Annotated in this window: 93 protein-coding genes and 5 pseudogenes; 49 read left to right on the top strand and 49 right to left on the bottom strand. The window is 60.5% G+C overall.

Going from position 1 to position 99936, the window contains the following annotated elements:
- Positions 1-306 precede the first annotated feature (306 nt).
- The 3 genes from AAE029_RS31940 (at position 307) to AAE029_RS31930 (ending at position 2970) form a co-directional block, all read left to right on the top strand.
- The gene (locus tag AAE029_RS31940; protein ID WP_371076947.1) at positions 307-825 is read left to right on the top strand and encodes a cupin domain-containing protein; all 519 of its coding nucleotides are present in this window, start codon (positions 307-309) and stop codon (positions 823-825) included.
- A 242-nt stretch (positions 826-1067) separates the two neighbouring features.
- Complete coding sequence (gene gltS / locus AAE029_RS31935; protein WP_371076946.1) at positions 1068-2273, top strand: sodium/glutamate symporter; 1206 nt, start codon at positions 1068-1070, stop codon at positions 2271-2273.
- 169 nt (positions 2274-2442) lie between these two features.
- Complete coding sequence (locus AAE029_RS31930; protein ID WP_371076945.1) at positions 2443-2970, top strand: DoxX family protein; 528 nt, start codon at positions 2443-2445, stop codon at positions 2968-2970.
- A gap of 130 nt (positions 2971-3100) precedes the next feature.
- Here AAE029_RS31930 and AAE029_RS31925 read toward each other — a convergent pair whose 3' ends face one another.
- A complete protein-coding gene (locus AAE029_RS31925; RefSeq protein ID WP_371076944.1) occupies positions 3101-3610 on the bottom strand; it encodes a MarR family winged helix-turn-helix transcriptional regulator in 510 nt (169 codons plus the stop codon).
- Positions 3611-3763: 153 nt separating this feature from the next.
- Between AAE029_RS31925 and AAE029_RS31920 the strand changes: the two genes are divergently transcribed.
- Together AAE029_RS31920 and AAE029_RS31915 are read left to right on the top strand one after the other, a co-directional pair.
- Positions 3764-4159, top strand: a complete 396-nt coding sequence (locus AAE029_RS31920; RefSeq protein ID WP_371076943.1) for an organic hydroperoxide resistance protein — start codon at positions 3764-3766, stop codon at positions 4157-4159.
- 93 nt (positions 4160-4252) lie between these two features.
- A complete protein-coding gene (locus tag AAE029_RS31915) occupies positions 4253-5290 on the top strand; it encodes a DUF3095 family protein (protein ID WP_371076942.1) in 1038 nt (345 codons plus the stop codon).
- Positions 5291-5440: 150 nt separating this feature from the next.
- Here AAE029_RS31915 and AAE029_RS31910 read toward each other — a convergent pair whose 3' ends face one another.
- Positions 5441-5764, bottom strand: a complete 324-nt coding sequence (locus AAE029_RS31910) for a hypothetical protein (RefSeq protein ID WP_371076941.1) — start codon at positions 5762-5764, stop codon at positions 5441-5443.
- A gap of 344 nt (positions 5765-6108) precedes the next feature.
- Positions 6109-6633: pseudogene (locus AAE029_RS31905) on the bottom strand (AAA family ATPase); the annotation flags it as partial.
- A 96-nt stretch (positions 6634-6729) separates the two neighbouring features.
- Here AAE029_RS31905 and AAE029_RS31900 point away from each other — a divergent pair.
- Positions 6730-7587, top strand: a complete 858-nt coding sequence (locus AAE029_RS31900; RefSeq protein ID WP_371076940.1) for an acyl-CoA thioester hydrolase/BAAT C-terminal domain-containing protein — start codon at positions 6730-6732, stop codon at positions 7585-7587.
- Between the two features lie 215 nt (positions 7588-7802).
- On the opposite strand, the gene AAE029_RS31895 is transcribed toward AAE029_RS31900, so the two are convergent.
- Positions 7803-9653: a DEAD/DEAH box helicase gene (locus AAE029_RS31895; protein ID WP_371076939.1), complete on the bottom strand. Its 1851-nt coding sequence runs from the start codon at positions 9651-9653 to the stop codon at positions 7803-7805.
- A 263-nt stretch (positions 9654-9916) separates the two neighbouring features.
- The gene (locus tag AAE029_RS31890; RefSeq protein ID WP_371076938.1) at positions 9917-10246 is read right to left on the bottom strand and encodes a hypothetical protein; all 330 of its coding nucleotides are present in this window, start codon (positions 10244-10246) and stop codon (positions 9917-9919) included.
- Between the two features lie 232 nt (positions 10247-10478).
- Between AAE029_RS31890 and hisC the strand changes: the two genes are divergently transcribed.
- The gene (gene hisC / locus AAE029_RS31885) at positions 10479-11540 is read left to right on the top strand and encodes a histidinol-phosphate transaminase (protein WP_371076937.1); all 1062 of its coding nucleotides are present in this window, start codon (positions 10479-10481) and stop codon (positions 11538-11540) included.
- A 61-nt stretch (positions 11541-11601) separates the two neighbouring features.
- Here the strand turns inward: hisC and AAE029_RS31880 are convergent, their stop codons facing one another.
- On the bottom strand, positions 11602-12363 hold the full coding sequence (locus AAE029_RS31880; protein WP_371076936.1) for a GntR family transcriptional regulator: 762 nt from the start codon (positions 12361-12363) through the stop codon (positions 11602-11604).
- A 218-nt stretch (positions 12364-12581) separates the two neighbouring features.
- Here AAE029_RS31880 and AAE029_RS31875 point away from each other — a divergent pair, with 218 nt between their 5' ends.
- The 8 genes from AAE029_RS31875 (at position 12582) to dhaL (ending at position 21845) form a co-directional block, all read left to right on the top strand.
- Positions 12582-13940 carry a sugar ABC transporter substrate-binding protein gene (locus AAE029_RS31875; protein WP_371076935.1) on the top strand — a complete coding sequence of 453 codons (1359 nt, stop codon included), beginning with the start codon at positions 12582-12584 and terminating at the stop codon, positions 13938-13940.
- Positions 13941-14013: 73 nt separating this feature from the next.
- Positions 14014-14946 (top strand): carbohydrate ABC transporter permease, encoded by a 933-nt coding sequence (locus AAE029_RS31870; RefSeq protein WP_371076934.1) that lies wholly within the window; start codon positions 14014-14016, stop codon positions 14944-14946.
- Positions 14943-15764: a carbohydrate ABC transporter permease gene (locus tag AAE029_RS31865; RefSeq protein ID WP_371076933.1), complete on the top strand. Its 822-nt coding sequence runs from the start codon at positions 14943-14945 to the stop codon at positions 15762-15764. Before AAE029_RS31870 ends, AAE029_RS31865 begins: the two co-directional genes overlap by 4 nt.
- Positions 15761-16789: an alcohol dehydrogenase catalytic domain-containing protein gene (locus AAE029_RS31860; protein ID WP_371076932.1), complete on the top strand. Its 1029-nt coding sequence runs from the start codon at positions 15761-15763 to the stop codon at positions 16787-16789. Before AAE029_RS31865 ends, AAE029_RS31860 begins: the two co-directional genes overlap by 4 nt.
- Positions 16790-16825: 36 nt before the next feature.
- Entirely contained in the window at positions 16826-17620 is a 795-nt protein-coding gene (locus AAE029_RS31855) for a class I fructose-bisphosphate aldolase (RefSeq protein ID WP_371076931.1), read from the top strand.
- A gap of 25 nt (positions 17621-17645) precedes the next feature.
- Positions 17646-19007, top strand: coding sequence for an L-fuculokinase (locus AAE029_RS31850; RefSeq protein WP_371076930.1), 1362 nt, complete (start codon positions 17646-17648; stop codon positions 19005-19007).
- 30 nt (positions 19008-19037) lie between these two features.
- On the top strand, positions 19038-20135 hold the full coding sequence (locus AAE029_RS31845) for an ABC transporter ATP-binding protein (RefSeq protein WP_371076929.1): 1098 nt from the start codon (positions 19038-19040) through the stop codon (positions 20133-20135).
- Between the two features lie 15 nt (positions 20136-20150).
- Positions 20151-21845 carry a dihydroxyacetone kinase subunit DhaL gene (gene dhaL, locus AAE029_RS31840; protein ID WP_371076928.1) on the top strand — a complete coding sequence of 565 codons (1695 nt, stop codon included), beginning with the start codon at positions 20151-20153 and terminating at the stop codon, positions 21843-21845.
- A gap of 121 nt (positions 21846-21966) precedes the next feature.
- Here dhaL and AAE029_RS31835 read toward each other — a convergent pair whose 3' ends face one another.
- Positions 21967-22500 (bottom strand): GNAT family N-acetyltransferase, encoded by a 534-nt coding sequence (locus AAE029_RS31835; protein WP_371076927.1) that lies wholly within the window; start codon positions 22498-22500, stop codon positions 21967-21969.
- 206 nt (positions 22501-22706) lie between these two features.
- Here AAE029_RS31835 and AAE029_RS31830 point away from each other — a divergent pair, with 206 nt between their 5' ends.
- Entirely contained in the window at positions 22707-23090 is a 384-nt protein-coding gene (locus AAE029_RS31830; protein WP_371076926.1) for a YciI family protein, read from the top strand.
- Between the two features lie 187 nt (positions 23091-23277).
- Here AAE029_RS31830 and AAE029_RS31825 read toward each other — a convergent pair whose 3' ends face one another.
- The 3 genes from AAE029_RS31825 to AAE029_RS31815 form a co-directional block, all read right to left on the bottom strand.
- Positions 23278-23811 (bottom strand): SRPBCC family protein, encoded by a 534-nt coding sequence (locus tag AAE029_RS31825; RefSeq protein ID WP_371076925.1) that lies wholly within the window; start codon positions 23809-23811, stop codon positions 23278-23280.
- The gene (locus tag AAE029_RS31820) at positions 23808-24176 is read right to left on the bottom strand and encodes an ArsR/SmtB family transcription factor (RefSeq protein ID WP_371076924.1); all 369 of its coding nucleotides are present in this window, start codon (positions 24174-24176) and stop codon (positions 23808-23810) included. The genes AAE029_RS31825 and AAE029_RS31820 overlap by 4 nt, the downstream gene beginning before the upstream one ends.
- Before the next feature lie 340 nt (positions 24177-24516).
- On the bottom strand, positions 24517-24801 hold the full coding sequence (locus AAE029_RS31815) for a hypothetical protein (protein WP_371076923.1): 285 nt from the start codon (positions 24799-24801) through the stop codon (positions 24517-24519).
- A gap of 270 nt (positions 24802-25071) precedes the next feature.
- Between AAE029_RS31815 and AAE029_RS31810 the strand changes: the two genes are divergently transcribed.
- Positions 25072-25287 (top strand): hypothetical protein, encoded by a 216-nt coding sequence (locus AAE029_RS31810; RefSeq protein ID WP_371076922.1) that lies wholly within the window; start codon positions 25072-25074, stop codon positions 25285-25287.
- An 11-nt stretch (positions 25288-25298) separates the two neighbouring features.
- On the opposite strand, the gene AAE029_RS31805 is transcribed toward AAE029_RS31810, so the two are convergent.
- On the bottom strand, positions 25299-26267 hold the full coding sequence (locus AAE029_RS31805) for a LysR family transcriptional regulator (RefSeq protein WP_371076921.1): 969 nt from the start codon (positions 26265-26267) through the stop codon (positions 25299-25301).
- 88 nt (positions 26268-26355) lie between these two features.
- Here AAE029_RS31805 and AAE029_RS31800 point away from each other — a divergent pair, with 88 nt between their 5' ends.
- Positions 26356-26781, top strand: coding sequence for a nuclear transport factor 2 family protein (locus AAE029_RS31800; RefSeq protein ID WP_371076920.1), 426 nt, complete (start codon positions 26356-26358; stop codon positions 26779-26781).
- A gap of 10 nt (positions 26782-26791) precedes the next feature.
- On the opposite strand, the gene AAE029_RS31795 is transcribed toward AAE029_RS31800, so the two are convergent.
- The gene (locus AAE029_RS31795; RefSeq protein ID WP_371076919.1) at positions 26792-27010 is read right to left on the bottom strand and encodes a hypothetical protein; all 219 of its coding nucleotides are present in this window, start codon (positions 27008-27010) and stop codon (positions 26792-26794) included.
- On the opposite strand from AAE029_RS31795, the gene AAE029_RS31790 reads away from it, so the two are divergent.
- The 5 genes from AAE029_RS31790 to AAE029_RS31770 all read left to right on the top strand — a co-directional run bounded on the left by AAE029_RS31790 (position 27009) and on the right by AAE029_RS31770 (position 31176).
- Entirely contained in the window at positions 27009-28067 is a 1059-nt protein-coding gene (locus AAE029_RS31790; protein WP_371076918.1) for a GH25 family lysozyme, read from the top strand. The two genes, AAE029_RS31795 and AAE029_RS31790, sit on opposite strands and share 2 nt — an antisense overlap.
- Before the next feature lie 324 nt (positions 28068-28391).
- The gene (locus AAE029_RS31785) at positions 28392-28925 is read left to right on the top strand and encodes a GNAT family N-acetyltransferase (protein WP_371076917.1); all 534 of its coding nucleotides are present in this window, start codon (positions 28392-28394) and stop codon (positions 28923-28925) included.
- A gap of 82 nt (positions 28926-29007) precedes the next feature.
- Entirely contained in the window at positions 29008-29466 is a 459-nt protein-coding gene (locus tag AAE029_RS31780; protein ID WP_371076916.1) for an N-acetyltransferase family protein, read from the top strand.
- 114 nt (positions 29467-29580) lie between these two features.
- Complete coding sequence (locus AAE029_RS31775; protein ID WP_371076915.1) at positions 29581-29922, top strand: YciI family protein; 342 nt, start codon at positions 29581-29583, stop codon at positions 29920-29922.
- 9 nt (positions 29923-29931) lie between these two features.
- Positions 29932-31176 carry an RNA polymerase sigma factor gene (locus tag AAE029_RS31770; RefSeq protein ID WP_371076914.1) on the top strand — a complete coding sequence of 415 codons (1245 nt, stop codon included), beginning with the start codon at positions 29932-29934 and terminating at the stop codon, positions 31174-31176.
- Between the two features lie 340 nt (positions 31177-31516).
- On the opposite strand, the gene AAE029_RS31765 is transcribed toward AAE029_RS31770, so the two are convergent.
- The 3 genes from AAE029_RS31765 to AAE029_RS31755 form a co-directional block, all read right to left on the bottom strand.
- Positions 31517-31939 (bottom strand): GFA family protein, encoded by a 423-nt coding sequence (locus AAE029_RS31765; protein ID WP_371076913.1) that lies wholly within the window; start codon positions 31937-31939, stop codon positions 31517-31519.
- A gap of 45 nt (positions 31940-31984) precedes the next feature.
- Entirely contained in the window at positions 31985-32461 is a 477-nt protein-coding gene (locus AAE029_RS31760) for a hypothetical protein (protein ID WP_371076912.1), read from the bottom strand.
- An 83-nt stretch (positions 32462-32544) separates the two neighbouring features.
- Positions 32545-33438, bottom strand: a complete 894-nt coding sequence (locus AAE029_RS31755; protein WP_371076950.1) for an NAD(P)/FAD-dependent oxidoreductase — start codon at positions 33436-33438, stop codon at positions 32545-32547.
- Between the two features lie 155 nt (positions 33439-33593).
- Between AAE029_RS31755 and AAE029_RS31750 the strand changes: the two genes are divergently transcribed.
- On the top strand, positions 33594-34052 hold the full coding sequence (locus AAE029_RS31750) for an Rrf2 family transcriptional regulator (protein WP_371076911.1): 459 nt from the start codon (positions 33594-33596) through the stop codon (positions 34050-34052).
- A 78-nt stretch (positions 34053-34130) separates the two neighbouring features.
- Here the strand turns inward: AAE029_RS31750 and AAE029_RS31745 are convergent, their stop codons facing one another.
- Positions 34131-35054 carry a LysR family transcriptional regulator gene (locus tag AAE029_RS31745; RefSeq protein WP_371076910.1) on the bottom strand — a complete coding sequence of 308 codons (924 nt, stop codon included), beginning with the start codon at positions 35052-35054 and terminating at the stop codon, positions 34131-34133.
- A 106-nt stretch (positions 35055-35160) separates the two neighbouring features.
- On the opposite strand from AAE029_RS31745, the gene AAE029_RS31740 reads away from it, so the two are divergent.
- Positions 35161-36003, top strand: a complete 843-nt coding sequence (locus tag AAE029_RS31740; RefSeq protein WP_371076909.1) for an NAD(P)H-dependent oxidoreductase — start codon at positions 35161-35163, stop codon at positions 36001-36003.
- A gap of 207 nt (positions 36004-36210) precedes the next feature.
- Here AAE029_RS31740 and AAE029_RS31735 read toward each other — a convergent pair.
- Positions 36211-37006, bottom strand: a pseudogene (locus AAE029_RS31735) (class I SAM-dependent methyltransferase).
- A gap of 154 nt (positions 37007-37160) precedes the next feature.
- Positions 37161-38024 (bottom strand): DMT family transporter, encoded by an 864-nt coding sequence (locus AAE029_RS31730; protein ID WP_371076908.1) that lies wholly within the window; start codon positions 38022-38024, stop codon positions 37161-37163.
- A gap of 86 nt (positions 38025-38110) precedes the next feature.
- Here AAE029_RS31730 and AAE029_RS31725 point away from each other — a divergent pair, with 86 nt between their 5' ends.
- Both AAE029_RS31725 and AAE029_RS31720 read left to right on the top strand, forming a co-directional pair.
- Positions 38111-39538 carry a PLP-dependent aminotransferase family protein gene (locus tag AAE029_RS31725; RefSeq protein WP_371076907.1) on the top strand — a complete coding sequence of 476 codons (1428 nt, stop codon included), beginning with the start codon at positions 38111-38113 and terminating at the stop codon, positions 39536-39538.
- A gap of 130 nt (positions 39539-39668) precedes the next feature.
- A complete protein-coding gene (locus AAE029_RS31720) occupies positions 39669-40586 on the top strand; it encodes an alpha/beta fold hydrolase (protein ID WP_371076906.1) in 918 nt (305 codons plus the stop codon).
- Here the strand turns inward: AAE029_RS31720 and AAE029_RS31715 are convergent.
- Complete coding sequence (locus AAE029_RS31715; protein WP_371076905.1) at positions 40573-40872, bottom strand: hypothetical protein; 300 nt, start codon at positions 40870-40872, stop codon at positions 40573-40575. The genes AAE029_RS31720 and AAE029_RS31715 overlap by 14 nt on opposite strands.
- Positions 40865-41395, bottom strand: a complete 531-nt coding sequence (locus tag AAE029_RS31710; protein ID WP_371076904.1) for a GFA family protein — start codon at positions 41393-41395, stop codon at positions 40865-40867. The genes AAE029_RS31715 and AAE029_RS31710 overlap by 8 nt, the downstream gene beginning before the upstream one ends.
- Positions 41396-41529: 134 nt before the next feature.
- Here AAE029_RS31710 and AAE029_RS31705 point away from each other — a divergent pair, with 134 nt between their 5' ends.
- Complete coding sequence (locus tag AAE029_RS31705) at positions 41530-42198, top strand: TetR/AcrR family transcriptional regulator (protein WP_371076903.1); 669 nt, start codon at positions 41530-41532, stop codon at positions 42196-42198.
- A gap of 90 nt (positions 42199-42288) precedes the next feature.
- Here the strand turns inward: AAE029_RS31705 and AAE029_RS31700 are convergent, their stop codons facing one another.
- On the bottom strand, positions 42289-43131 hold the full coding sequence (locus AAE029_RS31700; protein WP_371076902.1) for a DeoR/GlpR family DNA-binding transcription regulator: 843 nt from the start codon (positions 43129-43131) through the stop codon (positions 42289-42291).
- Here AAE029_RS31700 and AAE029_RS31695 point away from each other — a divergent pair.
- Positions 43111-43707 (top strand): NUDIX domain-containing protein, encoded by a 597-nt coding sequence (locus AAE029_RS31695; protein WP_371076901.1) that lies wholly within the window; start codon positions 43111-43113, stop codon positions 43705-43707. The two genes, AAE029_RS31700 and AAE029_RS31695, sit on opposite strands and share 21 nt — an antisense overlap.
- Positions 43708-43737: 30 nt before the next feature.
- Here AAE029_RS31695 and AAE029_RS31690 read toward each other — a convergent pair whose 3' ends face one another.
- Complete coding sequence (locus AAE029_RS31690) at positions 43738-45006, bottom strand: DUF882 domain-containing protein (protein ID WP_371076900.1); 1269 nt, start codon at positions 45004-45006, stop codon at positions 43738-43740.
- Positions 45007-45140: 134 nt separating this feature from the next.
- Between AAE029_RS31690 and AAE029_RS31685 the strand changes: the two genes are divergently transcribed.
- Complete coding sequence (locus tag AAE029_RS31685) at positions 45141-45527, top strand: ester cyclase (RefSeq protein ID WP_371076899.1); 387 nt, start codon at positions 45141-45143, stop codon at positions 45525-45527.
- A 121-nt stretch (positions 45528-45648) separates the two neighbouring features.
- On the opposite strand, the gene AAE029_RS31680 is transcribed toward AAE029_RS31685, so the two are convergent.
- Positions 45649-47139 (bottom strand): DUF1254 domain-containing protein, encoded by a 1491-nt coding sequence (locus AAE029_RS31680; RefSeq protein ID WP_371076898.1) that lies wholly within the window; start codon positions 47137-47139, stop codon positions 45649-45651.
- Between the two features lie 371 nt (positions 47140-47510).
- On the opposite strand from AAE029_RS31680, the gene AAE029_RS31675 reads away from it, so the two are divergent.
- The 3 genes from AAE029_RS31675 to AAE029_RS31665 all read left to right on the top strand — a co-directional run bounded on the left by AAE029_RS31675 (position 47511) and on the right by AAE029_RS31665 (position 49759).
- Entirely contained in the window at positions 47511-47954 is a 444-nt protein-coding gene (locus tag AAE029_RS31675) for a GNAT family N-acetyltransferase (protein ID WP_371076897.1), read from the top strand.
- Positions 47955-48056: 102 nt separating this feature from the next.
- A complete protein-coding gene (locus tag AAE029_RS31670; RefSeq protein WP_371076896.1) occupies positions 48057-49034 on the top strand; it encodes an acetylxylan esterase in 978 nt (325 codons plus the stop codon).
- Complete coding sequence (locus AAE029_RS31665; RefSeq protein ID WP_371076895.1) at positions 49031-49759, top strand: esterase family protein; 729 nt, start codon at positions 49031-49033, stop codon at positions 49757-49759. Before AAE029_RS31670 ends, AAE029_RS31665 begins: the two co-directional genes overlap by 4 nt.
- A gap of 81 nt (positions 49760-49840) precedes the next feature.
- Here AAE029_RS31665 and AAE029_RS31660 read toward each other — a convergent pair whose 3' ends face one another.
- Positions 49841-50299 (bottom strand): Lrp/AsnC family transcriptional regulator, encoded by a 459-nt coding sequence (locus AAE029_RS31660; protein ID WP_371076894.1) that lies wholly within the window; start codon positions 50297-50299, stop codon positions 49841-49843.
- A gap of 149 nt (positions 50300-50448) precedes the next feature.
- On the opposite strand from AAE029_RS31660, the gene AAE029_RS31655 reads away from it, so the two are divergent.
- Both AAE029_RS31655 and AAE029_RS31650 read left to right on the top strand, forming a co-directional pair.
- Positions 50449-51189, top strand: coding sequence for an AzlC family ABC transporter permease (locus AAE029_RS31655; protein ID WP_371076949.1), 741 nt, complete (start codon positions 50449-50451; stop codon positions 51187-51189).
- Positions 51186-51485 (top strand): AzlD family protein, encoded by a 300-nt coding sequence (locus AAE029_RS31650; protein ID WP_371076893.1) that lies wholly within the window; start codon positions 51186-51188, stop codon positions 51483-51485. Before AAE029_RS31655 ends, AAE029_RS31650 begins: the two co-directional genes overlap by 4 nt.
- Positions 51486-51819: 334 nt before the next feature.
- On the opposite strand, the gene AAE029_RS31645 is transcribed toward AAE029_RS31650, so the two are convergent.
- The 3 genes from AAE029_RS31645 to AAE029_RS31635 form a co-directional block, all read right to left on the bottom strand.
- Positions 51820-52641 (bottom strand): bifunctional allantoicase/(S)-ureidoglycine aminohydrolase, encoded by an 822-nt coding sequence (locus AAE029_RS31645; RefSeq protein WP_371076892.1) that lies wholly within the window; start codon positions 52639-52641, stop codon positions 51820-51822.
- A gap of 81 nt (positions 52642-52722) precedes the next feature.
- Positions 52723-53628 (bottom strand): S1C family serine protease, encoded by a 906-nt coding sequence (locus tag AAE029_RS31640; RefSeq protein WP_371076891.1) that lies wholly within the window; start codon positions 53626-53628, stop codon positions 52723-52725.
- A 775-nt stretch (positions 53629-54403) separates the two neighbouring features.
- Positions 54404-54709, bottom strand: a complete 306-nt coding sequence (locus AAE029_RS31635; RefSeq protein ID WP_371076890.1) for a hypothetical protein — start codon at positions 54707-54709, stop codon at positions 54404-54406.
- A 208-nt stretch (positions 54710-54917) separates the two neighbouring features.
- On the opposite strand from AAE029_RS31635, the gene AAE029_RS31630 reads away from it, so the two are divergent.
- Positions 54918-56444: a hypothetical protein gene (locus AAE029_RS31630; RefSeq protein WP_371076889.1), complete on the top strand. Its 1527-nt coding sequence runs from the start codon at positions 54918-54920 to the stop codon at positions 56442-56444.
- A gap of 201 nt (positions 56445-56645) precedes the next feature.
- On the opposite strand, the gene AAE029_RS31625 is transcribed toward AAE029_RS31630, so the two are convergent.
- Both AAE029_RS31625 and AAE029_RS31620 read right to left on the bottom strand, forming a co-directional pair.
- On the bottom strand, positions 56646-57476 hold the full coding sequence (locus AAE029_RS31625; protein WP_371076888.1) for a Hint domain-containing protein: 831 nt from the start codon (positions 57474-57476) through the stop codon (positions 56646-56648).
- Between the two features lie 326 nt (positions 57477-57802).
- Positions 57803-58252 (bottom strand): hypothetical protein, encoded by a 450-nt coding sequence (locus AAE029_RS31620; RefSeq protein ID WP_371076887.1) that lies wholly within the window; start codon positions 58250-58252, stop codon positions 57803-57805.
- Positions 58253-58494: 242 nt separating this feature from the next.
- Between AAE029_RS31620 and AAE029_RS31615 the strand changes: the two genes are divergently transcribed.
- Positions 58495-59004: a hypothetical protein gene (locus tag AAE029_RS31615; RefSeq protein WP_371076886.1), complete on the top strand. Its 510-nt coding sequence runs from the start codon at positions 58495-58497 to the stop codon at positions 59002-59004.
- Between the two features lie 14 nt (positions 59005-59018).
- Here AAE029_RS31615 and AAE029_RS31610 read toward each other — a convergent pair whose 3' ends face one another.
- Positions 59019-59672 carry a response regulator gene (locus tag AAE029_RS31610; protein WP_371076885.1) on the bottom strand — a complete coding sequence of 218 codons (654 nt, stop codon included), beginning with the start codon at positions 59670-59672 and terminating at the stop codon, positions 59019-59021.
- Positions 59669-61069 carry a sensor histidine kinase gene (locus tag AAE029_RS31605; RefSeq protein ID WP_371076884.1) on the bottom strand — a complete coding sequence of 467 codons (1401 nt, stop codon included), beginning with the start codon at positions 61067-61069 and terminating at the stop codon, positions 59669-59671. The genes AAE029_RS31610 and AAE029_RS31605 overlap by 4 nt, the downstream gene beginning before the upstream one ends.
- Before the next feature lie 449 nt (positions 61070-61518).
- Here AAE029_RS31605 and AAE029_RS31600 point away from each other — a divergent pair, with 449 nt between their 5' ends.
- The gene (locus tag AAE029_RS31600; RefSeq protein ID WP_371076883.1) at positions 61519-62325 is read left to right on the top strand and encodes a hypothetical protein; all 807 of its coding nucleotides are present in this window, start codon (positions 61519-61521) and stop codon (positions 62323-62325) included.
- A gap of 316 nt (positions 62326-62641) precedes the next feature.
- Here the strand turns inward: AAE029_RS31600 and AAE029_RS31595 are convergent, their stop codons facing one another.
- From AAE029_RS31595 to AAE029_RS31580, 4 genes are all read right to left on the bottom strand, one after another.
- On the bottom strand, positions 62642-63451 hold the full coding sequence (locus tag AAE029_RS31595) for a Ku protein (protein ID WP_371076882.1): 810 nt from the start codon (positions 63449-63451) through the stop codon (positions 62642-62644).
- A gap of 78 nt (positions 63452-63529) precedes the next feature.
- Positions 63530-64507: a LysR family transcriptional regulator gene (locus tag AAE029_RS31590; RefSeq protein WP_371076948.1), complete on the bottom strand. Its 978-nt coding sequence runs from the start codon at positions 64505-64507 to the stop codon at positions 63530-63532.
- Positions 64508-64656: 149 nt separating this feature from the next.
- A complete protein-coding gene (locus AAE029_RS31585; protein ID WP_371076881.1) occupies positions 64657-64890 on the bottom strand; it encodes a hypothetical protein in 234 nt (77 codons plus the stop codon).
- 713 nt (positions 64891-65603) lie between these two features.
- Complete coding sequence (locus tag AAE029_RS31580; protein WP_371076880.1) at positions 65604-67097, bottom strand: DegQ family serine endoprotease; 1494 nt, start codon at positions 67095-67097, stop codon at positions 65604-65606.
- 300 nt (positions 67098-67397) lie between these two features.
- Here AAE029_RS31580 and AAE029_RS31575 point away from each other — a divergent pair.
- Positions 67398-67493 (top strand): annotated as a pseudogene (locus AAE029_RS31575) (LysR family transcriptional regulator); the annotation flags it as partial.
- Between the two features lie 71 nt (positions 67494-67564).
- Here the strand turns inward: AAE029_RS31575 and AAE029_RS31570 are convergent.
- From AAE029_RS31570 to dctA, 4 genes are all read right to left on the bottom strand, one after another.
- Positions 67565-67726: a hypothetical protein gene (locus AAE029_RS31570; protein WP_371076879.1), complete on the bottom strand. Its 162-nt coding sequence runs from the start codon at positions 67724-67726 to the stop codon at positions 67565-67567.
- Positions 67726-70119 (bottom strand): AMP-binding protein, encoded by a 2394-nt coding sequence (locus AAE029_RS31565; protein ID WP_371076878.1) that lies wholly within the window; start codon positions 70117-70119, stop codon positions 67726-67728. Before AAE029_RS31565 ends, AAE029_RS31570 begins: the two co-directional genes overlap by 1 nt.
- Positions 70120-70246: 127 nt before the next feature.
- Positions 70247-71410, bottom strand: coding sequence for a mandelate racemase/muconate lactonizing enzyme family protein (locus AAE029_RS31560; protein WP_371076877.1), 1164 nt, complete (start codon positions 71408-71410; stop codon positions 70247-70249).
- A gap of 39 nt (positions 71411-71449) precedes the next feature.
- A complete protein-coding gene (gene dctA / locus AAE029_RS31555; protein WP_371076876.1) occupies positions 71450-72757 on the bottom strand; it encodes a C4-dicarboxylate transporter DctA in 1308 nt (435 codons plus the stop codon).
- Positions 72758-72938: 181 nt separating this feature from the next.
- Between dctA and AAE029_RS31550 the strand changes: the two genes are divergently transcribed.
- Both AAE029_RS31550 and greA read left to right on the top strand, forming a co-directional pair.
- The gene (locus AAE029_RS31550) at positions 72939-73853 is read left to right on the top strand and encodes a LysR substrate-binding domain-containing protein (RefSeq protein WP_371076875.1); all 915 of its coding nucleotides are present in this window, start codon (positions 72939-72941) and stop codon (positions 73851-73853) included.
- A 164-nt stretch (positions 73854-74017) separates the two neighbouring features.
- Positions 74018-74500 (top strand): transcription elongation factor GreA, encoded by a 483-nt coding sequence (gene greA / locus AAE029_RS31545; protein ID WP_371076874.1) that lies wholly within the window; start codon positions 74018-74020, stop codon positions 74498-74500.
- Between the two features lie 13 nt (positions 74501-74513).
- Here greA and AAE029_RS31540 read toward each other — a convergent pair whose 3' ends face one another.
- From AAE029_RS31540 to AAE029_RS31530, 3 genes are all read right to left on the bottom strand, one after another.
- Positions 74514-76268, bottom strand: a complete 1755-nt coding sequence (locus tag AAE029_RS31540; RefSeq protein WP_371076873.1) for a cellulase family glycosylhydrolase — start codon at positions 76266-76268, stop codon at positions 74514-74516.
- A gap of 170 nt (positions 76269-76438) precedes the next feature.
- On the bottom strand, positions 76439-77737 hold the full coding sequence (locus tag AAE029_RS31535; protein WP_371076872.1) for an MFS transporter: 1299 nt from the start codon (positions 77735-77737) through the stop codon (positions 76439-76441).
- A 258-nt stretch (positions 77738-77995) separates the two neighbouring features.
- Positions 77996-78304, bottom strand: a complete 309-nt coding sequence (locus tag AAE029_RS31530; protein ID WP_371076871.1) for a hypothetical protein — start codon at positions 78302-78304, stop codon at positions 77996-77998.
- A gap of 160 nt (positions 78305-78464) precedes the next feature.
- Here AAE029_RS31530 and AAE029_RS31525 point away from each other — a divergent pair.
- A pseudogene (locus AAE029_RS31525) lies at positions 78465-78675 on the top strand (LysR family transcriptional regulator); the annotation flags it as partial.
- A 208-nt stretch (positions 78676-78883) separates the two neighbouring features.
- Here the strand turns inward: AAE029_RS31525 and AAE029_RS31520 are convergent.
- The 4 genes from AAE029_RS31520 to AAE029_RS31505 form a co-directional block, all read right to left on the bottom strand.
- Positions 78884-79090 carry a hypothetical protein gene (locus AAE029_RS31520; protein WP_371076870.1) on the bottom strand — a complete coding sequence of 69 codons (207 nt, stop codon included), beginning with the start codon at positions 79088-79090 and terminating at the stop codon, positions 78884-78886.
- 348 nt (positions 79091-79438) lie between these two features.
- Positions 79439-81694, bottom strand: coding sequence for a xanthine dehydrogenase family protein molybdopterin-binding subunit (locus AAE029_RS31515; RefSeq protein WP_371076869.1), 2256 nt, complete (start codon positions 81692-81694; stop codon positions 79439-79441).
- Positions 81684-82742, bottom strand: a complete 1059-nt coding sequence (locus AAE029_RS31510) for a xanthine dehydrogenase family protein subunit M (protein ID WP_371076868.1) — start codon at positions 82740-82742, stop codon at positions 81684-81686. Before AAE029_RS31510 ends, AAE029_RS31515 begins: the two co-directional genes overlap by 11 nt.
- On the bottom strand, positions 82739-83236 hold the full coding sequence (locus AAE029_RS31505) for a (2Fe-2S)-binding protein (RefSeq protein WP_371076867.1): 498 nt from the start codon (positions 83234-83236) through the stop codon (positions 82739-82741). The genes AAE029_RS31510 and AAE029_RS31505 overlap by 4 nt, the downstream gene beginning before the upstream one ends.
- A 196-nt stretch (positions 83237-83432) precedes the next feature.
- Here AAE029_RS31505 and AAE029_RS31500 point away from each other — a divergent pair, with 196 nt between their 5' ends.
- A complete protein-coding gene (locus tag AAE029_RS31500) occupies positions 83433-84011 on the top strand; it encodes a TetR/AcrR family transcriptional regulator (protein WP_371076866.1) in 579 nt (192 codons plus the stop codon).
- A 142-nt stretch (positions 84012-84153) separates the two neighbouring features.
- On the opposite strand, the gene AAE029_RS31495 is transcribed toward AAE029_RS31500, so the two are convergent.
- The gene (locus AAE029_RS31495; protein WP_371076865.1) at positions 84154-84966 is read right to left on the bottom strand and encodes an alpha/beta hydrolase; all 813 of its coding nucleotides are present in this window, start codon (positions 84964-84966) and stop codon (positions 84154-84156) included.
- A 235-nt stretch (positions 84967-85201) separates the two neighbouring features.
- Between AAE029_RS31495 and AAE029_RS31490 the strand changes: the two genes are divergently transcribed.
- Together AAE029_RS31490 and AAE029_RS31485 are read left to right on the top strand one after the other, a co-directional pair.
- Positions 85202-85414 carry a hypothetical protein gene (locus AAE029_RS31490; RefSeq protein WP_371076864.1) on the top strand — a complete coding sequence of 71 codons (213 nt, stop codon included), beginning with the start codon at positions 85202-85204 and terminating at the stop codon, positions 85412-85414.
- 419 nt (positions 85415-85833) lie between these two features.
- Entirely contained in the window at positions 85834-86268 is a 435-nt protein-coding gene (locus tag AAE029_RS31485) for an OsmC family protein (RefSeq protein ID WP_371076863.1), read from the top strand.
- A gap of 57 nt (positions 86269-86325) precedes the next feature.
- Here AAE029_RS31485 and AAE029_RS31480 read toward each other — a convergent pair whose 3' ends face one another.
- The gene (locus AAE029_RS31480; protein ID WP_371076862.1) at positions 86326-87240 is read right to left on the bottom strand and encodes a LysR family transcriptional regulator; all 915 of its coding nucleotides are present in this window, start codon (positions 87238-87240) and stop codon (positions 86326-86328) included.
- A gap of 151 nt (positions 87241-87391) precedes the next feature.
- Between AAE029_RS31480 and AAE029_RS31475 the strand changes: the two genes are divergently transcribed.
- The 4 genes from AAE029_RS31475 (at position 87392) to AAE029_RS31460 (ending at position 99656) form a co-directional block, all read left to right on the top strand.
- Positions 87392-88387 carry an aldo/keto reductase gene (locus AAE029_RS31475; RefSeq protein ID WP_371076861.1) on the top strand — a complete coding sequence of 332 codons (996 nt, stop codon included), beginning with the start codon at positions 87392-87394 and terminating at the stop codon, positions 88385-88387.
- A 112-nt stretch (positions 88388-88499) separates the two neighbouring features.
- Positions 88500-89414 (top strand): DMT family transporter, encoded by a 915-nt coding sequence (locus tag AAE029_RS31470; protein ID WP_371076860.1) that lies wholly within the window; start codon positions 88500-88502, stop codon positions 89412-89414.
- A gap of 258 nt (positions 89415-89672) precedes the next feature.
- Positions 89673-98234 (top strand): GH36-type glycosyl hydrolase domain-containing protein, encoded by an 8562-nt coding sequence (locus AAE029_RS31465; protein WP_371076859.1) that lies wholly within the window; start codon positions 89673-89675, stop codon positions 98232-98234.
- Between the two features lie 498 nt (positions 98235-98732).
- Positions 98733-99656 carry a DUF6328 family protein gene (locus AAE029_RS31460; RefSeq protein ID WP_371076858.1) on the top strand — a complete coding sequence of 308 codons (924 nt, stop codon included), beginning with the start codon at positions 98733-98735 and terminating at the stop codon, positions 99654-99656.
- Positions 99657-99731: 75 nt separating this feature from the next.
- On the opposite strand, the pseudogene AAE029_RS31455 reads toward AAE029_RS31460, so the two are convergent.
- Positions 99732-99890: pseudogene (locus AAE029_RS31455) on the bottom strand (helix-turn-helix domain-containing protein); the annotation flags it as partial.
- Positions 99891-99936: the final 46 nt, after the last annotated feature.

The following is a 99936-nucleotide window of genomic DNA, read 5'->3' as shown; positions in this document are numbered from 1 at the left end:
CTGCGGTTGCAATATGAAGTTAATGCAATTCCATGCGCAAACTGACTTGGTGAGGGACCTTGGCGGTTTTTGCGCCAGACAATTGCCTCTGAATGACCGGAGGCCCGGCAGAGCTATTTGACAAAGGTTCCAACAACGCCCCCTATTTCAGCTGTAACCCCTTCGGCCCATGCTGAAACACGTATCCAACGCATGGCCATGACGTTCCTTAGAGCCGCGGACGCGACCGAAAGGCGATACCTGCGATCGTCTTGTCGCGCATGCATCAGCCCGCCGGCAGCATAACGCATAAGGAGACGCCCCGACATGTCAGAACATCGCAGCCTTTCCAATTCCCACCAGCCGGATAACCAGGAAATCTTCTCGCCGCAGCAGGATCTGCGGCCGGCCAACCGGTATCTGACCGAACTAACCGACGGCGATGGCGACTATTGCCTTATCCTGTGCAGCCTGCCGCCCGGCGTGGTCGTGCCGCTCCACAGCCATGCGGACCGCGAGACCTTCTATGTGATGTCCGGAAACCCCGATGCCTTCGTCGGCGATCACTGGGAAAGGCTCGGTCCGGGAGATGTGTTCGATGCGCAGGACGGCGTCAGGCATGCCTGGAGGAATGCGTCCGGAACTACCGTCTCGATGCTCTGCGTGACGACGATGCGGATAGGCCGGTTTCTTCGTGACATCGCGATCCATGACGACTCGGCGGATCCGCTGGCGCATGCCCAACGCTTCCTGAAGCTCGTTCGGGAACACGGCTACTGGCTTGCAAACCCGGAAGAGAATACCGCCATCGGGCTGGAGGTAAATTGGGATGTGCCGCCACGTTGAGCGGGGAGGGCGCTGCCGGTGCCCGCAACGTAAGCCCTTTGGATGAGATAGGTGAAACTCTTTCCACTAGCCCCGCTGTATGACGCATGTCAGAGTGGCGCCCTGCAATCGCTGATGCGCGGCAACGACAAGGCATCCTTCTGCGTTCAGGTGATGAGCGCAGAAAGATGCCTTGAAACTAATGAGTTAGAGCGTCCCTTGTGCGTTCTGACGAACGCACGGCGCTCTAATGAGGGTGGCACATGTCGACAATCGAGGTCCCTGGGCTGCTGTCGTTCACCATAGCAATCCTCGTCTTCTTCGCCGGCTCGAACCTCAATCGTTACATACCCGTCCTCAGCCGCTGGAGCATACCCGAGGCGGTGACGGGTGGCATTCTCGCGGCGCTGGTGACGCTTGCCGCCTACGAATTCTTCGGCGCGGAGATCACTTTCGCGCTCGCTGCGCGCGACCTGCTGCTACTCTATTTTTTCACGGGCGTCGGCCTCAATGCCCGGTTTTCGGATCTGCTCGCCGGCGGCAAGCCGTTTCTCATCCTGTTGTCACTTACGCTCGTGTTTCTTGTCATCCAGAATCTCATTTCCTTCGGAATGGGCTTGATGCTCGGCCTTCCGCAGGGAGTGGGGATCCTGCTCGGTTCGATCTCGCTCATCGGGGGACACGGTACGGCGATTGCCTGGGCTCCGATCGTATCGAGCCGTTTCGGTCTGCCGAACGCGCTTGAAATCGGCATTGCCGGCGCAACGCTTGGTCTGGTGGTTGCCAGCCTCGTCGGCGGACCGATTGCACAATACCTGATCACCCGGAATGGCCTGAGCGGCCCCAAGGACGAGGAACTGACGATTGGGGTGCCGCAAAAGGCCGCGGTGACCCACGAAGACGATGTCAGCTACGTCAGCCTGTTGCGAACGCTGCTGGTGACGAACATCGCGATCATTATCGGCTATGGCCTGCATGAGGCTATCCTTGAAGCAGGCATCAACCTGCCGCTCTTCGTCGTCTGCCTGCTGGTCGCCATCGTGATGACGAACACCATTCCGATGCTTGCGCCCAGCTTGCCCTGGCCGACCCGCACACGCGCGCTCTCGCTGATATCCGATCTCTCGTTGAACGTATTCCTGGCGATGTCGCTGATGAGCATGCAGCTGTGGGGCTTGAGCGGGCTCGGCCTTTCGCTTGCCATCGTCCTGGCGATACAGACCCTTGCGGCCGTCCTCTACATTATCCTGGTCGTGTTCCCGGCCATGGGGCGCAACTACAATGCGGCGGTCATTTCCGCCGGCTTCTGCGGGATTTCGCTCGGAGCGACCCCGACGGCGATCGCCAACATGACGGCGGTCACCAAGATCCATGGCGCGGCCACCATCGCGTTCATCATCCTGCCACTCGTTTCCGCCTTCTTCATCGATCTCGCCAACGCGGCCGTGCTCGGGTTTCTTGTTCGGTAAGGGGGACGCCCGCGAGGTCGCCAATCACGCGGAAGTGACGTTTTTTCCTGTAACAAAAGCAGGCGCTGCTGCGAACTCGGAGAGGTACAGGCGCGGGCCTTCGCTGGCGCTGCTCAATCGCCTCCCGAAAGCGCCACCGTAACGGCAATTGTCCATGAAAGGAAAAGTCATGACCATCGTACGCGGCCGCTTCGTGGCAAGAACCGACGCAAGCTTCAGATCGATCATCGAGAGATGCATCCATGCCCCGATTCCAGTGCCGACAAGCTGGTATGCGATGCCGCTCCGGCTGATGATCGGCCTCGGCTTCTTTCAGCATGGCTATGCCAAACTTTCGCGCGGCGCCGACGACTTCATCGGGATCCTGCATGCAATGGGCATGCCCTTCGCGGAGCTTTTCGGCTGGGCAACGATCTTCGTCGAGCTCGTCGGCGGACTGCTGATCCTGGCTGGCGCCTTCGTTCCGCTCGCGTCCGTACCGATGATCGCCGTGTTGCTGGTTGCGGTCTTCACGGTCCATCTTCCGAACGGATTCAGCTCGATCAAACTCATGTCCTATGACGCTTCCGGCGCCCATTTCGGTCAGCCGGGCTATGAGACGGATCTGCTCTATGTGGCCGGCCTTGTCGCGCTCTGCTTCGGCGGAGCGGGGCCGCTCTCGCTCGATGCGTGGGTGAAGGCGAGGTGGGGTTTCTAGCCTTCGATCGGCAGCGGGGCCTTGTCCAACCAAAGATGGGTAACGATGTCCCCTCGCTCCGCGTGCAGGGAGAGGGCTTGGGTGAGGGGCAAAACTCTCGGCCAATCCGATAGTTGCGTACCAATCCGCTCTATTCACCAGCGTCAGCGGAGGTGGCGCGCAGGAGGTTGTCGCGCAGCCTTGCCACGGTCTTCTGCACCACGGGGAATTCCTCACCGAGCCCGGTAGCGTCGACACGCGAGGCGGCGGATTCATCCATTGCAACCAGCAGGCGACGGCCGGCGGGCGTCAGGCCCACGCGCACCTGCCGTTCGTCGGCCGGATCGCGCTGGCGGCGGACGTAGCCGTCCTGTTCGAGCTTCTTGAGGATGGGCGTCAGTGTGTTGGATTCCAGGAACAGCTTTTCGCCGAGCGCCTTGACTGTCTGGTCGTCCTCGTCGGAAAGCGCCACCATGGCGATATATTGGGTGTAGGTCAGGCCAAGCTCGTCAAGGACCGGCTTGTAGACGCGACCAAAGGCCAGATTGGCCGAATAGACCGCGAAGCACAGAAAACTCGAAAGCTTGCGGCCTTCGCTGCTCTTCTGCGCGCGGGCGGGCAGGGGCTTATCCAGGCTCTTTGCTGTTTTGGTCTTAGGCATGGGCGTTATCCTATTCAGGGGTCATTGCTGTTGGCCTTATATAAATCGTATCCGATTAAATCGGAAGTGCTTGACATGCCTTTCGAGGCGATTTATTTAACTCGCATCCGAGTAAATCGGATACGTGTTAAATCGAAAGGAAAGGATTTCGACATGACTGAGAAGCTTCTCTTCACCGGTAAGACCCACATCACCGGCGGCCGCGACGGCGCTGCGCGTAGCAGCGATGGCCAGTTGGATGTCAAGCTGCCGCAGCCGCATCCGGCTGCCGAGCAGCTCTTCGGCGCCGCCTGGTCGGCCTGCTACATCGGAGCGATCGGGCTTGCCGCCGCCCAGAGGAAGATCAAGCTTCCGGCCGAACCCGAAGTCGATGCAGAAATCGATCTCAACGTCGACGACGGCTCCTTCTTCCTGCGGGCGCGCCTTAACGTCCATGTGCCGGGCGTCGACCGCGAGGTCGCGCGCGAATTGATCGATGCAGCGCACGGCATCTGCCCCTATTCCAAGGCCGTCCACGGCAATATCGACGTGACCACCAACCTGCTCTGAGGGAAAAGCCGGGTCTGCCCGCCGACCGGGCAGACCCGCCCCGCCAAAACATGAAGCCAAACTTGCCGGTAAACGCGATCTGGAGAACACACGATGGCCAACACCCACGCGCACCCGCCCCAGGCGCATAGCGAATTTTCGCTCGTGCTCGACCCATCCGTTTATGAGCCGTTGCCCGACGATTGGATCATCGGGATAACTGATGTCGTCGACTCGACTTCAGCGATTAAGTCGGGGCGCTACAAGGACGTGAACTATACAGGTGTGTCCGTCATTGCCGCCCTCGGCAACGCCTGGGGTACGTTTGATTTCCCATTCGTGTTTCGTGGAGATGGCGCTGCCTTTGCCTTGCCGCCCCAAGGGATCATGACCGCGGCCTCTGTGCTGCGGCAAGTCGCGAATTTCGCGAAAACCAGCTTCGGCCTCGACCTTCGCATCGGCTTGCTGCCCGTGCGCGAAATCCGTGCCGGCGGGCATGACGTGAGAATTGCGCGCTACGCGGCCTCGCAAAGCGCGACCTATGCGATGTTTGCCGGGGGAGGGCTCACATGGGCGGAGCGGCAGATCAAGAACGGACTGTATCTGGTCAAGCCTGGCAAGCAGGTGTCGGAGCCGGACCTGACCGGGCTTACCTGCGAATGGACTCCCATCCCGAGCCAGCGTGGCGAGATCCTGTCGCTGCTGGTCGAGCCGCATGAGCATAAGAATGCCGAGGTCTTTGCCGCGCTCGCAAGGCGCGTGCTCGCCGTCTTCGATATGGGGCACCGACAGTCTCATCCCTTGCCGAGCGACATGGCCATTCCCGAAGACAAGCGGAAACGCACGGGTTCCAGAAGCTGGTCGGAGATCGCCTCGAACTCGGATTTCCGCAAATATGACGATGTCCTGCGCCTGACGCTGGACTGCACGCCGGAACAGATCGCTGCGGTCGAAGCCATCCTGGTCGAGGCAAGGGCTCGCGGCGAGATCAGCTACGGGCTGCACCGCCAATCCCACGCCCTCATGACGTGCCTCGTGCCCTCCGACAGACCGGATTCGCATCTGCATTTCCTGGATGGGATGGACGGTGGATATGCAAAGGCCGCCGAGATGATGGAGGCGCAGGAGGGTGCTGTGGCGGCGTCGCGCTAGGTTTCGGCAAGCCTTCGGTATTTCAGAGCCGGTTGTTTGGCACAGGATGCCTCCCGGAGATTGCGTCACCGGCGGGATTTGCCTCGTTTGCCACTGAAAATAGCACCTCGCGGCAACGCGGCCAACCTCCCGAAGACTCATAACTCGTCGTCATGGATCCGGGCTGCAGAAGGCGAAGCCGCCTCCGTGGACGAACAGGATGACGCTGGCGTCGCTTTGGTGCGGCACGAGAATGCGCAGGCGGGTACGCGCCGAACCAAGATCGGGGTCGGAAGCGATCCAGATTTCCTCGATCTGTCGCATATCAGGCATGGCGACGTTCCAGCGCGCATTGGTAAGGGCGGTCTGGTCGCGCCCTTCCTGCGGCGGCAGCGTCGTCGGATCCGGCAGTGCCCCGGTTTCGGCCGCGATCGTCTTCAGAAGCTCCTTCATTTCGGAGCTCAAGATCCCGCTGTCTTCGGCCGACTTATTCATTGGTGATCCCTCCAGACAGCACGTCCAATGGCTGTCGCTTAGCCTGGCCGTCAGTCCACATAGACCATCGTATAAACATAGGATTTTGAACCCTTGCGGCTGACCCAGTCACCCTCCGGTGGGTGATCTCCCTGCTCATGTGGCAGAAGAGTCCATGGGCGACCCAGGCACGCGTCATTTTCATCGTCCCAGATCACCCATCCCCATTTCTGCCGATAGGACACCCAGATGTCCTTATCCTGCCGCTGATACGCATCTCGCCCGCTGGCATCCTGCTTCCTCACAAACGTGTAGACCAGATCGTCGCTTTGCCTGCGCATCTCGAACGTCCGGCGACGGTCTGCGATGTCCATCGAAAGATCATTCGCAAAGCCCGTTGCGCCTTCACGACCGGAGATTCGCAACTTCGGACCGGGGAATGCGGCGAACAGGCGCGCGTGGGCTTCGAAGGAATTCCAGTTGTTTGTCCTGGTCCTGTATTCGGCCACCCACTTCACAAGGCCATCGAACTGCGTTCGAGTCCCGCCGCCTTGAATGCCTCGCGCCTCGATATTGGCGATGCAGGCTTCCTCCGGCAGATCGATCCAGATCAGCGCCGTCACGCGATTGAACACCATGTTCACCAGCTGCCCGTAGACACCTTCCATGATCCAGGCGTCACGTTCGGCCGCGGCCTGGACCATCTCGTCCCGGAGCGCCCTGTCGCGCGCGACGCCGTAACCACCCGGCTCCCAGTGCATGTCATCGAGGTGGATGATCGGATGGTGAAGGCGGTCGCCGAGCCTGCGGGCGAGCCATGTCCTGCCGGCCCCGCCGTTGCCCATGATGAGGATGCGGTCGAAGATGGCCGGTGCTCCGGGCAATTCCATTCACAGCTCCCAATGATTTGACAACCTTGCTATTCCCCGTGACTTTAGCGAGAGAATTTGTACGGTTTCAAATCAAAATTGAGCAAATTAGGCGCAATGCCGACGTATTCGCAAACCAATCTGACGGGAAAGGTGCAAGGAACGCTCCTGATCCCCAAGCAGTCGAGCGAATGGGGCGTCCTCGTTCTTGGCGGATCGAGTGGACATGTCGATGTGGAGCGGGCCGCCCTTTTTGCGGACCTCGGCGCCATATCGCTGGCGTTGCGATGGTTTGGCGGCGATGGCCAGGTTCCGGGCATCTGCGAGGTTCCGCTAGAAGTTTTCACCAATGCCATCGCCAGGCTGCAGGAAGCAGGCAGCAGGCGCATCGCGATCATCGGAACATCAAAAGGCGCTGAAGCCGCACTTCTTGTTGCAGCCCGCGACAAACGCGTGGAAGCTCTCTTTGCCATAAGTCCAACCTCTGTCGTCTGGGGCAATATCGGACCAGGCTGGGACGGCGTCACCTGGCCGGAACGCTCATCATGGACGTGGAAAAACGAGCCTCTCCCCTTCGTGCCGGCCGATCCTTCCTGGCGGAAGGAATACAAGGATGGGCTGATTTCCTATCGCGGACTGTTCGAGTACTGCCTTGAACATTTTGCCTCCCATGTGCCGGCCGCGACCATTCCCGTCGAACTCAGCGCCGCCAGGACAGTCGTCATAGCGGGCGGACGCGATGCACTTTGGCAATCGGATTTCTTTGCGCGATCAATAGCTCAACGTCGGCAGATGTTCGGCAAGGAGGTTGAGTTGGTCTACGACAGCGATGCAGGGCATCGGGTCCTGTTGCCGGGCGAAACGCGACCAAGATCATCGCTTCACGCGCACGGCGGTAGCGACGAAGCCGATGCGAGACTTGGCCGGGTAGCCTGGAAGGTCATTACACAGGTCCTGCTGCCAGAGAACCGATAAGAGACGGCACTGTCAGCGTCAGGGAAGCCCAAGGAGGACGGAGTGCGGGGAAGCCGTGCGCCAAATGAAGTTCCTGACGACATCCGACAGGAGTCTTTCGCCGCGCCGTGTCGACGGCGCGAATGACTCGCTTCTTCATAATCCCAGCAGATTGCTGCCGGTCCGGTGCATTTTCCGTTCTATTCATCCGCCCGGCCTGGCACGGGCGCCCCTACTTATTTCCGGCGGTCGAATTTCTTTCCATTCGCCGGTTTAGGCTTTCCCTTCTTCTTGAAAGGCTTTGCGTCGCGCGTTTCAGCCGTTTCGGCCGCCGCCTTTTTCGACCTGCCTTTCGGCCGGTCATCGCGGAAGGCATCTTTGGAACGATCCTCACGGAATTTCCTGGCGGCTGGCTTGACCTCCGGCCCGCGGCTAAGATCGGGTGCGCCGTTCAGCCGCGTCACGCGGATACCGCGCTCGAGCGTTTTGTTCGGACCGATCGTCTGCATGAAACCGTCCGCGTGATCGGCGGCGATCTCGAGGAAGGTTTCCTCGGTCTGCATCTTGATGGCGCCGATTTCGCGCTTGGTCAGATTGCCGTTGCGGCAGAGCATTGGGATAAGCCAGCGTGGTTCAGCTTTCTGCTTGCGGCCGACCGACAGGGAAAACCAGACGCTTGGGCCAAAAGCGTCGCGCGGGGGACGCGGTGTCCCCGGAAATTCCGCCTGATCACCACGCGTGTCGCGAGGCTTGCGAACGGCATTCGGCTGGATCGAAACCTCGGTCAGTTCCTCGGGCGCGGCGAGCTTGGCGCGATAGAGATTGACGAATGCGGCGGCGAGTTTTTCCGCCCCGTGGCTGGAAACCAGCCTGGCAATCAGCTCCTGCTCTTCCTCGCGCGGCTTCTCTTCGAAGATCGGATCCGCCAGAAGACGCTCGTGGTCGCGGCTTATCACCTCTTCGGCCGACGGCGGGCGCGCCCAGGTGGCAGCGATGCCGGCATCGCCAAGCAGGCGCTCAGCCTTGCGGCGGGCGTTGATTGGAATGATCAATGCGCTGATGCCCTTGCGCCCCGCCCGTCCGGTGCGGCCGCTGCGGTGGAGTAGCGTTTCCGGATTGGTAGGCAGGTCGGCATGAATGACGAGATCGAGACCGGGCAGGTCGATGCCGCGGGCAGCGACGTCGGTTGCGATGCAAACACGGGCGCGGCCGTCGCGCATCGCCTGCAGCGCATGGGTGCGCTCGTTCTGCGTCAGTTCGCCGGAAAGCGCGACCACGGAAAAATTGCGATTGTTGAAACGCGCCGTCAGATGATTGACGGCCGCACGGGTCGAGCAGAACACGATGGCATTGGTTGCTTCGTAATAGCGAAGAACGTTGATGATTGCATTCTCGCGATCAGCGGGCAGAACGGCCAATGCGCGGTATTCGATATCTACGTGCTGCTTTTCTTCAGCCGCCGTCGTAATGCGAACCGCATTCCGCTGATAGCGCTTCGCGAGCTTGGCGATCGCGGCGGGCACGGTTGCCGAGAACATCAGCGTCCGGCGGTCGTCCGGCGCGGATTCGAGGATGAATTCCAGGTCTTCACGGAAGCCGAGATCGAGCATCTCGTCGGCTTCGTCCAGTACGGCAACCTTCAGTTCGGAGATCTGGAGCGCGTTGCGGCGGATATGATCGCAGAGACGGCCGGGCGTGCCGACGACGATATGGGCGCCACGCTCGAGAGCCCGCCTTTCGCTTCGGATGTCCATGCCGCCGACGCAACTGGCGATGACAGCCCCCGTCATCTCATAGAGCCATTCCAACTCCCGCTTGACCTGCAGCGCGAGCTCGCGCGTGGGCGCAATGACGAGCGCCAGAGGGTCCCCCGCGGCGTCGAATTGCTCCCGTTCGCCCAGCAGTGTGGGCGCCATGGCGAGACCGAAGGCGACCGTCTTGCCCGAGCCGGTCTGCGCGGATACGAGCGCGTCGGATGCGGCAAGAGCCGGATCGAGCATCGCCTGCTGGACGGGGGTCAGCGTTGTGTAGCCGCGTTTCGCCAACGCCTTGGCGATCGCCGGAACGGCGCCGTTGTGATCGGTCATCTCTCGGTCTTTCGGAGTTGCGTGCGCATGCGCGCCGTGGCTGCAGGAGCGCAGCCTAACATTGCGCCGTTCCTACTCAGTCGGAGGACAAATGTCAAAGCGGATACAAGGTGCTAGTGCGATCTTCGTGCGCCTGAAAAGACGCACGTCGCCGCAGCCCTTGTTTTTTGGGCAATTCCGGACGGAAAACCGTTTCACACTTTTCGGGAATTACTCCCGGTCGGAGCGTGTGTCGCTCCGGCCGTTCTCGTGGTTCAGGCTGCTTATTGGCAGACGCGAACGCTTTCCTCGTGCCAACCGCCATCATAGGCGTTCGGGACGCGACGGTCTTCGAACCAGCAGCGCGGCGGGGGAGGCGGTGGCGGATCGATGTATCGCGGTCCGCTGTTGTTGACTATCGCTCCGGCGATCAGGCCGCCGATCACACCGGCTGCCAGGCCGCCGGCAATGGCGGCACCATTGTTGTTATGATGGTGGTGGCGATCGTCGTAATGCCGCCGGCGCCATTCCTGCGCGGAGGCAGTATCGGCCACAGCGAAAACGCTGCCAGCCGCCATGGCGGCGATGAGCATGGACAAGACTAGCTTTTTCATTCCATCTCCGTCGAGATTAGAGCCTAACCCCTGCGGGCCCTCAAATTGCACGTTCAAGCTTAACGGCTCATGAACGAATTCCTGATGTCCCGCGGCAGAGTCGCGTCAGATCTGCAAACAGCGGTGATTGCCACAATCGCAGAAGTCCCTATTCTGCAATGCCGCAAATGTCGGATGCAGAAACGTCACCCTGGATCGTGATATTTGCGACAGTGTAGATTTGGAAAGCAAAATGAGCCGTTTCTGGAGCCCGCTTGTTCATTCCCTGACCCCCTATGTCGCGGGGGAACAACCCGTAATCAGCGGGTTGGTGAAGTTGAACACCAATGAAAACCCCTATGGCCCGTCGCCGCGCGCCCTCACCGCGATCTCGGAAGCGGCAAATGATACGCTTCGGCTCTATCCGGAGCCGACAGCCTTGCGGCTACGCAAGGCGATTGCCGAAAGCCATGATCTCCATGCGGACGAGGTCTTTGTCGGGAACGGCTCGGACGAGGTACTGGCGCATACGTTCCAGGCTCTGCTCAACCACGAAAATCCGCTGCTCTTCCCCGACATAACCTACAGTTTCTACCCGACATACTGCCGCCTGTACGGAATCCAATATCGTGAGATCCCCCTGGACGGGAACATGCGAGTTCGAATTGAAGATTACCGGCAGCCTTGCGGGGCAATCATCCTGCCGAACCCCAATGCGCCCACGGGTATTGCGCAGCCGCTCGCCGAAATCGAAGCCCTGGTCCAGGAACATGCCGATCAGGTGATCGTTATCGACGAGGCCTATGTGGATTTCGGCGGTGAAAGCGCCATTCCGCTCGTCAGGAAATATCCGAACCTTCTCGTTATCCAGACTTTCTCAAAATCGCGGGGCCTCGCCGGGCTGCGCGTCGGCTTTGCCGTGGGACAACGGCCGCTGATCGAAGCGCTGGGAAGGGTCAAGGATAGTTTCAACTCCTATCCGCTGGACAGGCTCGCGCTCGCAGGCGCCGTTGCCTCCTGGGAAGACAAGGAGTGGTTTCAGCAACACTGCGATCTGATCATCGCCAGCCGCGAGCGTCTTGCAATGGCTCTCCAGGGGCTCGGTTTCAATGTTCTCAAATCATCCGCCAATTTTCTGTTTGCACGGCATTCCGAAAAAGCCGGCGCGGACCTCGCAAGGGACCTGCGGGAGAAGGCAATTCTGGTCCGGCATTTTCCCAAGGAACGTATTCGCGATTTCCTCCGCATAAGCATCGGGACGGATGCTGAATGCGATCGGCTCCTGGAAACTCTCAGACAGATACTCTCGCATTGAAGTCATGACCCCCTGAGGAGTTGCCGAGCTGCCATGACGAGAGCGTTCGGTGATCCAAGTCTCATTCGTTTTGAGATGGCGTCCGCGCTTCCGCATCCACCGAAATCGTCACCACGTCGCTTCGCACGAAAGACTGATAGAAATCGAAGGCGCGTCCGGTTTCCGTGCGCGAAATCGATTCGATCAACAGGATCGGCGCGTCCTTTCCGAGCTGCAGATGCTTGGCGACGGGGGCGGTTGCGGCTACCGCGGCGACCTCTCGACGGGCGGCGAAGACCGAGTAGCCCGCTTCGCGAAGCGTCTGGTTCAGCGAAGCCGTCCCCTGGAGGACCGGTTTGCCGACCAGCGCCGCGCCGATATCGGCAGGAAGGTAGTTCGTGGAATACATGGCGGGCTTGGCGTCCATGTAGCGGACGCGCTCGAGGACGAATCCCTCCTCGCGATCGGCAAGGCCCAATGCCTCGGTGGCTTGAGGCGGGAGAGGTTCGAACCCCGATCGGATCACCGTCGTCCTGATCGTCCGGTCCGGCGAATGGGCTTCCGGCTCCAGGAAGCCCTGGGTGACTTGGAGTTTCCAATGACTGTCGCTGATATCGGCCACGAACGCGCCGCGGCGCGGAACCATGCGGATAAGCCGGTTCTGTTCCAGGGTCCTGAGTGTTTCGCGCACCGTTGACCTTGCCAGATCATAGGAGCGGCAAAGCTCGGTTTCGCCGGGGAACCGTTCGCCGGGCTTGTATTCACCCGCCTTAATGCTGGTCTCGAGGATGCGCGCAAGCTGCTGGTAGTAAGGCTCTGCGGAGTTACGGTCGATCGCCTGCATGGTCTCGTCATTGGAAAATTGAATTGTACGAACAGACCGTACAATATTTTGCAAATGGGGTCCAGCAGCCGTTGACTCCCTGTTGTAAGTATTGTACGTACAAGACGCACAGTAGGTCTGTTACGGATAATATGTACGACACTTGCTATGCGCGGTGCGAGGAGTGCGCCGCGAGGGAGCCTCCGGCCGTAGCCGGAATTTTTGGGAGAGCTAGCTCAATGTCTATGACTATGCGGCGACCGGCCATTGCCGGCGCGTTGATAAGTACGTTCTCGCTTTCGTTCGGGATGCTCGGAACGCAGGCCGCCCATGCCGAAGACGTCAACCTGACGGTCGCCCTGGCAGCGAACCCCCAGATGGAGACTGCGGCCAAGCTGATTGACCACTTTTACGCCAAGTACCCCGGCATCAAGGTCAAGTTCCAGACGCTTCCGGAAAACCAGTTGCGGCCAACCGTCCTCAAGGACGTCGCCACCAAGTCTGGTCAGTTCGATATCGTCATGATCGGCGCCTACGAAGTTCCGCTCTGGGCCGAAAAAGGCTGGATCGTGAACCTCAGCCAGACTTATGTCGGCAATAGCCCGGATTGGAAGGTCGACGACCTGATTACGCCGATCAAGGACCTGGTGTCCTTCAAGGGCAACATGTACGCCACGCCGTTCTACGGCTCTTCGTCCTTCATGTTCTACCGCAAGGACCTGTTCGAGAGGGCCGGGTTGACCATGCCCGAGCAGCCGACGTGGGATCAGATCGCCGAATTCGCCGCCAAGCTCGACGACAAGTCCAAGAATCAAGCTGGTATCTGCCTTCGCGGCATTCCCGGCTGGGGCCAGAGCCTCGCGCCTCTCACGACGGTCATCAACACCTGGGGCGGTCGCTGGTTCGACGAGAAGTGGGCGCCGCAGCTGAGTTCGACGAAGACCAAGGAAGCCATCAACTTCTATGTGGACCTCCTGAAGACGCACGGCCAGCCGGACGCAGCGAAGGACGGCTGGCAGGAATGCCTGCAGCTCTTCACGCAGGGCAAGGCGGCGATGTGGTATGACGACACGGTCTTCTCCGGTCCCGTGCTCGACCAGGCAAACGATGTCGTGAAGGGCAACGTCGGATTCGCTCTTGCCCCGATCAAGGAAAAGCCGGGTTCCGGCTGGCTCTGGGCTTGGGGCCTTTCGATCCCCAACACGAGCAAGCATCCGGACGAAGCCTGGAAGCTGATCTCCTGGCTGACCAGCGAGGAGTACATCAAGCTTGCCGGCGAGGAGGCAGGCTGGGGCACCATCCCTCCGGGCTCGCGCAATTCGACCTACAAGATTCCGCAGTACCAGAAGGCGGCCGCCGACTACGCAGACCTGACGCTCAAGTCCATCAGCGCGGCCAATCCGCTGAAGCCGACGGTCGATCCGGTCCCCTACACTGGCGTCCAATACGTGACGATCCCGGAATTCGAGCAGATCGGTGATTTCACCTCCCAGCAGCTGGCAGGCGCGATCAGCGGCCAGATGAGCGCGGATGAGGCCATCGCCGCGAGCGAAGAGAAGATCAAGGAAATCATGACCGACGCGGGCTATATGCAGTAACCCGCACTTCCGGCGGGCTGCTACCTCCCGCTGTCCGCCGGCCCCCCTCACATTCGAACTTTGGATGACTCCGATGGCAACGACGTCGCTGCCGCAGGCTGTATCGCGTGCGGCTTTCACCCGGAAAAACTTCATGAAAGGTTGGTGGAACCGTCTGCCATTGGTTCCGGCTCTCGCGCTCGTCCTGTGCGTCACGCAACTGCCCTTCGTGATCACCCTTTACTACAGTCTTCAGCGCTGGAACCTCGTCTCGACGAACGCGCCCAGGTTTGTCTGGTTTCGCAACTACTCCAACGCTCTCCGCGACGACGTATTTCTGAAGGCCATGTTGAACACCGCGGTCATGACGGCAGCCGTCGTGGTGGCGTCGATCATCGTGGGCGGACTGCTCGCAGCTGGTCTGAACCGCGAGTTCCGCGGCCGCACGCTCGCCCGGACGCTTGCGATCACGCCATTCTTCGTGATGCCCGTCGCGGCCGCGTTGTTCTGGAAGACCGGTGTATTCGATCCCAGCTTCGGCATTCTCGGATGGATCACCGACGAGGTGGGCATCGGCCGCCTGAATTGGGCAAGCCAGTATCCGAAGCTGACCATCATCATCCTCACCACGTGGCAGTGGTCCGCTTTCGCGCTTCTTATCCTGCTCGCCGGAATGCAGTCGTTCCCGACCGAGGTGACCGAAGCCGCGGCCGTCGACGGCGCGGGACGCTTCTACGTCTTCCGACGTCTGATGCTCCCTCATCTGAGGCCGTTCATCGAACTGACCGCATTGCTGACGGCAATGTATGTCCTTGAGAACTTCGCAGCCATCGCGATACTGACCAACGGCGGTCCCGCCTATGCCACGACCAATCTGTCCTATTACGTCTATCTCGAGGCTTTCAGCGCGTTCGATCTCGGCAAGGCGTCCGCCTTCGGCATGATGGCGCTTCTGCTGGCCATTGTGCTCACCGTACCTATGCTCCGGATTGTCTCCGGCATCTTCAAGGAAGGTGGTCGGGCATGAGACGCGGAAAGACCACATACACCGACATCATCCTGACGAGTTTGACCTGGCTCGGCACCCTGGTCATGTTCGCCCCCATCGCTTGGATGGTCGTGACCAGCTTCAAGACGGAACAGGACGCGGTCAGCTATCCGCCGAAGATTTTCTTCACGCCGACGCTGGATCACTACCGCCGCATCTTCGAGAACGACTTCGCGTCCTTCGCGATCACCTCGGTGCTCGTGACGTTTGTTTCAACCGCGATCGTGATCATCCTTGCGGTCCCCGCCGCCTACGCGCTGGCGGTCCGGCCCGTACCAAAGTGGCGCGATGTCCTCTTCTTCTTCATCTCGACGAAGATGATGCCGATCGCCGCGGGCATCGTGCCGATCTACCTCGTCGCTCGCGCCTTCGACCTCCTGAACACTTCGACCGTGCTCATTATCGTCTATGTTTCGATGAACCTGCCGCTCGCCGTGTGGATGATCCGCTCGTTCATGGTCGAAATTCCCCGCGACGTGTTCGACGCGGTGGAAGTCGACGGGGCGGGTCGCTGGAGGGAAATGGCGCAGATCATCGTCCCGCTCATCAAGCCGGGTCTGGCATCGACGGCTTTGTTGTGCGGCATCTTCGCCTGGAACGAGTTCTTCCTCGCGGTGAATCTGACGACAACCGTCAGCACGCTTCCAGTGTTCCTGCAGAAATTCCTCAGCTTCGGACAGCTCTACACCGCGCAGGTGGCCGCCGTGGCGACCTTAATCAACGTCCCTGTGGTCGTTGCCGGATGGCTGGCGCAGAAGAGCCTGACCCGAGGACTAACATTTGGAGCAGTCAGATGAGTTTCGACAAACTATTCAGCGGCGCGTCCTCTGGAAAAATGAAGGCCATTCGTATCACGCAGGATCACCAGATCAGCGTTATCGAGACGACGGTCCCCAAGGTGAAGGCGAACGAAGTGCTCGTCAAACCAGTAAGCTGCGGGATTTGCGGTACGGACCTCCATATCCTCAAGCATGGTTTCGTCGGCACCAATTACCCGGTCACGCCCGGCCATGAGTTCTCCGGCAATATCGTCGCCGTCGGAGCCGGTGTCCGGAACGTGAAGGAAGGCGATTTTGTCGCGGTCGATCCCAACGTGGTCTGCGGAACCTGCCGCTGGTGCAGGGCTGGTCGCCCCAACCTCTGCGTCGACCTCACGCCGATCGGCGTCGGACGTCCAGGGGCGGCGGCGGAATATGTCGCTGTTCCTGCACGCAATGCTTTTCCTGTGAAGGAATCAATTGGCCACGGCGTGGCAGCCCTCATAGAGCCGCTCGCATGCGCGCTGCATGCCGTGGAGTCCTCCCAAGGCATCGAGAATCGGAATGTGCTCGTGCTCGGCGGCGGCACCATGGGACTGCTTATTGCGATCTCCGCAAAAATGTCAGGCGCGGCCCGTGTCACTCTGGCGGACCCGGCCTCCGGCAAACTGGAGATCGCGCGGCGTGCAGGAATCGACGAGACGGTGACTCTCGACACGTTGGGAGCCGAGCTCTTTGACGTCGTATTCGAGGCGGCTGGCGTTGCATCCGCTTTGAACCAGGCCCTGCAGCACATCGAGAAGACCGGAGCCCTCGTCCAGGTTGGCGTCCATGACGAGCACGCCGAAGCGACCTTCAATCCGTTCCGCCTGTACGAGCGTGAGTTGCGCTTCATCGGCTCGAATTCCTGCGCCGACAGGTTCCCCGCCGCCGTCGACCTGATGGCGGACATCCACGAAAAGGCGAGCCTCCTTCTTGGGGAGACCTTCCCCGTCTGGAATTTCGAAGAGGCCGTCCAAAGCATGCAGGCGGGCAAGTCCGTCAAAACCCAACTCTCGTTCTGATGACGAGCAGCACCATCCACTGAAAGGAGAATTAACGTGGCAAACCGCTATTCGACCAATTACCGCATGAACCGCGTGTTCCGCGAGGACCGCGCATCCCTCATCGTTCCGATCGATCACGGTCTGGTATGGGGACGCGTCAAGGCGCTCGAAGCTCCGGTTCAGGTGCTGCGTCGCTACATGGGCGAAGACATCACGGGCTTCATGGTCAGCACCGGCATCGTGAAGGCGACAGAGGTCGATATGGCGAAGGCCCCCGCGCTCGCCCGCGTTCTGGCCATCGACGCCTTCTGGCCGACCAGCGCTCCGGAAACGGGAACTGGTGCGATCGTCACCAGCGTCGAGGACGCCGTCCGCATGGGCGTGGACTGCGTCAAGCTCCTGCTGCCCTGGAACGTCAACGACGCCGAGAAAGTGCTTTATTGCGAGCGCATCGGCAAGGTCGTGTCGGAAGCCTCCAAGTGGCACATTCCGGTGATGGTCGAACCCGTTTTCCTCAACTCTCCGCGCACGCCGGAGATCATCGAGAAGGAACTCGAGGTGGCTCGCGTGGGCTACGATCTTGGCGCGGACATCATCAAGATCACGTTCCCGGGCCCGGACGCGACGGCGAAGCTTTGTGACGAACTCGATATCCCGGTGGTCGTCGCCGGCGGTCCGCTGAGCGGCGACGCGAGGTCCACCCTCAAGGATGTCGAGGACGCGATCTCCGCCGGCGCTCAAGGCGTTGTCGTCGGTCGCAAGGTCTGGCAGCGTCCCGAAGGCGAGGCGAAGGAAGTCATCCGCGAGATCGCACGCATCACCCGCGAAAAGTATATGCGCCGCTGGTGAAATCGAGAAAGAGGAGGGAGCGCGAATGCTTTTCTGTGGAGTCGATATCGGAACGACAAACCTCAAGGTCTGCGTTGTCGATCGTTTTGGTCGCTCCCAGTGGACGCGCTCCGTTCCGACGCCGCGTCGGGCCGCCGCCGAACGCCTGGCGGCCGACGGCCGGGCGATCATCACTTCTGTCGAAGACCTCGTAATCGAAGGTTGGCGCGCCATCGGCGGAGGCAAGCCTTTCGCCGCGATCTCCACGACCGGGGTCGGCGAGGATGGGCTTTACGTGGACGAGGCGTTGGAGCCGCTGTCGTGGGCGATACCCTGGTTCGACCGCAGCGCGGCAGCCGAGGCGGCCTTTATCCGCGAAAGCCCGGAGGCGACGACGAGGTCCGGCGTCGAGATGGACCATACCAGGACGGGAGCGAGGTGGCTCTGGTTTCGAAAGCATGAACCCGAGACCGTCGCGCGTGCGCGCTACTGGATCGCGCTAACGGATTATCCGGCAGTGGCCTGGTCGTCCTGCCCGTTCATCAGCGAAAGTCTGGCCGGACGCACGGGGTGCTACGACATAGAGCGGCGTGATTGGCTGGACGGTTTGCTCAAAGTGTGCGGCGCTGCCGCAATGCCGCCTGTACTGCGGGCGTCCGACGTGGTTGGTCCGGTGCGTGGCCGGCGCTTGCTCGAATCTGGTGCTGCCGGACCCGAGACGGTCGTGGTGGCGGGCGGTCATGACCATCCGGTCGCCGCGTCGTACATTCAGAGGTTCGACCCGACTGCCAGGGTGGACTCGATAGGCACGGCGAACGTCGTCTATGGCGAAACGCGCGACATGAAGCTCGATCATTTCGATCCCTTTCTCGCGTTCATGGTGCCGGTTAGAGCCGATGCGGGAACAGCGTGTCTGGGCGTCTTTGAATTCTCAGCGGCGGTCCAGTCGCTGATCGACCAGGGCGTCGACATCCGCTCATTTCTCGCGCTCTCGCGAATGCCAGGCGCGCCCAATGCGAGCGGAGAAGTGCGAACAGCCGCCATCGGGGCAGCCGCCCCGCGTGCAGTCTTCGAAACGGCCAGCCTCACCGCCCGCAGGATGATGGACCGTATGTCCGATGTTGGTGTCCCCAAGGGAGCGATCTTTGCGACCGGAGGATGGAGCCGTTCACGGAGTCTGCTTGAACTCAGGGCCAGCGTGTTCGGCCAGTCGATCAACATCCTGAGCGAACAGGAGCCGGGCGTGGTCGGCGCGGCCCTGCTCGCGGCCGAAGGAATCGGGGAAGTCGTCGACCTCTCCGGCACGATCTCGATCGAAACGATGGAGCCCGACGAGGACTGGGCTGTCATTTACGACGATCTGTTTCGACAGCAATTCAACTCAACCCCTGACCGCGCTGGCGCGTGACCTGGGGCATGTATCCCATGGGAGGAAGATGTGTCCGTAATTTCGATTGAGGACCTGAACAAGAGCTTCGGCGCGTTCCACGCCGTCCATAATCTCAACCTCGTCACCGAACACGGCGAGTTCGTGGTCCTTGTCGGGCCGTCGGGATGCGGAAAAACCACCACCATGCGCATGATCGCCGGATTGGAGACATCGAGTTCCGGCTCGATCAAGATAGACGGCGAGGACGTAACCGAACAGACCCCGTCCGAGCGCGATGTCGCGATGGTCTTTCAGAATTATGCCCTCTATCCGCATCTTACGGTCTACGAGAACATGGCCTTCTGCCTGAGGGTCCGGAAATGGTCCAAGGACAAGATCGACCAGCAGGTCCGCAGCACCGCCAAAGCCCTGAGCATCGAACCGCTGCTGGAACGCAAGCCGGCCGCACTGTCCGGAGGGCAACGGCAGCGCGTCGCCCTCGGCCGCGCAATCGTAAGACAGCCCCGCGTCTTCCTGATGGACGAGCCGCTTTCGAACTTAGACGCCAAACTGCGCATCGAAATGCGCGCGGAGATCGTCAAGCTCTGCAGGCGGCTCAAGATCACCACGTTCTACGTGACCCACGACCAGCTCGAGGCTTTGACGATGGGACACCGGATCGTGGTCATGCAGGGGGGCGTGGCGCAACAGATCGATACGCCACAAAACATCTACGACCGTCCCGTCAACCAGTTCGTCGCCGGGTTCATCGGCAGCCCGCCGATGAACTTCCTGGACGGAACGATCGAACCGACCGGAACGATCGCGGGCCAGGGCTTCTCGCTCCGGGCGGACGGGGAACTCATGCAGGCGCTGAGCCAGCGTCAGGGAAAAGTGGTGGCCGGAATCCGTCCCGAGCACCTTTCGCCGGTTTCGGACCGGGAGGCCGGAGGAGACGGCTGGGTACGCGGGCGCGTGGAATTGATCGAACCCCTCGGGTCGCAGGTCATGATTCAAGTCGCGGTGGCCGACAGGCTGGTTTCCGCACAGTTTGAACGCGGTCCCCGGATCGAAGTCGGACGGGACGTCACGCTGGTGCATCGTCCGGGCGCTGTCCATGCCTTCGATCCGACGACCGAACGATCGCTGCTCGCCCGGGCGAACTAAACGATAGGGGCCGATATGAAGAAGCTCATCAACGATCCTTCCCACGTTGTACGCGAGATGCTCGAGGGTGTCGTTCTCCTTAATCCGGGAGCGGCGATCCTTTCGAACGAGAACGTTGTCGTGCGGGCGGACCTGCCCGAACCCGGCGACCGAAAGGTTTCTGTGATTTCCGGTGGCGGAAGTGGACATGAACCTGCCCATGCGGGCTATGTAGGTCTCGGCATGCTGGCGGCAGCGGTCGCGGGTGATGTGTTCACCTCGCCGAGCACCGACGCCGTGCTTGCCGGGATCAGGGCTGTCAGCGGTCCCGCGGGAGCTCTGTTGATCGTCAAGAACTATACCGGCGATCGCCTCAACTTCGGTCTCGCTGCCGAGATGGCGCGCGCCGACGGCATCCCGGTCGAAATGGTCGTGGTGGCCGACGACGTGGCCCTCAGAGATACTGTAACGAAAGACCGGCGTCGGGGAATCGCTGGAACCGTGCTTGTTCACAAGGTGGCAGGAGCCGCCGCCGACAAGGGGTTGCCGCTCGAAGAGGTCGCGCGCATCGCGCGCGATGCCGCGGACAATGTCGCGTCCATGGGAATATCCCTAGGCCCATGCACGCTGCCTGCGGTCGGCAAACCCGGCTTCAAGCTCGGCGCGGATGAGATCGAAGTCGGACTTGGGATCCACGGGGAACAAGGCGTGCGGCGAATGACGATGGGATCGGCGGACGACTTGTGCCGGCTGATCCTCGACACGATGGCCGCCGATCGCGCGTTTTCGAACTCCGAAAGCGTCGCTCTTCTGGTGAACGGCTTGGGCACAACCCCTCCGATGGAACTTGCCATCATCGCGCAAGGCGCGCTGCGCCAGCTACAGGCGATGGACGTTTGCGTGAAACGCGCTTGGTGCGGCACCTTGCTTTCAGCGTTGGACATGCCCGGTTTCTCGCTCTCGGTTCTCCGTCTCGACGGGGATCTCATCGACCTCCTCGACGCGCCTACCAATGCGCCTTCATGGCCGGGTAGCGGACAGGTCAACACGGAGATCGTTGCTCACAACGCTGGCGATCGCGTCGAAAGGCTTGACGAACCCGGCGAGCAGTCGCTCGAGGGCAGGCTGCTGCACGAACTGGCCAAGCGCGCGGCGCGGGCCATGATTGTCGCCGAACCGAAACTCACCGAGCTCGACAGCATAACCGGCGACGGCGACCTCGGGACGAGCATGAAAAGGGGTGCGGAAGCAATCCTGTCGCTTTCCGCGTCCGAGTTCACGACCCCGGCGTCCGGACTGGCCTCGATCGGAAACACGCTGAGGCGGGTGATCGGCGGAAGCTCAGGCCCGTTCTATGCAACCGCACTGCTGCGTGCCTCGCGGTACCTCGCGGATATCCCGCAGCCATCCAGCCTGGATTGGGCGCGGGCGTTCGCCGCGGCCGTCCAGGCCGTGTCGGATCTCGGGGGAGCAAAGCCGGGCGACAGAACGATGGTAGACGCCCTGAAACCTGCCGCCGAGACGTTGAATGCGATCTCCGGCGAAGACCTTTCACCAGCTCAAAGGATCGAAGCGATGGCCGACGCCGCGCTGTCCGGCGCGGAGGCTACCCGGAACATGCGGCCCCGACTCGGACGTGCAAGCTATCTTGGAGACCGCGCCCTTGGCCATCCGGACGGTGGCGCTGTCGCAGTGGCTCTTTGGATGAAGGCCGTGGCGACGGAAGGGTGACACCCGCGAGCTGTGCGGCCGATCCGCGTCGTCCGCCCCGCCTGTCGCGCAGGCCGCCGGCACCGCCGTGGGAGGGGTCGAGCAGCAGGATTGTATCCTGCTCCGTTTGGGGCACGACCATTCAAGTCATCGGGCGTTTGATCTCGTAGAGCACGTGCTGGCTCAGCGGATGGTCCATTGGCAGATTGGGATGCCTGAATTCACCGACCTGTCGCATTCCGAGACGGCGCATGAGCCCCCAGGAATTGCGGTTGTCCGGAACGGTGAAACTGACGACGCGGTCGAGTCCGAGGTCGTCGAAAGCAAAGCTGAGGACCCGTTCCGCCGCTTCGCGGGCATAGCCCTTGCCCTGCCAAGGCGTGGAAAGCCTCCATCCGATTTCGACGGCCGGGGTAAATGGCAGTTTCCAATCGATCGTGCTCAATCCACAAAGGCCGATCAGCTTCGACTGCGCTTTGTCTTCGAGGGCCCAGAACCCCCATCCATGGTCTTCGAAATGCTGTTCGATCCTGAAGGTCATATCGTCGGATTGTTCGCGTGTCCTCGGCGTCAGGTAGCGGACGACCTCCGGCTCGCAATTGATGGTAAAAAACGGCTCCCGATCCTCGGGCCGCCAGCGGCGAAGAAGCAGCCGTTCGGTTTCAAGTTCGCACATGTCGATTCCTTGCTTGGGCGATTTCTCACATGAATTAGCGCTTCAAGCGTTTTTGGCTGTGCTGTTTGATTATCGCAAGTGACCGTTGCTCCTTGTGATGAAATTCCATTTGCTGGACACGGCCCCAATTTCAGTCGGATAGTCTGGACTCCGAGGAGTGTGTGTGATGAAGCTCGAACGGCGAAAATAGACGGAGGGGACAATCGATGTATTACGCCATCCTTGCCTATCACGAAGAGGGAGTGGTCGAATCCTGGACGAAGGAGGAGGATGCGGCCCTGATGACCGACCTGCTCAAGGTCAATGATCGCCTTGTCGAGGAGAAGCGTCTCGGCCCGGCGGCGCGGCTTGGTCCCACACAGCGGGCCGTGACGCTCAGGGGGAAGGGAGATGGCATCGTCATCGATGGCCCCTTCGCTGAAACCAAGGAGCAGTTGCTCGGCCTCTATGTCGTGGATTTTCCAACGCTTGAGGAAGCCGTCGCCGCAGCACGCGAGCTGCGGCGCACCAATCCGACGGCAGTCTATGAGATCAGGCCGATTTCGCTTTATCTGCCCGGCACGCCATTGGCATCGGGGGGTGGGGAATAGCCGGTCTTTCCTTAAATGGTCGGCATCTCCCCGTCACGGTCGTGCAAGTAGGCCCACCGCGGCCGCCACGTGAATGGCTCCGGGAGTAGCGAGAAGGCATGGCCTTGCGACCACGCCTCCAATAGTCCGGAGATGGCGACCTTTAGGCACCTTGTAAGACGCGCGGCGCTCACATCCTAGCGAACCGTCAGGCCGGCAGCCGACGGTCATAATCCTGCTTCAGGCGGGCCCAACCATCCCAGAACGGCTCCGGCTCCTTGCCTGATGCGCGGGCAACCAGAATGTCGAGGTGCATATGCCAGCCGGCTCCGACCTTCAGCATGGTTGCGCGGTCGGGCAGCCGGCGATGGATCAGTGTGAGCAGCACCTGATCGCCCTTCGGTTCCAGCTCGAAGAAGACGTCACCGCTCTCCGCAAAGGAGATCGCGAGCTTGCGAGGCGGATCGAGCTCGAGAATGCGGCTTTGCATACGGTGCTCCTCGGGAAAGCCGGAGGGCCGCTCGCCGGGCGGGTCGGTAAGCTCATCATTGCGCCACACGAGCTCAAAGGGCGCGCCGACCTTCATCTCCATCTCGCCTGCCGCCAGCCACTCGCGGCGCAGATCGCTTTCCGTGAGATAGGCCCAGATGCGCTCGATGGGGCCGGGGAGAATGCGCTGGAGCTTCAGCGTGGCGGGCTCGGTCAGCGTGCCATAGGCGTCGAGCTTTGCGATTTCGGTCATTGGTCTTCTCCTCTCTGCGGGTTTGGGGATTTGCGTGCGTCTTCCTCACGCAGCAGCCGTTCGAGCACATCCAGGCGACCGCTCCAGAAGCGTTCGTAGAAGCTCAGCCACTCATGGGCATTGGCGAGCGGGCCAGGGTCGAGCCGGCAGAAATGAGTTCGCCCGCGTACCTCGCGGCGGATCAACCCGGCGCTCTCCAGCACCTTGATATGCTTCGAGGCGGCTGCGAGCGAGATCGAAAAGGGTTCCGCTAGCTGGCTCACCGTACGCTCGCCTCCGGCGAGGTCGCGAAGCATGTGCCGGCGCGTGGCGTCGCCGAGGGCGTGAAAGACGGAATTCATCTGCAGTGCTTGTAATTCAACCATGTGGTTGAATATACGCGCAAGACATTAGATAGTCAACCGATTGGTTGAATGATCTGCCGATGGTCCGAATTCAGGCCGGCTTGCGGGCGCCGCCTTTTCGTGCACCTTCCCGGAAGCGGGGCGAAGGGGAGCGCATCCTTTGTTCGCTCCGCACTGATGCATTGACCCGTCGTCAGCGGGGGCTTGCGCGATCGTCCCCTCGCCCGCTTGTGGGGAGAGGGTTAGAATGATGAGCAAATCGGAAGACGAAAAGATGCCGGGTTCTGCAAAAACGCGGCATCTTTTATACTAAAGCGCGTCGGAGAGGCGTGCCGTGGCAATCATGCCGATTACAGACGCATCAGTGTGCGCGGCGATGCTGATGATTATACGGATAGGCCCTCATAGTCTTGCTATGCTCCTTTGCCGTAATGGAGCCGGTCCTGATGCTGTCCGTGCGGCTCATGCTGTTCGCGCGAGGCGCGCCCATGACGTGGCCTGCTGATGAGGACATAGTCGAGCCGCCGCCAGAGTATGGGGATGCGTCCATACCGTAGAAATCGGATGCCGAGGCCGAAACCGCGCCGCCGATGACTGTGGAAGCGAGGATGGCGGCTGCCATCGTGATGTTCGTGATCTTGCTCATATGTCTATTCCTCCTGAACCAACCGTGCGTTGCTTGGGGTCAACCGCACCAGCGAGTTCCTCACGATCAATCATTCATGCCCGGCCGCTCCTTGGGCGCTCCGGATATGATATGCGTTACGGCAAGCACCTTGCGATGCTTACAACTTCTGATGTGGGTGCGGGACCAAGGCGGAAAAAGACGCAGGATCCTGAAATCAGTGTCAAAAGGAAGTGAATAATCCTGCGCCGTTTCATCAGCACAACCGGGTCCAGCGGTCTTCGAGCCAGGATGCGCGGCAGCGAATGCGAGCATCATGCGGAATTTCAAAACTCGTTGTTGATCAATCCCTTGCGGGGAATTGGCGGAGGTCTCAGCGGCTACTCTTTAAGGTTGTATTTATTGCAAAATATGACAAAAACAAGGCATGGAAAGCGCGGGCTTTCTTTCAAGGCATTTCACAATACGGTGTCCGGCATCGGCGACTGCCCTGCAGCCTTGGCCTGAGGTTTACAGCTTCAATCGCGCGGCTCGTGTCCCTCGATCAGAGCTCGCCGTTTGACCAGATGCGACGCGAGAAAATCGAGGACGGTGCGGATCCGGGCGACGCGCCTGAGGTCGGGATGTGTCAGCAGCCAGAGGGACACTTCCATCTCCGGAAGCGGCGGGTGCAAGCGCCGAAGTGCGGGATCGGGGTCGGCGAGATAACAGGGGAGCGCCGCGACACCCATGCCGGCGCGCGCAGCGGCCCGTAGTGCCAGCAGAGAGTCGGCGCGGTAGACGATGTTTTCCACGTTCGCCTCCACCCAGCGTGCCGAGCGCAGGTGGCTGAGGCTCTCTTCGAAACCAAGCCATTCATGCGCTGCAAGCGGCGTCCGGCCCGGCTGCCGCGCCAGATAGGCCGGTGCGGCATAAGGCGCCGTCGCGAGTGCGGTGAGCCGCCGGCCCACCAAATTCTCGGGTGCTTCGGCGATCGGGCGGATCGCGATATCGGCGTCCCGTTTTGTCAGGGTAAAGAAGGCGTTGGCGACCACGAGCTCAATCGTGATCTCGGGGTGCTCGGCGCGCAAGGCGGCGAAGATCGGGCTCGTCAGGTCGAGGAGCGTGTCCGTCGTTGTCACGCGCACGATGCCGGAGGGCCGCATGTCTTCGCCGGCAAGCCGACGCTCGAGATTGCCGAGATCGTCCAGAATGCGTCGCGCCACCGCGAGCGTCGCTTCGCCGGCGGGCGTGGCCGTGTATCCGTCGCGGGCGCGCTCGAAAAGCTGCACTCCGAGGCGATTTTCGATGGCTCCCAGCCGCCGGAAGGCGGTGGAGTGATCGACCGCCAGGCGGCGGGCCGCGCCAGTGAGCGTGCCGGCCGCGCCGATTGCCTGTAGCAGCCGCAGATCGTCCAGTGCCAAAACGCCTTGCATATCCCGCAATCCGAGCTTTCGAAATCGGCACATCATGCCATGGTGCGCGCCCGCGGTCATCTTGCGCTTCATGAAAGCTCAGCTTTCCCGAATGCCGGGTGTTCTTGCAAGGCGCGAAGGCCCATATGCCGTGGGGAAAGGGAAACGAAAGGAGATCGACATGGGCGCTCCGTCACCCGAACTCTGCAACCTCTGGCTCGCGCGAGCCTTTAACGCGCAGGATACTGAAGCAGCGGCCGCCATGTATCATCCCGATGCCTCGATCGTTCAGGTCGACCAGGTCCATGGCGGCACGAAGACGGCCCGTGGTGCGGCCGGCATCCGCGAGACGATGGCGGCCTATATTGGCATGAAGCCGCATATGGACGTCGTCACCCATCACACGACCGTCGCCGGCGACTTCGCCATGACCCGCTCGCAATGGCTGATCAGGGGCACGGACAGGGACGGCAATCCGGTGGAGGTGCACCATCACGGCATGGAAGTGCACCGGAAGCTTCCGGACGGCACATGGGCCTTCTTCATCGACCACCCCTTCGGCGCCGATCCCGATTGGGCCGTCGAAGCGCCGCCCCGGACGGAATAGCGGCAGGCCTTCAGATCACCAGCCGGTCGTGACGACCGGCTGGTGCGGCCGCAATACCGCAGAATTGCCCGCATGCCTGACGGCGCAAAGGAGCCACACCCATCTCATTTCCGACGATAAAGATCGGATTCAGTCTTTTTTGGTAATTCCCTGTTAGCAATGACTTTTCATGGTTCGCGACGGCACGGATTTCCGCCGTCGGATCGTTGTCTTGCGTACGGGTGTCCATGCGTCTCTCGGCTGTGCCAGCAATCTTCCTCACCTGCCTGACCCTGTCGGGCTGCGCATCCAATTCCGGCCCGGAAAGCCTAGTGGCCGGGCTGCCGTCGCCGGAGACGACGAGTTCCGTCTCCCGGCCGGCCGCGCCCGTTCCATCCGGCAGTGTCGGCGAGGCGGCCGCACCGGCTGCCCCGGCCGTGCCGCAGGCGGCGCAGCAGGAGGTTCTGGCCTGGGCGGGGCAGGTTCCGCAGCCGAAGGCCTTCGTGAATGCGCCGGGGATGGCGGCCACGCCCGTCCCGGCGGAGCGGCCGGCGGAAGCACTCAATGCAGCAATGCCCGCGCCCGCAATCGACCCGAGCCCTCGGACGCGCTCGCGGATCTACAGCCATCGCTTCCGTGACGCAAAGCCGATCAATTTCGGCAGGTCCTCGCCGCGCAAGCTCGCCGTGCACGGCGTCGATGTCTCGCGCTGGCAGGGCGAGATCGACTGGGCGACGCTGCGCATGCAGGGGGCCAATTTCGCCTATATCAAGGCGACCGACGGCGGCGACCATCTCGACCCGATGTTCAGGAAGAACTGGCAGAGAGCCAAGGAGGCGGGACTGAAGCGCGGCGCCTATCACTTCTTCTACTGGTGCCGCACCGCCGGCGAACAGGCCGACTGGTTTATCCGCAACGTGCCGAAGGAAGCAGGCGCCCTGCCGCCCGTCGTCGATGTCGAATGGAACGGGGAATCGAGCTGCAAGAGGCGAATTTCCCGCGCGCGAGTTCTCGAAAAGATGCAGGTCTTCCTCGATAAGCTGGAGCGGCACTATGGGCAGCGCCCGATCATCTATACCGCGCCGGATTTCTACCGCGACAATCTGAGCGGCGAACTCCTCAACTATCCCTTCTGGCTGCGCTCCGTGGCCGCCCATCCCGCCCACGTCTATCCCGGCCGCAAATGGCTCTTCTGGCAATATTCCGGCTCCGGCCTCTCCGACGGCGTCGACGGCAAGATCGACCTCAATGTCTTCAACGGCGACGAGGGCGACTGGCACGATTGGGTGGAGGCGCGGGCTGGCTGAGGGGAAAACTCTGGGCGAATCTGATAGTTGCGGATGAAAGTTCGAGTGTCGCGACAGCCCCTCATCCGCCCTTCGGGCACCTTCTCCCCGCAGGCGGGGCGAAGGGGAGTCGCGCCCTCCGTCGTCCCTCACGGCAGTGACGGTTTGCAGCCCACCGCTTGCTCGGATCATCCCCTCGCCCCGCTTGCGGGGAGAGGGTTAGGGTGAGGGGCAATCGCGAGCGTCGGCGAGACGATCAGGTCAGTGTGGCATACGCCATCATGACAGCCTATCATTCAGTATTAGAAGGTGTGACGTCGTTTTCCGAAATAGGCTCTGTACTAAATGATCCCGACACTGACTGGCAAAAATGTGATCCTCCGTCCGCCGCGAGAGGGGGACGCGGAAGCGAGATTTAAACTCGGCAATGACGTCGAAATTTTCGAGATGTTCGGCGTCAGTGGCGCTGATGTCCCGCAAATCTCGCGGGATGCTGCGTCGAAGTGGGTGCAAGGGATCGCAGGGCAGCCTCACGCGTGGATCATCGAGGCGCATGGTGAGCTCATCGGTGTGATACGGCTGGACCGGGTGGACCTGCGCGATCGCCGCGCATCGATGGCGATCGGTATTTATGACAAGAACGCCCTCGGCAAAGGTCTGGGAAGCGAGGCCATCTCGATAGTGCTCGGCCATGCCTTCGATACGCTGCGGCTTCACCGTATCGGCATCCGCGTGCTGAGCTACAATCACCGGGCCATCAGAGCCTACCAGAAATGCGGGTTTGTTCTGGAAGGCAGGGAGCGGGAGGCCGCCTTCGTAAACGGATCCTGGCACGACGACGTCATGATGGGCCTGCTGGCCAGCGAGTTCGCCCGCTGACGCCATGGTGGGCATCGCAACAAGCCATTTCCTTCGCTATCAGGGAAGCAGCACTATCGATTAGCCACCGGAGACAGCCCTGATGTCAGACGTAAGCGTCCGCCGCGCACTCCTTGCCGATCTTCCCGCGATCATCGCCCTGCTCGCCGATGATATTCTGGGGCAGCAGAGGGAGGATGCCTGCTCTCCGCCGAACCCGAAATATGTCGAGGCATTTCGAGCCATCGATGCCGATCCCCACCAACTGCAGGCCGTCGCCACTTTGGGAAACGAGATAATCGGCACCCTCCAGCTTACCTTCATCCCGGGGCTGGCCCGCATGGGGGCGTGGAGGGGGCAGATCGAGGGTGTCCGGATTGCAAAGGGCCATCGAGGATCGGGACTAGGCCAGCACTTGTTCGAATGGGCAATCGATCAATGCAGGGCAAAGGGTTGCAACCTCGTGCAGCTGACGACCGACAAGGCGCGTCCCGATGCACACCGCTTCTATGAAAAGCTCGGGTTTGTCGGCAGTCATATCGGGTATAAGCTCACGCTTTGAATTGCGGCCGCGCCAATCTGATGGATTTCATCTCGCGGAATGTCGAAATGGGCCTGTCTCGCCCGACATTGGTTGGTCGGGGCCAAGCGCTCTGCGAAACAGATAGGAGACGAGATGAAGTATATGATGCTTATCCACCATGATGATGCTGCCCTCGCAAGCGCGGACCAGAAGGAGCTTTGGGCCGATTATGCGGCCTTCAATGAAGCGCTCGCCAAGGCCGGGGGCAGTTCCGGGGTGCGGCTTCAGCCTGCTTCGGCGGCAACGAGCGTTCGCGTACGCGACGGCAAGACCGACGTCATTGACGGCCCGTATGCCGACACCAAGGAAAAGTTTGCGGGCTATTTCATGATCGATGCTGCGACCCTTGAAGAAGCTGTCACCTGGGCTCAACGGTGCCCGAGCGCCCGCTACGGCACAGTCGAGGTCCGCCCGATCATGGACGTGGGACAATAGCGAGCCGCTATGAAGAGTGACGAGGCGCGCCGGGTTGTCGAGCGGATAGCACGCGAAAGCTACGGGCGCCTCGTTGCACTTCTCGTCGCAAGGACACGCGATGTTGCCGCCGCGGAAGACATGCTTGCGGAAGCTTTCGCTGCCGCGCTCGAGCGATGGCCGATCCAGGGCATACCCGTCAACCCCGATGGCTGGCTCCTAACCGTTGCGAAGCGACGTCATGTGGACCTTCTGCGCAGAGGACAGGTCCGAATGGAGGGTGAGCCTCATTTGCAGATGCTCGCTTGCGAGATCGAAGAGGCCGCGCGGATGTTAGAGGAATTGCCCGATCGGCGTCTCGCACTCATGTTCGCCTGCGCGCATCCCATGATCGAACGCGGGGCAAGGGCGCCCCTCATCCTGCAAACAGTTCTGGGCATTGCCGCAAAGACGATCGCATCGGCCTTTCTCGTTTCGGCAGGCAGCATGAACCAGCGTCTGGTAAGGGCCAAGGCTCATATAAAGGAAAGCTGCATTCCTTTCAGCGTGCCCGAGCGAAACGAAATGCCGGAGCGATTGCATGCGGTGCTCGAAGCGATATACGCGGCGTATTCCACCGGCTGGGACGCGGCCCAGGAAGGGGCATCGGATCTCGCCCCGGAGGCAATCTGGCTCGGCGGCCTGATTGCCGATCTGCTGCCCGAGGAACCGGAAGCCAAGGCGCTGCTGGCACTGATGTTATACGCCGAGGCTCGCCGCAACGCGCGTCGCGATCGAAAAGGATGTTATGTCCCGATTGGGGAGCAGGATATCGCCCTCTGGGACAGAGCGCAGATCGTCAATGCCGAAAACCTGCTGCACGCCTGCAATCGATCCGGACCGACTGGGCGCTACCAGCTGGAAGCAGCCATCCAGTCGGCTCATATCGCGCAGAGGCTCACCGGCGCGAATTGCTGGCCGGCGATCGTGTCGCTCTACGATCATCTGGTATCGTTGACGAACTCTCCGGTGGTGGTGCTCAACCGCGCTGCCGCGTTGGCCGAGCTCGCAGGCCCGGATGCGGCCTTGGCGGAACTGTCCGGCATTTCCACAGACAAGCGCATGCTCGACTATCAGCCCTACTGGGCGACACTGGGCCATCTGAACCTTCGTGCAGGCAATATCGACGCCGGTTGCGAGGCCTTGAAGATCGCCATCGGACTGTCGACCGACGATTCAGTGCGGCAGCACTTGCGGCTGCGCTTCAATGCTGCGAGTTGTGGCGCGGCGGATTGATACGAGCCGCCGGTCTTCCGGTCATGGTGAAGGACGCGGTCGACATCGTAAAAAGTGAGTCATTCGCGCCGTGGACACGGCGCGGCTGGATCCCTGTGACGAGCACAGGGAAGAGGGAGTTTGGGGGCCTTCCGCGCCAAACAACTGCCTTCGGAATACGGGCGGCTTGGCACCGGTTCGATTATTTCCAAGATCTCAGGCGGTGATCGGGACACCGGCGGTCCCTCACATTCCCTCTTCCCTGTGCTTGTCACAGGGATCCAGCCGCCGTGCGTCTGCACGGCGAAAAGACTCGATCGCATCGGCCAGTTGCAAAGAGCCATCGAGGATCAGGATTGCCCTAAAACCAGACATCCGCCACCCTGCGGCCATCGTCGGGCAGATCGTCGAAACTGTGGAGGCCGTCGAACCGCTGCAGGCGGATGTCGGCGACATCGTCCGGCTCGGCAAGACGAAGATTGACGGCTATTCTCGTTTTTCCGTTCTTACTGGGCTCCATGCCGCGCCAGCTGACGAGATTGCCGCAGCGCTTGCAGAAATTGAAGGAGATCTTCTGCGAGCCGCGGATATAGCAGCTGAGGGCACCGCTCTGGTCCTTCACCTCAATTCCATCACCGTCATAGGCATAGGCCCACAGCACGCCATAGCGGCGACAAACCGTACAATTGCAGATCGTGGCATCCGGAATGGAGCCGCGAAACTCCCAGTGAACAGCCCCGCAATGACAGGAGCCACGTGTAGTCTTGACAATATCTTGCGCCATCTGGTCGGTCCCGTCCCCAATTCTCCCTTAACGAATTGCTCTATTTTATCGCAGATTGCACAGACGCGATAATTGCGATTGCGCCCAGTTTCGCGCGAAGTCCTGCGTATCCTGCAAGCCCGATAAAAGGGTACCGATATCTCCACCGATTTCAATTCGACTGTCCGTTATCCGGCACGCCGCCACATCCAGGCTCACGGTGGCGACCACGTCACCCTCTAACGGGGGCGTCTGAAAGAGGGAGTCCGGGTCGGACTCGCAGGTCAGCAGGGCCGTCGCCTTGACGGTCGATATGCCGCCCCCATTGGAACAGACATCGGCGGATACGACCTTGAGGCTTCGTGTACGATTGGGGCCGACCGGGAGTTGTTCACACAATTGGGCTTCAGCAACCGAGCGGGCCACAAAGGGCCACTCGGGGCTGGATGTCGCCGACCTGCAATTTGCCCAGGCCGGGGCAAAGGATAGCGCGAACAGGCCGGAAATGCAGAGTGTCTTGTATGGCCATTTGCCAAGGATCATTTTGCCGCTCCCCCGAATCAGCCCCTGCGGAGAAGATCAGACGCGCGATTCCCGGGTTTTTGATGGCAACACGAGAGCCGCAATCAATCGGCTTCAAACATAAGAGAGCGGTGCGTGGCGGCACCGGCGAGGGCTCCGTCGCCAACGGAAAGAGCCACATTGCCCGCGGCTCTGGCAACATCGCCACAGGCAAACACGCCCTTCGCGGTCGTCTCCTTCAGCGCATCCGTCTTTAAGAACTGGCCAAGCGGGCCCTCTTCGAGTACGCAACCCAACTCTTCTGCCCATGGCGCCTGTACCAAGGTCCGGGTCAGTGCAAACAAGCCATCCATGACAACAACGCGGCCGTCCTGCAGCAGGACATCCGCGCGCTCGCCGGATATTTCGCGAATGGGCGTATCCTCGATCGCCGCCCCGCGCGCGAGCAATTGCGACAACTGCTCGGCATCGGGAGCAAATGCGCCGTTGGTGAAAAATGTCGTTGTGCCCCAGTCGGGAAGCATCAGCGCATGGTGCATGGAAAGCTCCGAAGATGCGATGACGCCGATGCGCCCCTGGTTCAGTTCATAGCCATGGCAATAGGGGCAATGGAACACCGATCTTCCCCAGCGCTCCTGCAAGCCGGGGATAGTCGGCAGCCGATCGACGACACCGGTCGCCAAGATCAGGCGCCGGCCTTTCTCCATATGCCCGCCGCCGGTGTAGACTGCGAAACCGCCGGCGATCCTCTTTGCAGATTCGACCGTGGCGTTCAGCCAATGAACGGTCGGGTAGCGCTCGAGCTGGGCGCGGGCCTCGGACACGATCTGGCCGGGTTCGCGGCCATCCTGTCCGAGAAAGCCGTGCGACGCCGCGGCAAAGCGGTTGCGGCGCTTTCCGGCGTCGATCACCAGAATATTCTGCCTCGCACGGGCGAGTTGGAGGCCGGCCGAGAGACCGGCATAGCTGCCGCCAACAATTATGACATCGAAGCGCATAGAGATTGTTCTGTTCATACGGATTTCCTCGTCAGGTTGGATTATGTCATGGCACTTATAAAGTTACGTGATATGGCGCGTCAATAGTCACGCAACTTCTCTTGTTACGTCACTGCTCGCTTGGTAGAGAATCGGAAACAGGATCGGAACCCGCCATGAGACACGACACCCGACTTTCCCGCTTGCTGCATATTCTGATCCATATGGAAAGGCACGAAGGGGCCGCCACTTCCGAGGCAATCGCAGCCATGCTGTCCACCAATGCCGTCGTCGTGCGTCGAACCATGGCGGGACTCAGGGAACAGGGCTATGTGCGATCCGAGAAAGGCCATGGCGGCGGCTGGGTCCTGGCCCGTCCCCTTCGGGACATCACGCTCCTCGATATCCATCGTGCGCTTGGCTCACCGGAGCTCTTTTCGATCGGCCTTGCGGGCGACAATCCGGACTGCGTCGTCGAACAGGCTGTCAATGCATCTCTCGCTGAGGCGATGAGGGACGCGGAAGCCATTCTGCTGGCGCGGTTTGGAACGATCACACTGGCGGAGCTTGCCGAGGACTCGCTGAAGCGCTGGGCGCAGGTGTCGAACCGTTCTTCGGCGATGGAGCATTTCTAGGAGCAGGATGCCTTAAAGTGCGCGGTTTTCGGGCGACATCCCGCGCTCCCACTTTTTAATTGAGAGCGGCGCGTTCGGTCATTCCATCCTCGCCGCCGCGTCATCGCTGCCTGCGACCGCCGCGACCCGTTCCCGCAGCCAGCGCTGAAGCGGGTGCGTCGTCGCCCTGTCGTGCCAGACCATGGCGATCTCGAAGCCCGGAACGGGGACCGGCGGTTCCAGGATCTGCAGCCGGTCGGCATGATCACGGGCAATGCGATAGGGAGCGATCGCGATCATGTCCGATCGGGCGATGAGCTCCGGAACGACGAGAAAGCCGGGAGCGGACAGGACGACACGGCGGCTGCGGGCGACGGCTTCCAGTGCGGCGTCGGTCGGCCCGCTGAAACCGCCGCCCGCAGGGGAGACGATCACATGATCAAGGCTGCAGAAGAGATCGAGGTCGATCTCTCCCTGCACGGCGGGATGACCCGCGCGCACGATCGCAACGTAGCGCTCATGAAACAGTTTTCTCATGCGCAAGAGCTCGGGCGCCGTCTCGGGCGTCATCAGCGCCAGGTCTACATCGCCTCGCTCCGTTTGGATCATCAAGGTCGACGCATCGAGGGTCCGCCAGGTGATCCTGATCCCCGGTGCCTCCCTTCGAAGCGCTGAGGCAAGAGGCATCAGGATCGAATACTGGCCGTAATCGCTTGCCGCGACCGCGATCGTGGCGACAGCGCTCGCCGGCGCGAATGGAGCGCCCTCGGCCACCACTCGGCGAACGCTTTCCAGAGCATCATGAAGCGGCGCCTGCAGCTCAAGGGCACGTTTGGTCGGCACCATGCCGCGTTGCGCCGGCAGCAGCAGCGGATCCCCGAGAATCTCCCTCAATCGCGTGAGCCGCGCGGAAAGCGCCGGCTGGCTCAGGTTCAGCCGCTTGGCTGCACGCGTGACATTTCGCTCGGCAAGCAGCGTGTCCAGCGTGACTAGCAGGTTCAGATCGAGCCTTTCGATATCCATAGGAATTATAGCAGCACATCAAAACTTCGATTTCAAGAATTGCAGCGAAAGTCCCATGTTCCGCGAACAGGCAGACACTATGGAAAATCATCGAGGATTATACTGAATGAGCAATATTCTGATCGTCCATGCGCATCCCGAACCGAAGTCGCTGACGAGCGCGCTCAAGGATCTGGCGGTCGAGACACTCACCGCACAGGGGCATAGCGTGCAGGTCTCCGATCTCTATGGGGCTGGCTGGAAGGCAGTCGCGGATCGTGGCGACTTCATCGGGCAAGCCCGGCCCGAGCGTTTGAGCTACGCAGCGGAGTCGCGTCATGCCTTCGCTTCGGGCACCCAGTCCCCCGAGATTGATGCCGAGCAGCAAAAGCTCCTATGGGCCGACGCCGTTCTCTTCAACTTTCCGATGTGGTGGTTCAGCATGCCGGCCATCCTGAAGGGCTGGGTCGACCGGGTCTTTGCCTACGGCTTCGCTTATGGGGTCGGCGCCCACGGCGGCGAGAGATGGGGCGACCGCTATGGCGAAGGCGTGCTCAGCGGGCGTCGCGCCATGCTCACCGTCACGATCGGCGGCCGCGAGCCGCACTATAGCCCGCGAGGCGTGAACGGCCGGCTAGACGATCTCCTGTGGCCTATCCAGCACGGCATTCTTTTTTACCCGGGTCTTGAGGTCCTGCCGCCTTTCGTCGTCTACCAGAGCGACAGGCTGACGGAGGATGGATGGCCTGCGGTCGCCGAGGCCTACAAAAGCCGCATCACCGGCCTCTTCACAGACAGGCCGATCGCCTACCGCACCCAGAACGGCGGCCATTATGACGGGCAGCAGGTGCTGAAAGCGGGACTGGGGGCAGGCGAGAGCGGCATGCGCATTCACCTCGTCCAGCCGGGCGACCCGGAAGAGGTTCTCGGCGACCCCGTGCCGGAGCGCATTGCCAGCGCGGGACGGTGAAACGCCGCTTGCCCGATCGTTCCCTCGCCCCACTTGCGGGGAGAGGGCCAGGGTGAGGGGCAGAACTCTCGGCGAATCCGATAGTTACGGATGAAAATTCGAGTGCCGCGACAGCCCCCACCTTCTTCCCGCAAGCGGGGCGAAGGGGGAGTCGCGCCCTCAATCGTCCCTCACGATGGCAACCGATTCACAGTTCGCTCGCCCCGATCAGGCCATTTTTCTGCTGAGAAACAGCCCGGTCTCCTTATCAGTCTCGAGCACTCCATTGCCGTGTTGGAATGCATCCGCAATGGCTTTGCGGAACGCGATGAGCTGAGCTTCGCTGGCATTGTCTCCCGGTGGATAGGATGTGAGCGCCAGGAAGACATCTTCCGGGACGGTGATGCGAAGGCGTGCCGGATATTGCGACATGGCGACGTTGCCGAAACGGGATCGCATCAGTCGGTCGGCAGCGTCATAGCCGAAGGCGGCTGCAGCCGGATCAACGGGGTCGCTGCCGAATACGGTCGCAAGCTCGTAGAGCTTGCGCATATTGCCGGCGCCATTGGTCGTAACCGCCAGGAAGCCTCCCGGCTTCAGCACGCGAAACATCTCAGCGATGGCGGCCGCAGGATCGGGCACATGATAGAGCATGTGCATCGCAATGACCGCGTCAAAGGAGCCATCCTCAAAGGGAAGGGCGGCGGCATCCGCCTGCTGGCTCCGAACCGATCCGAACGGCAAGACCCGGCAGCGTTCCAAAGCCTCCTGAACCATGCCGGGCGACGCATCGGCGAGGGTCAGATCAAGCTTTTCCGACAGAACGCCTACGGCTGCTTCCCAGAACCAGCCGGGACCACAGCCGATATCGAGGATGCGGCTTCCGGGTGAGAGGCAACTGCTTGGCAACCCATGGAAACCAGCCGATTTCGGCGATCGTGTATTCCCTGTTGAGGCGCGCCCGCGCAGCGAGCTTCCGACTGTCGCCATATTGCCTGGTGTCGGGCGAGGTTATGGACGACATGTTGCCTCAACGGTCATTTGTCCCTGACCGGCACCATGACAAAATCTGGCATTGGCGGCAATCGTATTTCGACCTGTTGAGGGTGAGGGGGTTTTTCGGCGAATTCGACAGCCGCGGATCGATTGCCCGCAGATTTCCCGTTACCCTTCGCAACCTATCTCGCGAACTTGCGCGCTCCGACGACGCATAGGATGACGGCGACGGTGACGGCGAGCATCGCCCAGGTTACGGATTCATGCAGCAGGGTCGCGGCCAGTGCCAGGCCGAAGAACGGCTGCAGGAGCTGCAACTGGCCAACCGCCGCGATCCCGCCCTGTGCAAGGCCGCGATACCAGAAAATGAAGCCGATCAGCATGCTGAAGAGCGAGACGTAAGCGAGGCCGACCAGGGCGGGGGGCTCGATGCCAGAGAAGGTCGGCGGTCTGTAGACGATTGCCGCGATGATCATGACCGGCAGGGACAGCACAAGGGCCCAGGAGATGACCTGCCAACCGCCGAGCGTGCGGGAGAGCCTGGCGCCTTCGGCATAGCCGAGACCGCAGGCGATGATTGCAGCCAGCATCAGGGCGTCGCCGGCGGGCGAAGCCGTCAGGCCCTGCGAGAGTGCAAAGCCCACCACCAGCGTGCTGCCGAGCAATGAGAACAGCCAGAAGGCCGGCTTTGGCCGTTCGCCCCCGCGAATGACGCCGAAGAGCGCCGTTGCCAGCGGAAGCAGGCCGACGAAGACGATCGAGTGGGCCGACGTCACGTGCTGGAGCGCGAGCGCGGTCAAGAGGGGGAAACCGACCACGACGCCGAGCGCGACGATCACCAGGGACAGGATGTCCTGGCGGGCAGGGCGCTTCTCCCGGAAGGCGAGCAGCAGGCAGAAGGCCAGGATACCGGCAATGGCCGCCCGGGCGACCGTTAAGAATACAGGATCGAGCTGCATCACGGCCACGCGTGTGGCAGGGAGCGATCCGCTGAAGATCACCACGCCAATGAAACCATTGATCCATCCGGTCGCCGTCCGGTCCATGTCGCACTCCTTCGCTTGTGCAGCCCTTATCCGTTACTGCCGCTGGCGCCACCAGTGACAATCCGGTACAGTTGCGTCAAACTGTTATGGTCGAAAGGGCACTACGGATGGACGAACAGGCGGTGGGGAGCACCCGCGTGGGGATGGTGATGGCGACGATCCGACAGCGCATTGCCGGGCGGAGCCTGACGCCTGGTGCGAAACTGCCATCGATCCGGGGACTGGCCGGGACATTGAAGGTGTCGACTTCGACGATTGTCGAAGCCTATGAGCGTCTGGTGGCCGAGGGCGCGATCCTCTCACGACCCGGTTCCGGCTTCTATGTCGCTAATCAGACGGCCCCATTGTCGCTCTCGGATATTGGCCCGAAGCTCGACCGCGCCATCGATCCCTTCTGGGTGTCGCGGCAGTCCTTGGAAGCGGGCGACGGCGATCTCAAGCCGGGTTGCGGGTGGCTCCCGCCCTCGTGGTTCCCTGAGGAGGGTATTCGGCGCGCACTCAGAACGCTTTCTCGTGCCGAGCGTCCCACCCTGGCCGACTACGGCTCGCCGCTTGGCCTGCCGCCGCTCCGCCAGCTCATTGCCCGGCGCATGGCCGAACGGGCCATCGAGGTCTCTCCCGATCAGATCATGCTGGCCGAATCCGGAACCCAGGCGATCGACCTGTTGTGCCGGTTCCTGATCGAACCCGGGGACACGGTGCTGGTGGACGATCCCTGCTACTTCAACTTCCATGCCCTGCTGCGGGCCCACCGCGCCAAGATCGTCGGCGTTCCTTACACGCCTTCCGGCCCCGACATCGAACTCTTCGCAAAGGCGCTCGCCGAGCATCGGCCGCGGCTCTACATTACGAACTCCGCAATCCATAACCCGACCGGCGCAACGCTATCGCCCGTCGCGGCGCACCGGGTGCTGAAGCTCGCCGATCAATTCGCGCTCACCATTATCGAGGACGACATATTCGCAGACTTCGAGCTCACGGCCGCACCGCGTCTTGCGGCATTCGATGGGCTGGACCGTGTCATCCACATCGGCAGTTTCTCCAAGACCCTGTCTGCTTCGGCGCGCTGCGGCTTTATCGCCGCGAAACCGGAATGGATCGAGGGGCTCACCGATCTCAAGATCGCGACGTCGTTCGGCGGCGGCCGCTTGACCGCGGAACTGGTGCTGAATGTCTTGAGCGACGGCAGTTACCGCAAACATGTGGAGAGCCTGCGCGGTCGCCTCTCCCGCGCCATGTTCGATGTTGCCGCCCGGCTGAAAATCATGGGAATTCGGCCCTGGCTCGAGCCGCAGGCCGGTATGTTCCTGTGGTGCCGCCTGCCTGACGGGCTGGACGCCGCCGAGGTCGCGCGCGCGGCACTCGCCAGGAAGGTCGTGTTGGCGCCGGGCAATGCATTCAGCCTGTCGCAGTCCGCCACGGGTTTCATGCGGTTCAATGTTTCGCAGACGCTCGACGAGCGTGTCTTCGATGTGCTGCGTGAGGCGCTCAGGGGAGCCGCCAGGTCTGTTTAGTGCCGAGATGCCTGCAATGGGCCGGTAGCGGCCGAAATCATTTCCGTTGGCGAGTTGCGCCATCCACTGGAACATTTGCCTCGGCGTTGACGTTGCGGGAAATCAGACGATTCAAGACAAGGGGTCTGCAATGCGCTCGGCGACCCGGCAACGAGTTCGCCTATCCGGCGGCACGGAGTTATCCTTTATCACGGCAGGTGAGGGGTCCAAACCCGTCGTGCTGCTCCTGCACGGGTTTCCGAGTTCCGCGCGAACGTTTCGGGAAGTTGTGCCCGAGCTGTCGCAGGCCGCTTATGTGATCGCGCCCGATCTGCCCGGCTTTGGAGAGTCCGATGTCCTGCCGACGGTCTCGTTTTTCGCCTTCGGTCAAGCAATCTCGGAACTGCTGGACCGGCTTGGAATCGGACCGCGCTATATCTACCTCCATGATTTCGGAGCTCCCGTGGGTTTCCACATCGCCATGCAGGCGCCGGAACAGGTTTTGGGCCTCATCATTCAGAACGCCAATGCTCATCGAACGGGGCTCGGCCCGCAATGGGCCGGGACGCGGGCCTATTGGTCACAGCCGAGCCCGGAAAACGAGGCGGTGGCGACCGCGCATCTGACATTTGAAGGCACGCGCGACCAGTACCTCGCGAACATTCCGCCGGCCGTGGCCGCGCGGATTCCAGCCGAAAGCTGGGAGGAGGACTGGCGGGTGATGTGCTTGCCGGGTCGGATGGACACACAACGAGCGCTCATCGCAGACTATGCGAACTACGTCGCCCGGTTTGACGCGATTGCCGACTATCTCGCGCGCTGGCAGCCGCCTTCGCTGATGCTCTGGGGAAGGCACGATGCATTCTTCGATCTCTCCGAGATCCTGTCATGGATGCGGGCTCTGTCTCGAATGGAAGCCCATGTTTTCGACGCCGGCCACCTGCTGCTCGAGACGCACGCAGCCCCGGCCGCATCACTCATGCTCGACTTCATCAGATGTGCCCAACAGGAAGAGCCGATCTCCACTGCATCGCCCAACAATATCCGCAAATCCGTCAGTTCCCCTTGAAGAGCCTGACCGGCTTTCCCGGACTGCGGCGGATGATGCCCTTTGCTTCCAAGTCAAGCTGGACGGCCTTCAACCACCATCCCGCTTTCGCGCCCCCCGGAAATTCGATTTGGGAAAGATGAGGAAGAATGGCAGCATTTGCTTCGGCCACCGTCAATCCGGGCGCCTGCTCGGGGAGAACGGCCAGGAGAGCATGGCGCATAGCCATGTACTTGGCCTTGTTTACCCTCTCGGTGTGATGCGGCGAGGTAATGCTTTCGATGACTATCTTTTCGTCGTCAGGCATCAATGACTCCCTTTACGAGAACTGTCGGCACCTTGAAGCGCATCGCAACCCAGGCCATGAATAGTCTGGTGTAAAAGCTGGTCGTAGCCAGCATTCCGGCAGGCACATCTTCTGGCACGAGATTATCGGCGTCCTCGGTCATCGTCCGAAGGTCAAGAGGCGGCAAATCATCCTGTTGCCAAAGGTTGCCATACAAGCTGAGCCAATGACCACCTTTAAATTCGAGGAAAATGGGCGTCTTACAGCAGGACGTCAGTACACGTCGCGTGGTTGCATGTGGGTGCAGACGAAATTCCTGCAGCATATCGGTTCCTGCCGGAAAGCCGATGCGGTCCTTGCGATAAAGAACGTAGCGCGTCCCGCCATGCGCCGTTCGGACGGTCTGTGCGGTAAGCGGTTCCAGCCTGCTGGCCGCCTGATTGCAACTATTGCAGTGGCATTCCGTGCTGATGATAGGTGAACCTCGGAATGCGAGGCGGAACGCTTTGCAGGTACAACTAAGGTGTGTCGTTTTGTCTGCCATCTGGTTGCTCACCGTAAACCTGCGAAATTTTGCGACAGGCGGCCCATCCTTAAACGAGACTGGACCGTTTGGTTCCCACATAGAACTAGACTGTCCAGTCTACTTGTGTCAAGAGTACTCGGCATGGAGTTGGAATGATGGGCATATCGAATACCGGGATTGAAACGGCTCGTTCCCTCGGCGCGCGGTCGGAACGCAAGCACACAGCGATCCTGCAAGCTGCGGCTGAAGTGTTTCTCGATACTGGCTACGCCGAGGCCAGCATGGATGAAATCGCCAGTCGTTCTGGGGTGTCCAAGCAGACGATCTATAAGCACTTCTCGAGCAAAGAGGCACTGTTCGTCGCTGTGATGAGCCAATTGATGGGCGAGGCGGATGTTGCGGTTCACACGGGCCTTCCCATTGTGGAGAACCGCGCCCAGCTCGAAACCTATTTGCTTGACTATGGTGTTCGGCTGTTGACGACAGTTCTCACGCCGGAGCTCATGCGGTTACGGCGGCTTGTGATTGCGGAGGCGCCGCGATTTCCCATGCTCGCCAAAGAGCTTTACGCGCGTGGTCCGGGCCGCGCGCTGGAGGTGACGGGCCAAGCGTTCGAACAATTGGCCCATAAGAAACTGCTCAGAATCTCTGATGCGGCGATTGCGGCATCACAATTGAACTGGCTGCTGATAGCGGACCCCGTGAACAGGGTCATGATGCTGGGAGAAGGCGCGATTCCAACGGCGCAGGAGCTTCGCCAACACGCCGAAGCTGCCATCGCTACCTTCCTTGCCGCGTTCCTGCACCCCGATCAGCGCTAAAGTCGGCGTCTCTTACACGGATCGAACTCTTCGCGAAGGCGCTCGCCGAGCATCGGCCGCGGCTCTACATTTTGCGGTGACCTTTCGATATCAGTCTGCTTGAAAGATATTGCACCCTTTGGATGCTATTTTTCTTGTCAGATCGATATCGGATTCTGCAGTGGTAATCACGCCGTCCACTTGCCTGAAATCTGCAATCTCAAACGAGGACACGGCGCCGATTTTCTCCGAGGATGCAAGTATATAGGATGCTCCCGAGATCGAGATGACTGCTCGCTTTACCTCGGCCTCTTCGCTGTCGCCGGTGGTGATCCCCTGTTCGGGATGCAGACCGGTCGCACCAATAAAACAGATATCCGGCCTATAGCGCCCCAACCATGCCACCGTTGCCGCGCCGACCGTGACGATGGAGTGCCGGAAAAGACGCCCGCCGACGATCTCCACGTTGAGGTGTTCGCAGTTCATCAGTTCCAAAGCGACATTTGGGCTGTGGGTTACTATGGTCGCATGAAGGTCTCGCGGTAGACTGCGCGCCACGTGCATGGCGGTTGTGCCACCGTCCAAAAATACCAATTGGCCTTTTGCAATCATATGCGCCGCATATTTCCCGATCCTGGCCTTTTCGGCATCCTCAATCTCCATTCGGGTCGAGAATGATGCCGTCGCCGGCGAGATCGGCACGGCTCCGCCGTGCACGCGTTTCAGCCGGCCCTCTCTGGCCAGCTCGCGCAAATCGCGGCGCAACGTGTCTTCCGAGACCCCCATGCTCAGGCTCGCGTCCGTTGCGATGATGCGGCCGGTTTGTGCCAGCAGACGCAGAAGCTGCGCTTTCCGTTCTTCCACAAGCATATTCTTAATCCTTGACTCTGCACGAAAATGCACGAGAATGCACGAAAATGAAAGAGGGGCGATATGACTGACGGCATTCTTCAACCGATTTCCGAACGCTTGTTGGCGGATGATTGGGGGCGGCTCACCAAGCACGAGTTTGAACTACGGCTTAGAACCGGAGGTTGGCAGAGGCAGGCCCGCGAGGTTTACGATCGAGGCAATGGCGCGACCTGCCTGTTGTATAATTCCGCGACCGGGAATGTCCTGCTGACAAGACAGTTTCGATTGCCGGTTTTCTTGAACGGCGGGCTGGCGTCGCTGATCGAAACCCCGGCAGGTTTGCTGGACGGGGCTGAACCAGCAAAGCGCATGCGCTCGGAACTGATTGAGGAGACCGGCTATGACGTTTCCGAACTCACACATCTTTTTGATGTCTATATGAGTCCGGGATCGGTCACCGAATATCTGGCGTTTTTCTACGGCGAATATACGGAAACGAACAGGATTGGCGACGGCGGCGGTTCTTCCGACGAGGGAGAAGACATAGACGTGCTGGAGATCGCCCTGGCCGATGCGCTTCTAATGATCGACCGCGGCGAGATACGCGATGCCAAGACAATCATCCTGCTCCAGAACCTCGCGATCCGTCTTTTCTCGGAAAGGAAAATGACGTTCTGATTGCTGATCGCGAAGCTAATAGAGCCGCGCTTAGAACCGAGCGGAGGAGAATGCGGGAGCCGTCATTCCGAGGGACTGCCCCGGAGAATGCAACGCCCAGGTCAATAGAGCCTTGCCGGAAATCTCCCTGACGCCGGCGGCGAGTTCCTGCGACATGGCCATTGGGAGCGCGGTCATCAACTCCGCCCGCTGCTGCCGGAGCAATGGTGCGGCCGCAATCGGATTGAGGCCGGCAGGCATCGGGAGCGACGCAGGCGCCTTGACCTCCGGAGTAGCGGTAACGGGTGCAATCGAAGCGGTCTGGATGGGGTCCGTCGACGCACTGTCGGATGCGCGTAGCGTTGGCACTGGAACCACGTATGCGGCAAGGTCGGGGAATGATTGGCCGCGGCTTGCGCCTGGCGTCGCCTGCGCATTGGCCTGGAGCGCCAGTGCGCCTTCGGCCCGGCTGCGCGGCACGGAATGAAGTGCCGTCGCCAGGCTCTTGCCTTCCGCGCTGGCGCCGGATGTCGACTCGGCATCCTCGTCATCTCCCGCGGTGGCGGCGATCTCGATCGAACGCGGACCGACGCGCTTCCTGTAGTCGGCGACCGCCTGGTTGTAGCCGGGCAGGGGCCTGCCGTCTGCGGGAAGGTGCATCGTACGCCCGTTCGGGAAGATGCGTGCGAGCTCCTGCCGCGACATGCGCGGCCAGGCGCGAACCCGACCGACGTCGAGGTGTACGAAGGGCGATCCCGATCTCGGATAGAAGCCGACGCCGCCGACCTGCATCTGCATGGCAAGCGCGCGCAACGTGGCGAGCTTCACGCCCGGAATATAGAAATCCATCGCCTTGCCGAGCATGTGCTGGCTGCTCTTGGCCACACCGGAGTTGCGCGAGCGGTTCCGCAGCATGTTGTTGGTAGCCGGAGAACGGTAGGCGGAGACGACATGAATGTAGTCGCTCGCTCCGCTGCGCCTATAGACCTCCCAAACCAGATCGAACAGGCGCGGATCCATCCGGGCGGGTTCGTTCCTGCGCCAGTCGCGCAGGAAACGGTTGATTTGGGCGAGGCCCTTCGGATCAAACCTGCCGTCGCGCTTGAAGGTGATTGTGGCGCGTTCTCCGGTATGCGTGAAGAAAAGCTTCAGCGCACGATCCTCCGCTTCGGCGGTAGCCGCGGAGCCGATCATGGCGGGGATTGCGAACAATGCCGCGATAGCTGCCTGTGCGGCGCGCCGCACCATATGGGACAGAAGCCTGGGCAAGCCGCCGCACGGCATCTTGTTTGACAGCACTTTCTCCGGATACTCAGACATAACCATCTCCGTCCGACGCGCGTGAAGCCGGCAGAGATCCGGGTTCATGACGCATCGGTAGATCCGATTATGGTCAATAAAGTCCTAATAAGCGGTTGACGGCTCTCATCGGGCCGGGACACGGGAGCAATGCGATGACGAAAGCCGTCCTCTCCGAAATCTATCGAGGCTACATTGCCTGTCTGAATAAACAGGACTGGCCGAATTTGGGGCAGTTCGTTCATGCAGACGTTCAGCGCAACGGCAAGCGGATCGGGCTGTCAGGCTACCGCGAGATGCTGGAGGAAGATTTTCGTGCAGTTCCAGATCTCTATTTCAACATCGACCTGCTGATTTGCGAGCCGCCTCGTGTCGCGAGCCGTCTGCGCTTCGACTGCACGCCGAAAGGCGACCTGTTCGGCCTGCCTGTAAACGGGAAGAGAGTCTCGTTCACCGAAAACGTGTTCTATGAGTTCAAGGATGAACGGATCGAGAAAGTATGGTCCGTCATAGACAAGGCCGCTGTCGAATCTCAGCTTTAGTCCGAAAGCTATTCTCCGGTCGGCTCAGCGCGAAGCTGTCGGCGCGACGAAAGCAACGAACTATGTTTCGCAAGGCAGAGTTCGATAAATACCGACCTCTGCCTGGTGGGCGCATCCAGCGTCATTGAGCAGTCAGCACGGATACCGCGCCGGCTTTCGCGACCGGTGGCGGATTCCACTTGCCGGTCAGGGCGTCCGCCTTCGGTGCATAGAGCCGCATGGTCAGGGTGTAAGGCCCGTCGGGCGCCGGCAGCCAGTTCCATTCCTTATCCTTGCCGGGGCTCTCGCGCTGGAAATAGAGATCGAGCGAACCGTCGCCGTTATACTGGAAGGGCATCCAGCTGCTGACGGCAAAGCGGTTGAGGGTATTGGCGACCTGGAAACCCTCGTCGTCATAGAGCGTGATCGACCAGAAAGCATCGACCGGCGGCAAGTTGTCCTTGTCGAAGTGGATGGTGTAGGCATTCCTGCCGTCCAGCGGCTGGCCGGTCTCATCGCCCAGGTTGAGCGGGTAAATGGCATCCTGCGGCAGGTTGGCGCCGAGCCCCTGCTGCGCGACGATGGCGCGCTTCAGGTAATAGTTGCCGTAGACCCCCATCGTGTCGGTGTTCATCGACCAGCCGTTCGCAACCCGGGCAAGGGTCTTGAGCTTCCAGCCCATGAGCGCCTGACCATCCCGCGGCACCGTCTCCAGGGCTTTCTGGATCATCGCATCCTGCTTCGACAGGTCGAAGTCCTTGCCCTGCTCGAAGCCGATCCGCTTCAGCCTCGCGAGTATCGGCTGGTCCGTGATGTGCGGTGGATGGAGTTTCAGCAACTCGCCGGCATAGGCCAGGTACTTATCCATCGGCATGGTGTCGACCTGGATCTTCGGAGGCGTCTTCATGTCTATCGAACTGTCGATCTTCACCTCGGCCGTTTTCGGCTCCCTGCCCCATTGCGACAGCGGGGTGACCTTGTAACCGTCCTGGACCTTGTGAACGGCAGCGTAGTCCGGCGGTCCGTCCGTTTTCGTGCGTCCGATGACCCAGACATAGGGGGTGGGCGCATCGATCCTCTGCGTGCCTTCCGGCAGCTTGAACTCATCGAATTTTTCCCGGAGATCGGGTCGCCAGCTGGGCGAGGCAATCAGAAAATGGCCCGCGGCCGTTCCCGTCGTCCGCCAGCCCGGCGAGGCAAACACGTTCGTCCACATGTCGAGCATGGGCAGCAGGTAGTATCGGTCCTGGGTGTCGGGCACTGAGACCACCACCGGCTCCTTCGTCAGGTCGAGCCAGGCACTGGAATAGAGGGTATCGAAGTTCGGGCGGACGACCACCTTCATGTCCGCCGTCGGAAACTCCGGGATGTTGTTGAACCGATTGGGCGGGCCGCCGATCGCGCCCTCCTTGGCTTCGGCATTGGTCAGCTGCTTCCGGGTGAGGTCCATCGACAGCAATGGGTAGAAATACACGTAAGCCTCCACGCCGATGGCGTGGGCTTCCTCCTCGGTGATCGGGCCCGCCGCATAGGCCGTGCCGATCGGAAGGGTCGCAAGGCCGACAGCAAGAAAAGCGGTCGAGCCCAGTCTGCAAAACAGGCTTCTGTCGTTATCCATCCCTCGTGTACGCATCGCATCCTCCTGTTGCGAGGTCGGGTGATCTTCCAACGGGACCTGCGGTCTCAGGAAAGCCCCGACCTATACCTCGATTACCTCGATGCACTTGCGGCGCCGTGCGTCTTGCAAGACGCACAAAGCTCAGTCTAACCCTTTGAATAGCTGCGTGGCGCCTACGCAACCGGGCCGATTGTAGATCAAAGGCGAAAGCTCTGATAGTTGTACGTATGCCGGAGGAGGGCTGCGCCAATGGAATTGCGAGGAACGAGTCTTTTTTGCTCCGTGGACACGGCCCGAGAGTGGGGTTAAGCCGCAAGCGATCATTGCACAACTTGCGATAGTCCGTAATTCTAAGGACCGTAACAAGCGTCGTCTGGAACTGCCTTATGGAAATTTCCAACCTTAAAGATTGTCCAGGTCATGCAGATATAGTTGCGGATCGCGGTTGGAATGCATGGTGGACTGAGAGCGGCGTTCCACAGGCGCAATACCGCGCCCACCTTACTCCTATGATCGAGGGCGAAGGCATTCCATTTGCTCTTGTTGCACATGACGAGGACACCTACCTCGGCTCTGTGTTGGTAATAGAATGCGACCTTGATGATCGCCCGCAATACACGCCGTGGATAGCAGCGCTTTGGGTTGAACCGAAAGCCAGGCGACAAGGCATTGCCGCGAACTTGATTGAGGCAGCCCGTGACGAGGCTGCAAGTCGAGGACACCTGTCTTGCTATCTTTGTGCAACCCCGGACAACTCACCGTATTATCTTGCGCGTGGTTTCAAACCGATCGAGAGCGACGTATCAGGGTTGAATGTTTTTGTGGTCTAGGGTTTTTCGCCTCTCGGTGCCGCATTCAGCGGCGACATAGTTTCCCCGCATTGTCTCCGTCCCTGTCTTGCCTTGCCCGATCTTTCGCGGAACAAGTGTCCCATGAGCATTCCGACAAGCCATCCCTTCGACTTTGATCCAACCTATGGCATGCGGCTCGAGGAGCTGCTGTCCATCGCGCCGCCCGAGGCCGTGCCGGGGTTCGACGAATTCTGGAGCGCGCGCTATCGCCGTGCGATGGCGGTCGATCCGCGGCCGGTGCTGCGCGAAAGCAAGGACAGTCATCCGGCCTGGCAGGTTCACGACATCACCTACCGGTCGACAGGTGCCTTCGAGATCGGCGGCTGGCTGCTTCTGCCGCGCGTCGGGACAGTGCGGCGCGGGCTTGTCGTCGGACACGGCTACGGCGGGCGGGACCAGCCGGATTTCGATCTGCCGGTGGAAGATACGGCGCTACTGTTTCCCTGTTTCCGCGGGCTGTCGCGCAGCGCGCGTCCGCCGGTTCCATCTGACGCGTCCGGGCACGTTCTCTACGATATCGACAGGCCGGAATCCTATATCATCGGCGGCTGCGTCGAGGATCTGTGGATTGCCGTTTCGACGCTCATTGCGCTTTTTCCGGGGCTATCCGGCCATATCGGCTATAGCGGCATCAGCTTTGGCGGCGGCATCGGGGCATTGGCGATCCCGTTCGACGAACGGATCGACCGGGGGCATCTCGTTGTGCCGACCTTCGGCGACCGGCCGCTTTGGCTCACGCTCCCAACCGTCGGCAGCGCGCAATCCGTCCAGGCCTATGCGAAGACGCATCCGGACGTGCTCGAAACCCTGCGCCTGTTCGATGCGGCGGTCGCTGCCGAAAGGATCCGGGTGCCGATGCTCGTTGCTCCCGCTCTCTTCGATCCGGCAGTGGCGCCGCCCTGTCAGTTTGCGGTCGCGAATGCTCTATCGAAGGCGGGTCCGCAATCAAAATTTAACGAAATCTTCATCCTGGACGCCGGCCATTTCGACTACCCTGAGAGTGCAGTGCAGCAGAGAGCGCTGCGCGACAGGGTCGGACGATTTTTCAAGGCGCCATGAATCGTGAATATTTGTGCTGGTACAGTCATCGGCTTCATCGGAACATGGAGCTATTGGTCTTCGGTCACGCCGGCGCAAAGGTGCTGATGTTTCCGACGCGAGACGGGCGCTTCTTTGAATATGAGCAACTCGGCATCGTCGCCAGCCTCGCCGACAAGGTGGCGGCCGGTCACCTTCAGCTCTACTGCATCGAGGGTCTGGCAAGCGAAAGCTTCTATGCATCCTGGCAGCATCCGGCCGAGCGCATCCGCCGCCACGCGGCCTTCGAGGACTATATCCTGAACGAGGTCCTGCCGTTGATGGCTCAAAGAAATCCGCATGATTGCACCATCGTGCACGGCTGCAGCCTCGGCGCCTTCCAGGCCGCGAGCCTTGTCTTTCGTCACCCGCACCTGTTTCGCAAGCTCGTCGCCTTTTCAGGCCGCTACGACCTGACGATGAAGGTCGAGTCCTTTGCCGATCTCTTCGACGGCTATTATGACGACACGGTCTATTACCACACGCCGACGCATTTCCTGCCGGGACTTTCCTGCGAATCGCGGCTCGATCATCTGCGCCGGATGGACATTGTTCTGACCATTGGCAACGACGATCCCTTTCTCGACAACAACCGCTATCTGAGCCGCGTACTTGCCGACAAGCAGGTTGGCCATCAGCTGCATTTCTGGGACGGCCGCGCCCACCGGGCCGGCGCCTGGCGCAAGATGGCGGCGCTTTATATATAATCGGCCGCCGGAAAGGCCCTAAAGCAACTCCAGGAAAAGTGTGAAGCGGTTTTCCGTCAGGAATTGCGTAAAAACAAAGAGTTACAATGGCAACTCCGACGTTTGCTTGATGATCTGGCTCGGGACATCGGTTTTTACATTCTGCACGCCCTTGATGCGGCTGAGATGTTCGGACTGGAAGCGCCGGTAATCATCGATATCATCAGCCACAATGCGCACCAGCGCGTCGCAGTCACCCAGCATCAGGTAGCATTCCAGCACCTGCGGAAACTGCCGGACCCTTTCGACGAAATATTCGATCGTGTCCTCGTCCTGCGCCTTGAGCCATATCCGGGCGAAGAGGGTGAGCCGCTTGCCGAGCCTGGCGGGATTGAGCACCGCCACGTAGCGATCGATGATGCCTGCCTCCTCCAGGAGCTTGACGCGGCGAAGGCACGGTGAGGGCGACAGGCCCACTTCCTTTGCCAGTTCGATGTTCTGCATCCTGCCGTCGCGCTGCAGCGCCCGCAGGATCTTACGGTCGATGTCGTCAAGCTGCATTTGGCATCCAAATTCAAGATGGGGTTACTTTATAATACCTGATGCCAAAGAATTTGGGAATGACATCATCTTCGCAACCCGATTGCGCGGGTTCAGGAATATAAGGTGCCTCAGCAAAGAAGGCCGCTAATCGGCGGCGGGAGGGCATGATGAGCGCGATCGACACGGATGGATCAGGCGAGGGCGAGAGCCGCGTCGTTTCGGAGACAAGACGTGGAATCCTCGACTGCGTTCCTATCCTGCTGGGCATGATTCCCTACGCCCTGGTGCTCGGTGCGCAGGCCACGCAGAAAGGGCTGAGCGTGGCCGAGGTGCCGCTGATGACGGGTCTGAACTTCGCCGGCGGATCGGAGTTTGCCGCAATAGGGCTCTGGACGTCGCCGCCGCACATTGCCCTGATCGTTGCGATCACCTTCCTGGTCAACAGCCGGCATCTGCTGATGGGCGCCGCACTCGCGCCGTTCCTGCGGCATCTGCCGAAGCGAAAGGCGCTGCCGGCACTCTTCGCCATGACCGATGAAAGCTGGGCGCTCGGGCTGGCGGACGCCACGGAACGGGCAAGACGCGGATTGTCGCCTGCGTTCAGCATGCCTTACTATCTCGGCACCGCGCTAGTCGTCTACGTGGCCTGGGTCGGCTTCACGGCGCTCGGCGCTGCCCTCGGCCCGATCCTCGGCGACGTGGAGGCCTATGGCTTCGACATGGCGTTCCCGGCGGTCTTCCTCGTCCTGCTGCGCGGCATGTGGAAAGGCTTCGCCGCCGCCCGGCCTTGGCTCGTCAGCCTGATGGTCGCGGCCGTCACCTACCTGTTCGTCCCGGGGGCATGGTATGTCGCCGCCGGCGCGCTCTCCGGACTCGTCGCGGCCTATGTTCTTTCAGGTGAATCATGATCGACCCGTGGACCCTGCTCACCATTGTGCTGATGGCGACCGTCACCTACCTGACGCGCATCGGCGGCTATCTCGTGCTTCGCAACCGCACCCTCAGCCCCCGTGCGACCGCCGTCATGGAAGCTTCGCCCGGCTGCGTGCTGATCTCGGTCATCGCCCCCGACTTCGTCTCGAACAGTCCTGCCGACCTGATTGCGCTCGCCATCACGCTCGGCGCCGCCACGCGCCTTTCGATGCTGCCCACGGTTACGATCGGCGTCGTGGCCGCCGGTTTGCTGCGGTATTGGGTGGGGTGAGTTTCAGGATGAGAGGGGTGCGGTATTTTTGCCCGCAACTATCGGAGTCGCTGAGAGCTTCGCCCCCCACCCCAGCCCTCTCCCCGCCAGCGGGGCGAGGGGACAGATCGAGCAAGGCGCGACGACGAACCAACTGTCGCCCCGTGAGGGACGACGGAGGGTGCGGTTCCCCCTTCGCCCCGCCTGCGGGGAGAAGGTCCCCGGAGGGGGGATGAGGGGCCTTCACTGCACTCGAATTTTGATCCGCAACTATCGGATTCGCCAAGAGTTTTGCCCCTCACCCTAGCCCTCTCCCCGCAAGCGGGGCGAGGGGGCAGATCGAGCAAGCGGCGCCTTACCACAACTCCGCATGGCGATTGACATCCTTGTAGAGCAGGTAGCGGAAACGACCAGGGCCGCCCGCGTAGCAGGCTTGCGGGCAGAAGGCGCGGAGCCACATGAAATCGCCCCCTTCGACTTCGACCCAGTCCTGGTTCAGTCGGTAGACTGCCTTGCCTTCCAGGACGTAGAGACCATGCTCCATCACATGGGTTTCCATGAATGGGATGGTGGCTCCAGGCTCGAAGGAGACGATATTGAGGTGCATGTCGTAGCGGACGTCGGCGGGATCGATGAAGCGTGTCGTTCCCCAGCGTCCGTCCGTATCCGGCATCGGAGAGATCGCGTGCTCGTCCTCATGCGTGAAAATCGCCGGCGGCGATTCCAGTCCTTCGACCTGCTGGAAGCGCTTTCGAACCCAATGAAACCTGACGGCAGCGGCCCCCGGATTTTTCATCTTCCAGGCCGCACCCGACGGGATGAATGCGAATGATCCCGGCCGCAGCGGGTGCTCCGCGCCATCGAGCTCTATGATCATCTCGCCTTCAACAACGAAGATTGCCGCTTCCGCACGCGCATCGGGTTCCGGACGGTCGCTGCCGCCGCCTGGGGCGACCTCCATGATGTACTGCGAGAAGGTCTCGGAAAAACCGGTGAGCGGCCGCGACAGGATCCAAGCGCGCGTGCCGGACCAATGCGGCAGGACGCTTGTGACGATATCCGTCATGACGCTGCGCGGGATTATCGCATAGGCGGTGGTGAAGACGGCCTTACTCGAAAGAAGTTCCGTCTGTCCCGGCAAACCGCCAGTCGGTGCGTAATATCGTCCCGTCTCCATCGTCCTCTCCAAGGCGCAGTTCATGCCTCTGCTTTAGAGGTGGCACGGGGTTTAGGCAAGCACCGGGAGAGGGCCGCCGCCTCACTGCAATTGCGGCTTCCTAAGAAAGCTGTTGCGATCGGCCGACTTGACGCGCAGCCATGTTTCGCGACCGTCGCGCAGCACGCGCATCGGGATCTCGGCACCCGCCGGACCGCTCTTCCAGAGCTTGCGATAGAAATCGGCAAGGCCATCGACCTCTCCGTCGCGGATTTCCGAGATGATGTCGCCCTGGCGCAGGCCGGCCTTGGCCGCCGGCCCGCCTTCGGCGACACTCATGACCACGACGTCGCCGTTGTTTTCGGCGGAGAAAGCCCCGAGCCAGGGCCGCGGCGGCTTGTTGACACGGCCTCGGTTCAAGAGATCGTCGAGGATCGGCGGCAGCAGGTCGATCGGCACGGCCATGTTGATGTCCGCGACCTTTCCGCCCTGGCTCATCTGAAGGCGGAGCGAGCCGACGCCGAGAAGCCTGCCGTCAGCGCCGATCAAGGCGGCACCGCCCCATGAGGGATGGGCGGGCGCGATGAAGATTGCCTCCTCCAGCAGGTATTCCCAATAGCCGGCGAATTCCTGCTTGGCCACGATGTTGGCCTGGACGAACTGACCGAGCCCATCGGCAAGCACCACCGGATCGCCGAGATTGGCGCGCGCCGCATTGCCGAAAGCAAGCGCCGGCAGGCCAAGGGGCGCAAGCGCCTGCACCAGGCCAAACCCGGTCTCCTGATCATAGGCGAGCGCATGCGCCGGAACCACATGGCCGTCATGACGCGTCAGCCAGACCTCCTCGGCCTCGGTGATCAGATAACCGATCGTCAGCACCAGACCGTTTTCCCTGATGACCACGCCACTGCCTTCCCTGAGGATACCCAATGTCGTCGCCGTAAAGGCATCTTCCGGGATTGAGGAGCGCACGGCCACGATTGACCGCAAAATGGTATCGATGTTCATTGCATTCGTCCTGATGAGGCGGGGCATTTTAAGCCAAGAAGGCTGCGACGGCCAGCAGGAGCCGGGCGCATGTCATTTTCCAATAGGTATGAAGGCGGATCGCCGTGGGCAAGGGTTCGGCGGCGAAATTTGGTGGTGGTTGATTCCTCCTTTCGTTTGTTCCGCTTACGGAGGGCGAAGGGCGGATGAGGGGCTTTTCGCGGGACTCCAGTTTCGTTCCGCAACTATCGGATTCGCTGAAAGTTTTGCCCCTCACCCTAGCCCTCTCCCCGCAGGCGGGGCGAGGGGACCCACGGGATTGCACAGGATCGGCGTTGTTCACCATGTTCGCGTCGAACACTTGCATGCGATTGCAAGCCTCTTATTGTTGCGGCATGGAAGAGACCCCTTGCGTCCTTTACCTTTTTCGCAGCGCCGGCTTCGCGCCGTCCGGCGACACCGTCGTAGCGGTGGCGCCGCATGATCGCGTTATCTCGGTCTACGGCGATGGAGGCATTGCGGGCGAGGGTGGATTGTCGGCGGCATTCGGAGGGGCGGCGGTCTTTAGGAACGAACAGTCCGGCCAATGTTTTCTCGGCGTGTGGGGAGCGCGCAACGCTTCGCGCTTTCGAACCCGGCTCCGAACCCGGATGCAAGTCAGCGTCATCAAGGAATCGCCGCCCGCGCGCCTTGTCTTCCGAGGCGCCGACGGGGTGCGGCCCAGGCGGCCGGGAACTGTTTCGGCCGGCTGACGCCCGTTCGACGCGCTTGCGATCCGCAGAAATGGACCTAACCCTTACCCGGCTTCGACGTCCGAGTCTAAGGTGGCGTCGGGCGCCGTTCCTTTCCCGCTTTCCACGCGGGCTGCAAAACGTGCCTGCCTTTCGGCCTCCCTTTCATGAAGAAGCTGCAGGTAGCGCTCGCGCACATCCTTTAGCTCGATCTCGCCGGCAATCCACTGGCCGATCCATTCAATGAACACCGGGTCGGATTCAACCGGCAGGCCATTGCTGCGGATCAGCGTGAGCGCTTTCTCGGCGGCGATGCGGCGGCTCTCGATGATGACTGTCTTCTTCTTTTTTTCCCGCTGCGCCTTTTTCATCGAACGATCTGTTTCCACAAGGGTTTAGGCATAGCAGACATAAATAAATTAGAAATGTCTAATTCTTTTTTCGTTTTATCCCAGTCGTTCCGATCCGTCTTCTGGATGCGTCACCCTGTTGCAACGCACAGCCTTTAGGTTGTCGGCCGGCTTCCTCATTGCGGGAGGCTGCCCTATAAGAGGCGGGCAACGGGGAGAATATTCGATCATGCGGATCAATTTCGTGACGGCAACCAGCCTGTTCGCGCTCGGGTTTTTCACGACGGCCGGGGCCGTCGAGATCAACGAGGACGGCGCGGCGGCCATTCAGGAGAATCTTTCGAGTCTGCTGCCGAAGGAGGGCCGGCAGGCCGGCGTCGTTTCGGTCAAGCCGGCGGGGACGCGATACGAGATCGTCTATGATCTCGCCAAGCTAATAAAGCAGAACGCCACCGAATTCGCCATCAACGGGCTCAAGCCCTTCTCGATGTTCGTGACACCTCAAGAGAGCGGCCTTTGGAACATCGAAGGCAATAACAGCTTCGACGTCTCCGGCTTTTTCACCGGGGCGGATCAGAAGCGAACCGATTTTACCTATTCCATCGGCTCCTACATCTATAACGCCGTCTTCGATCCGGCGATCAGCTATGTCCGCTCCGGCGACTTTACCGCCAAGGACATCCGCATGACTTCGAAGGCCGAGGATGCCGAGATCAATGCCGGCTTCGGCGCCATGATCTACAAGCTGTCGTCGGCCGATAGCGCCGGGCTTGCCGGACGCACCGATTTTGCCTCTACCGGCACCTTTTCCGCCTTCTCGGAAAAGATCATCGGCCCGCAGATGCCGCCTCTCGACCTCAAGGCCGATTCCCTCGATATCGACGCCAATGTGAAGGGGGTTCCGGGCAAGCAGATCCGCGACCTCGTCATCTTCTTCCTGGATCACGCCCAGGCGCCGCAGCTCAGCAAGGAAGATGAAGCGCAGTTGAAGTCGATGCTGCGCACTGCCTTTCCGTTGATGACCAGTGCGGATGAAACGCTCAAGCTCAACAATCTCACCTATACCAGTTCGCTCGGCAGCGGCGGCGCCAAGACCTTCAGCTACCGCCTGACGTTCGACGGGCCGGCGACGGCAACGCGCATCGGCACTGCCATGGCGGCCCGCGACATCACTATGAACAGCGCCGTGTTGCCGCCCGTCTATTCGACCTTCCTGCCGCAGGCGCTCGATATGGAGTTCTCGGTTCCGGATCTCGATTTCGCCGCCTTCGGCGATGAATTCCTCAAGATCGATTTCGCGCAGACTGCCAATTCGGAGGAGAGCGGCAAACAGGCCGCGCAAGCCCTGTTCAGAGACGGCAACGTCGTTATCGAGTTCCCGAAGATCAGTGCGAAATCCGCCGTCTACGATCTGGAGGTTTCCGGCAAGGCGCAGGGCCGTTACGACAACGACAAGGAATTTGCGATGGACGCGACCGTCGTCGCACGGGACTTCGACAACACGATCGCCGCGGTCCAGCAGCTTGCCAAGACCGTACCCGACGCGAACCAGGTCTCGCTCGGCATGATGATGGCCAAGGGCTTCGCCAAGAGCCAGCCTGACGGCAGCCAGCGCTGGGACATCAGCATTGCCAGCGACGGTTCGATTACCATCAACGGTCAGGTGGTCAAGGCTGCCGACGAAGCGGTACCCGGCGAGGACGAGCCGGAAGACACAGCGCCGGACGATACGGCTCCGGACGGGCAACCGCTCTGAGCGCGGGACGGCTCTTGGCTCTCCTTCTACCCGTGACGGGCACGGGAACGGTCTCTCTGCGATTGGCCGCGTTCACCTCCCCGCGCTCCGTCACCCTCGCCTTGAGGCGAGGACCCATTCCACGGCTTGCCTTCGCGTGGATCCTCGGAGCCAAGGCCCGAGGATGGCGGAGTTTGGGTAACAGTGACACCGAGCAATGTCTCAGCCGGCCATCGCCTCGGCGCGGGCGGCAATCCTTTCATAGGCGTCGCAGATCGGATCACGCATCCGCATGAAGCGCGGTGTTGCGAGGCGTATCAGCGCCGTCAGGTGCTCGCGGCCGCCTTCATAGCCTACGATCGGGGCGTAGGGCGCCATGACAGGCAGGCCTTCGGCCGGGCGAAGGCGCTCGAATTCGGCGAAGTTGTTGAAGCTCTCGTGGTTGCTGGCTCTCAGAAGGAAGGTCTCGGCGGGAGCGCCCTCGGCCAGGATCACCTCATGGGTATCGAGCACGATCGCGAAATATTCGATTATCTCCCGGGCTGTCGGCAGCGCCGGTGCGATCGTGATCCCGTTGACAAGCTCCTTTACCCGAATGAGGACGCCATCGATGAATAACGCATGGTTGGGCGAAAGGTAGAGATCCCGGTGCGGTGTGCGCGCGTCGATCGCTCCGCGGGCAATGCGGATGGGTTTCACGCTCTCCTGCCAGGACAGGCCACTCCTCCTGTAGGTTTGGCGACCGATCCACTTCACCGGCACGGCTTGCCCGCGCACGGTCTCGACGAGATCGCCGATGCGAAGGTTCTCGACACAGACCTCACCCGCTGGCGTCATAATGGCGGTGCCGCGCAGAAAACACCTGGGGTCGCCATTGTCGTTGTCGCGATCTTTCTTCCTCTTCCACCTTCTTCCCAGGGCATGGGCCGGCGAGTAAGGAAGCGTTGTCATCGCAGCCACCGTTGCCGCAACTTTGACGCCCGTGGCGCCGGCCACACCGAGAAAGTGACGTCGCGCCCGGTCGCGCGGCGGTTGTTCCATATCCGATGACATGTTTGATATTCCCCCTGATTGCATACGCCAAACATATTTCAATGCAGGATTACGGGACGTAATCCTTCATGAACCCCTAATAGAAGAATCGCTCTGAAGTTGTTTTTCTTCAACGCGGAAATAGGCTTAGTGACTGAGACAAAAGGGGTAGGAGGAGCGCAGTTTCAACTTTCGGAGGACGGTCTTCTGGCGTCAGGAGTAGGAATAGACGCGCATGTTACCGCTATCAGCCGCTCGCGCCAAATTGCAGGCTTTGATTGTATATCGCCTTAAGGTTGCGCAGGGCGGCAGGCCGCCACAACAGCGCCCCGCTTGCGCGAAACGACTCACGTCCGCTGAAGAGAACCGGAATTTACACGCTTATCCGTCAGCTCAAGTCCGATGAGGACTTCATTGGCTTTCCAGGCTGGATCGCAGAGCTGCATTTCGATAGCGAGCAGTTTCAGAGCATCAGCCAGTTCTCTCTCCGCGTCAGTCACAAGTCCTGAGCCGGACGCCCGCAGTTCACCGTAGTTTTTTGCTCGCTCGTAAACGGCGTCGGCCCGTTCAAAGCACTCCGTCGTGGGTTTGACGAGTTTCAGAGCGAGGCGGAGATTGACTGCGGTTTCAAGAGCGAATTCAGTGGCGGAAAAGTTTTTGACCGCACCTGGAGGATGGGCACGATTGAGAAACATCTGCCACTGGGCGATCATTAGGGACTCCAAAATATCGATTTCAGCATTGCAGCCCAAGCGGGCAGAATCGCTCATCCCGGGCAGGCACGATTGCACCGCCAAGGCCGTTTGTCCTCGGACCTTGGTCCTAAAGACGTAGGACGAACGTCCGATTTGGGTAGGGGAAAGGTCTGACTGCTTTTGTTTTGGGGTGGTCGCGGCTTGACCGGACGATTCGGGCATGGGCAATGTCGCGGAGCCTGGATTGGACCGGCGTGCGGCGCATTTGGGCGTGCGCCGTTGTCCTTAGGCGCGCATTTCAACAGTAGCGATGGACGCCCGCACCGGGACGTCAGGGAAGCGTCATGACCACCCGTCGGAAATTTTTAACGGCTTTATGCTGCGCCTCGATGGGCTTCTCCTTGGCGAACCTTCCCTACAGGATCGGAATATCCGGCTCCGCAATCACGGTGATTGCCGAATCCGCTTTGGCCAAGAACGGGAATGGGAATGGTGGCGGCAACGGCAATGGCAACGGTAATGGCGGCGGTAATGGCAATGGCGGCAGCAACGGTAACGGCGGAGGCAACGGTAACGGCGGAGGCAACGGCAATGCCGGTGGAAACGGCAATGGTAACGGGAACAGCAATTCCAGCTCCAGCAATGGCGGCTCCGGAGGTGGAACGAGCAGCTCCAGCGGGACGGCAGCCACCGCCAGCGACGATGGCGCCGCAATGGAGGTTCGCCACGGCGACGGAATGAGCGAACAAATTCGGCAGGGGCATTACATCATGAAGGACGCGAGGGGGCGCACGATCATCAACCGCCGGGCCACCATCGCGGACGTGAGACGGTTGCAATCCTTCAGTCCCTGACAGCGTCAATCCATTCAATCCCTGGCCGGCTTTCGGTCGATCGCATCGCGCAACGCCATCGCAGCCTCGGTCCTGTTGCTGACGCCGAGCTTCGCCATGATCTGGGTCATGTGGTGTTTGATCGTCTTCTCGTGAAGGTCGAGCTTTCTTGCGACTTCCTTGTTGCTGAGCCCGGTTCCCACGAGTTGCAGAACGTCGTGCTCCCGTGTCGTCAGCGTTGCTATCGGGTCGGCATCCGAAGCAGGCGCAGACGGATTGCTGAGCAGCTTGGCGGAGAGCGTCGGAGCGACGTAACTCTCCCCGGCGGCCACAGCGCGTACGACGTCCGCGAGCGCTCTGGAACCGATACCCTTCAGAACGTAGCCTTTCGCGCCGCTCCTCAAGGCCGCGGTCACATCGTCGCTGGCCTCCGAAACCGTCAGCATGACGATTTTTTGCGACGGCGAGAGTTCCAGAATCGGACGAAGCGCGTTCAGTCCGCCGCCCGGCATGGAAATATCGATCAGCATGACGTCGGGCTGCAGGTGTTCGGCAATCCGGAGCGCGTCGTCCTTTGAGCCTCCTTCAGCAACAATCTCAAAACCATCGATCTCCGACAGGCTTCTCGTTACGCCTTCCCTGAACAGCGGATGATCGTCGATTACCGCGATACGTATCCCTGTGCTCATGCCTGTTCAGTCTCCTCGCTGTTAAGTGTCATTCTGACGATCGTGCCTGGCGCAGCAGAGCTGATCTCGAATGTGCCGCCGAGACTCTCTATCCTTTCCCTGAGACCGGCAAGGCCAAGGCTTGCGGGTCCCACGTCGTCAGGATCAAAACCCGGTCCGCTGTCTGCAACCTCGATGCTGACTTGCCTTCCTCGGACGCGCTGCGTGACACGCTGTCCGGCGCCGCCGCCATGACGGAAGCCGTTGTTCAGCGCCTCCTGCACAAAGCGGTAGATGCATATCTTCGCCGAGGGCGAAAGACCCGCCGGCGGAGCCGACATCGACAGATCCACATCCGTCCCCGTTCTCTGCTGATGGGCGCGAACGCATCGCTCCAGTATCTCAGCAAGGCTGGCGGTCTCAATCTGTGGCAGGACGAGACCGCCGCAAATCGTCCGGATCTCCTGCATGGCCTCGTCGAGGCTGGTCTTGATGGCGGCGATCTCCTGTTCGCGGATGTCCGTGGGCGTTGAGGCGCTGATGACGGCTTTGCTGTCCAGGCGAAGCGAGGCGTAGGCTATCAGCTGGGCCGGCCCGTCATGAAGGTCGGCGCCGATACGCCGCAGATAGCTTTCATTCAGCGCCGTTGCTCGCTGAGACGCACGCTGGACACGCTCCCGCAGTGCTTCGTTCTGCGCGAGCAGGGCGGAAAGATCCTCGATCCGCTGCCGCAGCGCGTAACGCTGACTTTCGATGGTGCGGCTCCCCCTCAGGACAATAGCAGAAAGCATGGCAAAGAAGGCGAGGGTAAAGGCGGCGACCGCCAGCCAGGCATGAAGCCGGGCCTGGCTCAGGCTATGCTGGAAATCATTGGCAATTTCGTAGAACTCGGAAACGGCAACCACCTGTCCCGACCATGGCTGCAGCACAGGATTATAGATCTCCAGGAGAGGCTTTCCGGCGAGGCGCTCCGTCTCGTCTTCGACATCGTCGAGCTTGTTGAACTGGGCGGCCATTTTGCCGGCGAAGGCGGTTTTCAGTTCTTCGTTGAGCGGGAACTGCTTTCCGACCAGGCTCTTGTCGTTCGAATAGAGAATGGTTCCGTCCGAGCGCCACAAACGGAACGACATCAGCCGATTTCCAAGCGCGCCTTGCCCGAGTGTCTCGTCCAATGCCCGCGCAACCGTGTCGTCGAGGGTCTCTGTGGTCTGCATGTCAGGCAGGAGCGGCGCGATAACGCTGTCAACATAAAGGGCAGTCGTTGCAGCCGAATTCCGTGTGACGGCGTCTTCGATCAGGCTTGTTACAAAAGCTCCGATCATGAGCATCGCCGCGATCGAGACGACGCCGCCGATTATCAGGAATTGCCTGGCGAGCGACTGCGAATTCCATCGTGAGATCAGATCGGGGCGGCGCACCAGAATTCCCGCGATTGGCCGCCGAACGCGACGGCGGCATGGTTTTTCAATCCAGAACGATTCAGCTTTTCGTGGAAGCGCGGAACCGCTCTAAGCTTTTTTCTTTGCGTGATTCCATATGGAATCGCTGTCAGAGCGGCGTGTTCGACACGAAAGACGCTCCGACCTTTCATTCCAGAGCATCTTTCTGCGTCCAAGCGATGCCACGTGAACGCAGGACACCCTAGCATATACCTACCGTCTCCGTCGCAGCGGTCAATGGCGAGCGATCTTGGGACCGTCTATCAGACCTTTGGGATCCGTCCATCGGACCTAAGTCCTAGCCGCTGCGGCATTGGTCTGAGGACCATGGAACCCTGGTGCTGCGCAGGCTATCGTTGGGTCAAATCAAACGGTTGGTCCACGGCTGGCGGTGATCCGCTGCCGGGGCATTCAACGAGGAGACCTGTATGCGCATTACCAAAGTTATCGGAGGAAGCCTTGTGGCGTTCGCCATTACGGTCGCACCGCTCGCAAGCGTCATGGTGGGCGGAGCGGACGTTGCCTTCGCCAAGGACGGAAACGGCGGTGGCAATGGCGGCGGCAACGGGGGTGGAAACGGCAACGGGGGAGGAAACGGTAACGGTGGAGGAAACGGCAACGGTGGGAATGGTGGAAGCCACGGAGGCACAACTTCCAGTCACGGAAAGTCGGATAGCGCCCGTTCCGGCAAGACAAGTGCGAAAAGCAGCGCCAAAGACACGCGAACCTCGGAATCGCTTTTCTCTCATGACAAAAAGTCGAGCAGGACGACCAGGACGGACAAGGCGCTTAAGGCAGGCGAGCCGGCGACGGCGGGCGTGAAGACAGCTAAATCCGATATGGCGGGCCTCAGTTCGCTGAACCGCAACTATCACGCCTACATGAATTCCAACGATCCGCGCATGGCTGCCGTTGCGGCCTACGCCATGAAATATGCGGAGTTCGAGAACGAGTTCGGAGTGAATGCGGTTCCGACGGACCCGGACTTGAGCGACGAGGCGTTGCGCGAGGCGCTGGCGGGCTTCTCCAAGGGCGGAGTCGTGACCGACGATACGCTGGCGAAAGCCAAAGATATTCTTGGCGTGGGACCGGCATTCGGCAAGATCGACCAGATCCGCGACACGCTTCCGGAGCCATCGTCGGGTTCGACCTCGGAAAGCACGACCACGGAAACGACTACGACGGTAACGGTCACCACGGAGACGACTGCACCGGTCAGCGAACCGGCGAACTGATTTCGAGCCGGCACCCGGTGCCGGCCAAACTTTCTGTCGGTATGTCGCCTCCGCAGAGGCCCATGCCTGAAGAAACCGGCTGGAGCGGTTCAGCTTTTCGTGGAAGCGCATAACCGCTCTGACCTATTGCCTTTATGCGATTCCGAACGGGAAACTGCACTTTTCCTGGAATCGCTAACAGACGGCAGGTGTCTTCGGTACGAAGGTCAAGCTGTAGCCGCCGCCCCCGGCCAGCCTGTCTCCCTTCGTGCAGTCGCGCCTGTCGAACGGCGGCGGCGGTTTCGGATCACTAGTCCCAGTCCGTGACCAGCCGCCGCTACTTCTTCTTCGGCGCGTTCTTCTCCTGCGACACCGAACGTCTCAGCGCATCCATGATGTTGACGACGTTGCTCGGCGCGGCCGGCTCCTCGGCCCGTGCCTTGGCCGGACGCTTCCGGCCCTTCTGCTTTGCGGCGATGATTTCCAGGAGCCGGTCCTGCACGGGATCGGCGGCCATCGAGGGATCCCATTTCTTCGAGCGTTCCTCGATCAGCTTAAAGACCAGCTCCATCAGGCCAGGATCGACCTTTTCCGATTTGATGCCGGAGAAATAGGCCTCCTCGCCGCGAACCTCCTCGCCGTAGCGCAGCGTCCAGAGGACAATGCCCCTGCCGCGTGGCTCCAGCATGACGGCGCGCTCGCGCCTATAGAGCACCAGCCGCGCAATCCCGACCATGCCGGTCGCCTCCATGGCGTCGCGGATGACCGAGAAGGCCTCCTCGCCAACCGGGTCGTCTGGCGTCAGGTAATGCGGCTTTTCCAGGTAGATCCAGCCGATGCTGTCTTTCGGCACGAAGGTTTCGATGTCGATGGTGCGGGTGCTGTCGAGCGCCACGGAATCGAGTTCTTCGTCCTCGAGCAGGACATAATCGTCTTCGCCGCGCTGATAGCCCTTGACCTCGTCATCCTCATCCACGGCCTGGCCGGTGACGGAGTCGACATAGCGGCTGACCAGGCGATTGCTCGTCTTGCGGTTGAGGGTATGGAAGCGCACCTTCTCGTTTTCGCTCGTTGCCGGCTGCATCGCGACCGGGCAGGTCACGAGAGACAGCTTTAAATATCCCTTCCAGAACGCGCGTGGCGCCATGAGATTTTCCCTCCAGAGCCGAAATAAACGAAAAAACCGACGGAATGTTCCGCGACCTTCCTCGGACCGCTTCTGCGCCTACTCGGCGGCTTCGGCGGGGATTTCCCGCTCGGGCGCAGCGAGCGCGGCAAGCGAGGCAGCGAAGTCGGCCTGGCCGGGGCACTGCGAAAGCCTGGAGCGGAAGGCATCGATCAGCCAGCGCACCGCAGGCCCCGGAGGATTGGCGACTTTACGGATGGCGAAGACTGGATATTCGCCCTGTTCGTAGGCGTCGAGGTCGAGATGGACCAGGCGTCCGGCGGCGAGATCCTCGCGGACGACGGTTGCCGGCAGTCCGCCCCAGCCGAGGCCGCCGCGGATGAGCTGGTGCTTGGTGGCGATGTCGCTGACGCGCCATGTCCTGTAGGACAGGACGTTGAAATCCCGCCCTTTCGTGATCCCTGAGGCGTCGGTGACGACGAGCTGGATCTCCTCGCGCACATCATTCAGCGTCAGCGACCGGCCGAGTTTGGCAAGCGGATGGTTCGGTGCCGCGACGGGGATCATGAAGGAGTGCCCGATGCGCTCGGCCATGAGGGAATCGTCCTGCTTCAGAAGCGCTCCGCCAATGCCGATCGTGGCGGCGCCATTCAGGACCTGATCCATGATGACGCCGAGCTCTCCGACCGTCAGGTTCAGCGACACGGAAGGGAAGCGGTCGCGGAATTCGCGCAGGACGTCGACAACCGCCCTGGACGGAACCATGACGCTGATCGCGACCGACACCTCGGCCTCCAGCCCGTCCTTCAGGCTTTTGACCCGTGCCCGCATGATCTCCAGATTGGCAACGATCCGACGAGCATCCTCCAGCATCGCCTTGCCAGCTTCCGTAAGCTTCGGCTGGCGCGCACCGGCACGCTCGAAGAGCGGCATTTCGACCTGCGCCTCGAGGTTTGCAATCGTGTAGCTGATGACCGACTGAGCACGATTAAGCACGCGCGAGGCCGCCGAAAAGCTGCCGGTTTCGGCAACGGTAAGAAAGACCTGCAATTGATCAAGAGTGGGGTTCGGAAGCATATCCATCCATATGGTCGATGATTACAATCGAGATTATCGCAGCTTTTTCGATGGTCGGCCAGAGCGAATGTCGGAGAATGCCGATCAGGTAAATTGGCTCCGTGGTCCTCTCGCCGCACGCAGGGCGAGGGGACGGCCGAGCAAGCGGCTCACGACAGTTTCCGCAGAACCTCAAAAAGCGAGGCGGCCGCGTCCGTTGCCTCCAGCATCAGCGTATGGTTATGGGCAAGCTCGCCGATGGCGGCGATGGCCTCCCGCTCGCTCCAGCCGGCCGCAACGGCCTGGTCGATCATGTCGCGAAAGACGAACTGCAGCGCATCCTGGCAACGGATGTGCCGGTCGGGATCATCCTTCGAGACGAATGGCGAGGGGACGTCACTCATGACAGCATCATGAGTGATTCCTTATATAAAGGTCAATGCGGCATAATGGATTGGGCAAGATCTTGCCCGCAATGGTGACGATGGTTCGCCGCAAAGGGCGGAAAAAGGCCGCCGCTGCCCGACTAGCAACCTCCAGTGCGGCGGCCTTTCCATCCCCCGCGGCGTTACATGTTATGTTACTAACATGGGGTTTGGCTTCAATTCACCCGAAAGCATTAGAGACGGAATTATGCAGCAAAAGCAGCCCGGGTGTTTGCACAACAATTAGGAAAGACTGAAATAAAAGTTGTCTTGCTTTGCCACATTACGACCCAGCCTTCGGGGCAGATTGCGTAAAGGAGGGGGCAGGCCGAAAGATAGCGCGGGCATCCCGCCTGCGATGCAGCGGCTGAAATGACGGCGCGGGGGCGGTCACGCTGCGCCCCCGCGGCTGCCGTTGCAACTCTCCTGAAAGAAGAAGCCTCGGCATCGCCGAGGCCAGTTGGGGCCCGTGGATCGCGGCGCTTGGACGGAAGGGCTCCCGTCGCGGGAAACGGAGGGGGCGTTCCCGCCGCGCGATCCTTTAAATAAACGTCACAGAATGTAAGGCGTTCCGAATATTTCAACCAAAATTGCGGTGGTTGCCGGTGCAATGGCAACATTTGCGGCAAAAAGATAGGGCCATGGCGCTTGGCGCCATGGCCCTATCTCGTCGTTGAGGGTGATCCTGCGGATCAGGCGCTCTTGAGGGGAACGGCAACGAAGGTTTTGTCGCCCCCGCGCTCGACGAGCAGCAGCACCGACTTGCGGCCGGACTTCGCCGCATCGGAAATGGCGGTCTTGACATCGCGGGCGTTGTGAACGGGCCTGTCATTGACCGACACGATAACGTCGCCTGTCTGTATGCCTGCTTGCGCGGCCGACCTGTCAGGATTGACGCTGGCCACGACCGCGCCGGTAACGCTACGCGGCAGGCTGAGCTCTTCCCGCACATCCGGCGTCAGATCGGCGAGTCCGACACCGATGTTGGGGCCCGCAAACTGCTTTTCGCTGCTGTCGCTTGCGGCGGAAGCCTGCTTCTGGCTCTCGTCGTTGCCGCCGATCGTGACGTTGAGGTCGACGCTCCTGCCGTCACGCCAGACGGTCAACGCTTCCCGCGCGCCGGGCGTCAGGTCGGCGACGAGCCGCGACAAGTCTTTTGGGTTTTTCACCGATTCATTGCCGACTCCGGTGATGATATCTCCGGTCTTCAAACCGGCGTTGGCAGCAGGCGTGCCGCCGGTTACGGCCGCAACGAGCGCGCCTTCCGGCTTGCCGAGGCCGAGCGCATCGGCGACATCAGGCGTTACCGGCTGGATCTGTACACCGAGATAGCCGTGTTCGATCGAACCGTCCTTCTCGAGCTTGGCCACGATCGCCTTCGCCTCGTCGGAGGGGATCGCGAAGCCGACTCCGACGCTTCCTCCGTTCGGGGAATAAATGGCGGTGTTGATGCCGACGACATTACCGCTGCTGTCGACGAGGGGACCGCCGGAATTGCCGTGGTTGATCGGCGCATCGATCTGGATGAAATCGTCATAGGGACCGCTGTGCAGATCGCGGCCACGGGCCGAAACGATGCCCGCCGTCACTGTCGTGCCGATGCCGAACGGGTTGCCGATGGCAAGGATTTGGTCGCCAAGCTTCAGCTTGTCGGAATCGCCCCAGGCGATGGTGGGGAGCGGCTTTGGCGCCTGGACCTTTAGGACCGCGATGTCGGACTTCGGATCGGTACCAACGAGCTTTGCCGGCAGTTCGGTGCCGTCGTCCAGTGTCACCTTGATATCGATGGCGTTGTCGATGACATGATTGTTGGTGACGATCGTACCGTCCGGGCTGATGATGAAGCCGGATCCGAGCGCCATGGCGCGCTGGCTGTTTTGCTGAGGCGCCTGACGCGGGAACGGAATGCCCTGCTGTTCGAAGAACTTGCGGAACTGTTCGTCCATCGGCGATTGCTGGTCGCTGGTGTCAGTGGTTTTCATCATTGAGGTGATGGTGACGACGGCAGGCTTGTCGGCATCGACGATCGGCGCGAACGAACCGCCGGTGACGAGCGGACCCGCGATTGCGGCCGGCGCGGCTGTGGCGGTCGTGGTGTTTATCACAAACGGCAGGCAGGCAGCGCCAGCGATGATGGCTGCTCCGACGAGCGCTGCGGACCGGTGCTTTGAAAGAATTTTCGGCATGGCGAATTGTCTCTGCGAAAACGGTGGGTTGCGGCGTCGTGGTTCCGGAGGAACTTGGGCGTCGTGCGGATGGGGCGCCAATTCTTTCAAGCGAGCCGAATATCGACGAGGTGATGCGGCGGATACTATCGGCTTCCAAGAATTGCCGTCGAGAAATATATGATCCGCTCAAGACCTTCTTTCAAATTAAATGTTGATTACCGTTTCATTGCAAAAAAGTAAGCATTTCACTGATCTAAATGCTGAGATGGCCGCTCGGAGTGCGCCAGTGTTTTCACTCGACGTCATGTTGCTAGGCTCCGCATCTGGCTTGGTGTCGCCAAGAACAAGGAGAGCCCGCCCGCCTCGCGAGACGACGTCATCGATATCGCCAGATCGCTGGCACGGCCCGGATGAGGATGGTGGCACGCGGAAGCTTGCCGGTCAAACAGCGGACAGCATAACGCCGGACAATGGGCGGCGCCGGATCAGATGTAGCCAAACTGCGGGTCTGCCGCCCGAATATCCGCCAGGCGGCGAATAAACAGGCGCTGCGCGATCCATGCCAGGAAACCGGCAGCTAAACCTCCGACGATGGCGACGATGTGGAAAAGCAGGGGAGGAATGCTGGAGCCATAGAGCGGCACCATCAGCACCTCCGGCGCCTGTGAAAGAGATAGATGTGGTAGCTGGCTGCCGCGATGGGCACGATCCAGCCAGCAATGGTACGCGGCAGCGACACGGTTTCGATAAACGTCAGTGCAAGAACACCGACGAGCACGATGGCATATTTTATTGTCGTTCCGATCCAGACCGCATTGAAGAACCCAAGGTATCCAAAGACAGCAACGGCAAGCACGGTAAGAAGGCGTTTGCGGCGATGCGTCGTTGCGTGATGGGCGCACCAGCCGAAAGCAACGATCTGCAGATTCCAGTATAGCGTAAAGTTTTGCCGGTTACCCATATCGAGAAACGGCGGAACGACAAACCGCAGGGCAAGTGCAACCGCGAGGAAGGCCAAACCGGCGTGAAATGGTGCCCGCTCGACGGCCTCTCGCGCCTTTGGCAGAAACGACAGGCCCACGAAGAGAAGCAACGCCTGTGCATAGAGTTCCACGAACCAATAAAGATAAGGCAGCATATTGTGGTGTACCGGATCGGCAAAACCGAAATTTCCAATTAGGAACACCGATGCCCAAGGAATTGTTTCCCAGGCCAGGGAATAGCCCGCAACGATCAACGCATAGGGCAAGAGAACGTAGGCCAGTGGCCGCATCAGTGCATGCCAATCGCGGCGCACAAAAGCGTCGGTCTGAAAGCGGGCAAGCGAGAACCCAACCAACGCCAGCATCAGCGCTGAACCGCCCGCAATGGGCCAAAGCATCTCATGGTAAACGACAACCAGCAAAATGGCGATTGACCGAAGTGGGATCTCGATCCCCACGCGCCGGAAGGTCGATCGTTCCGGCGCGAGCGCTGCCAGGTCCGCAATGCTTCTTGTCTCCCATCCTTGCGGCAGGCTACCCAGATGGCGCTCAAGGCTCAGCGACAGTTCCACGAACCGCAACGAATCCCCGCCGAGCAACTGGAATGTGTCTGTATCGCGAACCGAAGTCGGGAAGAACGCACGGCGAAAGGTGTCTCGTACGCCCGGCACCGGGGGTTTGGCCGTCGGAGCGAACCTGAGCAGTGCCTGATGATCGATCTTGCCATTCGAAAGGCGGGGAAATTGCGCAAGCCGGCGCGCCTCGACATGCAGCAACGTCAGCCCACTCAACGCTGCCAGACATTTACGAATATCCGCCTCGGTCTGCCCGCCCCGAAAAAAAGCTGTCACTCTGTGATCGTCGCCGGTAACAACCGCTTCGATTCCTTCACGTCCCAGCGCCTGTTCCAGCGCATCGTGAGCAATGCGCAGGCCGGCGATCTTCGAGATCCGACTGAGGCGACCGACGATGCGAAACAGGCCGTCGCTTGTCCGTTCGGCGAGGTCTCCGGTGCGTAGGCTCTCAACGATATGCCCAAGCGCGAGATCGTCCCGGCCCGTCGCGTAGCCCATCATCACGTTGGGACCGGCATAGGTGAGCTCGCCGACCCCATCCGTGCCCTCAATTTCGCGGCCACTGTCGTCAACCAGCGAAAGCCTGCCTCCCGGAACGGCGATGCCGATGCAATCCTCATGGCCGGCAAGCTTTTGCGGTGGGACATAGGCAATCCGGGCGGTCGCCTCCGTCTGCCCGTACATGACGAAGAAGCGCCCGCCTCTGCGCTCTAGAAAATCGCGGTAGCGCGATACAAGCGTCGGTTCAAGTCGTCCACCTGCGACTGTCATGAAACGAAGCGCCGGCAATTCGGAGTCGCGCAGGCCGATACGTTCGAAAAGCTCAAAGCTGAAGGGCACGCCCGGCAAGTTCGTCACGCCTTGACGGGCGAGATCGGCGGCGAACTCTGCGTCGAGGATCGAACCTCCTGGGATGAAGAGGCTGGCGCCGACCGTGAGATGTGCATTGAGCACCGAGAGCCCGTAGGAATAGTGGAGCGGCAGAACGAGCGCTCCGCGATCCTCGGCACGAAGGTCGAGGTAATAGGCGATGGCCGCAGCATTCGAGGCAATGGCGTTGGCCGACAAACGGACGCTCTTACTGATACCGGTGGAGCCGGAAGTCGACAGCAGGAGCGCAAGATCGGGATGCATCGGCGTTGCGGACGCTTCGCGGTTCTCGTCGCGACGCCAGCGCCCGTCTACGAAACGGCAGATGATATCGGGTGCAAAATCCCGGCGAAACTGGTCGGCCAGGGCTGGTTCGAACGGCGGCAGCAAAGCGACGGCATGACCGGCCTTCAGCGCCGCAAGATACGAGACAATGGCGTGTTCGCAAGTCCCTGCCTCGATGCCGATCAGTTTGCGGCCTTTTCCGAAATCGCGGGCGTGGCGGCTGATGCGCTCGGCAAGCTCCCAGTAAGTCAATGCGCTGCGGCCGGCAAAGACGAATGCGGGCCTGTCGCCCCAGCTTTCGAGCGCGTCGATGAATGGCAGGGACATAACGCAGGCTTTCCCGACCGAGTTACGCCAGAATGTTCGGCGATCGCCCTTAAATTAACATGACAACATGTCAAGAAATTAGCGTCGGTGCAGCGAGGGCAGTCGCTCGTATGCCTGCCATTAATGCTTATTCTGCCAGATCGCGCATGACCTTGATCAGGTCCGACTTGCCCTCGAACCCGATGCCCGGCAGTTCCGGCATTATGATGTGGCCATCCTCGACCTTCACGCCATCCGGAAAGCCGCCATAGGGTTGGAAAAGGTCGGGATAGCTTTCATTGCCCCCGAGACCGAGGCCGGCTGCAATGTTGAGGGACATCTGGTGTCCGCCATGTGGAATGCATCGCGACGGCGACCAGCCGAACTGCCGCAGCACATCCAGCGTGCGCAGATATTCGACCAGCCCGTAGGAGAGGGCGCAATCGAATTGCAGGTAGTCGCGGTCCGCACGCATGCCGCCATAGCGCAGCAGATTGCGGGCATCCTGATGGGAGAACAGGTTCTCGCCGGTTGCCATCGGCGCATCGTAGAATTCGGAGATCGCAGCCTGAAGGGCGTAATCGAGGGGATCGCCGATCTCCTCGTACCAGAAGAGCGGATAATCGCGCAGCATCTTTGCATAGGCGATGCCGGTTTCCAGGTCGAAGCGGCCGTTGGCATCGACGGCGAGTTGCGCCTGCGAACCGATCTCCTCCAGGACCGATTCGATGCGGCCTCTGTCCTCGTCGATCGAGGCGCCGCCGATCTTCATCTTGACGACGTTGTAGCCGCGCTCGAGATAGCCGCGCATCTCGGCACGCAGGGCGCTGTTGTCCTTGCCGGGATAGTAGTAGCCGCCGGCGGCATACACGAAAACCTTGGGGTTGGCCTGCCTGCCTTTCATCTCCGCCAGCAGGCGGAACAGCGGCTTGCCTTCGATCTTCGCCACCGCATCCCATATGGCCATGTCGATCGTACCGACCGCAACCGAACGCTCCCCATGCCCGCCGGGCTTTTCGTTCTTCATCATGGTCGCCCAGATCTTGAACGGGTCGAGGTTGGTGCCGGCATCATTCATCAGGCTTTCGGGGCTCGCTTCCAGGATGCGGTCCTTGAAGCGCTCGCGGATCAGCCCGCCCTGGCCGTACCGACCGTTCGAGTTGAAGCCGTAACCGACGACGCGACGACCGTCCCGAACGACATCGGTGACGACCGCCACGAGGCTGGCGGTCATCTTGCTGAAGTCGATATAGGCGTTGCGGATAGGCGAGGCGATCGGTTTGGTCACTTCGCATACGTCAACGATGCGCATGTCATTCTCCGTTTTAGGGTTGAGTGATGAGGCGGTTTATCACGGCTGCATTGTGGCGTTCGATGAGGTGATGTTCCGCGGCCGTTCGCCTCGCTGCTCGGCGATGACGGCCTTGACACGGTTCATGTCGAGGGCGCCTTCCCACTTGGCGATTGCGATCGTCGCAACGCCGTTTCCGATCAGGTTCACGACGGCGCGCGCCTCGTTCATGAAGCGATCGACGCCGAGCAGCAGGACGAGACCGGCGACCGGGATGGAGTGGAAGCTGGACAAAGTGGCGGCGAGCGTCACGAAGCCTGCTCCGGCAACGCCGGCCGAGCCCTTCGACGTCAGCAGAAGTACGGCAAGAATGACGAGCTGCTCGCCGATGCCGAGCGGCGTATTGGTGGCCTGGGCGATGAAAACGGCGGCCATGGTCAGGTAAATGCATGTGCCGTCGGTATTGAAGGTGTAGCCGGTCGGCAGCACCAGGCCGACCACGGATTGGCGGCAGCCGAGCCTTTCCAGCTTTGTCATCATTTGCGGCAGGACGGCTTCGGTCGAACAGGTGGCGAGCACGATGAGAAGCTCGTCCTTGAAATAACGGAAGAAATGCATCAGCGGGAAGCCGGACCATCTGGCCACAGTTCCAAGCACGATCACGACGAACAGGACCGAGGTCAGATACACGGCAAGCATCAGATGCCCGAGCGACCAAAGCGAAGCAATGCCATATTTGCCGACGGTGTAGGCGACGCCGGCGCCGGCGCCCAGTGGTGCCAGCCGCATGACCATGGCAACGATGCGGAACACTGCCTGCATGAAGGAGTCGAGCACCGCGATGAGAGGCGCTGCTCTTTCACGGATCTGCACCAGCGCCACGCCCATCAGCACGGCGATGAAGATGACCTGCAGCATTGCGCCCTGGGCGAAGGCATCGACCATCGTCGTCGGGATGATATTCATCACGAATTCCACAAATCCGCCCTGATGGAGCGCGGTCTGCTGATAAGTCTTAATGGAACTCGCGTCGATCGCGCTGGCGTCGATGTTCATCCCTGCGCCGGGCTGCATGACATTGACGACCACGAGGCCGAGAATAAGTGCCAGCGTCGAAACGATCTCGAAGTAGATCAGCGCACGTGCGCCTATCTTTCCGACTTCCTTGAGATCGCCCATCTTGGCAATGCCAAGTACGACGGTGCCAAAGATAATCGGCGCCAGGAGCATCTTGATGAGTTTGATGAACCCATCGGCGATGGGTTGCAGCTTCGTTGCGAAGGAGGGCGACAACAACGCCAGTACAATGCCGATTGCGATCCCGATCAGCACCTGGATGTAAAGCTGCCCTAGAAGACGTCTGGACATTGGGCTCCTCCCTCCGTGCCAACTGTGACTCTCATCAGCTCAAGGTAGGGATGCTGGAAGCGGTAGTTCCAATGCCGGAACGAGTGCTATTGATGCCGTTTCGGCATAACCGTTCTAAGTGCACCCGACGGATGCCGAGGCACAGAAAGTACCTTCCACCTTCCCGAAGAAGGCAGAGTTCATGAATCTTGACAGCAATTGGCTTGCGGATCTCAAGGCATTGGCAGAGTGTCTCAACTTCTCCCGAGCCGCTGAAAATCGCCATGTGACGCAACCTGCCTTTGGCAGGCGTATCAAGTCACTTGAGAGGTGGGCAGGGGAAAAACTCGTAGACCGCTCAACGCACAGGCTCAAGCTGACACCAGCCGGTGAAATCATGCTTGGCGCAGCTCAGGACGTCATCCGTCGCCTGGAGCTCGCCCGCAGCGAGCTTGATCAACTCAGATTCGCAACGACGACATTGACTTTCGCTGCCACCCACGCGCTGTCTTTCACCTTTTTTCCCGGTTGGATGGAGCGGCTGACCAGAAGCTCGCAAAGCATCCCCATTCGGCTTCTGTCGGACCACATGAGCGAGTGCGAGAGGCTGATGCTTGAAGGCAAGGCGCAATTCCTGCTTTGCCATTATCACCCCGATAGCAGGAATCGACTGGCTGATGCCGATTTCCTGTACCTCGAACTTGCGTCGGACCAGCTGATTCCCGTGTCGGGCAGAGACCAATCGGGCAAAGCGCTCCACGTCGTACCGGCGGAGCCAGACACGTCCATCCCGCTTCTGGCCTTCGAAGAGACCTCCGGCATGGGGCGAATCCTCGCTTCGACGTTGTTCAACCATATGGCCGAAAAGCTTCGACACCATACCGTTTTCACCTCGCATCTGGCGATGGCTCTGAGAGCCTTGGCAACCGAGGGAAAAGGTGTGGCATGGATACCCCGCAGTCTCGCGAGCGATGAGCTCGGCGCCGAAGGACGCCTCGCCATAGCAGGGTCTTCGGAATGGGCCGTCGACGTCAAGATCGTACTGGTGCGCCCTCGAAGCAGAATGACCGAACTTGCAGAAAAATTCTGGGCCGCGGCCCGCAGCGCGGTCCGGTGAGCGGTTACATTGAGAGGGTCGTGCGATTTTCAATGATACGATGGGCCTGTCTGTTATCGATGGGTCGATTTGTCGGTTCGTCCATTGTCACCCCATACCCGATTCTGGCAAACTTAGGGCTTACGCCCGATGCGCTGCAAGAGCGCACTAAACGGAGTTTGAGATTGAGCGTTGCCTTCATCAAGGAAGAAAGTGCCGAAACTGCTTCGGAAACCGTTCTGCCTGAGAGACCAATTTCACCTCACCCGAACCTTGTTACGGAAGCGGGATTGAAGGCTCTGGAATCGCAGCTCCGACAAGCTCGCGAAGCCTACGATGCTGCAAGCGCAATCGAAGACGTGAATGAGCGACGGCGGCAAGCAGCCAACCCCTTTCGTGACATGCGCTACTTTGCGGCAAGGGTTCGCTCGGCTCAGCTTATGCCTGACCCTGCTTCATTTGACACCGTTGCCTTTGGAAGCACAGTTACCTTCAGCCGTGACGATGGACGCGTGCAGAAATATCGTATCGTGGGAGAGGACGAAGCTGATCCCAAGGCAGGATCGATTTCCTTCGTATCCCCGGTAGCAAAGGGCTTGATGGGCAAAGCCATTGGGGATGTCGTCAGCATAAGCGGTCAAGAGCTCGAGATCATTGCCATCGCATAGAGTGTCCATCTCGCTATTGATCTCGGTCTTCGTCTTGCTGCCTGAACTTCAGGCTCGAAACATCAGGAGCGCCGGCGATTGATTTGACGATGAGGACATTGCGGCCTTTGAGGAATTGCTGCGGCAGGGTGGTTGCCTCCGACCAATCCCTCGTATCGACTGAAACGGTCTGTTCCGCGTGCCCGTTGAGCGCCACGCTCAGAGTGCCGGTTCCGCGCGTGCGAAGGATGAGAGGGAAGGTATAGGCACCGTCCGAATCGAAGCTGTAGCGCAGCCATTCGCCCGGCTTGATGTGGCTGAGCCAATAATCGTCGCCCGATTGTGCAATCTCAACGGGGTCGTTCCGGTAGACCGCACGCTTTTTATCTTCGCTAAGCGCCCCGCCGTGCGAAAGATCGGCATCGTCGGATCTGATGTGGTGATAGGCGAAGCCTTCCTTACCGAGGTCATAGTCGACCGCTGCGATCACACCTCCCGTGCTGGTGATCCTGTGTTCCTTGAAAGGAATGGGATCGTTACTGTGTGAGGCGCGAAACAGGGCATCGATCACGTCGGGGTGCTGGACGTTCCTGTCGAACCGGCTGGCGCGAGCCAGTTGCATCAGCCCGGCGAAAGCAACATCAGCCGTGGGTTTCTTGCCTTGCCCCCGCAGATAGCTGGCGAGACTTCGGTATTCGTCACCAGCGACAATTTCGAGCGGATTGCTGATCCCGATCTTTTTCAGCGGCCACATGGACCAGCCGATATTGTTCTTCTCTGCCAGTTCGATGGCGCGGGCATACCAGTCGTTGGAGTTCTCTCCCGTCTCGCCGTTCCACAGCGGCATGTCATATTGCGCACGCAGCTTAAGGAACGGCTCGATCGCCTGCTGCGTCGTATCGGTCCAGTATTTGTGGAAACTAAGTGTCGTGTTGCGGTCGGCCACAGGCAGCAGACCGGCATAGTTATTGCCCCAGCAATTGCCTTCGATGATCAGCATATGGTTGCGGTCCACTGCGCGTATCGCCCGGATGGTGCGTTCGTAGAGCTCCCGCATTGGGATGTTGCCGGTTTCGCGGCAGCCATGGATGTCGGCCTTGTCCTGAAAGCCCCAGTTCGGTTCGTTGAGGAGATCATAACCTGCAATCGTCGGCTCATCCTTGTAGCGCCGAGCAATCTCGGTCCAGAGCGCGATCATCTTCGCCTGGTTGTCGGCACTGTCCCATAGAGACGGCCTTGCTGAGTCCCGGTCGGAAATAGCCAGGTCATTTCCCTGGCCGCCAGGCGCGGCATGCAAATCGAGGATCAGGACCATGTGATTTGCCTTCAGCCAGCCGATCAGAGCGTCGACCCTCCGAAAGCCCTCGTCGTTCCAGACGACTTTGTCGTGGCCACCCTTGCCTGGCACATCCTTGATGAACAGGTTCCAGTGCATTGGCAGGCGCACGCTATTGAAGCCCCAGCCGGCCATGGCGTCGATATCGGCTCTCGTGACGGCATTGTCCCGCCACGCACGATAGAACTGCTCCGTCTTCCGGGCGCCGATGATCTTGGAAATGCGGCTGCGGATGACGCGCTGGGAGCCCAGGTCGGGAATAGTCAGCATATAGCCTTCCTGGACCATCCATCCGCCCAGTCCGATACCGCGCAGGATTAGAGGCTTGCCGTCGCCATCGACGATTTGCTGATGATCGGCGTGAACGAATCCTTGCGCGCGGGCCTCACGCGAAAGGCTGATCGTCAAAGCAATGGCCACCAGAGCAGCAAAGGCAAGCGTAGGGCTCTTCATCGACGCTTTCATTGTTTTCGCAACTGTGGCTGCCGGACGTGGGCAAAGTAAGGCCGAGATCGATCTTGAGCAAAAGCTTGGGCATCAAGGGAAATATCGACCAAGATCCGCAATCGGCGGGGCCTCTGTGGCCAAGAGCCGCCCCCAAACGCGAAGCGGCTCTAGTTGGTTTATGGTCTCACCGTGCCATGGTCACGTGACGTGGACGTTCGGCCCAGCAACTGCCCGACCACCAGCACCAGAAGACCTGCTGCAGCAAGGCAGGCCGCAAGGAAGAACATCGGTGCGATTGTGCTCCCGGTGGTATCCTTGATCCAAGGCACAACGTTCTGCGCGATGAAACCTCCGAGATTCCCGACAGAGTTGATCGCTGCAAGTCCTGCGGCGGCACCCGCTCCCTGCAGGAAACGCGATGGCAAACTCCAGAACACGGGCTGACCTGCGAAAATACCTGCAGCCGCTACGCATAAGAAGGCGAACTGCAGCACGTGGTTGGGAATGATTGCCGAAAGGACCAGGCACACCGCACCGGTCAAGGCGGGAATGACGATGAACGGCGTCTTTGAAGCGGCTTTGTCGGCAACAGCCGGAACCGCATAGAGAGCGATTGCGACGAGCACCCACGGTATGATGTTCAGAAAGCCGTTTGTCGTGTTGCTGACGCCGAAACCTTTAACGATTGTGGGCAACCAATAACTCAGTCCATAAGCGGCGAGCGGAAATCCGATATAGCAAAGTGCCATCAGCAAGACACGCGGATTGATGAGCGCGCGAAACCCGCTGTCCGAATGCTGATCCATGCCGGCATTTTCTGCAGCCAGCCTTTTCTTTAGCCACGCCTTCTCCTCGTCGGTAAGGAAATGCGCGGTGTCGGGACGGTCCGACAAGTAGAACAAAGTTACGATGCCTGCGAGAACGGCTGGAACACCGGTCACGAGGAAAACCCATTGCCAGCCAGCAATCCCGTACAGGCCGTCGAGGTCCAGGAGCATTCCTCCGAGCGGGGCGCCAACAGCATTGGCGATCGCGCTGAAGATCATAAAGAGCCCGACCATCGTCCCGCGATAGGCCGCTGGATACCAGAGCGTGAGAAGATAAAGGACCCCAGGAAAGAACCCCGCCTCACAGGCACCAAGCAGAAAGCGGAGAATATAGAACATGGTGGCATTTTGCGTGTAAGCCAAAGCAATCGTTACAAGGCCCCACGAGATCAGGATGCGCGCAAACCATTTGCTGGCGCCGAACCTGTCGAGGAAAAGATTGCTGGGAACCTCAAAAATAAAGTAGCCGATGAAAAAGAGCGATGCGCCCAGGCCGTAGGCGTACTCGCTCATACCGAGCGCCCCGACCATATCAAGTTTGGCAAAACTGACATTCTGCCGGTCTATGTATGCGATGAGATAAAGCACACCTAAAAATGGCATCAGCCGCCACGTGATTTTCGAAATGAGTTGTTTCTCGACAACCACTCAATTTCCTCCTGTAAGATAAAGTGAGCAAACGTGCAGATAGCGCACCAGAATGGAAATCAATCAAAAGTGAAGGAAGATGGCCGCATCGTGGCGCTGGTTGTCGCGGCGAAGGTCTCGTCTGAGGGAAAAATCGGAGCGCTCGGGATTTATGCAATTATTGCGTGGCCTGCCTGACGTTGCTTATCACCACGCGTGGCCGAAACCGGAGATCACTGCAGGCACGGCCGTTGAGGCGCGCTCTGGAAGGCGGCCTGGTCAGAAGCAAACCACGTTTCCACTAAAGTTCTGGCAGGTTCTAGGACCACGGTCAGCGCCCGCTGCAGCGGCCGTCGCAGCATCTTCCCATGCTGCCTCTCGGCGCCGCGTGGCTACTTCTCGCTGAACTTCCACCGTGGAACAAGCCTCATACTCGGACGAGCCTGGTTTGACGCCTTGTGCATAGCAACGCTTGGCTATTTCCGCAGCTAATGCCTTACGCTCGGAATAGCTCATCTCCTCGACGGTCTTTGTATGGCACGCGGTCAGCATCATCGCTGCAACAACAGCGAACATCAATCTGGTCATTTGCGGCCCCCAGCGGCAAAGAAACAAAACAATAAGAGCGACCCGATGAGTCGATCAGAAGGCGTAATGGATGAAACCTCTACTCATTGTTGAAATAAAACGCTAGAGGCATCAAGCGAATGAGTTCCAATGGCGCTGTGATGAGGTGGCAATCGCAACGCATGATCTTTCAGGCAACGTCGCCTGTAGCTGCGACGATACGCTTCGCTCGTCTCGCTGGTCTCGTGTCGGAATGGACGCGCGAGCTGCCAAACCGCGGCTTCGAGCTCAAGCAAGCGAGGGGCGTGGGGGTCGCTTGGAATAAGGAAGATCCAACCGCCCCGCGCAACGACGTCATCGATCTCGCAAGGTCGCTTGTACGGCCGGGGAGGGCCGCAATTCCGCGAAGCCTGACGGTTGGCCTTTTAGATAACGCGAAAATCTGCCGTCGCTTCCGGCGATGGCGACGCTGTTGAATATGGCCGACGTCAGGGCGGATGCAGTGCTTTTTCCGGACGTCCCGGTCACCCATAAAACATGTCGGCTGCTGAAATCAGCAGCCGACACCGAGTTCCCCATTGATACCAGACGAGCATTCCATCAAAGGCTTGAAAGCAGCTCCCGCAGCTGATGCGGTCTATCGACGCCGAATTCAAACCACATCACCAGCTCGCGAGCAGCCTCCTGAGCCTCCATATTCAAGACGTCACAGTGGCGACTGTCGCACCATTCCTTGAGCAAACCGTCCAGCATCTTTAGGTCGTTTGAAGATAACGCGCGTTTATGCACGGCTACTCTGTGCGACATTCTCTTTCCTCCCATAAAACTCAAATTTTTACCGAGGGGCTGACCTCGGAATATATAACTTTAGTCTAATGTTTCTTGTTCGAAAATAAACTTTGACACGCTTAAAGGTGCTAACGACCTAACTACCTAATTCCGCGCCGGAATTTTATTGACTCAGTGCCCCCACGGAAATGAGGAGCAATGTCGCCTACAACTAGCACGACACTCCGTCGCTGCTCCACTTGGTTCGGCGTTGGCTTCGGATGAACATACCGAGTGGCAATTATTCGCCGATCCGGAGCATCTGGGGGCATTGGGAAACGATGACCGGCGGAACCTCGAGGTCCGCCGATCTCTTTCGTAAGCCAGTTACCGATTGACGACGATGTCCTCGATGCGAACCGGGAAGCGCCGCACTCGCACCCCTGTCGCATGCCAAACGGCATTTGTGATGGCGCCAACCGTTCCCGTAATGCCAATCTCGCCCACACCTTTTACACCGATCGGATTGACGAACGGGTCGTCCTCCGGGATCAAAATTGCATCCAGAGAAGGCACGTCGGCGTTAACCGGAACGTGATATTCGGCAAGGTCGGCGTTCATGATCCGGCCGGTTCGACGGTCGGTGATTGCCTCTTCATGCAACGCGAACGAGGTCCCCCAGATCATGCCGCCGAAATACTGGCTGCGGACGAGCCGGGGATTGACGATGCGGCCGGCGGCGAAGGCGCCGACCAGACGTGTCGCGCGTATCTGGCCGAGATCGGGATCAATCTTTACCTCGGCAAAGACAGCGCCGTGCGAAAACATGGCATGGGCGGACGCGGCTGCGGGATCGCGGGCGGTTTTAGCCGTCCCGACGACGTCCGCTTGACCAGCGCGGGTGAGGATCTCGGCATAGCTTTCGCTACGGCTCGCGTCGTCACGACGATGAAGTCTTCCGCCGTATGCCACCACGCCGATATTGCCAGCGCCGAAGAGCGCAGACGCAGGATCGTTCATGGCAAGTTCCGCCAGCTTGTCTATTGCGTCCCGACCGGCATTGTTGATCGCGAGCCCGGCGCTTGCGGTATGCCCCGAACCGCCGGCTATACCACCGTCGGGAAGCGTCGAAAGGCCAGAGTGCAATTCGACCTGATCCGGATCAAGGCCGAGTGCTTCGGCGGCGATCTGGGCAAGAACCGTCCAGGCGCCCTGGCCCATGTCGGCGCCGGCCGTTTCCACCAGCGCGGTTCCGTCGGCGCGCAGCGTTACGCGTGCCTCGGCTGGGAAATGTGGACAATGGAAGACCGCCGTGCCCATACCCCAGCCGATGAGGAACCCATTCTCGTCGCGCATCTGGCCGGGCTGAAGGGGTCGGCGGGACCAGCCGAAGCGCTTGGCGCCCTCGGCGTAGCATTCACGCAATGCCTTGGATGAGAAGGGCTTGCCGGAACCGGGTTCGGTCTCGGCATAGTTTGCCAGGCGGAACTCCAGCGGGTCCATGCCGCAGATTTCGGCGGCTTCATCCATGGCCACCTCCAGCGCCGCCGATCCGGACGCCAGGCCGGGCGCCCGCATCGGCCCAGGCGTGCCGACGTCGAGCCGCAAGCCCTTGTGCTCGACGAGAATGGCAGGGCTCGCATAGAGCGGCAGGGACGCATTGGCCGCAGGTTCGAGGAAGTCGTCGAATGAGGAGGTAGAGGCAATCGTCCGATGGTGAAGTGCAGTCAGGCGCCCATCGTCATCTAAACCGAGGCGCAGCTTCTGCCAGGTGCGCCCACGATGCCCGACAGGGCCATACATTTGGGTGCGGGTGAGCGCGAGCTTGACCGGGCGCTTCAGCATGCGGGCAGCCAGGATCGCCAGGATCTGCGGGCCGTTGAGGATCGCCTTCGAACCGAAACCGCCGCCGAGGAAGGGCGAGCGGATCGTCACGTTTTCGGCAGGAATGCCGAAATAGGCGGCATAGGAGACGCAACTCAGTGCCAGTGCCTGGTTGGGCATGTCGAGTGTTACGCGGTCGCCATCCCATTCGGCGACCACCGCATGCGGCTCCATCGCGTTGTGGTATTGTGCCGACGTGGTGTAGTCAGCCTCCATGATGCGAGCAGCGCTGGCAAAGCCCGCCTCCAGATCGCCATGGATGGTGCTTGGCGGCGAGCCGACGCCGACTGCCGGGGGATCGTAGTGTTCTCCATCATCGAAGTCGATGCGGGCGCCTTCCACCTCGTATTGCGGGTTGAGCAGTACCGCCCCCTCGGTCGCTGCCTCCAACGTCTCCGCGATCACCATAGCGATTGGCTGGTGGACATAACGCACGCTGTCGTCCTGCAGCACTTCGACGCGGAAGCCGAAGGGTGGCATTTTCTCGTCCGGATCATGGGAAAGCGGCGGCCGGTTTTCTGGCGTCAGCACCTCAACGACGCCTGGATGGGCCTTGGCCGCCTCGACGTCGAGCGAGGTCACCCGGCCGCGGGCGATCTTGCTCACTGCGGTGACGGCATAGAGCAGTCCTTGCCGATGATTGTCGGCCGCATAGGTGGCACGGCCAGTGACCTTGAGCACCCCGTCGCGGCGCGTCAGTGGCTGGCCGGTATTCGAGCCGTAGCGGGTATTCTTCATAATTGTGGGTTCAGGCGACATGGCTCGCTCCCGAGATTGTCGAGAAGGGTGAGGCCGGCAGGGCAGGCATGACTTCCGGCGTTCCCTCCGATGCAAGGGTGAGCGCCCGCACGACGATGCGGCGCGCCAATTCGATCTTGAAGGCGTTGTCACCGGATGGCTTTGCCCCCGCAAGCGCGAGCGCCGCCGCCGTTGTGAAGGCTTCCGTGCTAGGCTTGGTGCCAGCAAGAGACGCTTCCGCCTCGCGGGCACGCCACGGCGTCGCAGCGACTGCCCCAAGCGCGAGCCGAGCCTGGTTAATGATGCCGTCCTTGAGTTCCAGCATTGCGCCAGCCGAAACCACCGCAAAGGCATAGGAGGTGCGCTCGCGAAGTTTGAGATAGCGCGCATTGCTGGCGAAGGCTGCGGCCTCCGCGGGAATGCGGAGGCTGACGATCAGTTCGTCTGTGGCAAGCATGGTGTCCTTCTGCGGCCTCTCGCCGGGCAGGGTGTGGAAAGCTTCCACCGGGATTTCCCGTCGGCCCTCAATCCCCTCCACCTCGACCACGGCATCAAGTGCAGTCAATGGCACGCAGAAGTCTGATGGGTGGGTCGCGATGCAGGATTCGCTCCAGCCAAGGACTGCGTGCAGACGGTTTTCGCCGTGGATTGCATCGCAGCCGGAGCCCGGCACACGACGATTGCAGGCACTGGCCGTATCCTGGAAATAGGCGCAGCGTGTGCGCTGCATCAGGTTGCCGCCGACAGTCGCGGCATTGCGCAGCTGGGCGGATGCGCCGGAGAGGAGGGCTTCGGCGATTGCGGGAAAGGTCTTGGCGAAGCGGGAGTTATAGGCAAGGTCCGAGTTGCGGACCATGGCACCGACGCGCACGCTGCCGTCTTCCAGCCATTCGATACGGTCGAGGCCGGGCAGCTGCGAAATGTCGATCAGGTGTCCTGGCTGCGAGACTCCTATCTTCATCAGATCGAGCAGATTGGTTCCGCCGGCAAGATAAGCCGATCCGGGCCTGGCCTTGGCGGCCAGGGCTTCGGCGAGGCTCGTCGGACGAATATAGTCGAAACGGTTCATGCCGCGTCCCTCCCATTCTCCTCGGCCAGTGTTCTCTGTGCAACCAGTACGGCTTCGGTGATGCCCTGGTAGGCGCCGCATCGACAGATGTTTCCACTCATGAGTTCGCGGACGCGCTCCGGATCATCGCCGGCATGGCCCTCGGATATGAGACCAACCGCGCTCATGATCTGGCCCGGTGTGCAATAGCCGCACTGGAAGCCGTCGCATTCGATGAACGCCGTCTGAACCGGATGTAGCGCATCGCGATTCGCAAGTCCCTCGATCGTGGTGATCTTGGCCCCGTGAAGGCTTGCGGCAAGCAAGAGGCAGGAATTGATACGCCGTCCATCGACAAGCACGGTGCAGGCTCCGCACTGGCCCCGGTCGCAACCTTTCTTCGTTCCCGTAAGCTCAAGCCGCTCGCGCAGGAGGTCGAGCAGCGTCACTCGCGGGTCGTCGAGCGCGATTGTGCGCGGCTGACCATTGATGGTGAGGCTGATGGAGAGTGACATCTGGTACTCCATTCAGTGATAGTGATGTATGGATCGGAACCGCCGAACGGCGGCGAGGATGCAGTCAAGGAAAAGGTTGAGGCGGTTGACTCGCCGCCTTGACCGAAAACGCCTATTCTTGTGCGCGTCGCGGTGTGTGATTATTTATACGGAGGGATCCTCCGTTTATCAAGAGGGACGAGCCTGTTTTTAGCAGATGGAACAAGAGACCGGCAAAACAAGGCGAAAACTGCGTGCAGATTCAATTCGCAACCGTGAGCGACTGCTTGAGGCGGCCACGGAGATCTTTAGCACCGGCGGGTCCCAGGCGAGTCTCGAGGCGGTGGCCCGGCAGGCAGGCGTGGGGATCGGCACGCTCTACCGGCACTTTCCCACCCGCGAGGCGCTGTTCGAGGCCGTCTACCGGCACGAGGTGGACCTCCTTGGCGATCTGGCCGAACAGCTTGCAACACACAGCGAGCCAGTCGAGGCTCTCAAGAAATGGCTGCAGGCTAACGTCCGGTTGGTGGCGGCAAAGAAGGGCATGGTCGAGGCGCTGCAGCTCGCAGCGCACGGCTCGTCCGAACTGAAGGCTTATTCCTATGGGCGCATGATCGGCGCAATCCGGCTATTGCTCGAACGAGCGATAAAGGCGGGCGAAATCCGCGGCGACGTTCCCCCGGAAGACCTGCTGCGCACGCTCGTCGGTATCTTCTACTCACAAGGCACGACCGACTGGCAGCCGACGGCTCTGCGCATGGTCGACGTGTTTGTCGACGGACTACGCAAGCGCTGAGATCCGTCAGAGTGCTTCAGTGGCAATACGCTCTCGCCGAGAAACTGCACTTCGGCAGGGCGGCGGCCGAAACGAACGAGTTCTTAGGTGCCAAACGAGCATTCATCAAAGGCGCGCAAGCAGCCGCACGTCAGAATTTTTGTTAAGAATCCTGTCCAAGTGATACCTCTACGAAGCGGATGATGTCGTCAATCATACGGGCGTCCCACATATCGTTGTGACCAGAGCCGTCGTAGATCAGCATCCGCTTGGGCTTGGGAGCGATGCGATACAACGCCTTGCCCGAAGACAGCGGGATGACAGCGTCACGCCGGCCATGAATGAAAAGTTTCGGTTGCCTCACGTCTGCTATTCTTAAATCCGAACGGAAGGGATCCTTGATGAGAAATGCAACCGGAAGAAATGGGTAATGCGTCTGCGCGAGCTGCACTACCGACAGGTAGGCAGACACAAGGATGACGGCGATAGCCGGCCTCTGCACAGCCGTATTCACGGCGACGCCGCTTCCCAGCGATTGGCCAAGCAACACGATCTCGCTTTCGGAGCGAACAGAAAGCCAGTCGAACGCAGCAATGCCGTCGGTCAATAGCCCGTCCTCGCTTGGCGTGCCGGTCGAGCCGGGATAGCCGCGATAGGAAATCGCAAGCAGGCCAATGCCCCGCGCCGCCAACGCCTCGGCGAAAAAGCCGTAATTGCCGACCCGGTCAGCGTTTCCGAGAAAGAACAACACTGACGGCTTGCCGGGCGCGCCCTGACTATAGAGTCCATGAAGGGTCTCTCCGTCGGGCGTCCTGATAGAGACCTTCTCGCCCCAGTTCGCGTGATCTGGAGCAGGGGTCGCGCTTCCGCCGGGATAGAGGAGCGCGCGCTGCGACAGATACATCAGGCCGACAAGCGCCACATAACCTAAGACCACCACCAACGGCAAGATCAACAGGAATTTTGTGGCGCTCACGAAAACACATACCTCCGCGGGTCTATCAGACGTCGAAAACCTGTTTTCACCCCCATACCGGACGTTTATTTAATCCGTCTTCAGGTTCCGCCTACGCTCATGGAGCGCCGTCTTGCTTGTGTATTTGTCGTCAAATGGCACGATCGCCGCAGTCCGCGTTAACTAGTATTTAAACATTCACTTGCTTATGCGCCAACTTCTGCGATGTTACCCCTATAAATTCTGGGGTTTTAAAATGGTCGATACACAGCAGAAGGACGACGCAGACAGCGTCTCTAAATCCTTGCCCAATTGCAGGGCAGCCGTCGAAACTGCCATGCTCAACATGATCAACCGTCTGAAGAGACGCGGATGGTCTGACGCGGAACTGGCGCTGGCGCTGGCGGACGCGGCGGAAGATTACGTAATGGAGCTTGCCGAAAAGGGACGTAAGCGCGCCTTGTCCTAACTCTTGGCTGGCGTACTGCTTTTTTCTGCCGCGTAAACTATTTGGATAAGACCTTTTCTCGAAGGTCTTGCCGAGGTTACTTGCGCGATTACCCTCGCGGGCTCCAAGAACATTGGAGAACTCGTCCCCTATATGCGATCATGGAGGGCGCTCGTCATCGGGGTGGTTGCCGGGGAAGTGCGTTTGCTCCCAAGATCGAGATCGACATCGAGTCCCTGTGCGACCACAGGATCACCTCCTTTTGCCGCGAGAACCTCTCGTGTGGCGGGCGCTATCTCGCCTGGAACAAGTGCAGTTGCCTTGCCCATTCGGCGACAGGATGATTGCGGCCACCGCGCCGCACTTGACCTGGCGACTGTTAGAGATCATCTCCAGTCCATTGGACTATAATGGTCACGTCGTCATCGTAGGGCAATGTCATGAAAGCACGCATAAAATGGGTTGAAGACCGGACCTTCATAGGCGAATCCGAGAGCGGCCACAAAGTCGTACTCGGGACAGCCGTCGGACCGGAAGGGCGAACACCGGGACCAAGCCCTATGGAGTTGGTCCTGATCGGCACCGGGGGCTGCTCGGCCTTTGACGTCGTTCATATCCTCGAAAAGGGACGCGAACCGGTCGAGGACTGTGTCGTCGAAATCGACGCGGATCGAGCGCAACAGGACCCGAGAGTGTTTACCCGCATCCATATGCACTTCGTGGTCAGTGGGCGCGGCCTGGCTGCGGATAAGGTCGCACGCGCAATCTCGCTGTCGATCGAAAAATACTGCTCGGCGTCGGCGATGCTGGCGAAAACGGCTACAATTACCCACGACTTTGCGGTTGTCGACACCGCTGCCACGAGCGGATCTTAGATGGCCGCCTCCATAAGATGTATCGCATTCGCTTGCGAAAACCAGAATGGGGGAACGTCAAGTCCGTTGAGCAACCTCCCGAATCACTCGCCGAAGCCACTGGTGGCCCGGATCTGAATCGTGACGGGAGTGCCAGGCCTGAACAACCCGAAACGGCGGAATTTCGATAGGGGGCGGGCAGAGGCGAAGCGGTAGCCGGTTGGCAAGCGGCATGAAAAGGCGACGCGGTTCGGTTGCCAGAAGGTCTGACGAGTCGACCAGAAGCGGAGCCATTAGGAAATGCCCGACGGTGACGGCGACTTTTCTTTTTAATCCGCGCTCAGCCAGCACGAAATCGACATAGCCATGCGAATCGCCTCTCGTCGATACCTGAAGATGCCGAAGGGATAGATAGCGGTCGATATCAAGAGAATTTGCGAGGGCAGGGTGATCGCCTCGGCCAGCGCAGACAAAATCCTCCTTGTAAAGCAATTCCTCACACATGTGAGAAGGTGGCGCGGGGAAGTTGCCGGCGATGAGTTCGACCGAGGCTTCCTCCAACATCGGCAAGCCGACGCCGTGGCTGGTATTGCGGATCACGAGGGATGCGTTCGGTGCATCGCGTTCTATCCGCGCCGTCAGCCGAGGCAAGAGTACGAAAGCCGCATAATCGGAGAGGCCAAGCACGAATTGTCTTGTGCTCTCTTTTGGATCGAAAATCCTGCCGCCCCGTAGCACAGCCTCGACCTGTTCGAGGATCGACCGTATAACCGGTGCGGCCTCCAATGCGGCTGGCGTCGGCATCATGCCGCGCGGCGCGCGAACAAAGAGTGGATCTTCGAACAGAGCGCGCAGCCGATTGAGCGCGTGACTGACGGCGGGCTGCGTGAGCCCGATCCGTTCCGCAGCACGGGTGGCATGTCTTTCGGACACCAGGGCGTCGAACACGACCAAAAGGTTTAGGTCGATGCCGGCGATATTAATTGTCTTCATGAAGGCGATAGTAAATATTCATTGGATTTATCGAAATCACTGCACCATCCTTCTGCTCGTATTTCTGCGTGCTGCATGGCGGTTATCTGCCGTTTTGGGATAACGCGCCTTCGCTCTGCATGTCACGGCTTAAACAAGAAGGAATGAACTGATGAAGACACGCAAACTCGGCCCCGACCTTACCGTTTCGTCAGTCGGCCTCGGCTGCATGGGCATGAGCCACGCATATGGCGGCCAGGACGAGAAGGAGTCCGTCCGAACGCTGCACCGGGCCGTTGAACTCGGCGTCACCTTCTTCGACACCGCCGAGGTCTATGGACCGTTCGAGAACGAAATCCTCGTCGGCAAGGCGTTGAAGCCCTACAGGGACAAGGTGGTGATCGCCACGAAATTCGGCTTCCGGATCGACGCCAGCAAGCGCGGCGTCGACGCCATGTCCGGCGTCGACAGCCGGCCGGAACATGTCCGCGAGGTGGCCGAGGCATCATTGAAACGGCTGGGCGTCGAGGTGATCGACCTTTTCTATCAGCATCGCGTCGACCCGCAGGTGCCGATCGAGGATACGGTCGGGGCCATGGCGGAACTTGTGAAGGAAGGCAAGGTGCGCGCGCTCGGCCTTTCCGAGGCGGGAGCTGCCATCATCCGCCGGGCGCAAGCTGTCCATCCGATTTCCGCTCTCCAGAGCGAATACTCGCTCTGGACGCGCGATCCGGAAGGCGAGATCCTCGACACCTGCCGTGAACTCGGCATCGGGTTTGTACCGTTCAGCCCGCTCGGCCGCGGCTTCCTGACGGGCAAGATACAGAAGCCGGAAGATTTCGGCACCGAGGATTTCCGGAGGACGCTTCCCCGCTTCAGCGCCGAAAACATGGCCATCAACGCCTCGCTATTGAAAATGCTGGAGGAGATGGCTGCCGAAAAAGGGGTAACGGCTGCGCAGCTCGCGCTAGCCTGGGTCGTCAACCAGGAAGATTTCATTGTGCCAATCCCCGGCGCACGGAAGATCGGGCATCTGGAGCAAAACGTCGCCGCCGCGGACATCGCCCTTACGCCGGAGGAGCTCAGGACGCTCGGCGACATGCTGGCACCGGAAAAATTCGCAGGCACACGCTATGGCACAGTCGGAGCCTGGGTGACCAAGCGGTGAGTCGCCGAATTCTCTTATGAGAGGACAGCCGCGCGTAAACGTCGGATAGGAATCGACGACTCCCTGACGAAGCTCTATTGGAGACAATAAGTGTAACCAATCGGGATGAATCATGAATACGCGCGTCAGCAGTGCCGCAGGAAACAGCGTGCTCTTCGGAGTGCTTCTGATGCTGCTTGGCGATTTCCTGTTTTCGCTGAATGACGCCATGGGTAAATGGCTGGTGGCGAGCTTCGCCGTCGGCCAGGTCCTGGTCATCCGCTCGCTTGGCTCCTTCCTGATCCTTGCTCCGATGATCGTCAAGCAGGGACCTGGCTCGCTGCTCCACATAGAGCGCATTCCGCTGCAAATCTTCCGCGTGATACTGACGACGGCGGATGTCGGCTTTTTCTACGCCGCCGTCGCCTATCTCCCGCTTGCCGATGTTATGACCTTCTACATGGCCGGCCCCATCTATGTGGCTGCTCTTTCGCATTTCTTTTTGGGCGAGACGATCGGCTGGCGCCGCTGGCTTGCTGTGATCATAGGGTTCATCGGTGTCGTGATTGCGCTTAGACCTTCGGCGGCCATGTTGTCCTTGCCGTCGATCTTCGGTCTGATCGGAAGTCTTTCGTTTGCAATTACACTAATACTTGCCCGCCGCCTTCGCCGGACCAGCGACGTGACGCTTGTCACATGGCAGACGGTTGCCGCTCTCGTGACGGGCCTTATCTTAAGCATTGGCGATTGGCGAGCGGTGTCGGCGCTCGATTTTGTCGCGATGCTGGCACTCGGCATCGTCGCGGGCAGCGCACATATGATGATTACCCGGTCGCTGAAGCTCGCCCCAGCGTCCTTGCTTGCGCCGCTCCAATACAGCCTTCTGCTGTGGGCAATCGTTTTTGGCTATGTTTTCTTCGACGACTTGCCCGACAACCAGATCCTGCTTGGTTCCATCATTATCGTCCTGGCAGGACTCTTCATCTTCCATCGGAAGAATTTGGTTGACACCACTTCCAAAGCCGACGTCCCACCCGACGGCCATTAGGCACATTAGGACAGGGGAGGGAGGGGCTGCCAGAGCCGAAAGGGAAGTGAATCGCCCGAGAAGTCGGATGAATGGTTAATCGCACGTTCATCTGCCGTCGGTATTGTTCGTCGCCCGATATCCCAGCGTCCACATTGGAATTCACATTTTGTCCTTAAAAGTGGTGAAGAACTAAACCCGAAAATGCGAGTGGCGATCCCTTTATTCGGTTCTGTCCGATCGTCAGTCAGACATCTCCTCAATAGAAAAGTAAGTGCTATGTTGTCTCAAAATGCTGCGGGTGTTTCGGTCTCAAAGGCTCAAATTCCTCCTGCGGATACAGACTTCGGTATCCGGGCCGATCTCCTGTCAAACGATCAGCTGAAGGCGAAGGCCACTCGGTTTGCGGAAAGCCGCGCACTTGATCTCGCAAACTTCAAGGACTTCGATTTTTTCCTGCGGCACCGGGAGAACGAGAACGAGATTCTCAGGGTCTATCGCGCCGCCGCAACGGATGTCGACGCCGGCGAGAGCATCACGCCGGCTGCCGAATGGCTGCTCGACAACCACTACATCGTTGAGGAAGCGATCCAGGAAGTCCGCCGCGACTTTCCGAAGAAATTCTATCGTGAACTGCGCAAGATCACTCTTGACGGGACGGAAGTGCCGCGCACTCTCGCGCTCGCCTGGCTCTACATGGCGCATGCCCACAGCAACATCAGCAATGCCGGCATGACGGCAGTGACGGAAGGGTTCCAGGACAAGGAGACCCTGCGCATCGGCGAACTTTGGGCGCTGCCCTCGCTCGTCCGCTATGTGCTGATCGATAATCTTCGCCGAGTTGCAACGCGGATCGACAAGAGCCGCGAAATGCGGGCCAGCGCCAGTGCCGCGGCCAATCAGGCGATTGCACTCGGAGACGCCAAGTCCGCCGAATTCCTGGAGACGCAGGCAGCCAATCTGGACGATACGACCTTCGTCACCCAGTTGCATTATCGCCTGCGCAATGCGCTTGAGCCCACCGAGGCCGCGCTCGGCTGGCTCGAGGCTAAGCTTGCCGCAAAGGGGACCGACGCCGAAGCTGTGATGTCGAGCGAGCAAAGCCGTCTTGCGGCGGCCAACACGCTCATGGGCAGCATCATCAAAAGCTTGCGCGAAATCAACGATACCGACTGGTCCACCTGGGTCGAAGAGGTCAGCACGATCGACAAGCTGCTCTGGAAGCAGACGGATTATGCCGAGCTCGATCCCGGCTCCCGCAACAGCTATCGCCGCCAGATCGAAAAGCTTGCGAAGCGCTGCGACAGGGCGGAAATGGATATCGCCGAGGCAGCCGTTCGTCTGGCCGACCGCGCCAAGGCAGAGAACCGGGATCCGGCCTCTTCCGCCGGCAATGTCGGCTATTACTTCGTCGGCAACGGACGTCCGGCGCTCGAAGCGGAAATCGGCTACCGGCCGCCGCTTGGTCTGCAGTTCATGCGCGCGATCCGCAGGCTGAACTGGCTGGCGATCGCCGTGCCGGTGCTGGTCCTGACGCTCCTGGCGCTGATTGCAGTCGAAGAGGTCTTTATCGACGCCGGCATGCCGGCCATTGCGGCGATCGTCCTTCTGCTGATGTTCGCGCTTCCGGCTTCCGAAGGCGCGACCGGCCTCTTCAATTTCTTCGCCACCTTCTTCATCACCCCAGACCGGCTGATCGGCTACGAATTCAAGAAGGGCCTGCCGGCGGAAGCGCGCACGCTCGTGACCATCCCCTGCCTGATCGGCAAGCGCGAACACGTCGACGAACTCGTCCGCAACCTCGAGGTCCATTATCTCGCCAATCCGCGCGGCGAAATCTATTACGCGCTTTTGAGTGACTGGCCGGACGCTCAGGAGGAACAGAGCGCCCGTGATCTCGAGGTCTTTGATTATGCGCGCAGCCAGATGGCCAATCTCGATGCGCGTTATGCAGAGAAGGGCAAGCAGCGCTTCTATCTTCTGCATCGCCGCCGGCAATATAATCCGGCCGAAGGCGTCTGGATGGGTTGGGAGCGCAAGCGCGGCAAGTTGCACGAGCTCAACATGCTGCTGCGGGGCGAGCCCGATACGAGCTTCCTGCTTGGCGCAAACACGGTGCCCCAGGATGTGAAATATGTCATGACCCTCGACAGCGACACGCGCGTCGTCCGCGACACCGTGGCCAAGCTTGTCGGCAAGCTGCATCATCCGATCAATCGTCCGGTTTTTGATTCCGGGAAACAACGCGTTATCGACGGCTACGGCGTGCTGCAGCCCCGCGTGACGCCGTCGCTGACGACAGGCAAGGATGCGTCGACGTTCCAGCGCGTCTTCTCGGTCAACCGCGGCCTCGATCCCTATGTCTTTGCGGTGTCCGACGTTTATCAGGACATCACGGGCGAAGGAACGTTCACCGGCAAGGGGCTCTATCATGTCGACGCCTTCGAGGCCTCGCTCAAGGGCCGGATCAAGGAAAACGCGGTTCTGAGTCACGACCTGCTCGAAGGTTCGATGGCGCGATGTGCGCTCGTGACGGACTGCGAGCTGGTCGAGGATTTTCCGATCCGCTACGAAGTGGAAGTGTCGCGCCAGCATCGCTGGGCACGCGGAGACTGGCAGCTTTTGCCTTATATCTTCGATGATCGTCGTGGCGTCACCGGGCTCGGCAGCTGGAAGATGTTCGACAACCTGCGCCGCTCGCTCACCCCGATTGCCTGGTTCCTGGCGTCTGTTCTCGGCTGGTACTGGATGGATCCGCTCGGCGCCCTCGTCTGGCAGATCCTGCTCATCTTCAGCCTGTTCGTCGCGCCGACCCTGTCGTTGATCAACGGCATCATTCCACGCACGAGCGACATCATCCTGCGCGCCCATCTGCATACCATTTGGAAAGATATCGAGAATGCCAACGCGCAGGTGGCGCTGCGCATCATCTTCATCGCAGACATCGTTTGCGTCATGGCCGACGCCATCATCCGCTCGCTCTACCGTCTCTTCGTCAGCCGCAAGCTGATGCTGCAGTGGCGAACCGCCGCGAGTGCCCAGGCCATGGCGCAGACGACGATCCTCGGTCACTACAAGGTCATGTGGCGGGCACCGGTGCTGGCCATTCTGGCGCTGCTCTTTGCTATCTCCTCCGGCGACGGCGCCTGGCTCGTCGGCCTTCCCTTTGTCATTCTCTGGGTGCTCTCGCCGGTCATCGCCTGGGCGGTGAGCCAGACGGCGGAAACCGAAGACCGGCTGCATGTGCCCGACGATGTCGGCAACGAACTTCGCAAGATCGCAAGGCGCACCTGGCGCTACTTCGACCATTTCGTGGTTCCCGCGCAGCATTACTTGCCGCCGGATAACGTCCAGCAGACACCGCACGCCGTGGTCGCCATGCGCACCTCGCCGACTAATATCGGCGTCTATCTGCTGTCGGTCATTTCGGCCCGCCGCTTCGGTTGGATTTCATTCGAGGATGCGATCCGACGCATCGAGCAGACGATCGAAACCGTTGACAAACTGGAGAAATATCGCGGCCATCTCTTCAATTGGTATCATACCGACACACTGAAACCGCTCGGCCGCAAATATGTTTCCTCTGTTGATAGCGGCAACTTTGCCGGCCATCTGATTGCCGTATCCTCCGCCTGTCGCATCTGGGCCCAGGCTCCTGCGGCCCACATTCACACTGACCTCCATGGCATTGGGGATGTCGTGGCCATTCTTCGCGAGGTACTTGCCGAGCTTGGGCAGGACGATAAATCGGTCCGACCTTTCCGCGATCGCCTCGATGATCGAATCGCCGACCTCGAAACGGCGATTGTTGCAGCCAGGCGCGAGAAAGAGTTCTCATCCGTTCTCATAGAACAATTTGCAGGCGAGGCCCGTGACATCCGCAAGCTTGCCGCCGACCTCGACCGGGAGGTCAAAACAGCGCAAAGCGACGAGATTGTCCGCTGGGCGGAAAAGCTCGTGGAAACCTGCGAGCTTCATCTTGCCGATGACGCCTTCGATCCCTCGCAGGCGGATGCCATCCGCGAAAGGCTGATCCGGATCGGCAATCGCGCCCGCGAAATCGCCTTTGCGATGGATTTCAGCTTCCTCTACCGTCCCGAGCGCCGGCTCCTGTCGATCGGTTTCCGGGTTGAAACGGAAGAAGTCGATGCGGCCTGCTATGACCTGCTTGCCTCAGAGGCACGTTTGACCAGTCTCTTTTCCGTCGCCAAGGGCGATCTGCCGACGGAGCACTGGTACAAACTCGGCCGCCACGTCGTTCCCGTCGGCCCGCGCGGGGCGCTGGTCTCCTGGTCCGGCTCGATGTTCGAATATCTGATGCCGCCGCTCGTCATGCAGGAACACCAGGGCGGCATCCTGAACCAGACCAACAATCTGATCGTTCTCGAACAGATGAACTATGCGCGCCGCCTCGGCACGCCCTGGGGCATCTCAGAAGCGGCCTTCAATGCCCGCGACCACCAGATGAACTATCAGTACAGCAATTTCGGTGTCCCGACGCTCGGCCTGAAGCGCGGTCTCGGCCAGAACGCCGTCATCGCGCCTTACGCCTCGCTGCTGGCGAGCCAGTACAACCCGATTGCGGCGCTGGAAAACCTCAACAGGCTCAGGGCTGTCGGCGCGCTCGGAATGTATGGTTTCCATGATGCCGTCGATTTCACGCCGAGCCGGGTGCCCGAGGGCAAGCAGTGTGCGGTAGTCTACAATTATTACGCGCACCATCACGGCATGTCGATCGCAGCCGTCGCCAACGTCGCCTTCGACGGGCTCCTGCGAGAGCTCTTCCATGCCGATCCGGTGATCGAGGCGGCCGAATTGCTGCTGCAGGAAAAGGCCCCGCGCGATATTCCCGTCATGGCGGCCAAGCACGAAACCGATGCGCCGGCCACCATCCAGGGCGACCTCATGCGTCCGGAAGTCCGCCGGCTGGAAGATCCAGCATCGCGCGAACGTGAATTGCTGCTGCTTTCCAACGGCCGTTACTCGACCATGCTGACGGCGACCGGCACCGGCTATAGCCGCTGGAGAAATCTCTCCATCAACCGGTGGAGGTCCGATCCGACGGAAGACCGCTGGGGCTCCTTCATCTTCCTGCGGGATACCGCGTCGAACGAATGGTGGTCTGCGACCGCAGAGCCGCGTTCGATCGCCAACGAGCATGTCCGCGTCAGCTTCAGTGACGACAAGGCGGAATTCGTCAAGACCGTCGGTGAGCTGACGAGCGAAATGGAAGTCTTCGTCGCGAGCGACCATGATGCGGAAGGCCGCCGCCTCACGATCACCAATACCGGCACGCAGGACCGCATCATCGAAGTGACCTCCTATATGGAACCGGTCGCCACGCTCGATATCGTGGACACGGGGCACCCGGTCTTTGCCCGCATGTTCCTCAAGACCGAGATCGTCGCTCGCGGCGATGCGATCTGCGTCGAACGCCAGAAGCGAGGCCTGACCGACCCTGACGTCGCCATCGCGCAGCTGGTCGTCGATACGTCAGGCGAAAATGGGCCGACGCAATACGAGACTGACCGCATGCGCTTCCTCGGCCGCGGACGCACGCTGACCGAAGCTGCCGCCTTCGATGCCGATGCAACGCTGTCGGGCTCCGATGGCTTCACCATGGATGCGTGCGTGTCGCTGCGCCGTACGCTTCGCGTACCCGCCGGCGAGAAGGTCAGCGTGACCTTCTGGACCATTGCGGCGGCCGATCGTGCCGAGCTCGAGGCGGCAATGGAGCACTATCGCCAGCCGGAAAGCTTTGCCCAGGGCCTCGTTCAGGCCTGGACGAGAACGCAGACCCAGTTGCGGCAGATCGGCATCAATTCGAAAGAGGCGGCTGCCTACCAGCGGTTCGCACGCTATATCGTCTATCCCGACATGGCACTGCGCGCTGACGGCAAGGCGGTTCGCGCTGGCCTCAGGTCCCAGTCCGTCCTTTGGGGCGCGACGCTCTCCGGCGATGCGCCGCTGATGACGCTGCGCATCACCGACGAGCTCGGTACGGATCTCGTCAAGGAGTTGCTGCGCGCCCAGGGTCTCCTGCAGTCGCGCGGCGTCGAGGTCGATCTGGTGATCTTCAACGAGCGCACCGGCGAGGCGGCTTCGGAGATGCAACGCACCATCGACCAGCTTTGCGACGCGGCGCGTCACGCCAGCGAGGTGGCCGGCATTCAACGCAACATCTACGTCCTGCGCAAGGATCTGATGGAGCCGGAGACTTATGACGCCATTATCGCCACCTCGCGCGTCGTGCTGCGCGGACGGGACGGCAGCCTCAGCGACCAGCTGGAGCGGGCCCGCTCGGTTGCCGGGTCACCCGCGCTGCTCGGCCAGTGGGGCGATTCCACCCTCGTGCCGAGAATGTTCCGCAGCACGGCCGCCCCGCTGGCGCCGGCAGACGGCAGTGATCTCGCCTTCTGGAACGGCTATGGCGGCTTTGCGGCCGATGGCAGCGAATATGTCGTGCGCCTATCGGCCGGCGAGCAGACGCCGCATCCATGGGTCAACATCATGGCCAATGAAAGCTTCGGCTTCCATGTTTCGGCAGAAGGCGCGGCCTTCACCTGGAGCCAGAACTCCCGCGACCACCAATTGACCCCATGGACCAACGACATGGTCACCAATCGGCCGGGAGAAGCCTTCTATCTGAAGGATCTCGATCGCGGTTCGGTGATTGTGCCCTATGCAGCGCTGGCGCAGCGGTCCGACACGCGCTTCGAAGCGCGCCATGGCCTCGGCTACTCGGTCTTCTCGACGGTCCAGGATGAGATCGCGTTGGAGGTCACGCAGACCCTCCATATGGAAAAGCCTGTCAAGCTGACGCAGCTGCGCATCCGCAACGATGGGGGCGAGGCACGCAAGCTCCGTCTCTACGGCTATGCCGAATGGATCCTCGGCAACAACCCGACAAAAAGCAAGCCCTTCATCATCTCCAGTTTCGACAGTGAGACGGGGGCGATCTTTGCGAGCAATCCGTTCAGCGTCAATTTCTCGACGCGTGTCGCGGCATTTGCAGCAAGCGAGACGCCGTCAAGCGTTTCCGGCAGCCGCCGCGAGTTCATCGGCCGCCACGGAACGATCCAGCAGCCGCGGACTGTCTCGGCAGGTTCGCGCCTCTCCAACGCCCTGGATCTCGACGGCGATCCCGCCGCCGCCATGGCCTTTGATCTGACGATCGAGCCCGGCGAGGTGCGCGATATCTGCTTCTATATGGGCGACGCCGGCTCGCCGGAGGAGGCAGCCGCTCTCATTGCCGATGTCCGCTCCGTTACCTTCGACGAGATCCTCGACCAGACGCGGAACTTCTGGAAGGCCTTCACCGGCCGGACACGTGTTTCGACGCCGGATCAGCGTCTCGACTTCATGGTCAACAGCTGGCTGCCCTATCAGACCTATAGCTGCCGCATCATGGCCCGCACGGCCTTCTACCAGTCGAGCGGCGCCTGGAACCTGCGCGACCAGTTGCAGGATTCGCTGGCCTTCCTGCTGCACTCGCCGGAGATCGCCCGCAAGCAGATCCTGAACACCGGCAGGCGTCAGTTCCCGGAAGGCGACTTCCAGCACTGGTGGCTGGCTGACAGCGGCGCCGGCGTCCGGACGAATATTTCCGACGATCCGGTCTGGCTCGCCTATGCCGTCGACCAATATTGCACTGCTACCGGCGACACAGCGATCATGGACGAGATGCTGCCCTTTGTCGAAGGCGCGCAGCTCAGCCCTGGCCAGTATGATGCGTTCCTGCAGCCGCGGATTTCCGAGCGAACCGCATCGCTCTACGAACATGCCGCCCTCGGCCTCGATCTCGCGATCAAGCGCACCGGCGTTAACGGCCTGCCTTTGATGATGAGCGGCGACTGGTGCGACAAGATGGACCGCGTCGGCATGGCCGGCCGCGGCGAGAGCGTCTGGCTTGCCTGGTTCCTGGCCGGTGCGCTGCGCCGCTTCATCGCTTATGCCGAAGCGCGCGGCGACACGCAGCGGGCCGGCCGCTGGTCGGAGCATCTGGCCAAGCTCAAGAACGCGATCGAAACGGCCGGATGGGACGGCGAATATTATCGCCGCGGCTATTACGACAATGGCGCGCCGCTCGGCTCCAGCCAATCCGAAGAGGACAAGATCGACTCGATCGCCCAGTCCTGGAGCGTGCTGTCCGGCGAGGGCAACCCGGAACGCAGCGAAATGGCGATGAACGCCGTCCTCGACAAGCTCGTCGATGAAGAGGGCAAGTTCATCCGCCTGCTCACGCCGCCCTTCATCAAGCCCACAAACGATCCGGGCGTCATCAAGGCTTATCCGCCCGGCGTTCGCGAAAACGGCGGCCAGTATACCCATGCTGCGATCTGGGCGGTCCTGGCGCTGGCTCGCATGGGCCGCGCCGAAGATGCGTGGCGCACCTTCGAAATGCTCAATCCGATCAATCATTCGCTCGAAAAAACGGCAGCGGAAGTCTACCGCATCGAGCCTTACGTGGTCGCCGGCGACATCTACGGCGAAGGCGCCCTTAAAGGCCGCGGTGGCTGGAGCTGGTATACCGGTTCGGGCGGCTGGCTCTATCGCGTCGCACTCGAGGGTATCCTCGGCATACGCATCGAAAACGGCCGCCTATATATCAAGCCATCAGTGCCGGCAGCCTGGGATGGCTTCTCCGCGGACCTCGACCTGCCGAGCGGAAAATATCAAGTTTCCGTTTCGAAGGACCGGGATGCGGATCGCTATTCTGTGACGGTAAACGGAACCGCGATCGGTGATCTGAACCGGGGATATCCGCTCGAATCGGAGGGCGCCCAAACGGATGTTGAGAGTTCAGCAGGCGTTCGCCAAGAAAAGGCGTCCGCATTATGAGATGCGCTTCTGCCTGGAAGCGGAAAGGATCACTTCCCGAAGTCTCGGTAGACTGTCCACCATCTATTGATGGGGAGGCGTAAAGCCCGGTGCGCCGAGATCCGCGAGGTTTTGGCGCGCCTGTGTGAGGCGCGCACAACGGCTCGAAAACGACAGCGGCATTGTTTCGCGAACCGAGTCGGCTTCTCTATCGACCTTCATCCTGACAATAAGGCTCTTACGAGAGCGATCCCATGTCCTCGTAAATAGCCAGTCCGTCGAGTTTTCGATTTCGACGACGGCGTCGCCCAAGGGGTTCAATTGGTTGGCTCGAACAGGTGTACCCGAGAGGCTAAGCCGTTGACCGGCCAGCAAGGAACTTTCCTGTGGAGTGACGGTTACTCCATGCATAGACAAAGCACAGGCGCTGATGAAACTCGCCATCAGAATTCTGTCGGGTGACGCGCTCAGAAGCGGTAGCTCAGCCGCTCGCTGTCGTGCAAAAGAAAGGTCGAGCGGGTGTCTCTGGCCGATAAAACGAAGACTGCTCTGGATGAATTGCGCATGCTGATGCTAGGCGCGCAAATCCTGCTCGGTTTTCAGTTTCAGGCGCCGTTTCAAAATGCGTTTTCCAATCTGACTTTCTTCCAGAAGGGGATCGAAGTGCTTGTCCTTGGCATCATGGTCGTGATCGTCGCGCTTCTGATAACACCGAGCGCGCACCATCGGATTGTGGAGGGAGGAGAAGCGACACAGGATTTTAACGGCTTTGTCACGCGGATATCCTTCTTGACGCTTGCCCCATTTGCCCTTGCACTCGGTTTGGACATCGGCATTGCCGTAAGCCGCGGCCTTGGAATGTCGGCTGGGGTCGTAGCTGGCGTCTTAGGGGTCCTCGTGGCACTTGGGTTGTGGTACGGCCCAATCCTACTTCGCGACGGCAATGGAGATACGAGCATGGTTACTTCGGACGAAAAGACCCCGACCGCGGCCAAGATCGATTATGTCTTGACAGAAGCCCGCGTGGTATTGCCCGGCGCGCAGGCATTGCTGGGTTTTCAGCTTGCAATTGCGCTTACGAGTGGCTTTGCTGATCTTACGGTCTCAGCGAAAGCGCTTCATTGCGTCGCGCTTGGTTCGGTCGCACTTGCGATCATGCTCTTGGTGACACCCGCAGCATATCACCGCATCGTTTACGGCGGCTCCGATGCGGCGGAGTTATACCATGTGGCGAGTCGTCTCCTGCTTGCCGCTACGGTCTTTTTGGCGCTGGGTTTAGCGGCTGATGTCCACGTTGTGATCGGCAAGATTACCCAGAACCAGACCTTTGCAAACGCTACAGCCGCAGCCACCGCTCTCATGCTGATCGGATTCTGGCATCTCTGGCCATGGTGGAAACATGTTCGACGTGACGGCGTCCAGCGGAGGGAAGACGCGCGCTGACTCTTTTTGTCCCGAGCTACTTGGCTCGGGCGACATGAGGGAGGTTATCGTAAGTCAATAATCGCATGACCATAGACGCTCGCGGTCGCAGATCCGATTGTTCGACGGCCGGCCACTCGCTCTGTGCTGGATTGATGCCGCGCCATGCTGCTCGGATACATCCAGCAGCCATCGAACCTGACGCGTGCTCAGCCCCAGGACACGCGCCGCCGAAGCGATCGTCGTCCGCGCGGCTGGAAAACCCGCTTCTTGCGCTCGCGTCGCGACACCCAGATGCCGG

Origin of the sequence: Sinorhizobium sp. CB7 (assembly GCF_041357635.1) — a bacterium.
Classification (GTDB): Bacteria; Pseudomonadota; Alphaproteobacteria; order Rhizobiales; family Rhizobiaceae; genus Rhizobium.
This window is presented reverse-complemented; position numbering and strand designations above follow the sequence as displayed.

Bases quoted from the DNA above. Each gene is read 5' to 3' on its own strand.
- AAE029_RS31715 (WP_371076905.1), bottom strand. From the start codon at position 40,872: ATGCCTGACGACGAAAAGATAGTCATCGAAAGCATTACCTCGCCGCAT.
- AAE029_RS31775 (WP_371076915.1), top strand. From the start codon at position 29,581: ATGAAGTATATGATGCTTATCCACCATGATGATGCTGCCCTCGCAAGC.
- AAE029_RS31865 (WP_371076933.1), top strand. From the start codon at position 14,943: ATGAGACGCGGAAAGACCACATACACCGACATCATCCTGACGAGTTTG.
- AAE029_RS31490 (WP_371076864.1), top strand. From the start codon at position 85,202: ATGGTCGATACACAGCAGAAGGACGACGCAGACAGCGTCTCTAAATCC.
- hisC (WP_371076937.1), top strand. From the start codon at position 10,479: ATGAGCCGTTTCTGGAGCCCGCTTGTTCATTCCCTGACCCCCTATGTC.
- AAE029_RS31465 (WP_371076859.1), top strand. From the start codon at position 89,673: ATGTTGTCTCAAAATGCTGCGGGTGTTTCGGTCTCAAAGGCTCAAATT.
- AAE029_RS31615 (WP_371076886.1), top strand. From the start codon at position 58,495: ATGACCACCCGTCGGAAATTTTTAACGGCTTTATGCTGCGCCTCGATG.
- AAE029_RS31690 (WP_371076900.1), bottom strand. From the start codon at position 45,006: ATGTCTGAGTATCCGGAGAAAGTGCTGTCAAACAAGATGCCGTGCGGC.
- AAE029_RS31675 (WP_371076897.1), top strand. From the start codon at position 47,511: ATGGAAATTTCCAACCTTAAAGATTGTCCAGGTCATGCAGATATAGTT.
- AAE029_RS31880 (WP_371076936.1), bottom strand. From the start codon at position 12,363: ATGCAGGCGATCGACCGTAACTCCGCAGAGCCTTACTACCAGCAGCTT.
- AAE029_RS31800 (WP_371076920.1), top strand. From the start codon at position 26,356: ATGGGCGCTCCGTCACCCGAACTCTGCAACCTCTGGCTCGCGCGAGCC.
- AAE029_RS31670 (WP_371076896.1), top strand. From the start codon at position 48,057: ATGAGCATTCCGACAAGCCATCCCTTCGACTTTGATCCAACCTATGGC.
- AAE029_RS31740 (WP_371076909.1), top strand. From the start codon at position 35,161: ATGAGCAATATTCTGATCGTCCATGCGCATCCCGAACCGAAGTCGCTG.
- AAE029_RS31835 (WP_371076927.1), bottom strand. From the start codon at position 22,500: ATGTGCGAACTTGAAACCGAACGGCTGCTTCTTCGCCGCTGGCGGCCC.
- AAE029_RS31910 (WP_371076941.1), bottom strand. From the start codon at position 5,764: ATGAATAAGTCGGCCGAAGACAGCGGGATCTTGAGCTCCGAAATGAAG.
- AAE029_RS31820 (WP_371076924.1), bottom strand. From the start codon at position 24,176: ATGGTTGAATTACAAGCACTGCAGATGAATTCCGTCTTTCACGCCCTC.
- AAE029_RS31795 (WP_371076919.1), bottom strand. From the start codon at position 27,010: ATGGACACCCGTACGCAAGACAACGATCCGACGGCGGAAATCCGTGCC.
- AAE029_RS31815 (WP_371076923.1), bottom strand. From the start codon at position 24,801: ATGAGCAAGATCACGAACATCACGATGGCAGCCGCCATCCTCGCTTCC.
- AAE029_RS31790 (WP_371076918.1), top strand. From the start codon at position 27,009: ATGCGTCTCTCGGCTGTGCCAGCAATCTTCCTCACCTGCCTGACCCTG.
- AAE029_RS31860 (WP_371076932.1), top strand. From the start codon at position 15,761: ATGAGTTTCGACAAACTATTCAGCGGCGCGTCCTCTGGAAAAATGAAG.
- AAE029_RS31765 (WP_371076913.1), bottom strand. From the start codon at position 31,939: ATGGCGCAAGATATTGTCAAGACTACACGTGGCTCCTGTCATTGCGGG.
- gltS (WP_371076946.1), top strand. From the start codon at position 1,068: ATGTCGACAATCGAGGTCCCTGGGCTGCTGTCGTTCACCATAGCAATC.
- AAE029_RS31610 (WP_371076885.1), bottom strand. From the start codon at position 59,672: ATGAGCACAGGGATACGTATCGCGGTAATCGACGATCATCCGCTGTTC.
- AAE029_RS31770 (WP_371076914.1), top strand. From the start codon at position 29,932: ATGAAGAGTGACGAGGCGCGCCGGGTTGTCGAGCGGATAGCACGCGAA.
- AAE029_RS31505 (WP_371076867.1), bottom strand. From the start codon at position 83,236: ATGTCACTCTCCATCAGCCTCACCATCAATGGTCAGCCGCGCACAATC.
- AAE029_RS31780 (WP_371076916.1), top strand. From the start codon at position 29,008: ATGTCAGACGTAAGCGTCCGCCGCGCACTCCTTGCCGATCTTCCCGCG.
- AAE029_RS31485 (WP_371076863.1), top strand. From the start codon at position 85,834: ATGAAAGCACGCATAAAATGGGTTGAAGACCGGACCTTCATAGGCGAA.
- AAE029_RS31890 (WP_371076938.1), bottom strand. From the start codon at position 10,246: ATGAAAAAGCTAGTCTTGTCCATGCTCATCGCCGCCATGGCGGCTGGC.
- AAE029_RS31660 (WP_371076894.1), bottom strand. From the start codon at position 50,299: ATGCAGCTTGACGACATCGACCGTAAGATCCTGCGGGCGCTGCAGCGC.
- AAE029_RS31655 (WP_371076949.1), top strand. From the start codon at position 50,449: ATGAGCGCGATCGACACGGATGGATCAGGCGAGGGCGAGAGCCGCGTC.
- AAE029_RS31705 (WP_371076903.1), top strand. From the start codon at position 41,530: ATGATGGGCATATCGAATACCGGGATTGAAACGGCTCGTTCCCTCGGC.
- AAE029_RS31755 (WP_371076950.1), bottom strand. From the start codon at position 33,438: ATGCGCTTCGATGTCATAATTGTTGGCGGCAGCTATGCCGGTCTCTCG.
- AAE029_RS31825 (WP_371076925.1), bottom strand. From the start codon at position 23,811: ATGACCGAAATCGCAAAGCTCGACGCCTATGGCACGCTGACCGAGCCC.
- AAE029_RS31635 (WP_371076890.1), bottom strand. From the start codon at position 54,709: ATGAAAAAGGCGCAGCGGGAAAAAAAGAAGAAGACAGTCATCATCGAG.
- AAE029_RS31915 (WP_371076942.1), top strand. From the start codon at position 4,253: ATGGCCAACACCCACGCGCACCCGCCCCAGGCGCATAGCGAATTTTCG.
- AAE029_RS31470 (WP_371076860.1), top strand. From the start codon at position 88,500: ATGAATACGCGCGTCAGCAGTGCCGCAGGAAACAGCGTGCTCTTCGGA.
- AAE029_RS31480 (WP_371076862.1), bottom strand. From the start codon at position 87,240: ATGAAGACAATTAATATCGCCGGCATCGACCTAAACCTTTTGGTCGTG.
- dhaL (WP_371076928.1), top strand. From the start codon at position 20,151: ATGAAGAAGCTCATCAACGATCCTTCCCACGTTGTACGCGAGATGCTC.
- AAE029_RS31500 (WP_371076866.1), top strand. From the start codon at position 83,433: ATGGAACAAGAGACCGGCAAAACAAGGCGAAAACTGCGTGCAGATTCA.
- AAE029_RS31595 (WP_371076882.1), bottom strand. From the start codon at position 63,451: ATGGCGCCACGCGCGTTCTGGAAGGGATATTTAAAGCTGTCTCTCGTG.
- AAE029_RS31630 (WP_371076889.1), top strand. From the start codon at position 54,918: ATGCGGATCAATTTCGTGACGGCAACCAGCCTGTTCGCGCTCGGGTTT.
- AAE029_RS31600 (WP_371076883.1), top strand. From the start codon at position 61,519: ATGCGCATTACCAAAGTTATCGGAGGAAGCCTTGTGGCGTTCGCCATT.
- dctA (WP_371076876.1), bottom strand. From the start codon at position 72,757: ATGTCCAGACGTCTTCTAGGGCAGCTTTACATCCAGGTGCTGATCGGG.
- AAE029_RS31710 (WP_371076904.1), bottom strand. From the start codon at position 41,395: ATGGCAGACAAAACGACACACCTTAGTTGTACCTGCAAAGCGTTCCGC.
- AAE029_RS31900 (WP_371076940.1), top strand. From the start codon at position 6,730: ATGCCGACGTATTCGCAAACCAATCTGACGGGAAAGGTGCAAGGAACG.
- AAE029_RS31785 (WP_371076917.1), top strand. From the start codon at position 28,392: ATGATCCCGACACTGACTGGCAAAAATGTGATCCTCCGTCCGCCGCGA.
- AAE029_RS31475 (WP_371076861.1), top strand. From the start codon at position 87,392: ATGAAGACACGCAAACTCGGCCCCGACCTTACCGTTTCGTCAGTCGGC.
- AAE029_RS31650 (WP_371076893.1), top strand. From the start codon at position 51,186: ATGATCGACCCGTGGACCCTGCTCACCATTGTGCTGATGGCGACCGTC.
- AAE029_RS31695 (WP_371076901.1), top strand. From the start codon at position 43,111: ATGACTGACGGCATTCTTCAACCGATTTCCGAACGCTTGTTGGCGGAT.
- AAE029_RS31720 (WP_371076906.1), top strand. From the start codon at position 39,669: ATGCGCTCGGCGACCCGGCAACGAGTTCGCCTATCCGGCGGCACGGAG.
- AAE029_RS31850 (WP_371076930.1), top strand. From the start codon at position 17,646: ATGCTTTTCTGTGGAGTCGATATCGGAACGACAAACCTCAAGGTCTGC.
- AAE029_RS31745 (WP_371076910.1), bottom strand. From the start codon at position 35,054: ATGGATATCGAAAGGCTCGATCTGAACCTGCTAGTCACGCTGGACACG.
- AAE029_RS31830 (WP_371076926.1), top strand. From the start codon at position 22,707: ATGTATTACGCCATCCTTGCCTATCACGAAGAGGGAGTGGTCGAATCC.
- AAE029_RS31875 (WP_371076935.1), top strand. From the start codon at position 12,582: ATGTCTATGACTATGCGGCGACCGGCCATTGCCGGCGCGTTGATAAGT.
- AAE029_RS31580 (WP_371076880.1), bottom strand. From the start codon at position 67,097: ATGCCGAAAATTCTTTCAAAGCACCGGTCCGCAGCGCTCGTCGGAGCA.
- AAE029_RS31760 (WP_371076912.1), bottom strand. From the start codon at position 32,461: ATGATCCTTGGCAAATGGCCATACAAGACACTCTGCATTTCCGGCCTG.
- AAE029_RS31540 (WP_371076873.1), bottom strand. From the start codon at position 76,268: ATGAAGAGCCCTACGCTTGCCTTTGCTGCTCTGGTGGCCATTGCTTTG.
- AAE029_RS31925 (WP_371076944.1), bottom strand. From the start codon at position 3,610: ATGCCTAAGACCAAAACAGCAAAGAGCCTGGATAAGCCCCTGCCCGCC.
- AAE029_RS31930 (WP_371076945.1), top strand. From the start codon at position 2,443: ATGACCATCGTACGCGGCCGCTTCGTGGCAAGAACCGACGCAAGCTTC.
- AAE029_RS31665 (WP_371076895.1), top strand. From the start codon at position 49,031: ATGAATCGTGAATATTTGTGCTGGTACAGTCATCGGCTTCATCGGAAC.
- AAE029_RS31895 (WP_371076939.1), bottom strand. From the start codon at position 9,653: ATGACCGATCACAACGGCGCCGTTCCGGCGATCGCCAAGGCGTTGGCG.
- AAE029_RS31560 (WP_371076877.1), bottom strand. From the start codon at position 71,410: ATGCGCATCGTTGACGTATGCGAAGTGACCAAACCGATCGCCTCGCCT.
- AAE029_RS31870 (WP_371076934.1), top strand. From the start codon at position 14,014: ATGGCAACGACGTCGCTGCCGCAGGCTGTATCGCGTGCGGCTTTCACC.
- AAE029_RS31730 (WP_371076908.1), bottom strand. From the start codon at position 38,024: ATGGACCGGACGGCGACCGGATGGATCAATGGTTTCATTGGCGTGGTG.
- AAE029_RS31640 (WP_371076891.1), bottom strand. From the start codon at position 53,628: ATGAACATCGATACCATTTTGCGGTCAATCGTGGCCGTGCGCTCCTCA.
- AAE029_RS31750 (WP_371076911.1), top strand. From the start codon at position 33,594: ATGAGACACGACACCCGACTTTCCCGCTTGCTGCATATTCTGATCCAT.
- AAE029_RS31625 (WP_371076888.1), bottom strand. From the start codon at position 57,476: ATGTCATCGGATATGGAACAACCGCCGCGCGACCGGGCGCGACGTCAC.
- AAE029_RS31685 (WP_371076899.1), top strand. From the start codon at position 45,141: ATGACGAAAGCCGTCCTCTCCGAAATCTATCGAGGCTACATTGCCTGT.
- AAE029_RS31810 (WP_371076922.1), top strand. From the start codon at position 25,072: ATGCGCGGCAGCGAATGCGAGCATCATGCGGAATTTCAAAACTCGTTG.
- AAE029_RS31570 (WP_371076879.1), bottom strand. From the start codon at position 67,726: ATGGTGCCGCTCTATGGCTCCAGCATTCCTCCCCTGCTTTTCCACATC.
- AAE029_RS31515 (WP_371076869.1), bottom strand. From the start codon at position 81,694: ATGTCGCCTGAACCCACAATTATGAAGAATACCCGCTACGGCTCGAAT.
- AAE029_RS31645 (WP_371076892.1), bottom strand. From the start codon at position 52,641: ATGGAGACGGGACGATATTACGCACCGACTGGCGGTTTGCCGGGACAG.
- AAE029_RS31520 (WP_371076870.1), bottom strand. From the start codon at position 79,090: ATGTCGCACAGAGTAGCCGTGCATAAACGCGCGTTATCTTCAAACGAC.
- AAE029_RS31940 (WP_371076947.1), top strand. From the start codon at position 307: ATGTCAGAACATCGCAGCCTTTCCAATTCCCACCAGCCGGATAACCAG.
- AAE029_RS31550 (WP_371076875.1), top strand. From the start codon at position 72,939: ATGAATCTTGACAGCAATTGGCTTGCGGATCTCAAGGCATTGGCAGAG.
- AAE029_RS31510 (WP_371076868.1), bottom strand. From the start codon at position 82,742: ATGAACCGTTTCGACTATATTCGTCCGACGAGCCTCGCCGAAGCCCTG.
- AAE029_RS31565 (WP_371076878.1), bottom strand. From the start codon at position 70,119: ATGTCCCTGCCATTCATCGACGCGCTCGAAAGCTGGGGCGACAGGCCC.
- AAE029_RS31805 (WP_371076921.1), bottom strand. From the start codon at position 26,267: ATGAAGCGCAAGATGACCGCGGGCGCGCACCATGGCATGATGTGCCGA.
- AAE029_RS31680 (WP_371076898.1), bottom strand. From the start codon at position 47,139: ATGCGTACACGAGGGATGGATAACGACAGAAGCCTGTTTTGCAGACTG.
- AAE029_RS31585 (WP_371076881.1), bottom strand. From the start codon at position 64,890: ATGAGTGACGTCCCCTCGCCATTCGTCTCGAAGGATGATCCCGACCGG.
- AAE029_RS31725 (WP_371076907.1), top strand. From the start codon at position 38,111: ATGGTCGAAAGGGCACTACGGATGGACGAACAGGCGGTGGGGAGCACC.
- AAE029_RS31590 (WP_371076948.1), bottom strand. From the start codon at position 64,507: ATGCTTCCGAACCCCACTCTTGATCAATTGCAGGTCTTTCTTACCGTT.
- AAE029_RS31530 (WP_371076871.1), bottom strand. From the start codon at position 78,304: ATGACCAGATTGATGTTCGCTGTTGTTGCAGCGATGATGCTGACCGCG.
- AAE029_RS31920 (WP_371076943.1), top strand. From the start codon at position 3,764: ATGACTGAGAAGCTTCTCTTCACCGGTAAGACCCACATCACCGGCGGC.